Annotated in this window: 91 protein-coding genes, 2 pseudogenes and 1 riboswitch; of the genes and pseudogenes, 64 read left to right on the top strand and 29 right to left on the bottom strand. The window is 35.5% G+C overall.

Annotated features, from left to right (window positions below; translation table 11 throughout):
- Nucleotides 1-151: 151 nt before the first annotated feature.
- The 5 genes from FFX44_RS07395 to FFX44_RS07375 are packed head-to-tail and all read right to left on the bottom strand — an operon-like array spanning nucleotide 152 to nucleotide 3,193.
- The gene (locus FFX44_RS07395) at nucleotides 152-493 is read right to left on the bottom strand and encodes a DUF202 domain-containing protein (protein WP_289979380.1); all 342 of its coding nucleotides are present in this window, start codon (nucleotides 491-493) and stop codon (nucleotides 152-154) included.
- 31 nt (nucleotides 494-524) lie between these two features.
- On the bottom strand, nucleotides 525-1,370 hold the full coding sequence (locus tag FFX44_RS07390) for a PTS system mannose/fructose/sorbose family transporter subunit IID (RefSeq protein ID WP_289979379.1): 846 nt from the start codon (nucleotides 1,368-1,370) through the stop codon (nucleotides 525-527).
- A 2-nt stretch (nucleotides 1,371-1,372) separates the two neighbouring features.
- Nucleotides 1,373-2,224, bottom strand: a complete 852-nt coding sequence (locus tag FFX44_RS07385; protein ID WP_289979377.1) for a PTS sugar transporter subunit IIC — start codon at nucleotides 2,222-2,224, stop codon at nucleotides 1,373-1,375.
- 25 nt (nucleotides 2,225-2,249) lie between these two features.
- Nucleotides 2,250-2,744, bottom strand: coding sequence for a PTS sugar transporter subunit IIB (locus FFX44_RS07380; RefSeq protein ID WP_289979375.1), 495 nt, complete (start codon nucleotides 2,742-2,744; stop codon nucleotides 2,250-2,252).
- Nucleotides 2,745-2,758: 14 nt separating this feature from the next.
- On the bottom strand, nucleotides 2,759-3,193 hold the full coding sequence (locus tag FFX44_RS07375; protein WP_289979374.1) for a PTS fructose transporter subunit IIA: 435 nt from the start codon (nucleotides 3,191-3,193) through the stop codon (nucleotides 2,759-2,761).
- A gap of 275 nt (nucleotides 3,194-3,468) precedes the next feature.
- On the opposite strand from FFX44_RS07375, the gene FFX44_RS07370 reads away from it, so the two are divergent.
- The 13 genes from FFX44_RS07370 (at nucleotide 3,469) to FFX44_RS07310 (ending at nucleotide 19,120) form a co-directional block, all read left to right on the top strand.
- Nucleotides 3,469-6,015: a PRD domain-containing protein gene (locus FFX44_RS07370; RefSeq protein WP_289979372.1), complete on the top strand. Its 2,547-nt coding sequence runs from the start codon at nucleotides 3,469-3,471 to the stop codon at nucleotides 6,013-6,015.
- Between the two features lie 271 nt (nucleotides 6,016-6,286).
- Nucleotides 6,287-7,531, top strand: coding sequence for an aconitase X catalytic domain-containing protein (locus FFX44_RS07365; protein WP_289979370.1), 1,245 nt, complete (start codon nucleotides 6,287-6,289; stop codon nucleotides 7,529-7,531).
- Nucleotides 7,506-7,931 (top strand): DUF126 domain-containing protein, encoded by a 426-nt coding sequence (locus tag FFX44_RS07360; RefSeq protein WP_289979369.1) that lies wholly within the window; start codon nucleotides 7,506-7,508, stop codon nucleotides 7,929-7,931. The genes FFX44_RS07365 and FFX44_RS07360 overlap by 26 nt, the downstream gene beginning before the upstream one ends.
- Before the next feature lie 3 nt (nucleotides 7,932-7,934).
- Nucleotides 7,935-8,960: an NAD(P)-dependent oxidoreductase gene (locus FFX44_RS07355; protein ID WP_289979367.1), complete on the top strand. Its 1,026-nt coding sequence runs from the start codon at nucleotides 7,935-7,937 to the stop codon at nucleotides 8,958-8,960.
- Nucleotides 8,929-9,945, top strand: coding sequence for an ABC transporter substrate-binding protein (locus FFX44_RS07350; protein ID WP_289979365.1), 1,017 nt, complete (start codon nucleotides 8,929-8,931; stop codon nucleotides 9,943-9,945). Before FFX44_RS07355 ends, FFX44_RS07350 begins: the two co-directional genes overlap by 32 nt.
- Nucleotides 9,946-9,974: 29 nt before the next feature.
- Nucleotides 9,975-10,808 carry an ABC transporter permease gene (locus FFX44_RS07345; protein ID WP_289979364.1) on the top strand — a complete coding sequence of 278 codons (834 nt, stop codon included), beginning with the start codon at nucleotides 9,975-9,977 and terminating at the stop codon, nucleotides 10,806-10,808.
- Between the two features lie 11 nt (nucleotides 10,809-10,819).
- Nucleotides 10,820-11,593, top strand: a complete 774-nt coding sequence (locus FFX44_RS07340) for an ABC transporter ATP-binding protein (protein ID WP_289979363.1) — start codon at nucleotides 10,820-10,822, stop codon at nucleotides 11,591-11,593.
- A gap of 38 nt (nucleotides 11,594-11,631) precedes the next feature.
- Entirely contained in the window at nucleotides 11,632-12,912 is a 1,281-nt protein-coding gene (locus tag FFX44_RS07335; protein WP_289979362.1) for a Zn-dependent hydrolase, read from the top strand.
- On the top strand, nucleotides 12,912-14,246 hold the full coding sequence (locus FFX44_RS07330; RefSeq protein ID WP_289979361.1) for an amidohydrolase: 1,335 nt from the start codon (nucleotides 12,912-12,914) through the stop codon (nucleotides 14,244-14,246). Before FFX44_RS07335 ends, FFX44_RS07330 begins: the two co-directional genes overlap by 1 nt.
- A gap of 75 nt (nucleotides 14,247-14,321) precedes the next feature.
- Nucleotides 14,322-16,352 (top strand): urocanate hydratase, encoded by a 2,031-nt coding sequence (locus tag FFX44_RS07325; protein ID WP_289979389.1) that lies wholly within the window; start codon nucleotides 14,322-14,324, stop codon nucleotides 16,350-16,352.
- Between the two features lie 6 nt (nucleotides 16,353-16,358).
- Entirely contained in the window at nucleotides 16,359-17,627 is a 1,269-nt protein-coding gene (gene hutI / locus FFX44_RS07320; RefSeq protein WP_289979359.1) for an imidazolonepropionase, read from the top strand.
- 37 nt (nucleotides 17,628-17,664) lie between these two features.
- A complete protein-coding gene (locus tag FFX44_RS07315; protein WP_289979358.1) occupies nucleotides 17,665-18,249 on the top strand; it encodes a HutD family protein in 585 nt (194 codons plus the stop codon).
- A complete protein-coding gene (locus FFX44_RS07310) occupies nucleotides 18,242-19,120 on the top strand; it encodes a MurR/RpiR family transcriptional regulator (protein ID WP_289979356.1) in 879 nt (292 codons plus the stop codon). The genes FFX44_RS07315 and FFX44_RS07310 overlap by 8 nt, the downstream gene beginning before the upstream one ends.
- A gap of 57 nt (nucleotides 19,121-19,177) precedes the next feature.
- On the opposite strand, the gene FFX44_RS07305 is transcribed toward FFX44_RS07310, so the two are convergent.
- Nucleotides 19,178-20,044 carry an alpha/beta hydrolase gene (locus FFX44_RS07305; protein ID WP_289979353.1) on the bottom strand — a complete coding sequence of 289 codons (867 nt, stop codon included), beginning with the start codon at nucleotides 20,042-20,044 and terminating at the stop codon, nucleotides 19,178-19,180.
- Between the two features lie 119 nt (nucleotides 20,045-20,163).
- Nucleotides 20,164-21,051 carry a LysR family transcriptional regulator gene (locus FFX44_RS07300; RefSeq protein WP_289979351.1) on the bottom strand — a complete coding sequence of 296 codons (888 nt, stop codon included), beginning with the start codon at nucleotides 21,049-21,051 and terminating at the stop codon, nucleotides 20,164-20,166.
- 110 nt (nucleotides 21,052-21,161) lie between these two features.
- Between FFX44_RS07300 and FFX44_RS07295 the strand changes: the two genes are divergently transcribed.
- Nucleotides 21,162-22,190 carry a putative sulfate exporter family transporter gene (locus FFX44_RS07295; RefSeq protein WP_289979349.1) on the top strand — a complete coding sequence of 343 codons (1,029 nt, stop codon included), beginning with the start codon at nucleotides 21,162-21,164 and terminating at the stop codon, nucleotides 22,188-22,190.
- 244 nt (nucleotides 22,191-22,434) lie between these two features.
- Here FFX44_RS07295 and FFX44_RS07290 read toward each other — a convergent pair whose 3' ends face one another.
- Genes FFX44_RS07290 through FFX44_RS07280 form a run of 3 tightly spaced genes read right to left on the bottom strand, consistent with a single transcriptional unit; the run spans nucleotide 22,435 to nucleotide 25,076 of the window.
- Nucleotides 22,435-23,109, bottom strand: coding sequence for an energy-coupling factor transporter transmembrane component T (locus FFX44_RS07290; RefSeq protein WP_289979346.1), 675 nt, complete (start codon nucleotides 23,107-23,109; stop codon nucleotides 22,435-22,437).
- Complete coding sequence (locus FFX44_RS07285; RefSeq protein WP_289979344.1) at nucleotides 23,110-24,519, bottom strand: ABC transporter ATP-binding protein; 1,410 nt, start codon at nucleotides 24,517-24,519, stop codon at nucleotides 23,110-23,112.
- Nucleotides 24,516-25,076: an ECF transporter S component gene (locus FFX44_RS07280; RefSeq protein WP_289979343.1), complete on the bottom strand. Its 561-nt coding sequence runs from the start codon at nucleotides 25,074-25,076 to the stop codon at nucleotides 24,516-24,518. The genes FFX44_RS07285 and FFX44_RS07280 overlap by 4 nt, the downstream gene beginning before the upstream one ends.
- Before the next feature lie 138 nt (nucleotides 25,077-25,214).
- Nucleotides 25,215-25,304: riboswitch (TPP riboswitch) on the bottom strand.
- A 264-nt stretch (nucleotides 25,305-25,568) separates the two neighbouring features.
- Between FFX44_RS07280 and FFX44_RS07275 the strand changes: the two genes are divergently transcribed.
- The 5 genes from FFX44_RS07275 (at nucleotide 25,569) to FFX44_RS07255 (ending at nucleotide 29,697) form a co-directional block, all read left to right on the top strand.
- On the top strand, nucleotides 25,569-25,817 hold the full coding sequence (locus FFX44_RS07275; protein WP_289979340.1) for a hypothetical protein: 249 nt from the start codon (nucleotides 25,569-25,571) through the stop codon (nucleotides 25,815-25,817).
- A 35-nt stretch (nucleotides 25,818-25,852) separates the two neighbouring features.
- Nucleotides 25,853-27,223: a potassium transporter TrkG gene (locus FFX44_RS07270; RefSeq protein ID WP_289979388.1), complete on the top strand. Its 1,371-nt coding sequence runs from the start codon at nucleotides 25,853-25,855 to the stop codon at nucleotides 27,221-27,223.
- 102 nt (nucleotides 27,224-27,325) lie between these two features.
- Nucleotides 27,326-28,498: a cyclopropane-fatty-acyl-phospholipid synthase family protein gene (locus tag FFX44_RS07265; protein ID WP_289979338.1), complete on the top strand. Its 1,173-nt coding sequence runs from the start codon at nucleotides 27,326-27,328 to the stop codon at nucleotides 28,496-28,498.
- Nucleotides 28,499-28,633: 135 nt separating this feature from the next.
- A complete protein-coding gene (locus FFX44_RS07260; protein ID WP_289979336.1) occupies nucleotides 28,634-28,801 on the top strand; it encodes a hypothetical protein in 168 nt (55 codons plus the stop codon).
- Nucleotides 28,802-28,899: 98 nt separating this feature from the next.
- Nucleotides 28,900-29,697, top strand: a complete 798-nt coding sequence (locus FFX44_RS07255; protein WP_289979334.1) for a hypothetical protein — start codon at nucleotides 28,900-28,902, stop codon at nucleotides 29,695-29,697.
- Nucleotides 29,698-29,903: 206 nt separating this feature from the next.
- On the opposite strand, the gene FFX44_RS07250 is transcribed toward FFX44_RS07255, so the two are convergent.
- Nucleotides 29,904-30,266 carry a helix-turn-helix domain-containing protein gene (locus FFX44_RS07250; RefSeq protein ID WP_289979332.1) on the bottom strand — a complete coding sequence of 121 codons (363 nt, stop codon included), beginning with the start codon at nucleotides 30,264-30,266 and terminating at the stop codon, nucleotides 29,904-29,906.
- A gap of 190 nt (nucleotides 30,267-30,456) precedes the next feature.
- On the opposite strand from FFX44_RS07250, the gene FFX44_RS07245 reads away from it, so the two are divergent.
- The 3 genes and pseudogenes from FFX44_RS07245 to FFX44_RS07235 form a co-directional block, all read left to right on the top strand.
- The gene (locus FFX44_RS07245; RefSeq protein ID WP_289979387.1) at nucleotides 30,457-31,347 is read left to right on the top strand and encodes a zinc-binding alcohol dehydrogenase family protein; all 891 of its coding nucleotides are present in this window, start codon (nucleotides 30,457-30,459) and stop codon (nucleotides 31,345-31,347) included.
- 150 nt (nucleotides 31,348-31,497) lie between these two features.
- Nucleotides 31,498-32,649 (top strand): RNA-guided endonuclease TnpB family protein, encoded by a 1,152-nt coding sequence (locus FFX44_RS07240; protein WP_289979330.1) that lies wholly within the window; start codon nucleotides 31,498-31,500, stop codon nucleotides 32,647-32,649.
- 99 nt (nucleotides 32,650-32,748) lie between these two features.
- Nucleotides 32,749-32,880, top strand: a pseudogene (locus tag FFX44_RS07235) (zinc-binding alcohol dehydrogenase family protein); the annotation flags it as partial.
- Between the two features lie 327 nt (nucleotides 32,881-33,207).
- Here FFX44_RS07235 and FFX44_RS07230 read toward each other — a convergent pair.
- Both FFX44_RS07230 and FFX44_RS07225 read right to left on the bottom strand, forming a co-directional pair.
- On the bottom strand, nucleotides 33,208-33,936 hold the full coding sequence (locus tag FFX44_RS07230; RefSeq protein ID WP_289979327.1) for a hypothetical protein: 729 nt from the start codon (nucleotides 33,934-33,936) through the stop codon (nucleotides 33,208-33,210).
- Nucleotides 33,937-34,015: 79 nt separating this feature from the next.
- Nucleotides 34,016-34,174 carry a hypothetical protein gene (locus FFX44_RS07225; protein ID WP_289979325.1) on the bottom strand — a complete coding sequence of 53 codons (159 nt, stop codon included), beginning with the start codon at nucleotides 34,172-34,174 and terminating at the stop codon, nucleotides 34,016-34,018.
- 308 nt (nucleotides 34,175-34,482) lie between these two features.
- Here FFX44_RS07225 and FFX44_RS07220 point away from each other — a divergent pair, with 308 nt between their 5' ends.
- Nucleotides 34,483-34,761, top strand: a complete 279-nt coding sequence (locus FFX44_RS07220) for a type II toxin-antitoxin system RelB/DinJ family antitoxin (protein ID WP_289979322.1) — start codon at nucleotides 34,483-34,485, stop codon at nucleotides 34,759-34,761.
- Nucleotides 34,751-35,053 (top strand): type II toxin-antitoxin system YafQ family toxin, encoded by a 303-nt coding sequence (locus FFX44_RS07215; protein WP_289979320.1) that lies wholly within the window; start codon nucleotides 34,751-34,753, stop codon nucleotides 35,051-35,053. The genes FFX44_RS07220 and FFX44_RS07215 overlap by 11 nt, the downstream gene beginning before the upstream one ends.
- Nucleotides 35,054-35,079: 26 nt before the next feature.
- Here FFX44_RS07215 and FFX44_RS07210 read toward each other — a convergent pair whose 3' ends face one another.
- The 6 genes from FFX44_RS07210 to FFX44_RS07185 all read right to left on the bottom strand — a co-directional run bounded on the left by FFX44_RS07210 (nucleotide 35,080) and on the right by FFX44_RS07185 (nucleotide 39,492).
- The gene (locus FFX44_RS07210) at nucleotides 35,080-35,229 is read right to left on the bottom strand and encodes a hypothetical protein (RefSeq protein WP_289979319.1); all 150 of its coding nucleotides are present in this window, start codon (nucleotides 35,227-35,229) and stop codon (nucleotides 35,080-35,082) included.
- 151 nt (nucleotides 35,230-35,380) lie between these two features.
- Nucleotides 35,381-36,142, bottom strand: a complete 762-nt coding sequence (locus FFX44_RS07205; RefSeq protein WP_289979318.1) for an SDR family oxidoreductase — start codon at nucleotides 36,140-36,142, stop codon at nucleotides 35,381-35,383.
- A 139-nt stretch (nucleotides 36,143-36,281) separates the two neighbouring features.
- Entirely contained in the window at nucleotides 36,282-36,881 is a 600-nt protein-coding gene (locus tag FFX44_RS07200) for an SAP domain-containing protein (protein ID WP_289979314.1), read from the bottom strand.
- 53 nt (nucleotides 36,882-36,934) lie between these two features.
- Nucleotides 36,935-37,885, bottom strand: a complete 951-nt coding sequence (locus tag FFX44_RS07195; RefSeq protein ID WP_289979312.1) for a zinc-binding dehydrogenase — start codon at nucleotides 37,883-37,885, stop codon at nucleotides 36,935-36,937.
- Between the two features lie 285 nt (nucleotides 37,886-38,170).
- On the bottom strand, nucleotides 38,171-38,740 hold the full coding sequence (locus FFX44_RS07190) for a cadmium resistance transporter (protein ID WP_289979310.1): 570 nt from the start codon (nucleotides 38,738-38,740) through the stop codon (nucleotides 38,171-38,173).
- 203 nt (nucleotides 38,741-38,943) lie between these two features.
- Complete coding sequence (locus tag FFX44_RS07185; RefSeq protein ID WP_289979306.1) at nucleotides 38,944-39,492, bottom strand: GNAT family protein; 549 nt, start codon at nucleotides 39,490-39,492, stop codon at nucleotides 38,944-38,946.
- Nucleotides 39,493-39,628: 136 nt separating this feature from the next.
- Between FFX44_RS07185 and FFX44_RS07180 the strand changes: the two genes are divergently transcribed.
- Together FFX44_RS07180 and FFX44_RS07175 are read left to right on the top strand one after the other, a co-directional pair.
- Nucleotides 39,629-39,751 (top strand): hypothetical protein, encoded by a 123-nt coding sequence (locus FFX44_RS07180; protein WP_289979303.1) that lies wholly within the window; start codon nucleotides 39,629-39,631, stop codon nucleotides 39,749-39,751.
- A gap of 134 nt (nucleotides 39,752-39,885) precedes the next feature.
- A complete protein-coding gene (locus FFX44_RS07175; protein ID WP_289979302.1) occupies nucleotides 39,886-40,968 on the top strand; it encodes an Ldh family oxidoreductase in 1,083 nt (360 codons plus the stop codon).
- Between the two features lie 243 nt (nucleotides 40,969-41,211).
- On the opposite strand, the gene FFX44_RS07170 is transcribed toward FFX44_RS07175, so the two are convergent.
- Both FFX44_RS07170 and FFX44_RS07165 read right to left on the bottom strand, forming a co-directional pair.
- A complete protein-coding gene (locus FFX44_RS07170) occupies nucleotides 41,212-42,225 on the bottom strand; it encodes a lipoate--protein ligase (RefSeq protein WP_289979300.1) in 1,014 nt (337 codons plus the stop codon).
- Entirely contained in the window at nucleotides 42,222-42,659 is a 438-nt protein-coding gene (locus FFX44_RS07165; protein ID WP_289979299.1) for an OsmC family protein, read from the bottom strand. The genes FFX44_RS07170 and FFX44_RS07165 overlap by 4 nt, the downstream gene beginning before the upstream one ends.
- A gap of 341 nt (nucleotides 42,660-43,000) precedes the next feature.
- On the opposite strand from FFX44_RS07165, the gene FFX44_RS07160 reads away from it, so the two are divergent.
- The 3 genes from FFX44_RS07160 to FFX44_RS07150 are packed head-to-tail and all read left to right on the top strand — an operon-like array spanning nucleotide 43,001 to nucleotide 48,088.
- Nucleotides 43,001-44,677, top strand: coding sequence for a hypothetical protein (locus FFX44_RS07160; protein ID WP_289979298.1), 1,677 nt, complete (start codon nucleotides 43,001-43,003; stop codon nucleotides 44,675-44,677).
- Entirely contained in the window at nucleotides 44,641-46,380 is a 1,740-nt protein-coding gene (locus tag FFX44_RS07155) for a 6-pyruvoyl-tetrahydropterin synthase-related protein (RefSeq protein WP_289979295.1), read from the top strand. The genes FFX44_RS07160 and FFX44_RS07155 overlap by 37 nt, the downstream gene beginning before the upstream one ends.
- Complete coding sequence (locus FFX44_RS07150; RefSeq protein ID WP_289979293.1) at nucleotides 46,373-48,088, top strand: hypothetical protein; 1,716 nt, start codon at nucleotides 46,373-46,375, stop codon at nucleotides 48,086-48,088. Before FFX44_RS07155 ends, FFX44_RS07150 begins: the two co-directional genes overlap by 8 nt.
- Nucleotides 48,089-48,230: 142 nt before the next feature.
- On the opposite strand, the gene FFX44_RS07145 is transcribed toward FFX44_RS07150, so the two are convergent.
- Entirely contained in the window at nucleotides 48,231-48,836 is a 606-nt protein-coding gene (locus FFX44_RS07145; RefSeq protein ID WP_056991454.1) for a DedA family protein, read from the bottom strand.
- Nucleotides 48,837-48,978: 142 nt separating this feature from the next.
- On the opposite strand from FFX44_RS07145, the gene FFX44_RS07140 reads away from it, so the two are divergent.
- Nucleotides 48,979-49,812 carry a hypothetical protein gene (locus FFX44_RS07140; protein WP_289979284.1) on the top strand — a complete coding sequence of 278 codons (834 nt, stop codon included), beginning with the start codon at nucleotides 48,979-48,981 and terminating at the stop codon, nucleotides 49,810-49,812.
- A 248-nt stretch (nucleotides 49,813-50,060) separates the two neighbouring features.
- Here the strand turns inward: FFX44_RS07140 and FFX44_RS07135 are convergent, their stop codons facing one another.
- Nucleotides 50,061-50,666, bottom strand: a complete 606-nt coding sequence (locus FFX44_RS07135) for a histidine phosphatase family protein (protein WP_289979281.1) — start codon at nucleotides 50,664-50,666, stop codon at nucleotides 50,061-50,063.
- Between the two features lie 28 nt (nucleotides 50,667-50,694).
- Nucleotides 50,695-51,420 (bottom strand): GntR family transcriptional regulator, encoded by a 726-nt coding sequence (locus tag FFX44_RS07130; RefSeq protein ID WP_289979279.1) that lies wholly within the window; start codon nucleotides 51,418-51,420, stop codon nucleotides 50,695-50,697.
- Between the two features lie 549 nt (nucleotides 51,421-51,969).
- Here FFX44_RS07130 and galE point away from each other — a divergent pair.
- Nucleotides 51,970-52,965, top strand: coding sequence for a UDP-glucose 4-epimerase GalE (gene galE, locus FFX44_RS07125; protein WP_289979276.1), 996 nt, complete (start codon nucleotides 51,970-51,972; stop codon nucleotides 52,963-52,965).
- A gap of 156 nt (nucleotides 52,966-53,121) precedes the next feature.
- Here galE and FFX44_RS07120 read toward each other — a convergent pair whose 3' ends face one another.
- On the bottom strand, nucleotides 53,122-53,424 hold the full coding sequence (locus tag FFX44_RS07120) for a hypothetical protein (RefSeq protein WP_289979272.1): 303 nt from the start codon (nucleotides 53,422-53,424) through the stop codon (nucleotides 53,122-53,124).
- A gap of 271 nt (nucleotides 53,425-53,695) precedes the next feature.
- Here FFX44_RS07120 and FFX44_RS07115 point away from each other — a divergent pair, with 271 nt between their 5' ends.
- From FFX44_RS07115 to FFX44_RS07060, 12 genes are all read left to right on the top strand, one after another.
- Nucleotides 53,696-55,618, top strand: a complete 1,923-nt coding sequence (locus tag FFX44_RS07115; RefSeq protein ID WP_289979269.1) for a fructose-1,6-bisphosphatase — start codon at nucleotides 53,696-53,698, stop codon at nucleotides 55,616-55,618.
- A gap of 231 nt (nucleotides 55,619-55,849) precedes the next feature.
- Nucleotides 55,850-56,908 (top strand): AI-2E family transporter, encoded by a 1,059-nt coding sequence (locus FFX44_RS07110; protein WP_289979267.1) that lies wholly within the window; start codon nucleotides 55,850-55,852, stop codon nucleotides 56,906-56,908.
- A 7-nt stretch (nucleotides 56,909-56,915) separates the two neighbouring features.
- Nucleotides 56,916-58,097, top strand: a complete 1,182-nt coding sequence (locus tag FFX44_RS07105) for a MalY/PatB family protein (RefSeq protein WP_289979265.1) — start codon at nucleotides 56,916-56,918, stop codon at nucleotides 58,095-58,097.
- Between the two features lie 107 nt (nucleotides 58,098-58,204).
- Nucleotides 58,205-58,891, top strand: a complete 687-nt coding sequence (locus FFX44_RS07100) for a 2,3-diphosphoglycerate-dependent phosphoglycerate mutase (protein ID WP_289979262.1) — start codon at nucleotides 58,205-58,207, stop codon at nucleotides 58,889-58,891.
- Nucleotides 58,892-59,487: 596 nt separating this feature from the next.
- Nucleotides 59,488-60,126 (top strand): NAD(P)H-binding protein, encoded by a 639-nt coding sequence (locus FFX44_RS07095; protein ID WP_289979261.1) that lies wholly within the window; start codon nucleotides 59,488-59,490, stop codon nucleotides 60,124-60,126.
- Nucleotides 60,127-60,217: 91 nt separating this feature from the next.
- Nucleotides 60,218-61,072, top strand: coding sequence for an aldo/keto reductase (locus tag FFX44_RS07090; RefSeq protein WP_289979259.1), 855 nt, complete (start codon nucleotides 60,218-60,220; stop codon nucleotides 61,070-61,072).
- Nucleotides 61,073-61,115: 43 nt separating this feature from the next.
- Entirely contained in the window at nucleotides 61,116-61,532 is a 417-nt protein-coding gene (locus FFX44_RS07085; RefSeq protein ID WP_289979258.1) for a cupin domain-containing protein, read from the top strand.
- Nucleotides 61,533-61,850, top strand: a complete 318-nt coding sequence (locus FFX44_RS07080; protein WP_289979257.1) for a carboxymuconolactone decarboxylase family protein — start codon at nucleotides 61,533-61,535, stop codon at nucleotides 61,848-61,850.
- A gap of 31 nt (nucleotides 61,851-61,881) precedes the next feature.
- Entirely contained in the window at nucleotides 61,882-62,619 is a 738-nt protein-coding gene (locus FFX44_RS07075) for an SDR family oxidoreductase (RefSeq protein WP_289979255.1), read from the top strand.
- A gap of 107 nt (nucleotides 62,620-62,726) precedes the next feature.
- Nucleotides 62,727-63,176, top strand: coding sequence for an NAD(P)H-dependent oxidoreductase (locus FFX44_RS07070; RefSeq protein WP_289979254.1), 450 nt, complete (start codon nucleotides 62,727-62,729; stop codon nucleotides 63,174-63,176).
- Between the two features lie 36 nt (nucleotides 63,177-63,212).
- Nucleotides 63,213-63,650, top strand: coding sequence for a MerR family transcriptional regulator (locus FFX44_RS07065; protein WP_289979251.1), 438 nt, complete (start codon nucleotides 63,213-63,215; stop codon nucleotides 63,648-63,650).
- A 420-nt stretch (nucleotides 63,651-64,070) separates the two neighbouring features.
- The gene (locus tag FFX44_RS07060; RefSeq protein WP_289979249.1) at nucleotides 64,071-65,294 is read left to right on the top strand and encodes an MFS transporter; all 1,224 of its coding nucleotides are present in this window, start codon (nucleotides 64,071-64,073) and stop codon (nucleotides 65,292-65,294) included.
- A 230-nt stretch (nucleotides 65,295-65,524) separates the two neighbouring features.
- On the opposite strand, the gene FFX44_RS07055 is transcribed toward FFX44_RS07060, so the two are convergent.
- Together FFX44_RS07055 and FFX44_RS07050 are read right to left on the bottom strand one after the other, a co-directional pair.
- On the bottom strand, nucleotides 65,525-66,859 hold the full coding sequence (locus tag FFX44_RS07055; protein ID WP_289979246.1) for an MFS transporter: 1,335 nt from the start codon (nucleotides 66,857-66,859) through the stop codon (nucleotides 65,525-65,527).
- A 276-nt stretch (nucleotides 66,860-67,135) separates the two neighbouring features.
- The gene (locus tag FFX44_RS07050) at nucleotides 67,136-68,548 is read right to left on the bottom strand and encodes an NAD-dependent succinate-semialdehyde dehydrogenase (protein ID WP_289979245.1); all 1,413 of its coding nucleotides are present in this window, start codon (nucleotides 68,546-68,548) and stop codon (nucleotides 67,136-67,138) included.
- Nucleotides 68,549-68,831: 283 nt separating this feature from the next.
- Here FFX44_RS07050 and FFX44_RS07045 point away from each other — a divergent pair, with 283 nt between their 5' ends.
- From FFX44_RS07045 to FFX44_RS07025, 5 genes are all read left to right on the top strand, one after another.
- Nucleotides 68,832-68,963 (top strand): SDR family NAD(P)-dependent oxidoreductase, encoded by a 132-nt coding sequence (locus FFX44_RS07045; protein WP_289979244.1) that lies wholly within the window; start codon nucleotides 68,832-68,834, stop codon nucleotides 68,961-68,963.
- A complete protein-coding gene (locus FFX44_RS07040; RefSeq protein WP_289979243.1) occupies nucleotides 68,963-69,583 on the top strand; it encodes an SDR family oxidoreductase in 621 nt (206 codons plus the stop codon). Before FFX44_RS07045 ends, FFX44_RS07040 begins: the two co-directional genes overlap by 1 nt.
- A gap of 209 nt (nucleotides 69,584-69,792) precedes the next feature.
- Nucleotides 69,793-70,776 carry an aldo/keto reductase gene (locus FFX44_RS07035; protein ID WP_289979242.1) on the top strand — a complete coding sequence of 328 codons (984 nt, stop codon included), beginning with the start codon at nucleotides 69,793-69,795 and terminating at the stop codon, nucleotides 70,774-70,776.
- 40 nt (nucleotides 70,777-70,816) lie between these two features.
- Nucleotides 70,817-71,998 carry a cyclopropane-fatty-acyl-phospholipid synthase family protein gene (locus FFX44_RS07030; RefSeq protein ID WP_289979241.1) on the top strand — a complete coding sequence of 394 codons (1,182 nt, stop codon included), beginning with the start codon at nucleotides 70,817-70,819 and terminating at the stop codon, nucleotides 71,996-71,998.
- Nucleotides 71,999-72,051: 53 nt separating this feature from the next.
- Complete coding sequence (locus FFX44_RS07025; protein ID WP_289979239.1) at nucleotides 72,052-72,810, top strand: flavodoxin; 759 nt, start codon at nucleotides 72,052-72,054, stop codon at nucleotides 72,808-72,810.
- Nucleotides 72,811-73,269: 459 nt separating this feature from the next.
- Here the strand turns inward: FFX44_RS07025 and FFX44_RS07020 are convergent, their stop codons facing one another.
- Nucleotides 73,270-74,154, bottom strand: a complete 885-nt coding sequence (locus tag FFX44_RS07020) for a LysR family transcriptional regulator (protein WP_289979238.1) — start codon at nucleotides 74,152-74,154, stop codon at nucleotides 73,270-73,272.
- A 175-nt stretch (nucleotides 74,155-74,329) separates the two neighbouring features.
- On the opposite strand from FFX44_RS07020, the gene FFX44_RS07015 reads away from it, so the two are divergent.
- The 6 genes and pseudogenes from FFX44_RS07015 to FFX44_RS06990 form a co-directional block, all read left to right on the top strand.
- On the top strand, nucleotides 74,330-75,370 hold the full coding sequence (locus tag FFX44_RS07015; protein ID WP_289979237.1) for a zinc-binding dehydrogenase: 1,041 nt from the start codon (nucleotides 74,330-74,332) through the stop codon (nucleotides 75,368-75,370).
- A gap of 162 nt (nucleotides 75,371-75,532) precedes the next feature.
- Nucleotides 75,533-75,976 carry an alcohol dehydrogenase catalytic domain-containing protein gene (locus FFX44_RS07010; protein ID WP_289979386.1) on the top strand — a complete coding sequence of 148 codons (444 nt, stop codon included), beginning with the start codon at nucleotides 75,533-75,535 and terminating at the stop codon, nucleotides 75,974-75,976.
- Between the two features lie 330 nt (nucleotides 75,977-76,306).
- Nucleotides 76,307-76,459 (top strand): hypothetical protein, encoded by a 153-nt coding sequence (locus FFX44_RS07005; RefSeq protein WP_289979236.1) that lies wholly within the window; start codon nucleotides 76,307-76,309, stop codon nucleotides 76,457-76,459.
- Nucleotides 76,460-76,526: 67 nt separating this feature from the next.
- The gene (locus FFX44_RS07000) at nucleotides 76,527-77,402 is read left to right on the top strand and encodes an alpha/beta hydrolase (RefSeq protein WP_289979234.1); all 876 of its coding nucleotides are present in this window, start codon (nucleotides 76,527-76,529) and stop codon (nucleotides 77,400-77,402) included.
- A gap of 157 nt (nucleotides 77,403-77,559) precedes the next feature.
- Entirely contained in the window at nucleotides 77,560-77,730 is a 171-nt protein-coding gene (locus tag FFX44_RS06995) for a hypothetical protein (protein ID WP_289979233.1), read from the top strand.
- 47 nt (nucleotides 77,731-77,777) lie between these two features.
- A pseudogene (locus FFX44_RS06990) lies at nucleotides 77,778-77,978 on the top strand (2,3-bisphosphoglycerate-dependent phosphoglycerate mutase); the annotation flags it as partial.
- Between the two features lie 276 nt (nucleotides 77,979-78,254).
- Here the strand turns inward: FFX44_RS06990 and FFX44_RS06985 are convergent.
- On the bottom strand, nucleotides 78,255-78,485 hold the full coding sequence (locus FFX44_RS06985; protein WP_289979232.1) for a helix-turn-helix transcriptional regulator: 231 nt from the start codon (nucleotides 78,483-78,485) through the stop codon (nucleotides 78,255-78,257).
- 1,714 nt (nucleotides 78,486-80,199) lie between these two features.
- On the opposite strand from FFX44_RS06985, the gene FFX44_RS06980 reads away from it, so the two are divergent.
- The 10 genes from FFX44_RS06980 to FFX44_RS06935 all read left to right on the top strand — a co-directional run bounded on the left by FFX44_RS06980 (nucleotide 80,200) and on the right by FFX44_RS06935 (nucleotide 95,731).
- On the top strand, nucleotides 80,200-81,582 hold the full coding sequence (locus FFX44_RS06980; protein WP_289979230.1) for a glycoside hydrolase family 1 protein: 1,383 nt from the start codon (nucleotides 80,200-80,202) through the stop codon (nucleotides 81,580-81,582).
- Nucleotides 81,582-83,015, top strand: coding sequence for a PTS transporter subunit EIIC (locus FFX44_RS06975; protein WP_289979229.1), 1,434 nt, complete (start codon nucleotides 81,582-81,584; stop codon nucleotides 83,013-83,015). The genes FFX44_RS06980 and FFX44_RS06975 overlap by 1 nt, the downstream gene beginning before the upstream one ends.
- Before the next feature lie 34 nt (nucleotides 83,016-83,049).
- Nucleotides 83,050-83,370 carry a PTS sugar transporter subunit IIB gene (locus FFX44_RS06970; protein WP_289979228.1) on the top strand — a complete coding sequence of 107 codons (321 nt, stop codon included), beginning with the start codon at nucleotides 83,050-83,052 and terminating at the stop codon, nucleotides 83,368-83,370.
- Between the two features lie 5 nt (nucleotides 83,371-83,375).
- Nucleotides 83,376-83,699 carry a PTS lactose/cellobiose transporter subunit IIA gene (locus FFX44_RS06965; protein WP_289979227.1) on the top strand — a complete coding sequence of 108 codons (324 nt, stop codon included), beginning with the start codon at nucleotides 83,376-83,378 and terminating at the stop codon, nucleotides 83,697-83,699.
- A 90-nt stretch (nucleotides 83,700-83,789) separates the two neighbouring features.
- Nucleotides 83,790-85,220, top strand: a complete 1,431-nt coding sequence (locus tag FFX44_RS06960) for a 6-phospho-beta-glucosidase (RefSeq protein WP_289979225.1) — start codon at nucleotides 83,790-83,792, stop codon at nucleotides 85,218-85,220.
- 119 nt (nucleotides 85,221-85,339) lie between these two features.
- Nucleotides 85,340-86,065 (top strand): GntR family transcriptional regulator, encoded by a 726-nt coding sequence (locus FFX44_RS06955; protein ID WP_289979223.1) that lies wholly within the window; start codon nucleotides 85,340-85,342, stop codon nucleotides 86,063-86,065.
- A gap of 434 nt (nucleotides 86,066-86,499) precedes the next feature.
- A complete protein-coding gene (locus tag FFX44_RS06950) occupies nucleotides 86,500-87,555 on the top strand; it encodes a glycoside hydrolase domain-containing protein (protein WP_289979222.1) in 1,056 nt (351 codons plus the stop codon).
- Between the two features lie 1,101 nt (nucleotides 87,556-88,656).
- The gene (gene asnB, locus FFX44_RS06945; protein WP_289979220.1) at nucleotides 88,657-90,495 is read left to right on the top strand and encodes an asparagine synthase (glutamine-hydrolyzing); all 1,839 of its coding nucleotides are present in this window, start codon (nucleotides 88,657-88,659) and stop codon (nucleotides 90,493-90,495) included.
- 755 nt (nucleotides 90,496-91,250) lie between these two features.
- Nucleotides 91,251-94,421 (top strand): bacterial Ig-like domain-containing protein, encoded by a 3,171-nt coding sequence (locus tag FFX44_RS06940; RefSeq protein ID WP_289979218.1) that lies wholly within the window; start codon nucleotides 91,251-91,253, stop codon nucleotides 94,419-94,421.
- A gap of 869 nt (nucleotides 94,422-95,290) precedes the next feature.
- A complete protein-coding gene (locus tag FFX44_RS06935; RefSeq protein WP_289979217.1) occupies nucleotides 95,291-95,731 on the top strand; it encodes a hypothetical protein in 441 nt (146 codons plus the stop codon).
- Nucleotides 95,732-96,021: the final 290 nt, after the last annotated feature.

Below are 96,021 nucleotides of genomic sequence, written 5' to 3'. Positions count from 1 at the left end.
TTGTTTTTGAAGGTGCTGGCTGCAACCAGTGCTTTTTTTATTTTCAATTATACCAAAAGAGCTACACTAGAAAAATTATTATTTTTTCTAATGTGGCTCTTTTACTTAGGACTTATGGCACAGCCCCATCTCCTCTATTTATTAAAAAATATTATGAATGGCTAACCTTTTTTCTACGTGAACTCACAGTGTCCTTGTGTGTTTTATAGAAATATTCAAGTTTTTGATCAAAATCATGGATAAGTGCACGAATATTTTGTTGCCCTCTCCAACCTGCATATCCAAATATCATCATGCCCAGAGCACCTACTGCAAACAAGGAGATTCCCAAAATGTTAAGCCAAAAATTTTGGTGGTGGAAAAAGTAAATTAAGACGATTCCAAGACCACTGATAGTAGTCCAAAGCTGAAACCAGTAACCTAAATTTTTAAGCATATGCTTCTGATATGCAACCTCTTCCTCATATCCTTTTTTCATTTCTTGAATTGTCATTTCTACTTTCCTCCTTGTCATTGCGTGTGTTTTAGTAGGAAAGGCCAGGATTGAAGAAGCCAACCAAAACACCAATAAGTGAAATTACTACAAGAATCAACATTGTCCAAATAGCTGAGACATGTCTCTTAGTCATTAACCACCAGCAGAATAAAGTTACAACGACGGTCAATAATCCAGGATAGATACTGTTCAATTTATCTTGAAGATTTAAAAAGACTTTGCCATTTGCTCCATATAATTTAAGTGAAGTTTCAACATTTACCCAAGAAGCCAGAACACCACCAACAACCATACTTCCAACAATTCCGATTGCGCGGCGGATAGCAGCTCCTTGCTTACCAACTAAGAAACTAACGGCTTGATCCCCAAAACGATAACCACGGAAATATAAGAAGCGTTGTCCGAAGTAAGCAATCAGTACCCATGAAACAATGTAGAAAATTGCTCCAAGTGGGGAACCGCCTGTTGACATCCCTAGTGAGATTCCCAGAAGAATAGGGACAAGTGTTCCATCAATTAATGAATCACCAATTCCGGCAATCGGTCCCATAAGGCCAGCACGCATATCATTAATTGTTTCGCCATCAATTTCTTTTCCATTTGCACGTGCTTGTTCCATACTAGCAGTGATACCGACGATCACTGTTCCTAACATGGGGTTGGTATTAAAAAATGCTGTATATGCTTGAATCGCTTTAACTTGATCTTCATGTTTCGGATACAATTTTTTAAGAATTGGCAGCATTGATGCCATGTAACCAAAAGTCTGCATATGTTCTTGTGAAAAACAAGTTAATGCTCCCCAAAACCAGCGATGAAAAGATTTTGTCAGTGTTTTGTGATCAAGCTTTTTTAAGTTATTAGTATTTTCCATAATCAAATATCCTCCTCGTCGTCATCATTCGGCCCTTCAGGCACAGCTTTATTATGGTCGCCACCACCCTTTGACATTTCAACTTCATACATAATAACTGCAAACAATAGTGAAACAACTGTGACTGAGACCAAGTTGAGTCCCAATGAAGCTGCCAATGTGAAACCTACAAGGAAGGGAATAAAGTCGGCTGTCCGACCTATAATCTGACGAAGTAAGATAGCAATCCCAACACATGGTAACATTCCACCGACTGTGAACAGAGTCTTCATAGCTACGCCATCCATAGGCAGAGCATTTCGTAAGGCTGTTACAGCAGTAGCACCATAATAAGTAAGCAGCATTGTTGGCAAGAATGAGAACAGGGCGTGAGAAATCCAAGGCCAGCCGAAGTTAACAGCAGTTAGTTTATTGAGCTTTCCGTTATGAACATCTTTCCATCCAAATGATTGCCAAACCAAGTTCATAGTAGCAACAGAATAATAAAGTACGGTCCCAACAGTTCCAACTAATGTCCCAACTGACTTAGCAAGGTTAGCTGCACTTCCGCCAAGCGGATTTAATCCTTGTGAAGCAATAGCAACCATTGCTAAGGGAATCCCAATATAAGAAATTGCACGTACATCAGCAGAAACAGTTCCACCAGGTGTAACAAGTGCGATATAAACCAATTGCATAGCAACACCACAAGCAATTCCTAGCTGAAGATCTCCTAGAATAAGGCCACAGATCAGACCACCGACTAATGGACGACCAATTGTATAATTACCGACTGCCTGACCAGCCATACATGAGTTAGAGCATAAGCATGCAAACAGTCCTAAAAGTCCCGCTTGAATCCAACTAATTGTCATTTTTAAATCCTCCTCTTTTTAAAATCTAGTAACCAAATTTCGATTTGAACTTATCCCAATTTCCCAAACGTTGATCGGGCAATAGTGCGAAGTCTACTTTGTATCCTTTTTTTTCAATTGCTTCAAAGGCATCCCCTTCTTCTTGGGTAAATGACTGATTATCTCCAAGTTTTATTGCATTTTCGCGATCGTTACCCGGACCGACAATCACTGTTTTTATATCACTTGGTTTAAAATCCAAGTCAACTAAGATTTTTTTCATATCTAATGGGCTTTTAGTAATCAAGAAATATTTAGTTGCAGAGCTTGCAACCTTATCTTTTACCTGATTAAAATGTTCAAGCGTCCAAACAAATGTTTTTTTGTCGGAAGCCGCTTTGTATGCTCCTGCTAAAATTGGATTGTTAGCAGCTTTATCATTCACAGCAATAATACCATCACATGGATATTCCTTACCCCAGCGAACAGTGATTAGTCCGTGAATCATACGATCATCGATTCTTACAAATGAAATTGACATTGTTATAACCCCCTCTAAATATCGTCGTCAGAAGTTTCTGGTGCTGTAGCTATATCTAAAAACTTAATTGCACCTGTGGCTTCTGACATTATTTTTGCCTTTAATTCAGCATCTTCCATAGCATCCTTAGACATTAGTGCAGTCAGTGCCATGGAAAAATTCATACCACCGATTATAAAACTATCTTGTAACTTGCCGTGTTTATTCAAGGTGTTGCAGACCGTTGTAAGTGGACTGCCACCAATGATATCGGCCAAAATAACAAACTGAGCATCAGTTGGAAGTGTGCTAAGAATTGTTTCAAAGCGATTTTCTAACGTCGTACCAGCTTCATCAGGTTTTAACCCTATGGCAATCACTGAATTAATAGTGTCTCCTGCAAACATACTTAAAGTCTGTCTCAATCCACTTGAGAAGTCACCATGACTAACCAGTAATAAATATTTCATCTAATCTCTTCCCCTCTGTAAAAATAAAGTAAATGAAATTTTACAGAAAAACGATGATAATTGACAAAGACGTGTGAAAAATTTGACACACGAGCAATCTTAATCATCGTGAAGGAAGCACCCCCTTTCATTTGAAAATTTGTAAAACATTTCTTAGATTTGTCTAGACTTAAATCAAGGCAACGCTTACACTTATTATATTAAGCATATCTTATTAAAAAGTCACTTGAATGTTGTGCTTAATTATGATCACTAGTGCTTAAGGGGGGATTTTTTTGAATGCTATAGAAAAACTTTATGCAGCGATTGCGCAACAATTTCCTGATGAGCGGATTACAACTAATCAGGCTGCTGATATCGTTGGTTTGACGCGAGGTGTGACAAGCAGTTATTTATCTAAGTTAGAAAAACAAGGTAAATTGAAAAAAACCGGAAGCCGACCTGTATATTGGCAAGTCAAGCATGAAAAATCGGCTTTTGATGAGTTAATCGGTTTTCGTGGTAGTTTGAGAGATGATATCAATCATGCTGTAGAAGCAATTGTTTATCCAGATCATGGTTTACCAATTTTTATTCTAGGAGCCCATGGAACTGGTAAACTAACGCTTGCTCGTGCCATTTATCAGGAAGCAATTCACCGTGGGATTTTTACCAAAAAAGCAATTTTTGAGACAATTGATTGTGGCAAGTATAAAAATAAATTCAGTGTATTGCAAAGAGAAGTCCAATCAGCTGCAGGTGACAATCTAGGCAACACTCATTCAAGGGCTGATGGTGCGCAAAAAGAGGGTTTCTTATACATCAAAAATTTGCAGGTGCTGCATTCGGAAAAACAGCACGATCTTTTTATGTTTGCTAATCAGCAGGAGGAAACAAATATTCGCTTTATTTTTTCGGCAACTGCAGAATTAACTGACACTAATTATGTTGATTTCAACTGTGCATTAGTGCAAATCAAATTGAGTTCGCTTAATAAGCGTCCACTTGATGAAAGAATTACATTTGTTGGTTTATTTTTGCAAAGACAAGCTAACAAAATAGGTAAAAATATCTTAATTTCACCACATTCACTAATTAAGTTAGCCAAGTTTACTAATATTGTTAGCATTAGTGAACTTAATAATCGAATACAGTTATTGTGTGCTGAAGCATATGCAAAAACTCCGGATGTTAATCAATTAATAATTAATAAGGCTGACAAAAATTCAATTTGTATAATACCCAACCAGCAATTATTGGAAACAAGAATTACTTCGTTAGTCACGAGTGCACTGCAACTTGGTCCAACAGCTAATAACTTGCTTGAAGGGCTGTCGGAGTCGCTACTTGGCGGAGAGACTATTATTGAGCAGAACTTCTTAGTGCTTAAAGCGCTTAATCAAGTAGACACCACGGTTAGTGAATCACTCTTGACAACACTCGCACAAACAATTCGACAAGTTGCACAGGAAGCTATTACACATCGCTATGGAATTGTTTTTCAAAATGATGATAACTTTTGGCGCTACATGGCACTTGCATTTGTATTTGCCAATCTATGCAGCGAGAATCTGCCTGCTGCCGAATCTACTCATAAGATTCAGGCTGAAGTTAAGAATCGCTATCCAAGGAGTCATTATCTGTTCAAGCAGCTGCTTACAGAGATAGCTCCCCAAAATATTCAGAGTGCATACTACTATATTCCATTTTTTGTGTTGATGGCACAATGTTCGGAGAAACTTGAATCAGTTCACTACAATGCAATTTTACTTACGCATGGAGAACATACAGCATCAAGTATTCAACAAGTTGTCAATACACTTTGCGGTAATTATTTTTTTGAGGCCTTTGATATGCCTATTGATGTCTCCATCAATAGAATAAATGCGTATGTACGAGATTACTTAGTTGATCAAGGTTCTTCTCCAAAGGGTAATATTATTTTGTTTGATATGGGTTCATTAAGAGAAATGTTCAGAGAAATTAAAAAGGTATCTGATCAGGAACTTTTAGTTGTTAATAACGTTACAACTGCGATGGCTCTTGATATTGGGCTGCGGATTCAACGTAATGAGATTTTTCAATCGATTGCAGAGGCTAGTCAAAATTATAGCTCAAGCACTGATGCACAGTATTATGAGGGATTATCAAATCGAAAGAATATTATTGTTTCCTGCATGTCAGGTGTGGGTCTCTCGGAAGAATTAAAAAAGTTGATTGAAGAGACACTTTCTCCATCATTGGAAGTAATTGCTCTTGATTACAAGCATCTCCATGCATTGCTAAAAAATAATGATCGCCAGTTTTTCTCGAATACACAGCTGATCTTAACTACGACAGATGTTAGTGGTGACATGGGAATTGATATTATTAATATTTATAATATTTTTGATAAAACAGTTTCGTCAAAACTAGAAACAATTCTTCTACAAACGGGAGAAAATCAGCAATCAAGTAATTTACTGATTGAGCGATTATTACGCTTTTTATCGATTGAAGGAATCCGTGGGCGGTTGCAAATCCTGAATCCAGACGTTGTTATTCAAGAAAGTCAGGATATCGTGGCACACTATGAGAATTTCTATAATGTAAAATTTGAACCAAGACTGAAATTAAATCTATATATGCATTTATCGCTCATGATTGAACGAATGCTGGTAAGTACAACAGCTTCAGAGAATTCATTCCAAGAAGCAGCTTTAACTCCTAGAAAAAAAGATTTCATTTCTCTTTCTAGTGGAATTTTCCAACCTGTGGAGCAAAAGTTCAATATTAAGGTTCAAGATTACGAGATCGAGTTGCTTTATCAACTCCTCAAAGATTTTATTTTTACCGATAAGTAGAGTAGAGGTTTGGTTAATATTCAAATGAAAAACAAGGCTCAGGAGAAGGAGCCCTGTTTTTTTGACTTATTTTTTGTTAGTTATTAAAAATAAATTAAAATTAGATTGGATTTTGAAAAACAATGTATAACATACAAAAAGTTTGTTATTCAAATTTTTAAAATTTTTCTTTGACATAGCTTGGTTGATGTATTAATCTTCAGCTAAGTTAATGATTCCATTCATTTAACTGAATAATTAATAAAATCATTTATAAAAAGAGGGATAGACAATGGTCAAACTTTCATTAACAGAACAACAGATGTTAAATGGAGACTTTGGTAAAGGGACGCAAACTGCTATGAAAATACAGGTTGCAATTGCAGAAGCATTTGATGCACCATATATGGTTCCAATATCGAGAGCACATGTTGCTTTGAGCAATCAAGAAGCTGATTTATGGTTTGTGGAGAAATTAGTGAGTCAAGGTGCAAAATGTAGAATTAGACCAACAGTTAATCCAAGTTTTAATTGGGATCAGATGGGTCAAATAACTAATTTGAGCAGTGAGGATTTAAATATAGTCAAAAGAACAGATGATGCTTACAAAAAAATTGGTGCTTTAATGACTTATGATTGTACGCCATATTTACAATTAAATGTTCCTAAAGTAGATGATATTATTTCATATTCTGAGTCTTCAGCGACACCCTTTGTAAATTCTGTCTATGGTGCAAAAACAAACAGGGAATCTGCTCAAAGTGCTCTATGTGCAGCTGTAACAGGGGTAGTACCATATTATGGCTACTTAATGAAAGAAAACAGGAAAGGAGAAATTCTAGTTAATGTTCTTGCCAAGATGGATTCTGATTTTGATTTTCAATTATTAGGATATGTGTTGCCGTTAAAGATAGGATTTAAGATACCAGTGTTTAATTTTGTAAATAAAAAGGAGAAAAATAATTTTTCAAATGCATCATTAATGAATTTAGGCGCACAGATGAATACCTCTGGTAATGTTGCAATATATCATATTTTAGGGTATACACCAGAAGCTAATACATTGGAAGATGCTTTCCAAAGTAATTCAATTCCCGAAGAAATTGATATTACTCAGGAAGATTTAGATTCAGTGAGAGATAAGATTTCGGCTCCAATAGGCAAAATAGATTTTGCATTATTTGGATGCCCACATCTTACATTCGAACAAATTCAAAAAGTAACTAAAATAATTGAAGGCAAAAAGTTAGCAGTTCCATTATTCATCATGTCATCAGATCCAACTATGAGGTTATGTGAACAGATGGGAATATTAAAGATTATTGAAGACGCAGGAGGAAACATTATTTCTAATACATGTATGGATCAACCATGTTGGAAATTTTTATACGGTAAAAAAGGTGTTACTGATTCACCAAAATGCGCATATTACACTAAGCGTAGAAGTATGGAATTTGTTATTACAGATTTAGAGAATGCCACATATTCGGCTTTGGAAGGAGAGGTTACAAGTGACAGAAAAAAGCAATTTGTTTAAGTGTCATAAAATTTCTGAAGGTAAAACGAGTGGAGAGGTTCTTTTTTCAAAAGATGGAATATGCTTTTATTTAATTGATCCTGAAAGTGGTGTTGTAATTGAAAGAAATCATAGCCTTTTCGGGAAGAGTATTGCAAACAAAATATTAGTTTTTCCTAATGGGACAGGTAGTTCTGTAGTTCAGGCAGATGGCATGTATCAGTTGAAAATGCACAATATGGGTCCCAAAGCAATGATTGTTGAAAATGCAGATACTACACTTGTTGCTAGTTCAATAATCATGGAAATTCCACTGGTTGATAAAGTAGATTCTGGATTTAATGAAACTGTGAAAAATAAAGATATTTTAGAAGTCAATGCAACTGATGGTGAAATAAAACTTGTTCAGAAAGGAGAATAATAAATGCTAAATAAAAATCCTCTCTTCTGGATAATTGATGAAGAATGGTCTGATTACGATATAGAAACGGAAATAATAAAAAAGTATTATCCAGAGGCAAGTATTAAGTTCTCAACATATGATTATGAAAAAGATTTAAGAAAATGGGGAGATAAGGTAGATGTTGTGCTTGCTCAAGTGTATGCGGCTATTCCGGGAAATGTAATCAGAAGGTTGAAGAGTTGCAAAGGAATTGCATTGTTCGGAGGTGGTTATGATCGAGTTGACATTGAAACAGCTGCAGAAATGGGGATACCAGTAACTAATGTTAAAAATTATTGCAAAGAAGATATCGCTGAATATGTAATAGATGCGATGTTACATTCAAACAAAGCACTTGATTCTTTTGAGGATGTGATTGAAGCTGACTTATGGGGACTTAAAGCCATTAATAAGTTGCAAAATAGATTAAATGAGCAGAAACTTTTTGTGATAGGTTTTGGCAGAATTGGACAATTTGTCGCAAAAGCAGCACAAAATTTAGGGATGAAAGTATATGCTTATGATCCTAGATATAAAAATGGTGAAAACGAGAACAATGTTAAAATAGTAGAACTCGAAGAAGGACTAGCAATTGCTGATTTTGTAACAATTCATTGTAATTTAAGTGAGAAAACGAAACATATGTTAGGCAAGAAAGAATTTCTGAAAATGAAACCCACAGGAGTATTAATAAACACTGCTAGAGGAGCAATTTTAAAAGAAGATGAGTTACTAGAAGCTGTTGAAGAAAAAAAAATTGGTGGAGCTATTTTAGATGTCATAGAACGCGAGCCACCTGAGAAAGAATATTATGAAAAATTCTTGAACAGCAATGTGATAGTTACACCGCATATTTCGTATCTATCAATACAATCAATTAATGAATTAAAGAATAGGTCTACCAAAAATGGAATATCTTTACTGGAAGGAAAGTTAACTGATGATGTTGTCAACATAAATGATAAGGGGAGTTTATATGATAAATATGAAAATTATGCTAAAAAATAAGAGAAATCTGGGGAAAATAGTACTTGCAATGTTGTTAGCTCTGTTAATTGTCAGTACCAAAGTTTCTGCCAGTAGCAATAATACCGTGAAAATCGCACATTCTTCATGGATAGGATTTTATCCTTTAGATTTGGCAGAAGAAAAAGGTTTTTTTAAAGATTATGGAGTTAAAGTTCAAATTAAGGATATTGAAAGTAAGTCAGACAGTAAGAGTGCGTTAGCTGCCGGAAAGATTCAGGGAATAGCAACATCTTTAGATACAAATGTTTTGAGTGCTGCAAGTGGCTTAAAAATTCAGAATATTTTAGCTTTAGATACATCGACAGGTGCTGATGGATTAGTTGGGAATAAGAGTATAAAAAGTTTTAAAGACTTGAAAGGAAAGACAGTTGCATTAGATACGACTGGTGGAGCAAGTTATTTTTGGTTTAATTACATGCTACAAAAAAATAATATGAAATTGTCAGATATAAAAGTTGATTCTATGGACTCAGGAGCTGCGGGTAGTGCTTTTGTAGCTGGTAAGGTAGATGCTGCAATGACATGGCAGCCATGGTTAAGCAAGGCAAAGGCAACAAAAAATGGACATGTTGTAATGTCTAGTAAAAGCTCACCAGGAATAATTGTCGACACATTAGGATTAAGCACGAGTTTTATAAAAAAACATCCTAACCAAGTTAAAGGTATTATAAAAGGTTGGTACAAAGCATTAGCGTATATGAAGTCAAATCCTAAAGATGCTTACAAGATTATGAGTAAAAAAGCAGGAATTACTGCTTCTAAATTGAAGTCTGAAATGACAACACAAATAAAACTATATGATAATAAGGAAAATAAAAAGTACTTTGGGACAAAGAAAAACAAGGGGAATATTTACAAAATATCTAAAGTTGCTTCAGATCTCTGGTATACATCCAAAATTTCTAATAAAAAGGCTAATGTTAATAAAGTTACTAATCCTAAATTTGTAAATGAAATAAAATAGTTCCTCCAAAATAGAAAGTGGTGAATTGCTTGAAACAGTTAAGTTTAGAAAAAGATAAACCAAAAAAAAAGAAAAAAACGTTGCTTGTAAATATAATGGCACCGCAAAGAAAGATACCAAAAAAGGTTTCCATTTTTTTAGGAATATTTTCATTTGTTATTATTTTAGGTCTGTGGAGTTTCATCACATATGGGAAGATAGTGGGATCTATGTTTGTCCCGACTCCGGGGGAGACGTTCAAGGCAATGCACACAATGTTTGCAAATGGTTTTTGGAGTGATATTGGGATAACAGTTTATCGTGTTATGTCAGGATTTATTATTGCACTCATAGTAGCAATACCATTAGGAATTTTGGTGGGGGCATATAGCCCCTTTGCTGCTTTACTAGAGCCTGTTTTCTCATTTGTAAGATATATGCCAGCTTCCGCTTTTATACCACTGTTCATATTTTGGATAGGAATTGGGGAATCAGAAAAAATAGCTGTCATCATTTTAGGAAGCTTACCACAACTTGTATTAATGATTGCAAATAATATCAGAGATGTAGAAACTTCTTTAATCGAAGTTTCCTATACATTGGGAACTAACACTTTTGATGTTTTATGGAAGATTATTTTACCCAAGAGTCTACCAAACATAATGGATACTATTAGAATCGTATTGGGATGGGCATGGACATACGTAATTGTAGCCGAAATAGTTGGTGCTTCTTCAGGAATTGGTTTTAGCATTCTACAAGCACAGAGAACGTTCCAAATAGATAGTATTTTTGTCGGAATTTTAACCTTAGGAATTATTGGCCTAATAGTTGATACAGGGCTAACAATTATTAATAAAAAGGTATTTTCGTGGAATTTTTAGGAGGAACTTTAATGGTAGAAAGTATTGTAGTTAAAAATGTTTCGAAAGTTTTCGAAACAAAATCAGGAGATGTTCAAGCACTAAAAAATATTAATTTAGGAATACAAGATAAGGAGTTTGTTTCAATCCTCGGAACCTCTGGATGTGGAAAGTCAACATTACTAAGAATAATTGGGGGATTGGAAACGGCTTCTGAAGGAGAAGTAATATGCCATGACGCAATTGTTGATGGCCCAAGAGTAGACAGAGGTATGGTTTTTCAACAATACAGTCTTTTTCCTTGGATGAGTGTGCAGAAAAATATTGAATTTGGGTTAAAACAAAAGAAGGTTGAGAAGAGTAAACGTGAAAAGATAGCAAAAGAATATATTAAATTAGTTGGGTTAAAGGGGTTTGAAGACTTATTCCCTAAGAATCTTTCTGGGGGAATGAAGCAGCGTGTTGCATTAGCTAGAGGTCTTGCTAATGATCCAGAGGTTCTTTTATTAGATGAGCCTTTTGGTGCACTTGATATGCAAACCAGAGAAGTTATGCAGGAATTATTACTGGGAATATGGCAGGAATCACCGAAAACAATTTTGATGGTAACACATGATGTTGAAGAAGCAATCTTACTTTCGAACAGAGTAATTATTATGAGCTCACACCCAGGAGAGATTAAAGAAATACTAGATATTGATTTGGGAAATAAAAGAACATTTGAAACTAGATTGACTGAAAAATTTCTTGAATATAAAAGAATTGCCAGCGAAGTAATCCGTGTTGAAACATCTAAAATTTTGTAGTTTTTATTGAAAATGTTATTGTTAGAAAGGTTGGTAATTTGAATAATATTAAAGAGGTCAAACTAAAAATAAACAAAGAAAGAATTCAACAAAACATTCTTGAATTAGGTGAAATAGGCTTGAGTGATGAAGGTGGTGTCAATCGTTCTCTCGCAAGTCAGGCCGATATTGATTCCCGTGAATGGATTAAGGAATATTGGCAAAAAAATATTGTCAAGAAGATTACAACGGATGTAGGCGCAAACTTATGGGGTGATTACCCTTATAGTAATGAAAAAGAGCTGGCTCCTATAATTGTCGGATCGCACAATGATAGTGTTCCCGAAGGTGGAAAATATGATGGGGCGCTTGGTGTCCTTCTAGCAACAGAAGTAACGCAAACTCTGGCCGAGAACAAGATAAATTTAAGACATCCACTCAAAGTTATTTCACTAACAGGCGAAGAACCAAATCCGTATCAGATTTCCACGCTTGGAAGCAAGATAATATCAGGAGTAGTTGGTCAGGATTATCTTAAAAGATTCAATCATATTGAAACACACGAAGCTCTTTCAGAAGCAATTGACAGATTAGGTGGAGATTTTAAGCATATTGATGAAAATACACTCGCGCCTAATAGTTTTGCAGCTTTTTTAGAATGTCATATTGAGCAAGGTAGAAGATTATTCGAGAGAAATGAGCCTGTTGCTGTGGTTTCAAAGATTACAGGTATCTACCGTGAATTAATTGAATTAAAAGGAGAAGCCAACCATGCTGGGACGACCGACCTTAAACATCGCAAAGATGCATTACTTGCAATGAGCTGGATTAATCTAGAATTGAGAAAGTTTCTAAGTGAATTTGAACCGTGTGATCCTGTCGTTGGAACTATTGGATTTGCAGAAGTCAAACCAAATGCGGCTAATATAATTCCTGGTGAAGTAAGATTCAATATAGATGTTCGTTCGGGTAATTGGGAAAAGGTTCAGCAAACTATTAAGTTCTTGGATCAGTGTTTTATGAAGCTGGAAGAAAAAGGCTTAAAGCTAAATAGAGAGAAGATTCTTAATCAAAAGCCAGCTGATTTGAATGATAAAATAATCGATGCTTTATCCGAAACAGTTGAGCAGAATTTTGGATATCAACCGCAGAAAATGACGAGTATGGCGGGACATGATGCAGCTAATCTGGCTAAAATCGGACGTTCAGGCATGCTCTTCGTAAAAAGTATTGATGGAAAAAGTCATTGTAAGGAAGAATATTCAAGGATTGAAGATATTGAGACAGCAGGGAATGTCTTACTCAATGCAATTCTTAAGTTAGATGAGGAGCTGGACTAATGAATAAAATACTACTTCCTAAGTATATATATTTTAAAGATAATTTTAAAGTGGATTACGGAATTGCCATTGAGGGCAATCGGATTGTCAAAGTTGCTCCTGCTAATGAAGTGATTTCAGAGTTTCCAGATTTTATCCAAAAAGAATATCATGACACGGTTTTTGTACCAGGAACAGTGAATACACATAATCATTCTTTTCAAAGCTTATTGCGAGGAATCGCAATTGATCAATCCTTTTTAAAATGGCGTGATAACTCGTTATATAAGTACTCACCAGAAATGAGACTAGAAGATATTTATAACGGTGCATTATTTGCTTATGCTGAAATGATGAAGTGTGGTGTCACCTCAGTCTGTGATTTCTTTTATTTACATAATTATGGAACTGAGTCGGACGAAGCGGTTATTCAGGCGGCTAAAGACATTGGTATTCGGCTAGTTTTAGCACGTACCATGTACGATTGGGATGGAGCACCTGCGGGTTATCTTGAAACTATCGATGAGGCCGTTAATAATACAAGGCAATTGGCACTGAAATACGAAAATGATTCAATGGTTACTGTTATTCCTGCCCCACACAGCCTTCATGGTGCGAGTCCTAAGATGATTCAAGCAGGTCATAAGCTTGCACTTGAAATGGGAACTAAATTCCATATGCATGTTGCTGAAGAAACCTTTGAAGTTGACGCAATGCTTAAAGAACACAATAAAAGAACTGTTGAGTACTTGGATGAGTTAGGAGTTGTGGATTCTAGCCTAGTAATTACTCATGGAGTATGGCTTGAGGAAAATGAAGTAAAGTTATTGGGAGATAATCACGCAGCACTCAATTACTGTCCATCCAGTAACATGTTCTTAGCTGATGGAATAACTAATATCCCTAGGATGGTTAATAATAATATCAATATTTCATTAGGGAGTGATGGAGCATGTGGCAATAACCGGATTAGTGTTTTTGAAGAAATGCGAATGACAGCTTTGCTGCAAAAGGCGGTTACAAGAGATGCGCTTTGTGTTAAATGTAAGCAAGCATTTGATATGGGAACAAAAAACGGTGGTAAGCAACTTGATCTGAATGTGGGGGAAATAAAGGCAGGCCAACTTGCTGACTTTGTAGGAATTGACTTGAATAACTTCTCAATGAATCCATTGAGCACCAACTTAGAACAGATGTTGCCAAATATTGTCTATTCACTGCAACCTGATGCAATCTCGACTGTAATTATTGACGGAGAAGCGACTGTTGAAGACGGAGAATTGGTTAAAGTATCTGAAGCTGCAGTCTTGAGTAAGGTCAATGATACTATGAAATATTTTGAAACGATAAATTAATATGAAAGGCGGCAGACTAAAATGTCAGATCTCAAAGAGCAGGATAAGAAAATGATAGATACATTAGGTAAAATAATGGAAGCTGGGGGACCAACACTGATTGAATTGACATTAATTGAAAATGATCAACTTCCAGAATATCCAGAATTTGTTGAAGGAATCAGAAGAGCACCTTCACGTGGGTTTAGACTAACTGAGGCACAGACCAAAATAGCCTTGAGGAATGCTTTAAGATATATTCCAGTCAAGTTTCATGAAAAATTAATTCCAGAGTTTTTGAACGAATTATATACAAAAGGCCGAATTTATGGTTATAGATTTAGACCAGCAGGCCGGATTTATGGGCATTCAATTAACGATTACAAGGGTAACTGTGTTGAAGGTAAGGCTTTTCAAGTCATGATTGAGAATAATCTTGACTTTGAGGTCGGGCTTTATCCGTATGAACTTGTTACTTATGGTGAAACTGGTAGTGTGTGTCAGAATTGGATGCAATATCGACTTATCAAGAAATATCTAGAAAGATTAACGAGTAAGCAAACTTTGGTGATTGAGTCAGGACATCCAGTCGGGTTATTTCCATCAGATGAATCTGCACCCAGAGTTATTATCACTAATGCTTTAATGATAGGGGAATTCGATAATCAAAATGATTGGGAAATTGCTGAAGAAATGGGTGTTGCGAACTACGGGCAAATGACTGCCGGTGGATGGATGTATATTGGTCCGCAAGGTATTGTCCATGGTACATATAATACACTATTGAATGCGGGACGCCAAAAGTTAGGGATTCCATTAGACGAAGATTTAGCGGGAAAATTATTTATTAGTTCAGGTCTAGGAGGTATGAGCGGAGCACAACCCAAGGCTGCAAAAATAGCTGGGGCGGTCTCAATTATTGCAGAGGTTGATCCTTCGAGAATTAAAACAAGACATGACCAGGGATGGGTTGATCTTTCCCTTTCGGATTTGCATGAAGTGTTTGCGAGAGCCAAAAAAGCACAAGTAGAGAGCAAAGCTTTATCAATTGCCTATGAAGGAAATGTAGTAGATCTTCTAGATTATGCTGTTACAAATGATATTAAGGTTGACTTGTTATCAGATCAGACATCGTGCCATGCAGTTTATGAGGGAGGGTACTGCCCACAAGGGATTACCTTTGATGAAAGGACCAAGCTGCTTGGAGAAAATCGCACTAAGTTCAATCAATTAGTTGATGAAACATTGAAGAAACACTTTGAATTAATCAAAAAATTGGATAAAAAGGGAACCTATTTCTTTGATTATGGCAATTCTTTCTTGAAAGCTGTTTATGATGCAGGAGTGAAAGAAGTTTCAAAGAATGGTGTTGATGACAAGGATGGGTTTATCTTTCCATCCTATGTTGAGGATATCATGGGACCTAATTTATTTGACTATGGATATGGTCCTTTCAGATGGGTATGTCTATCGGGTAAGAAGGAGGATTTGCAAAAAACCGATGAAGCTGCAATGGAATCGATTGATAAAAATCGACGTTATCAAGATATGGATAACTACAATTGGATTAGAGATGCAGAAAAAAATGAGCTTGTTGTCGGAACACAAGCGCGAATTTTGTATCAAGATGCGCTTGGCAGAATTCAAATCGCTCTCAAATTCAATGAACTTGTTCGTGAAGGTAAGGTAGGAACTGTGATGATAGGACGTGATCATCACGATGTTAGTGGGACAGATTCTCCATTTAGAGAAACTTCAAATATTCATGATGGCAGTAACGTTATGGCGGATATGGCAGTTCAATGTTTTGCTGGAAACGCGGCCCGTGGGATGAGTCTGGTTGCTTTACACAATGGTGGTGGTGTTGGTGTAGGACGTGCCATTAATGGTGGATTTGGACTTGTTTTAGATGGGAGCACTCGTGTTGATGAGATTATTAAGAAAGCAATTTTGTGGGATGTGATGGGTGGCGTTGCTAGAAGAAATTGGGCAAGAAATGAGCATGCAATGACAACGACAGCGGAATTTAATCAGAAATATCAGGATGCGGCACATATAACAGAACCATATTTAGTTGCTGACCAATTAATTAATTCGGCTGTTAATCAAAGTTTTCCAAAGGAGTAATACACAATGACGAACTTATTAATTGTACACATTAATCAAATTGCCACACCAACGGGGGAAAGCCAGCGACATGGAGCACAAATGAATGAAATAAGTCTTGTTCAGGATGGAGCTATTTATGTAGTTGATGATTTAATCGTGAATGTTGGAAAAACTGCAGAAGTGTTGGCTGATCTTAGAAAGAAAAATATTACAGATTTTGACGAAGTAATTGATGCAACCGGGCAAGCAGTTGTTCCTGGATTTGTTGATTCACATACCCACTTTTTATTTGCGGGATACCGCGTTGAAGAATTCTACGAGAGAGTGTCCGGTTCTTCATACATGGAGATTATGGAAAATGGTGGTGGAATTCAAGCAACTGTCGAGGCAACCAGAGAAGCCGGGTTCGAAGAGTTAAAAAAACTAGGTTGGCGAAGATTAAATGAAATGATTATACAAGGTGTGACAACTGTTGAAGGTAAGAGCGGTTATGGGTTAGATAAGGAGACTGAAATCAGACAGCTTCGTGTCTTGCAAGAACTAGCAGTCTCACAGCCAGTGGACCTCGCAATCACTTATCTTGGAGCACACGCAGTGCCACTCGAATTCAAGAATGATAGTGAAGGTTATTTAAACTATATGATTGATGAAATTTTACCGCAGATTAAAGCAGAGAAACTGGCTGAATTTGTTGATGTCTTCTGTGATGAAGGGGTATTCGACTATCAACAATCACAAAAATTGTTGGAAGCAGCCAAAGCACTCGGTTTTAAAGTCAAAATGCATGCAGATGAGATTGCTAATTTAAATGGAGCAGAGTTGGCCGCAAGTATTGAGGCAACCTCGGCTGATCATTTGATTAAGATCTCTTCAGAGGAGATCAAGAAGTTAAGTGAGAAACAAAAAACAGTGGCTACGTTACTCCCATGTACTGCATTTTGTCTTCAGGAAAATTTTGCACCTGCTCGAGAGTTAATAGACAAAAATTGTGCAGTTGCGCTAGCTTCGGATTATAATCCAGGGAGTTCGTTTACTTGTTCAATTCCATTGATTATTGCGTTAGCAAGCTTCAAGATGAAGATGACAATGGGTGAAGTGCTCACAGCGCTTACTCTTAATGGAGCTGCTGCACTAGACATTGCAGATAAAAAAGGAAGTATTGAAGTTGGTAAAGTTGCAGATTTAGTATTCTTGAAATATCCAGATTATCGCTATCTTATGTACAATACAGGTAGTAATGTTGTAAATAGGGTAATCAAGAGCGGCAAGGTGGTTTTTGAAAATTTAGGATAGCGACAAGAATTTACTTATAAATTTTTGTGGAGGAAATATGGCTAAAATATGTTTAAAAAGAGCTAGCGAGTTTAAGACAACAAGGTGGTCTGGTGGGCAAACAACTGAATTATATATATATCCAGCGGGAAGCTTATATGAAAATAGAGATTTTGGTTTTAGATTATCTTTTGCCACAGTTGAGGTTGATAAAAGTAAGTTCACGTCATTATCAGGTTATAAGCGCATAATAATGCCGCTGACAAATCCAATTGAGTTGGTAAATAATAGTAAAACTACACGATTAATTCCTGGACAATCGTTTAATTTTGCGGGGTCTGATTTGATAGAGTCAAGGGGTGTTTCAAAAGATGTAAATCTGATGCACACTAGTGATTTTGCAGGACAGATTAGTACAATAGATGATAATTCGGATAATAAACTCAACTCATCTTGGGAGCATCTTTGTTTGTATAATCTTGGAGGGAAAAGGATAGTAACTATTAAAGATCAAAAGTTAAATGTTGGCTTAGGAGATTGTGTTATTATTAACAATATTAATAGGGAAAATTTAGAAATTAAAATTGAGATTTCTGGAAATAAGAAAAAGCTGATTCTATTCGAAGTGAAAAAAGGTGATTAATCTGTCTGATATAAGAATAAAAGAAATAAAAAATAAAGAAGAACTACTGGAAAGACTCATGGTTGTCGGTAAAACCTCGGCAGTTAATAAAAAAATAGCAATGTATGTTGAAAAAAACTATAATGCGATTGTTTTCATGACAGCAGATAAGATCAGTCAAGAAATTGGAGTCAGCCAAGGTAGTATTTCGCGGTTTTGTGTGAAGATGCAATATCGTGGATATAATGACTTCCTAAGATATTTACAGAAGATTATCAGCTCTGAGATGACTACGAGTAAGCGCTTTTCGATGTTAGACAAAGAAGATGACAACGATAAGAATTTGAATATATTGAATCAAGAAGTTAATAATTTACAAGAACTACAAGAATTGGCTCAAACTCCAGAGTATGCCAAAGCCGTGAATTTAATTGCAAAAAGTAAAAAAGTGTTTCTGATTTCCAACAGGATGTCAGCAACAATTCTTCCTTATATGAACTATATATTGAGTAGATTACGTCCTGATGTTTTTGAATTGAGGTATGGTTCACCTGAATGGGAAAATATTGATTTAACCTCACCAGAAGAGGTTGTGGTCTTCACAACAGTTTTCCCCAGGTATTCGCGAACATTGCTAGAAAAAAATAAAAGGCTAAAAAATAAAGGCTTCAAGATTGTCGCGTTGACTGACAGCAGGTTGTCGCCCATTGTACCATATGCTGCTGTATCACTAATAACACCAATTACAGTTTCATCGGTGTTTGATGTTTATAGTACTCCATTATTGTTAATTAATTTATTAATGAGGGATGTGTCAAAAAAGATTCCTAATATTGATAAAAGACTAGATGAGATAGAGAGAAGCAATAAAGCGAATAATTCCTTTTTTTAATGTTGCAGGGATAGAAAGTTCAGCAGATGAAGCATTAATTGACAAAAGTTAGTTTATTTATGATGACCTATCATTATCTCTTCCCCAGACAAATTTAATTATTCTTTGGCTTACTTCGGGATTTTGCCGGAGCATATGATGACGAGCATCCCAGCCTCTAAATTCAACCTGATGATAGCTCTTTGCGCGGTTACCAATCAAATATTTAAGCGAGCGAGCAGAGGTAGTGCTGACGCGACCATCTGACTCGGACCCATTGTCCAAGTTGCCATAGATATTAAGTACATGTACTTGGTCAATGGGATAGTTTTCCTTACGATTCAGTAAAAAATGATAGAAGTTACTCATTTTTCGTGGGCGGCTATCAGCATTTAAGCTGTTGTTTGGAAACCGGAAGCCATCAATGTTTGAGCCATCAAATGGTCCTGCAATATCAACTTGATGAATTAGTCGTGCAGTCTTTTTTTCGTGCCCAAGTAAATAATACATTAAATCGAGATTTCCTAATGAATGAGCAACAACATTATATTTTGTAAAATGGTGCTGTGAGTGTAGTTGATTCAAAACTTTACCAAACCAAAAGCCATAACGGTGATAGTTACGGTTATGATTAGCAATAAAATTAACCTCTATCAATGGATTATAACTTTTATTTGTCCAGCGATAACCATGTAAGATGCGAATTGCACCATTGCGTCGTACATTCGCTCGAATGACAGTATTTGTTACCCCATTTTCAATTGCCGAGTTTACCATGTATCGTTCAGCACGATAACTGCTGCCGTATCCGTGAATGAAGAAAGTAGGCATATCAGTTTTCTTGAAGCCTGCTTTTTTGATAGTGTCACTATGGGCAAGTTCCCAACTTGAAGTACACCCCAATAATATTATTAAGATGGTAAATAATAATTTGTGTCTTAGCATAATTTCCCCTAACTTACGTAACAAATTGAATCCCTTTGAGTCAGAATATCATATTGATGGGGAAAATGATGATAGAAGTATACATAATATAATCTGATTTTTAGAATGTTTATAAATACTTAATTATTTAACGCTTCGAGTGCTTGGAACCACTGTTGATAATCAGGAGCAAAAAAACTTTCTTTAGAGTAAACAAAATAAAGCTCATGTTCAACGATTCCTCGTTGCAGGGGTAATTGTTTAAGGGTTCCCTTGGTCAAGTCATTTTCTACTAAAATCTTATATAAGAAACTAATTCCTAGTCCATCTTTGACAAGTAACCGCAATAAAGTTGGTTCGGAAATCGTTAGCAGTTGTGAAAAATCGCTCAGGCTAATGTTTTCTTTTTGTGCAAGAAAAGTTAAAATCTCTCGTGACCCGGAGCCATCTTCTCTTATGATTAAAGGATATGATAGTAAGTCATTCCAAGTTACGCTCTCCTTTTGGGCTAGTGGATGTGTGCAACTTACAATGGGTATGAAAGGTTCTTTTCTGATGATATGATATGAAAAGTCGTGTTTATCGAAATTGCCTTCGACAATGCCAAAATCGATTGTACCGTTATCGATCTGCGCTAAAATACTCGCAGTGTTTCCAGCAATACATTTTAGCGCAGTGAAATTTGCTTTATTCAACATAATTGAAATCAATTTTTTGCCAATCACTTCACCCAGAGAACGTGTAATGCCAAAAGAAATTTCACGCTTTTGATTATCATTTTGCAGATTATTCAGTACTTTAACAGCTTGTGCCTGAGTCCGAGTTAAAAAAGCTGCAAGCTGTCTACCAGCAAGTGTTAGGGTCAGCTTGGGGCGCTTATAAACAACCAATTTCAAAGCAAGACTTGCTTCAAGTCTTTGAATTTGTTGTGTCACAGCGGGTTGAGAGATAAAGAGTTGCTGTGCAGTTTTTGTGTACGAGAGAGTCTGGCTAAGAACTAAAAATGTTTGGTATTCTTGAGAAATCATTAGAGCCTCCTATATAACGTATGGTTATACTAATATAATAAATCATAATTTTATTTTATGGGTAATAATTAGTATGATTAGTTTGTAAATTGTTGAAAGAGGGATTGGAAATGATAGGAACGATAAAAAGTTATTCGTTTTGGCTTGCTGTTATGATGACATTACTTTGTGCGATAATTGGGACATTTTTGGCACAATTACCATATTTATCACTTTTTGGAGCATTAATCATTGCGTTGATTCTGGGAATGATCTTCCAGTCTTCAAAGAAATTGGTAAGTCGAGCAAGTCGTGGAATAGCATTTATTTCAAATAAGTTTTTGCGTTTAGGAATTATTTTACTTGGGTTTAAGTTAAATTTGATTCAGTTGGCACAGGCAGGCATTAAAACAATCGTACTAGCAATTGTTATTGTCACAGGAACAATTTTTTTAACATATCTTATTGAAAGAAAATTTGGAGTAGAGCCTGAACTGGCAATCTTAGCAGCAAGTGGGACAGGAATCTGCGGGGCAGCTGCTGTAATGGGAATCTCCCCACAGATTAAGGTAGCTCCAGAGAAATTAGAGCGGCAACATGAAAATGAAGTTCTGGCAGTTGCAATTGTTGCAATTATGGGAACAGTTTTCACATTTATTGATTTAGGACTGAAGCCATTACTCGACTTGACACCTACACAATTCGGTGTTTTTGTGGGTGGCTCATTACATGAAATTGCTCATGCGGTGGCTGCAGGGAGTGCTGCTGGGCCGGTAGGTTTAGATAATGCAATAATTACCAAGCTCTCACGGGTATTGATGCTGGCTCCCGCAGCCTTATTGATTGGCTTCTGGTATCAGAAAAAGAGTAAACAAGATGGGACTAATGAGACCGCGACTGCAAAGTTACCAATTCCTTGGTTCATGGCAGGATTCATTCTTGCCAGTGTTATAGGAACTTTTGCACCACTTGGCACTAATATGTTGAATATTTTGGTTAAGGCTGCATATATCTTCTTAGGAATGGCAATGTCTGCACTAGGAATGAGTGTTAATTTTAGAGTAATATTAAAGAGAGGGCTCCCTGCATTTGCGGCGGTGTTTATATCTTCAATTATATTAGGAATATTTGTTCTGGTAGTTAGTAAAATTTGGTTTTAATTATTAATTGAGAGACATGGGTATATGGAATCAAAAAAGGGGAGCTGGGTCAAAAGTAAAATTTTGATTCAGTTCCTCTATTTATTCCGTATAAATATGGTTCATAAGTCAAAACTCAAAACTCTCCGTCTAACTTTGGATTACTCATAGCAAAGTACTCACGATGTTCGTAATTTCGAGTTAGTACTCAAATTTTCCCGACTTATGGCACAGCATTTCCTTTATTTTGTTTCTAAAAATACTTTTACCAAGGACGTACGAGAAATGAAAAAATAAAATAAAGCAGAATTAACAGTGCAGCTAATCCCCATTGCCATTTAGGCAAATTATCCTTATACGTAAGTGTCCGCTGGGCTCCCTCAGTGAATCCTTGAGAGGTCATGGCCTCGGCTAAATCTTGCGACCAATTTAAGGCCACGATAATAATACGAAGATAAAGATTTGGGTTCCAAAAGTGATAGGTGGTTCCGCGCATCATTGCCGAATAACGAATCGTCTTGTACTGACTCTTGATTCTACCTAAAAGATTGAAGGACGCCAATAGTCCGTAAACAAAAGTCGAGGATAAATTCAGATGAAGCGCTAAACTCAACAGAATATCCTTGATGGGGACGGTTAATGTGACAATCGCTCCTAAGTAGAGATAAGCATATACACGAGAGGCATAAATCCATGCAATATGCCAGACATCTCCCGTTCCAAAGGCAATAAACGACCACCAGCTACCCAAAGCTAGTGGAAAAGCATAGAGACTAGTTAGAATTAATAATTTGCTAGATGTCTTGCAGTAGGAGAGATACAGGCAAGTAATAATAATAACACCAATGTTCGTGAAAACACTGTGGGCAAAGGTAATTTGAAGCCCAATTCCAAGCATAATAATCACTAAGACTGCAGGATTAATTCTTTTGCGGTTCAATTAGGGTTCCCCCAATCGTGTAATCGTCTGTGCGCGCATTAAGAATTCATAATCAATGTGTTCAATGACACCTCTGCGTTGATGTGAAATTATTAGTGTTGAACTGTCTAAGTCTTTAGTAGTTTGTTTGATCAATGTGAGCAAGATTGCAAGAGAGCTGATGTCTAACCCCGCAAAAGGCTCATCAAAAAGCATTACAGGTTGAGACATTATTAATATAATAAGAGCTTGTAATTTTTTTTGCTGTCCACCAGAGAGTTGATAGTTAACATGTTCTAATACGTGAGTGAGATTAAGTTTGTTAACTGCATCTTGAACCCGCTTGGCCGTCCAATATTCTGAATGAAGCGAGTTTGATTGTGAGAGTTCTAGTTCTTCGTTAACCCGAAGCTTGATGAATTGGTCACTACTGTTTTGGAAAATATTAGCAACGATTTTAGCCCAATTATTCAGTCTGATTTTTTCAGAAGGTTTACCATTATAAAAGATGTTTCCGCTATACTTTTTTTGATGAGCTAATGCAGCAAAGAGAGTTGATTTGCCAATCCCATTATCACCTGATAAAAGTCCAACATACCCTTTAGGAATACTGAGTGAATTTGGTGACAGCAATAAGCGTTCTCCGATGTGGAAACTTAGATTATGCCACGAAAATGCAGCATTATCAGGTAGGTTCTTCTTTACAATTTTCGTTTGATTCGGTAGTTTTGAAAGCTTGGACAAGGGCAGTTCAAGCAAGTTCTTTGAAGATAATTTGATTTCATATAAATGATTGACGAGTCCAGCGTAATTGGAAATATCATGGTCAGAAATGAAAATAGTCTTATGTTGTGCAATCTGCATTTGTTTTAATTCAGCTAAGATTACAAGTCGTGAAGCAGAGTCAATGTTAGCAAAAGGTTCATCCAAAAAAATAATGGGACTATCAAGAGCGAGAATGGTCGCTAAAGCCACACGCTGCTGTTCACCGCCAGAAAGCGTCTGTAATACTCGATCCTTAAACTGCCATAGATTCAAATTATTAAGAACTGTGGTTGCTTTTTTTGTGATTAAATGAGCTGGATATTGAATATTTTCTAAAGCAAATACTAGTTGTTCAAAGACAGTTTTCATTGCGAACTGTCTACTGGGATTTTGAAAGAGCATCGCAACATGCCGGGCACGCTCAAAGGGGACAATATCTGTAATTTCTTGCCCATTAAGTAAAATGCGGCCACTCTTTTTAGTACCATTGTATTGTGGATAGAGGCCAGACATTAACTTGAAAATAGTGGATTTTCCACTCCCAGAAGGTCCGATTAATAAATTAAAAGAATTTATTGGCAATGTAAAATCAAGGTTGTCAAATATCGGTTCTGAATCCTTTGAATAAGTGAAAGTTAGATCTTCTACTTTTAAGGAAATACTCATTTAATTAATCCAGATTTATCCACTAATTTTTTAATCCAGTATACCAGTATACCAGAGAAGAACCCAATCGAAATAAAACGAATTATAAAGAGGCTGAGCAGCAGTCCGACATGATATGCACTGTATCCGCTTTGAAACCAGTCCCAGATAAAGGTAATGATAGTTGAACCAATCGTAGACAATAATAAACCTAGTTTACCCCAATTTTTGTAACCTGTAGCTGCAAAACCAAGTTCATTGCCGATTCCTTGAACGAAACCGGAGATCAGTGTGGAAGCACCCCAACTTGAAAATAATAGCATCTCAACAGCTGCCGCTAATAACTCTCCTACAACTGACGCCCCAACTTTTTTTAATAATACTCCAGCCAAAGGACCAGCCATAATCCAGACCCCAAGTGTTAAGTCGTTTGCGTAGGGTTTGAGTGGAGTCGCAGCTATTGCATAGTAGGCAAAGCTCCAAACTTGATAGATAATACCGAAAAAAATAGCAATGATCGCCAAGAAAATTACATCTTTGACAGACCAGCCCTTTTTTGTGTGATCAACTGTTTGCATAATAAATCGCTCCCTTTATAATTTGGAGACAACAAAAAGAAATGACTTATGGAACACATTTACCCGAAATCTATAAAGAGGCCAGATCAAAATTTACTTTTTGACCTAGCCCCAGTTTGTTTGCTTTGATTAATATAGCATTAACCGACACAAAGCTCCCTCCGCTGGTATTGTCCAGATCAGGTCAATGGGTAGTTCTCAGCCAATTAGGCACCCCAGTTTGTTAATCTCTTGAAAACAATTTCAGTCTAACAAAGATTTTGCAAAATGTAAAGTTGTAAATTCTGTGTACAAATTACCATAGAATTTAAGGTTGAAACTGGGCAATATTCATAATTCTTGGTTGATGTTTGGAGATTCGTACAACATATCACACTCTGATATTAGTCTGAACTATAAATTAGCGGTATAATTAATATTGTTGGTTACCAGCAAAGGATTGAGAGTGGCTAACTTTTTTATAAACGGACTTGATCTCGAGGAGGAATAATGATGAGTAATGAAAAAAGAAGCGAGCAAAATAAACAGATAATCGAGGTTAACGAACTGGGCGAACCTTTCGGTAAGAGCACGCATGTTTCATTTATTTTTAACAGACAGCATTTTAAAGGGATTGTTGAGAAACAGTTGAAGAATTCTGCAATAATTGACTTTGATGATGAGTATAGCGGTTCAGAAACGGCTCTGGATTTAAAACAAAAAGTGGTTGTTAGTTATTCAAAGATGAAACTGCTAAAATAATTTTGTAAAGGAAAGATAAGGAAATGTTTGGTATTATGACTCTTTGGACCAAGATAAGGGAAAAGTTTACCCCAATTCAATTACTGGTTTCAGTGTATTTTGGGCTGATTATAATAACCTTTTTTCTGCTATGTCTTCCGTTTTTTAAGTATTCAGGAGTAAAAGTGTCACTCCTGGATACCTTTTTTATGGCTGTCTCGACTATTAGTGTGACAGGGCTTAGTACCGTCCCCCTCCATGAAGTCTATAACGACTATGGTATATTTCTGTTAGAGTTGTTATTTCAGATAGGCGGCTTCGGGATAACAATGATAGCGACTGTTGGTATGGTTATAACTGGGCAAAGGATTTCATTGCACCAGCGGCAACTAATCCAAGTTGACATGAATCAGCCACGATTGAGCGGAACGGTTCGTTTAGTGTATTCTGTGTTTGGGTTGATGATGGCTTTGCAGTTTGTGGCAGGAGTCATATTCTCGGTATATTTATACTTGACTGATAGTCTGTATGATTTAAAAAGTGCCCTTTTTGAGGGCTTCTACATTGCCATTTCAGCTGTTACGAATGCTGGCTTTGATATCACGGGGAAATCGTTAATACCATTTCGACATGATTATATTTTCTTATTATTGGTAATTTTACTGATTCTAATTGGGGGAATTGGATTCCCAGTTCTAACAGAATTTCGTGAGTGGCTTTTTTTGAAGATTAGGACACATGGTAGGGGAAAGTATCGTTTTTCATTATTTTCCAAACTTGCTTTTTTCTTCGCAGTTATCTTTTTCGTGGTAGGTGCGGTATTAATTTTCCTGTCCGAGGTAAGCCATAGCTTTGTTAATATGCCATGGAGTGAAAAGATTATCACGTCATTATTTTATAGTGCAACAACGCGAAATGCAGGATTACAATTAGATGCACTAACTGGATTTCGGACAACAACTTTGCTATTATTTTCGATATTGATGTTTATTGGAGCTAGTCCAAGTTCAGTTGGCGGCGGTGTTCGAACAACAACAATTGGAATTTTAATGTTGTATATGGTGTCTTTTATTCGCGGGCGAAGATATGTCAATATCTTTGGAAGAAGAATTGGGCAAGATGATATTCAAAAAGCTGTGGTGGTTGTTAATTTGTCGTTAATATTATGTACTGCTGCAACTTTAATTTTGTCTTTTACTGAGAAAGCAACTTTTATTTCCTTGATCTTTGAAGTCGCTTCGGCTTTTGGAACCACCGGATTGTCATTAGGGATAACTAGTTCACTTAGTTTGGTAGGTAAATGTGTGATAATCATTTTAATGTTTGTTGGTCGTGTGGGAATGTTATATATGCTGATGTTATTTGTTTCCAAGAAGGAACAAGATTTTAATTATAAATACCCGACTGAAAAGGTTATCATTGGATAAAAAGTATTTTTTAAATGTATTGCTTAGAATTAAAGTAAAATTAGTGTTAAAATTATATTGTTTAGTGACAAAAAGTTAGTGGAAGGTAGATGACGATTCACCGTGATTGATAAGATCTTTTATAAAAAAATGTTAAGTAAATCTTTTAGTATTCCAGTACGTGTTAACTATTGGGATGGGGAAAGCGAAGTTTATGGTGAAGGAACTCCAGAAGTTACCATTACCTTTAAGGAATCCGTTCCAGTTAAGGAAATAATGCGCAATGCGTCGATTGCCTTAGGGGAAGCCTATATGGACGGAAGGATTCAGATTGATGGTTCTATCCAAAAATTAGTTAAGGCAGCTTATGATTCAGCTGAGAGCTTTTTTTATAATAGTAAGCTAAAGAAGTTTTTACCAAAGCAGTCCCATTCGGAGAAAATCAGCAAGTATGATGTTCAGAGTCATTATGATTTGGGAAATGATTTCTATAGACTGTGGCTTGATCCAACAATGACATATTCTTGTGCATATTTTGAACATAAAGATGATAACTTGGAACAGGCTCAGATGAATAAGGTACGTCATATTATTAAAAAACTAGACCCACAACAAGGGAAAACATTGTTGGATATTGGCTGTGGCTGGGGAACTTTAATGCTGACCGCTGCAAAGGAATTTGGTTTAAAAGTTGCAGGGATAACATTAAGTGAAGAACAATACAAATTTGTTAAACAAAGAATTGCCGATGAAGGTCTTGAAGACAAGGCTGAAGTATACCTTGAAGACTATCGTGAACTAAAACACGAGCCGTTTGATTACATTACTAGTGTTGGGATGTTTGAACATGTTGGTGAAGAAAATCTGGGAACTTATTTCAAAACAATTGCCAAGTATTTGAGCAATGATGGGGTTGCATTGATTCATGGAATAACTCGACAACAAGGTGGAGCATATAATGGTTGGATTAACCAGTATATTTTCCCAGGTGGATATGTTCCTGGCTTGAATGAAAATTTGAAGCACATTATTGATGCAGGGATGCAAGTCTTTGATGTAGAGACATTAAGGCGCCATTATCAACATACGCTTGAGATTTGGGATGAGAACTTCAAGAATCACTTAGATGAAATCTCAGAGAAGATGGACGAGAAATTTACTCGAATGTGGGATTTATATCTGCAAGCTTGTGCCGCCTCGTTTGAATCAGGTAATATTGATTGTATTCAATATCTGATTTCTAAGGGACCAAGTGGAAAGAACTTACCACGAACACGTGATTATATTTATGAATAGGTAAACAATCTAAGATTAGTTCTGGTATTAATTGGTGAAAATCAGTTAATATCAGAACTTTTTTTAATTTGTGTATTTGTAAAATAATTCACAAAGATGTAAAATGTGGTTATCAAAGGAAAGGAAACGCTTAACATGAACAAATGCAAAGTCATTATTTGGGGTCTTGGTAATGTTGGTCGTTCTGCAGTTCGGATGATAGCTGAACGTAGTCAGAAAATTGAGCTAGTCGCTGCTGTTGATGTTGATGTTAATAAGATTGGTAAAAAGACGCGGGCGAATTTTTTGGATTTGATTCAGTAGGAGTTAAAGTCACAAATGATATTGATACTGCGTTAAAACAAGATGCAGATATTGTTTTAGATTTTTGCCCTACTGAAATGGATAAACAGGGTACTTTTATGCCATCCGCTAAGCGAATAATTAAATCGCTTGATGCTGGTAAGAATGTACTTACCACAATTCCGGTATATCACATTAAGGATAGCCAGCCAGCCGTGTATAAATTACTCAATGACCATGCCAGTGAGCACAATGTTGCTTTTGTTCCCTTTGGACTTCTTCCTGGAGATTATGCATCCTATATTCCTTTAGTCATAGCAGGAACGATGGGGCGTGTTGATAAAATAACTGTTCAATCCGGTGAAGACGATTGGCATAATACATCGGGGTGGGTAGAGGTATTCTCTTATGGTGGAGATCCAAATAGTTACCCAATACTTGATTCTGATAAAGATATACTTGCCAAGTTTATTTATGCATATTACTCCTCTGGTGTTTATGAGATGGCTGATCGAATTGGCTTATCTTATAATGAATTTCGTACTAAACATGAAATTTTTACTGCACCTAAAAATTTAGAAACGATTAAAGGGCCTGTTGGAAAAGGGATGATTTACGGTCATAGATTTACTATGGCTCTTTATAATGATGGTAATGAGGTGGCAGCTTTGCGCTATGTCCACAAGGTAGATCACAAAGAGACACCTGAGTTGCCGATAGAAAATGCAATTCATATTGAAGGACTACCTGGAGACGTTGATGCAACCATCAATGGTTTGATACCAGAATTTGAAGGGTATGTTACTTCAGCAGCACCAGTCGTTAACTTGATTAGAAGTGTCATGTTGGCAAAAAAGACGGGTTTTGTAGAAACTGCTGATTTGCCAGTTGTGATTCCCATTAAACTTGATAAATAGAAATATTTAATTTTGAGATAAGTTATTGCTTGGAAATCTATATTGTAAACATTGGTCATAAGTTCTACAGATAAGGCTGTATACAAGCGTAATAAAGATACTGTAAGAAAAGGGGATGTAGTCTCTTCTTATGGTATTTTTTGCTGAAATAGCTAAACTAGTAATTAGAATTTATGAGTTTAGTGTCAAAAAAGTTTAAAGTTGGATTAGTCATTAGCTGACACATCATCTTTTGCGATTATTCTTTGATTATATAAGTTACCCCATTCTTCCATTGATTTGATTACAGGAATTAATGTTTTTCCAAAAGCAGTTAATTTGTAATCTGTTTTTGGTGGCATAACAGGATAAATCGTTTTTTCAATTACTCCATCACTTTCTAATTCTCGTAGCTGAAGAGCTAGCATTCTCCGAGAGCAATCCTGCATAGTACGTTGTAGTTCACCAAAGTGACAGACATTATTTTTGATAAAGTGATATAAAATCACTGCCTTCCATTTACCGGATATTATTTGTAAAGTGCTCTCTACTGGGCAACCTGGCTGGCAATTGTAAAGATGACGTTTCATAATTAACGCTCCTTTGACTATGATTAAAGTTAGCAGTAAAACATATATTCTTTTATACTCATAATAAAGCATTTAAATAGCATTCACTAGTGAATAATTTGTTACTAGTTACTTAAATTTCAATATTGCAAGATATTATCAGTTAATTACTATAAGATATGAAAGAAGGTAATTAACTATGAAGCAGATGATGAAAGCAATCGGATTTAAAAAGTATTTACCAATCACTGCAGAGGAGAGCTTAATTGAATTTGAAGTAGCTAAACCAATTGCAAAGGGTCATGATCTGTTAGTCAAAGTTGAGGCTGTCTCGGTTAACCCAGTAGATGTTGGTGTTAGAAAGGCAAGTCATCGTATTTTAAAAGAGCCAAAAATAATTGGTTGGGATGCTGTTGGAGTCGTGGAATCTGTGGGGGAAAATGTTACATTATTTAGAAAGGGAGAGCATGTTTTTTATGCAGGTGCTTTTAAACGTTCTGGAAGTAACAGTGAATATCAAATCGTTGATGAAAAAATTGTCGGACATGCACCAAAAAAATTGACAATAGGACAAGCAGCAGCGATGCCATTGACTTCGTTGACTGCTTGGGAAGCGTTATTTGAACAACTTGAGATTGATCCGAATGATAAGAAAAATAATGAAAAGCAAACAATTTTGATTATCAATGGTGCTGGAGGTGTTGGTTCGATTGCAACTCAATTGGCTAATTGGGCAGGACTAAATGTAATTGCAACAGCATCCAGACTGGAAACTATTGAGTGGGTCAGAAAGTTTGGAGCAGATGAAGTTGTGAATCATCGACAAGATTTGGTACAAGAAGTTAGAAAATTAGGTTATAGGTACGTTGACTACATCCTGGAATTGAATGATTTAGATGGTCATTGGGATGAGATGGTAGAAATCATTAAACCAAGTGGTAAAATAGCATCTATTACTGAAAATAAGCATCCAGTTGATTTGCGTAAATTAACAAAGAAAAGAGCAAAGTTTGCGTGGGAGTGGATGTACACAAAATCTTTTTATCAGACACCAGATATGATTACGCAGCATGAGATCTTAGATAAGATTTCATCTTTATAGGGTCGGTAACTAAGAAAACTGATGCTTTTAAGCGTAAAATGAATTAGTGCCTTGACCGCCCAGAATTGTATTCTGTTAATTGGTTCTCAATATGCTGAAACGGAGTACCTGTTCTGGAGAAAAACTTGACATCAAAGGAGGTGAAACTGAATGTATCAAGGACTTAAACTACGGATATATCCTAATTTAGAACAACAAAAACAAATAGTTGAGAACTTTGGAGCGGCTAGATTTGTTTGGAATCAGATGTTGGAGATGCAAAGCAAGCGTTATAAAAATAATAAAGATTCTAAGTTCTTAAATGGTTTTGCAATGAACTTCTTAGTAAAACAATTAAAAACGGAATATTCATGGTTAAAACAAGCTGAGAGCACCTCACTACAAGACACTTGTGAAACTCTAGCTGTAGCTTTCCAAAGATTTTTTAAGAAACTTGGGGGATATCCTAAATTTAAGTCTCGAAAATTTCCAAAGCAAAGATTTAAGTCTAAATGTATAAATAATAATGTTAGATTGATTGACAATCATTATTTGAAGCTGCCTAAATTAGGTATTATGAAGTACAGAGGGAAGTTCACTAATGACAAAATCAAGTCAATTACTATCCAGTTAAGTCCAACAGGCAAGTTCTACTGTGTTTTACTAATTGAGTGTGAAAACCAAACACAATTTGGTAAGACAAGTCAAGCTGTCGGTTTGGATATGGGGATAGCCGATTTAATAAGCACATCAGATGCTGTTAAATATCCGACAATTAGGTTTGATCAGATTCTCGCTAAGAAGAAACACTACTGGGAAAAACGACTAGCTAGACGTAGAGAACAAGCTAAGAAAGAAATAGCTTGGGATAAACACAACAAAGTCGTTGAATCTAGAGAGCTAGCTGGCTTTAAGAACTATACCAAGGCTAAGCAGATGGTCGCTAAATATAATGAAAAGATAGCTAACCAGAGGAAAGATTATCTTCATAAGATTACAACTGGGCTAGTTAGAAAATATGACAAAATAGTGATTGAAGATTTGAAAACTAATAATATGATTAAAAATCACAAATTAGCCAGCGCAATCGCTAATCAATCTTGGAGAATGCTTAGACTAATGTTGGAATATAAGTGCAAATGGTATGGTAAAGCCCTTAGTGTGGTTAATCCATACAAGACTAGTCAACTCTGCTTTAATTGTGGGTATGATGCTGGTAAACACGAACTAGATATTCGTGTTTGGACTTGTCCTCAATGCCATACACAGCTAGATAGAGATGTAAATGCAAGCAAAAATATATTAAAACTTGGTTTGGGCTAAACCTTAGTAAATAGAGTAAACCGCTGTCGAATACTGAAATGTATGAGATAAGTTATGCTTGTTCCTAGAAACTCGGTATTTTAGTGCCGACGTAAGTCACTAGACCAAGAAATTATAAAAACTACTTTGAACAAAACACTCTCGCCAATTAATGTTGCAAATCTAAAGAGAGCTCACAAATTGGTTGAGTCTAATCATATGATTGGCAAAGTTGTTGTCAGTAATGAATAATTTTTCTAAGCAGTTTCACTTGCAGTCCTTCAAAAATATGAGAAAAATTTTATACAGCTTTCAAAGAAGACCATGGTAAAGCGTCATCGTTAAGTCAAAAAAATAAATGTGTGAAAGAAATAGCTTCAACCCTTTTTTATGGAGAAGGTGAACCGTACTGAAATAATTGGAATAAATTTTAATGTTTCTATGAGGGGATGGGTCAAAAGTTAAATTTTGATTCAGTTCCTCTATTTATTCCGTATAAACATGTTCCATAAGTAAAAATTCTCTGTCTAACTTCGAATTACTCATAGCAAAGTACAAGAACGGTTCTAAGATTACACATCAACAATGTTGTAGTGAGATACGACCAACCAGTAAACAAATAGAACTGACTAAAAAGTTTACTAGACCACCAATCAACAAAATTTGAAAACTTGGAATACCACCTAATGCATTGATAATTAACAATCCAACAGGATATGTACCTATAGACAATGCATTATACAAAGTAAACACCTTTCCTTGATCTGCCGCTGAAACCTTATCCATCAAAACGGCATACATAGTTGCATTAACAAATGGCACAACAAATCCCGATAATAAAAGACCGATTATCCCAATATATAAATTTACTGATGCAACGATAATAATACTAACAGCCGCACCAATGTATCCGAAAGTTAAATTGCCGTAATTATTTTTAAAACCACCTTTCCAAGAAAAAGTAATTCCGCCAATTAAGGTACCAACAAATAATAATGCACTTAAAAATCCATATAATGTATTACTGGTCAACGAAAAATCAAGATTCATTGCCAATTTAGATATATCTTTAATCCAATATTTTGAAGTCATTGGTAGTAAAAGGGTCACAATAAAAGGTGCAAATAGATTTCCAGAAGTATCTAGAATTGCAAGTATTTTTAAATAATTATCCGATTTTAAGATCTTAACTCCAGCAGTCAAATCTTGTATAACGGATTCACCTTTATGAGTATCTGTCGGAATAGCAAAGAAAAATAATGGAATTGAAATAATCACGTATGAAATTGCATCAAGAAAGACTACCAATGGCTGAGATGCATTCTAAAATTAATATTGTAATAAACTCTTTTTCACTCTTCATCTATAAAATACTCCCATCAACAATTTAATTTAGAAAGGCAATATTTTTCAATTTTATCACTACCTGCTCCAAAGCATCAGTATAAAATTGAATATCATCAGTTAACTTACTTGTAACTGTTTGTTTATTTGCCGTACTTTTTGAGTTACGTAACTGTTCAATTTCACTTTCAAGATATGACACCCTTTTGATTTTCGTGAAGAAGAACCCCTTAACTTTGGAAGAGGTGTTTTGCAATGGTTAAAGAGAGTTGATATTATGATTATTCTTTGAAATATAGACCGACAACAGATAAAGAGACACAATTCTTTTCGAGCACTATTATAAGATAGAGACTTGCTAAAGTGGCAAGGGTTCTTCTTGAGTGACCAGACAGTTGCTATGTAATAATCTCTTTCTTAGCTAATCTGGAAATTGGATAGTTGAAATAATTATAAAAAGGCAATATAATAAGTGTAATACAATGGTAAACACAAAAGGGGGGAGATTAAATGAGCAATACCGTGATTAAAAACAAGACGATTTCAACTCGCGTGACATCCGATATTAGTGAACGAGCTAAAGCTAACCTAGCGAAACAAGGGTTAACTGTTTCTGAGTATATTCGTTTATCTTTGGTTAAGGCGGCCAACAATGAAGTTCGTTTAGTTAGCTTTTTAGATTCTCCAGAAGCCTTAGCAGCTAAAAAAGAAGCAGAAACGGGTCAGGTAAAAAAGATTGGCTCCTTGACGGACTTTGATGATTGGATCGATAAGTTAGATGCAAATTAAGCAGACCAAGTCTTTCGAACGAGAATTAAAAAAATTAGCGAAAAAGCACTTTCCGATAACTATCTTGAAGCCTTGTTTAAAAGCAATTGCTGAACAAGACGTACTTGTTTTGAGACGGATTAAAGATCATGCATTGAAAGGGCAGTGGCGTGGCTATCGTGAATTTCATCCTGCCAGATATGGAAACTATGGTAAAAATTATGATAACTGGATTGTCGTTTATCATCTAGACCATAACGAATTGGTTTTGTTATTGGTTGCAACCGGGTCGCATGAGATCTTGAATCAATAGATAAATTTGAGGGCCCTATTATTTAACTAATTTTGAATTTGCTTGATATTATAGTACTCTATCCAAGAGTTTATTACTGCGCTCAGTTCTTTTCTCACAACTGTCGCTTTAACTTGAATACTGGTATGGTACTCTGCAACTGCTTTAATTTTTACTTTCAGTGACACTTTTGTCATAAATAAATACCCTCAAAGTTATGTTCCAACTTTAGGGGTACACGTCAAGATGAAGCTATTTTCTTAAGACATTACAACGTCGGTAAGATTTGAGCACTAACACGAAATTATGAACACAGCACATACTTTGCTATGAGTAATTTAGACTATGTTACTTTTGAACAGGTTGTCCACTGTAGATTTCAAAACCTGCAGAAACAGGGATGTTTTCACCAGTAATTGGGTTGGATTCATCAGAGGCTAAGAAGTACATGACACGTGCAATATCATCAGGTTCTGCTAATTTTCCCAGTGGGCTGGCCTTTTTGAAGGTATCAATCACTGATTGAGGATTAGCCTTAAACATGGGAGTCATCGTTGGACCTGGATTAATATTGTTGACTCTAATACCGTATTTGCCATAGTCAAGAGCCATTGCACGTACAAGATTGACTAAAGCACCCTTAGCAGCATTGTAAGCAGCCATATTATAATCACCGGTCAATCCAGATATAGAAGCTGTATTGACAATTGTTCCTGCTTTTTGTTTTATCATGTCAGGTACAAATGCTTTTGTCATCAAGTAAACCGATTTTACGTCAATTGCCATGATTCTATCCCAAGCATCTTCAGCAACCTCATGCAAGGCACCTTTGGTAAAAATACCTGCATTATTGATAACACTATCAACTTGACCGAATAGTTGGCTGGTTTTGATCTTTAAGTCAGCTACAGAAGCAGCATTTGAGACATCAGTTTTTTGAAAAGCAACTTGTTTTGTTGAGTATTTTGAGGATAATTCTGTATATACTTTTTCACCAAGTTCTTTATTAAAATCTGCTATCATGACATTCCAACCCTTTGACAGGAAAAGCTTGGATGCACTGAGACCCATTCCTGATACTCCACCTGTAATTACAACTGTTTTAGTCATCTATAATTCCTCCAATAGTTTGTAAAATAATTAACAAGTACATTCTACAGCAAACTAGATTTTAAAAACAGTTAAATAAAAAAATTAAGCTGATTTGAAGCTAGTCTCTGTCCAGTAATATTTTAAAATTTCTAACGGATTATGGATCTTGTGTTTGTTGAGAGTACCGATGAAGCAAATCATGAGAATATTTCTTTGGTTTGTTTGTAGCTTTTACAATATTCCAAAGTCTGGCAGCTGTTTTCATACGAGAATTGAAGTTTTTACTAGCAGGATCTCTATTGAAGTCCTTGACAAAATTATTCCATTGATAAGTTTGTTCCTCAGGATTATCGCTAATTTGTGTAGTATTTTCAAATTCAGTGATGAAATCTCGAATGGTATAGTCTGTCTGTTTTTGTGTTTCAACACGCCGTTTAATAATCGCCATTTCTTTTTTAAAGCTGAATTTTTTAACGTGATAATAATTAGCAAAGAAGAGACGGGCTTCGCTATTAAACTTGAAACCATCACCGATTAATCGTGTGTCGAATGTGATTTTTGTTTCTGCTGAAATTTTATTGTTATTTGTACGAAATGGGTTTATATCTGACGGGTTTGTCCCGTTTAAAAAAAGTATTAAATACTGATTTAGTTCAGCTTTTGTACCATATGTGGGGAGACCACGTTCGCGGCACAATTGTATTAATTCAGTTTTGTAAAAGTAACATTCTATTAAGTCGTCTTTCGTCAGTTGCATCTAATTCACTCCGTTATCATATTAATATTAGAATTTGCTCAAAAAGGTTATTTTCATGGTCTTAACAAGATTTTTCCAGCGCTTTTTCCAGATTCTAAATATTCATATGCTTTTTGGCCTTCAGACAGCGGAAAGATTGTAGGCTCACTGACCCGGATCTTCCCTTTTTGAAAATAACTAAATAGCCTCTGACTACGTTTTTTTCGTTCGTCTGCACTGTTTAGATAATCCCATAAGTCTCCTGTTAGAATGCTTTTTGATTGTACTAATAATTTTAGTGGGTCAATTTTAGGTGGATTTCCACCAGCCATGCCATAAAAAACAACTTTCCCCTTGTTAGTCGCAAGAGATAGACTCTGTTCAAGTGTTTTTCCTACACCGTCATAAATAGTATCAAATTTTCCTTGCAAGCTTTGACTCCACGGAGTAGTTCGCAGAAAGACTTTTACAGCTCCTTGATTAAGAGCTAAGTTCTGTTTTGCAGATGTTGAAGTAGAGCCATACACATTCATCCCATCACTGGTCAATATTTGAGACAATATTTGGCCAACACCACCACTGATACCGTGAATAAATACGTTGCCACCGGGCATGTTTTTCCCAAGATCATGAGCTAAGAAATCTGCTGTTAATCCTTGCAGTCCAACAGAAGCAACTACTTTGGAATCCAGATTTTCTGGCACTCTAATTGCATTTTCAGATGGGACACTGACATATTCTGCATTGGCGAATGGTACGTCTACAAAGAAAACTTTATCTTTCAATTTTACCTCGTTGACATGATTGCCAATTGCAACAACTTCTCCTAGTGCTTCATAACCGTTGATGTAAGGCTGATGTTTTTCAATATGGTAAGTTCCGCGTCGGCGGTATATATCGGCAAAGTTTAATCCAATAAATTGGGTTTTAACTAATATTTGATTTGCATTTATTTGAGGAGAATTAATATCTCCGTATTTTAAGACAGAATTATCTCCAAAATCATTGAAATATAAAGCTTTCATATTATCACCTCGGGCTTGAAAATATATCCAGTCTCAGGATAACATAAAATCCAATTTTATCGTTGTTTTAATATTAATTCCATTTTCTTATGTTCAATGAACTGAGTAGAAGGGAGTGTGCCATAAGTCGGGAAAATTTGAGTACTAATTCGAAATTACGAAAATCGTGAGTACTTTGCTATGAGTAATTCGAAGTTAGACGGAGAGTTTTGACTTATGAAACACGTTTATACGGAATAAACAGAGAAACTGAATCAAAATTTAACTTTTGACCCAGCCCCTTATTTAAAATAAGCTAATAATATGTTGAATTAATCCTGTATCAAGCATAACAAAGAGCCCAATTAGAGTATAAATTAGTCGCGTTAATGGTGCTCCCCAACGAGTAAAAATATTTTTGATAATAGGAAGCTGACCAAAAAAATAAGCTAGAGTTAGAGTAATGGCAGTCAAGATAATAAAATAAATCATTGTCACTAGGATGCCAGTAAAAGTCATTGTTGCCAAAACTGGAACATAGACAGCTATGTTATCAGCACCGCAGCTGACTAAGTATATCAATAAGACTGCGGTAATTCCCTTTCGGCTACTTACTTGTGTTCCATCAGCATCGTCTTCACCTTTAATTCCCATATAAATCGGAATTAATCCGAGGAAGCCAATGCTCCAAGCAGGGATAAAACTTTGAATTAACTGGCCAGCAAATGCGCTAACACAGAAAATTAAGAGCATTCCTAATTCATAACCAAATAAGTTATCCTTAAAATTATATTTTTGAAGTAGAAATAATAAAATAATAAAAAAGTCTAAGTTAACGCCAATGAAAAGCATTGTGACGAGTGGCAAATTCTGCATAATATTTAATCCTTCCATAATTAGATTAATGAGCATGTATTAATATATACATATGTTATCATTATCATATGAAAGAATCAATGTATTTATGTATAGAAGAGATGCTAGCTTGTTAAAGTATTCCTTGAATTGGTGAGCTAACAGCAATGTTCGAGAAAAAGTCGGGTCAGATATCTTGTTTTAAAGAACTGAAATAGTAAGAACTAGTGTTTCTTCCATTCTTCTTTAAGTAATGACCAGACATTCTCATCATGAAAACCGTTGGCTAGCAGCTCATTTGCGCGAAGTGAGCCATCAAAATGGAAACCAGCTTTTTTTGCAACTTGATTACTGCGTACGTTTTCTACTGCTGCATGAATTTCGATTTTATGAATATCATAGTCTGCAAACCCAAGCGTACATATTCCAGCAACGGCTCGATGGATAATCCCGTTACCTACATGTTTGGTTCCTAACCAATAACCTATATCTGCACATTGATTTGTTGTGTTAAATTTATTGAAGCTGATCATTCCTGCAGGTGTACCTTTGTACAGAATAACCGTATTCAATGAGTGTTCACTACCAAAGTTCTTTAAGACACTTGTGAGGAACTTTTCTTCATCTACGACACTTTTCATTATGGGAACCCAAGGCAGCCAAACCTGTAATTCTTTTCGACTTTCTTCAATAATTTGAAAAAGAGGTTCAGCGTCGATTTTGGGTCTGGGCAGTGCTAGACTAACTTCAGAATCAATTTTGTATGCAAACATATACTTCACTCCTTAAAAAATATTAATTTTAGTGTACGCTATCCAGTACCAGAATTTCAATTAATTTTTTACGATTGACAACTATTAGAATTTGGTTTTTAATGACCATAAATAACTGTTGAGAAGAGATTCAGTCTTGTTATTTTTTAAGAGAGCACTGGCAGCTGAAAAGGTGCAGATAGCGACTGATGAAAATGAGCTCAAATTACTGTTGAATGGTGCAAGCTGTTCGATCGGCGGAATCCGTTATCATTTTTGACAATTTATGTCGTTGAGGTTTATCAATTGATAAACGAAGAGCAAGTGGTACCACGGTCAACCCGTCTTGCACTATGAAAATAGTGTTGAACGGGCTTTTTTGGTTGTTTAAAAATAAAGAAAGAAGTGTTTTTTATGCGAATTACTGCTGCAGCTGAAACTGAATTTTTAGAAAAAGTTTTTCAAAAAGCTGGGTTTTCTGCTACTGATGGTACTTTATTAGCGGATACCTTGGTGGATGCGGATTTAAGAGGAATATCTTCTCATGGGATTCAACGACTTGATTGGTACATTCGAATGGTTCAAGATGGGACTATCAAACCGCAAAATCAAGTCAAAACTCTAAAGGAAACGGACACTAGCCTATTGCTTGATGCCAATGGGAATATGGGGCAGATTGCATCTGCTTTGGCAATTAACAGCTTAATTAAAAAGGCCCAAACCACTAATATTGCCATGGCTGTTATTCGCAATTCAAATCATTTTGGAACTGCGGGGTACTATTCTCGTCTAGCCGCTAAAGAAGGTTTGATTGGGATTTCAACCACTAATACACGGCCACTTGTTGTACCGACCAATGCAATTGAAGCTTTCTTGGGTTCAAATGCTTTTGCTTTTACCTTTCCAGCTGACCCGCATCCCTTTGTTTTTGATGGAGCTACGTCAAGTGTCTCCAGCGGTAAAATTATGGTTTTGGCTAAAAATCAAAAACCAATTTTGGGTGAATGGGCTGTTGATGGTGAGCGAAATATCATTCACGATTCGAAAAAAGCTGCTGAAATTTTATCCGAAGTTGCTTTTACGGAGCATCAATCTGGCGGTGGAGTGTTAACTCTTGGTGGCAATCGAGAAGAAAATTCAAACTACAAGGGTTTTGGTAACTCGCTAGTTGTTGAATTGTTAACGGGTATCTTAGCTCAAGGTTCAATTTCGGCTGACACCAATACCGGTAAGCACGATTTCAGTCAATTCTTTATGGTTATCAATCCGGCCTTTTTTGGTGATTTAGCAACTTTGAAAGCTAACGCTGAGAAGATGTTTGAACGTATCCGGAACTTAGATCATATCCCAGGGACACACATTATGATTCCTGGCGACCGTGAATATCGTAATTACGATCATAATTCAAAACATGGCGTTGTTATTGATCCGAAAACTACCCAGGAAATTACGGCAATTGCTGAAAAATTTGCGATTGAATTGCCACAAGCACTTTAAAAGTAATATACAAAAGAGCCACAATTACACTGAATCTACAAAAAGTTCAAGACTGAGTCAGATCAAAAACTACATTTTGATCGGGCTTTTTTCTTGAACTCAGATAAACGTGTTTCATAATTTAAAATTCTCCGTCTAACTTCGAATTACTTATAGTAAAAATAGTGACTTCCAAAATCCAACTTTTTTGGAAGTCACTATTTTTATCAATTTATGGTACACGCCCTCTGCTTTTTTGTGCAGTTATTCTTGCCGTACCAGCAAATCAATAATTGACTGGTGCTCAATCTTACCAAAATAGGGCTGTAACTCCACATTAGTCAACGCTTGCGTGATTGCTTGACGTTCATAACGGACGCCAATTAATTTTGCGGCAAACTGTTTAACATCAGCCTGACCTAAAAAGTCGCCATAGACTTGCAGATAACTGATACAGCCATGTTCAATCTGCAAGCGAAAGTCAATCGTTCCTTGAGTAAAATGCTGGCGCTGCTGAATTGCAGCCAGTGGGGAACTTCCATAGACCCAATTCCAATTGCTGAAAAATTTTTGATTAATGGCATTAACAGCCTGCTTGGCAGTATCATCTAAAAGATATTCGTTAGCTTGCTTCAAATCGTCTACTTGTAAGATTTTTTGTGCCAGCGCATCACGAAATTCTTCAATTGTTAGCTGCTGATATTCTGGAGTGAAAAACGGTTTGAGGTTGGTAACCCGGCTATGAACCGACTTAATTCCCTTAGCTACAATCTTATCTTGCGGTACATTCAATGCTTTTTCAATGACACTTAAATCAACATCATACATCAATGTTCCATGAGAAAACATCCGTCCGTGCTGCAGCCGCATAGCATTACCTGAAAACTTTTTACCATAAATCTGCAAGTCATTCCTACCAACTAGTTTTGCCCCAGTTGCTCCCATTTCATGTAAAGCGGTGATTACCGGCGCAGTAAACTTTGAAAAGTCGCCATTGGAATGACCATCATCCTTAGTAATAAAACTAAAACTAACATTTCCTAGGTCATCAAAGACTGCACCACCGCCAGAAGTGCGCCTAGTAACAATTATCTGTTGCTGGCGGACGTATTCCAAATTCACTTCTTCGTAAACATTTTGATTGCGGCCAAGGATAATACAGGGAGAGTTAATGTAAAAATACAGAATTGGTTCCTGCAAATCAGAGTGTTCCAGTAAATATGTTTCCAAAGCTAAATTATAGCGAATATCTCGCTGATCAGTTACCAAGTACTTCATTTGAATTCCCCCTCAAAGCCAAATTCATCAACTAATTCAACGCTGACATTTGAATTGCTAACTAGTAATTTAGCAACTGGACAGCGTTGTTCGCAAATTGCTAAAATTTCTTGTGCTTCTTGTCGGTTCACTTGGGGCAGTCTAACTTGCGCACGCAGCCAAAATTGAAATCCTTGATAGTCGCGGCCCATGTCGACTGCTACCCGAACAACAGCTTGATGCGACAGATTCCGTCGCTTTTCCTCTGCTTCAAGCGTGGCATTCAGACATGTTGCTAGTGCTGCTCCAAGCAATTGCTCGGGGTTAGTCCCAGGGACAGCTTTCAAGGGGCTGCTCGTTAATTGATTAAATTCACCGCCGGTTAGTGAACGGACATGGCCAGCAATCCCAGCTTTATTTTCAATTTCGGTATGATAGAGTGATTTTTTTTCCATAAAAGCTTCACCTCGATATAATGATTTCGGTTACATTCGACATTATTATATCAAATTTATTTATATTCAGCTTAATTTTTTCACTGCAGATGTGAAATAGTGCAGCCAATTCCTTTTTGTTGCTGAGTCTACTAGACAAAAAGAGTAGTTACTGACAAACAGTAATAAAAATGACAGGTTCTTAAAGAATATTTATTCAAATAATGGTTAAAAGTTCATAAAACGTTCATAAAATCAATGATATATTGGCTTATCTTTATAATCGAATAGCATTTTTGTTAATGGCATAATACATCCCTGTATTACTGGAAAATACAAAAAAAGTGAAAAGGATACGGTTCATGATTATCTATAAGCACATTAGGAAATGGCAAAGAGTATATGTTATACTTCTTTTTTTTATTTTAGCAATCATCACAACAGTTCCTGCCTTTTTAGGCGCTTATTTTAAAGTTACTTATGATGGCGGAGTTCATTTAACGAGGTGGGAGGCAGTTTATCAGGCACTAAAGCATGGAAAATTACCAGTATTGGTTAATTTTATTGGATTCCAAGGAATCTCAAATGCATATACAGGTCTTTATCCTTGGGTTACAAGTCTGCTCTTTATTTTACCGCGCTTTATTTTTACCGCTAACCCGATTGCAGCATTGTTTTGCGGTTTTGTATTATTGAATTTTTTGACACAAATTGCAGCCTATTTTATGATGCGTGAATTTACAGCTAGTAAACTGACTAATTTAGTGGGTGTGTGTTTCTACCAGTTCAGTGCATATCACATGGGGATAATGTTTGCCCGCAATGCAATGGGGGAAGCGATAGCGTACGCAATCTTACCGGTGGTGCTGACTGGTTGTCTCAGAATCTGGAGACGTGAAAGATGGGGCGGGCTTGTTCTTGGAGCGGGAATGGGGGCGTTGATAAATACCCATATTTTGTCAGTGTTAATCGTTTGTACGCTGCTAACAATCGCAGAAGTTGTACGAGTTTTCACAAGGAAAATTAACTTAGGTGAACTGCACCTTTTCTGTATGGCTGTTGGAATTGCTGTGTTGACCAGTCTATATACAATCGTCAATATTTTGACACTGTATATGAATAATAGGAATATAAATACTCCAGGTCATGGCTTATCTCCTGTAGGTGGTTGGCAAGTACTGCAAGCCTTGTTTGCTAATAGTATTGAAGATACGCCAATCATTTTTAATATTGGCTTAGTTGAAACGGGAATGCTGATATTTTTAGGAATAATGATGTTAGTCAAACACAGTGGCAACTGGTGTTTTTGGACAATGATTGCCTTAGGAATATTTTTCTGTACATTAAGCTGGCTGCCACTCCAAAAAAGTATTTTTGTTAATTCTTTTTTTGGCAATATTCAGTTTTTAGGGAGAATGCTTGCTTTTGTATCGCTCTTTCTTGCTGTAAGTGTAACTGTGTTCTTTGAAGAAAACAAAGTTTTAGATAACAATAAAATCGTTTTATCTGTCTTGTTAATCCCACTAGTATTAATGAGTATCTCTGCGGTATACAGCTATCATATAACGAAGAATGATGACCCAACTCGCTACTATATCAGCACATCGAAAGAGTACAAGAAATTGGTGAACAAGCAGGCAACTGGTGGTGATTATATTATTAATTATTCACAAGTTAAAGGCAAAGTCAGTACGGTAGCAAATCTAAAAAAGATAGAGAAATATAATAGCCTGAGCTTTGATTTTAATAATACAAGTCAAAACAAGAAGGAACGTAATTTCTTATTAGTTATATATAAGGGCTTGAGTTATCATATCAGTGTAAATCATAAAAAAGTAAACGCAAGTGCTCCAATTTTTAGAACAATCTTAAAGCCAGGAATAAACCATATTAAGATTAGTATGGCTGCAGGAATAAGGGAGTATTTGACATTCAGCATAATGTTATTAAGCAATATCATTGTTTTTTATATTTTATTGTTTAGAGGAAAGGGTATTAGAATATGCGGCAAAAAAGAATTTTTCAAAAAGCAGCACTAGTTGTATTATTTGCAGCGTTATCTCTTGTATATGTTGCGCTAGCATGGCATACCAAGACTATCTTAGTCGGGGATGATCGAATATTCCACATGGAGAGATTGGAAGAAGCATATAAGAACATAAGCAACGGTCATTTTATTTCGATGATTTCAACGTATAGTTTTGGAAAAGTTGGGCAAGCAATTAACACTTACTATCCTTGGGGAAATCTATTATTTTATGTGCCAATTAGAGTTTTTTTGAAGAATCCGATTACGGCCTATTACATCTATCTGGTATTAGAGCAGTTTTTAGGTTTAGTTTTAGCATATGTGTTTGCACATCGGTTGATGAAAAGAAAAGATGCAGCCATTGTTTTTTCAATTCTGCTTCGTTTTTCAGTATATATCATGTTTAATGACTTTGGCAGAGCTGATATTGGTGAGGCCTGGGCGTTTGTCTTTGTACCGTTAGCATTTCTAGGGTTATACCAACTTTTAAAAGGGAATTACTACTATGGATCAATCTATCTTGTACTAGGGCTAAGTGCTGAAATGTATTGTCATATTTTGACTACCATATTTACAATCGGATTGTTATTAGTAGTGTATTTATTAACATTCAAGTATCAGACGGAAAAGAAAAACGTTTTGATAACGAGCCTGATTAGTGCAGCCTTATTCGTGTTATCAACGGCCGCCGTGACTATCCCTATTATTCGTCAGTTAAGTGTCCACACGGTCGTACCAACAGCATCGTTTTTCACTGAAAAAGAAATTAGTTTTAATAGTTTGGTTTCTCTATCATTCGGCAATACCTTAGGACAAGGATTACCAAATGTTGGACTGGCAATCCTTGTAATTGCCTTGGTAGGTTTTATTGGTTTAAAGAACAGTAATTTATGGGAGACATACTCGTATATTTTAGGTGTATTGCTGTTGGTATGCAGTACCCTATTGTTTCCATGGTATATATTTAAAAATACACCGGTTGCACATATTCAGTTCATGTGGCGCTTATTACCGTTTGCAACCTTCTTTCTTGCCTTGTATGGAGCTTCCAAGATATGCAGTCTATATTCTTGGCGATTCAATGGTTTCAAATTAGTTATTTTAAATATTTCTCTTGTGGTTCTAGCATTAGGATCAATTGAGGGCTTTATAACTACACAATCCAAAAACAATGCGATTGCAACCACGACAACCAACTTCATGATGCCTTACGCATACCGATTAAACGCAAAAGGGTATTTAAATTCATTGTCACTAAATCAAGCAGCAGCGGAATCAGCCCGATATGAGGATTATGTCCCATACGCAGCCAACACAGTTAGAGAAAAGGTTTTTAATCATCAGGTTATTGTAAATGAACATAAGTATTATTTAAGTGCTAGTTCAATCGCCTCGGGGTATCAGCAAGTAACATATAGTATTGATAATTTGGAGAATAAGAGCTCTAGGATCGTCCTCCCTTTTTTTATCTACAACTCGAAAGACTATGTGGCTTATGTCAATGGTAAGGAAACACCACTTCATGCAAGTAAACATTCTTTGGCACTTGTTTATGTAAAGAATAAGCGCAGCGCGACGATAACAGTCAAATATCAGACGCCAGTGTTATATTTTGTTGCCAGATTGATATCTGGAACAATCATCTTGCTGCTGGTGTTTGGGGTGATCTATCTAAAACTGAAAAGGATGAAGAAGAGTGGTCAAAATGAATAAAGCTTCAAATACACAAAAACAATTATGCGTAATCTTAATTTGTCTAGTAGCAAGTGTAGTGGTTATGGTACCTTATTTCTGTGCCAATTCTCTCCATGCAGGAGTGGACATGTCGTTTCACCTTAACCGAATATATGATTTGGCACAGAATATTAAACATGGCAAGCTTTTCTCATACATCGAGACTTACGCAATGAATCAGGTAGGAACACCGATTAATATGGTATATGGTGTTTTGCCTGTTTATCCATTGGCGTTAGCCTTGTTAGTGATTAGTGACCCCATTTTGGCAATCTATGTTGGATGGTGTTCAATAGTATTTATATCAATGCTTATTTCGTATTTCTGTGGCCTAAAATATTGGTATGGCAATAAAAAGAAAGCCCTAATTTTTTCTTTTGTCTATGTTTTATCAGCATATAATTTTAGTTGGATGTTTCTAACCTTTGATGTTGGTCAAACTGCGGGATATGTCTTCTTACCGTTAATTGGATACGGAACGTACAGTATCTTTTTTAGGAAAAAGGCAGAATGGCTCTTGCTAGCATTTGGTATGACGGGTGTTATTTATTCACATATATTGAGTTTCTTGATGTACTTAGTTGTAGTAATGTTAATTATTGCAATTGCATTATTTACAGCCAGCAATTTCTGGCGAAAGTTGAAATATATTGTTTATGCAGGGATTGCGACACTGCTAATGACTTCATTTTACTGGGGTACATTGTTTACAATATATACAAGTAATCACCTGTTCATCACCAAGTCCGGTACGCTTTCAACAGCGGGTACAGGTTTAGGAGACGCCATAATAAATGCGTTAAATAATGATGAATCAGTGGGAGCTTTGCTGGTAATAACGACGATTATGGGGTTATTCTTATGGAAAAAGCAGAGTGTTACTAATAGAATTATTGGCATGATTGGTGTCATTTTTTTTATTGCAACGACAAGTGTTTTTGAATCAATTTGGAATTTCGTCAATAAGACACCGATTGTTGTTCTTCAATGGACTGGCAGAATTTTGTGTATCTCGAATTTCTTTCTAGCAATATTTGCTGTTGAGACACTTTGGATTCTTATCTCAAAGACAAAATATGTTCAGCGCTGGACGATGGTTGTCTTTGCGCTAGTTGTAATCTCATTATTAAGCACCTCGTATAGTTTCTTAAACACACGTACAACTCAGACTGTAATTGACTATAAACCTAGCAGTGAAAAAGCATTGCCCTTTTCAAATTATCAAATAACTTCAAAACGGGGTTTTAATTATATGGTGAAAGGCTTTAATGAAGGGGTAGGTTCCATTGATTATTGGCCATATACAAGCATGAAAAAGTACATGGTTGAGATTCAAGAACACGTGGCTTTGATAGGTGGGCAAAAGCAAAAGATTACATCACATAGTATTTCAAATGGAATTATTTATAAAATATATACCTCTAAAAATAATGTGTCCGCAGATTTGCCTTTTTTGAATTATAATTCATATCTAGTTACTATTAACGGGAAAAAGGCCGCTTATACCAAAACAAAGCGTAACACAATTGGTGTGGTGTTAAGGAAGGGCAACAATAAGATTAGCATAGTATACAAAACTTCAGTTATTATTAAAATAGCCGAATTTGTTTCATGGATTACCGTGGTAATATTAGTTCTTCCTAAAATTATCAAAGGCCTAAAAAATTATAAAAAAATAGACAAATAAAAGAAAGGAGAGTGTGCCATAAGTCGGGGAATTGTGAAACACGTTTATACGGAATAAATAAAGCAACTGAATCAAAAGTTAAATTTAGATTCAGCTGCTTTATTTTGGTGTTTTTGGACAAATGTATTTCTGAAACTTTATGTTACACTTTTTTCTTATAGATAAAGTAGCCTAAAATAAATAGTGCAGCTAACACTACTAGTGAAATCTTGCCATAAGATTCAATTATGTTAATTACGTGTGGCCATGCATGACCAGCCATCCGCCCAACAAAGATCAACACAGTATTCCAAACGAGTGTGCCAAGGGTTGAAAAAACAACGAAACGTCCAAGAGGATAGTCAGACATTCCAGCTGGAATTGAGATTAGACTGCGAATAACTGGAACGAACCTTCCAAAGAAGACTGCAGAATTGCCATGGCGTTTAAAAAAAGCTGCGGCACGTTCTAAATCTGCAGGCTTGAAATGCAGTATTTTACCAATGCGTCCTGCTAGAATTCGTTCTAAGCGTTCGACGGAAATAATCTTGCCAAAAAAATATAAAATTAAGGCACCAATTAGAGCACCAATTGTCGCTGCAATGATGCTGCCAACAATATTTAATTTACTAGAAAGGGTCATGAAACCAGTAAATCCTAGAATTACCTCTGAGGGAATCGGGGGAAAGATATTTTCAAGTGCAAGCAGCAAGGCAATCCCAAAATAACCATAATCGTTAATAATCTCTGTTAATAAGGATGAATTCATAGACACTCCTATTTTTCTTCTAATTCTACATAAATAATATTAAAAGGTCAAAGCAGATGAAGTAACAAAGAGAATAGTCACATAATAACCAAGAAAAAATGTTATAATTGCAGTTAACGAATTGAAAGCGAGGAATTGGTCGATGGGCAAGAAAGCTTGGCTTATAATCACTTTGGTTATTGCAGTGATTTTTATAGGCTATGGTTACACAAAACATGTTGAGACCACACAATATTACAATAATGCTATGAATGCAGGCGAACAAACTATCAGTGATGCTAGCTACCATCGAGCTGAGAATCAATTTCGTAATGCATTGAAGAAGAAACCAAATGATAGCTCTGCAAGTGCACATTTGGAACAATTAGAAGAATATCAAAAAGGTCTAGCTGCAATTAAAAAGCAAGAATATAGTAAAGCAATTATTAATTTTAAAAAAGTAACTAAAATAGATAATGGCTCACAAACATTATTGCTTAGGGCAGTTTCTAAAGAAATTGAACTCAAAGAAGTTGTACATGAACTTAAGATTTTCAATAAAACATACAAACGTGCAAAAGTGTTGGCAACTAATTATGAATATACAGCTTCAAATACAAAATTAGCTGTGATTTTGGGTTATGGGAATATTACACAGTCCTACTATCAAGATATTAGGAAAAAAGCGCGTAGCCTTGAACACAATAATAACCAAGTTCTTGCTCGTCTAGGGTACAATGTTTCAAGTGCAGATGAGTCAAGTGAAGAGAAAGCAGCAACAGATATCTTACCAACTATTTCTTCTTCAACAAGAGGTCATTCATCTTCTGCAAGCTCAAGAAAGATTACCAGTGCACAAATCAAGCAGGCACGAAAAGAAATTGCCAGTCAAGGAATTGATATTAAAGCATTCAGTGATGCAGATGTCAAAGAAGTGATTGAACATGCATACGAGCAGAATATGTCAGTCAGCGAGGTTGCACGCGAGTTTAAATAAGTGTCTAGAGAATGAGCAGCCAATGGGTGCCATAAGTCGGTAAAATTTGACTTGTGAAACACGTTTATTCGTAATAAATAAGGGGGTCTGGGCTAAAAGTTAGCTTTTGGCCCAGACCCCTGTGTGCTGCGGGCTGTTACTGACAGAGAAACTGGATTGTAAATCTGATTTTTGGGAATAAGTAGAGAGGTTGGTCAAAAGTTAGCTTTTGTCTCGCCCATCTTTTCGATTTCAATAATTGAACTAGCTTATTCAGTTAAGTCGCGATTGAAGTATACGAGGGTACGCGTTGAAGTGGTCAACTCAATCTTTGTTAAACCAGCATTGTGCGGTTCGTTCAATGAACTTAGGTTATTAATTTCCAAAATAGCATTCAGCAGTAATTTAATTGTGAATCCATGGCTTGCGACCAAGATCTCCTGTGTTGGATAATTTAGTGCAAGTTCATTAAGAAAATCGTCTAATTTTGCGGTGACTGATGCGAAATCATCACCATGAGAAACTTTTTCAGAATCTGGCAGCAGGTTCTTTTTTTCATCGAAAAATTCAGCAAAAAGGCGATGAATATCTACAACTTTTTGACCATCCCAATCACCATAATCGAATTCTTTTAGACGCTCATCAAAAATAGTTGTAGCTTCTGGCGCGATGATTGCGGCGGTTTGGGCCGCACGCAACAAAGGGCTTGCAAAAACTAGGTCAAAATGCAGCGATTTCTTTTCAAAAGCGTCATGGACATTTTTTGCCTGAATTTGTCCTTTTTCAGATAAGGGAGTATTAATCAAGCTTCCTTGAAGGATGCCTGCAGCGTTTGCTTTGCTTTGACCGTGACGCACGATATAAAGAGTTGTCATTATGTACCTCCAGAGAGAATTAAGATTTTTAATTTACAGAAACAAAAGAATTGAACTTCAAGTATTTATAGTGGAAGCGCATATGTGAGAATTCAAAAGGCGTCCCATCATCAAGAAAGAATATTCCTTCCATAATGCCAGTGGGCTCAGTAGGTAATAACCCTAGTAATTCTTGATCGTTTTTAGTCGATGGTTCGGCAAAAACAGAAAGGAACGATTTAGTAACTGACTGATGATGGTTTTTTTGTAGGTAATTAAAGATTGAACTTTCAATCGTCGATTTGGTTAATTCAGGGACTATTCTAATTGGAATATAGCCCGTTTCAATCATAAAAGGCTGGTCTTCGAACAAGCGCAGACGAACGATTTTGTATACAAAATCATCATGTGATAAGAATAAATCACGACGCAGTTCATGATTAGGCTTGATGACTTCAAAGGAAAGAACCTTGATTTTTGGCCGCTGCCCGTTCATCTTAAAGTTATCAGTGACACCTAAGTTGGAGCCTTCTTCATAATTAAAGACAGATTCATTTTTTAGATACAATGGATTGATAAAGGTCCCCGCGCCACGTTTGCGGAAGATAATGCCATCATTGGCCATGCGATTAAGTGCACGTTTGATGGAACTGCGGCTCACATTATACTGCTCACTGAGAGAGCGTTCATCTGGCAGGCGCAAATCGGGGAAATTACCTGCAAATATTTTCTTTTTTAAATCAGTAATTAATTGCTTATATACTAGTTCTGACATAGGATTGCCCCTTCTTAAGTTCTAAATAATAGTTAAGCACAAGTTAATAAAAACAACAAGTCTAGAAGAAAGGGAGTGCGCTATAAGTCGGGAAAATTTGAGTACCAATTAGAAATTCCGAACATAGTTAAGAACTTTGCTATGAGTAATTCGAAGTTAGACGGAGAATTTTGACTTATGAAACACGTTTACCCGGAATAAATAGAGAGATGGGACCAGATTTAGCTTTTGACTCAGCCTTCGATAAAAGATTACATTTTGGTATTAATTAACAAATTGGGAGATAATACTGGTAAAATGATTGAGAGAGACAGATAGTCTTCCAAATACAAATGAAACAAAAGAGAGTGTGACACAAGTTTAATCAGAGTGTGACATAAGTCGGGAAACTTTGAGCACTAACAAAAATTAAGAACATAGCATGTTTTTTGCTATGAATAATTTGAAGTTAGGCGGAGAATTTTGACGTGTGGAACACGTTTAATCGTAATAAATAGAGGAGCAGGTCAGAATTTATTTGACCCAGCTACTCCTCAAGGAGGAACAAACATGGCAATTTTAGTTTTAGGCGGTGCTGGGTACATAGGATCGCATACAGTAGATCGCTTGGTTGAACAAGGGACAGAGACTGTTGTTGTAGATAGTCTTGTCACAGGACATCGGGCAGCTGTTAACGACAAGGCAAAATTTTACCAAGGAGATATTGCAGATCGTGACTTTATGCGCAAGGTTTTCAAGGAAAATCCAGCGATTGATGCAGTCATTCATTTTGCAGCTTTCTCGGTAGTTCCGGAGTCTATGAAGAATCCACTTAAATATTTTGATAACAATACCTCGGGAATGATAAAATTATTAGAAGTTATGGTCGAAGCAGATGTGAAGAAAATTGTCTTTTCTTCAACTGCTGCAACATATGGAACACCAGAGAGAACGCCGATTAAGGAAACTGATCTGCAAAAGCCAATCAATCCTTATGGAGAAAGTAAATTGGCAATGGAAAAAATTATGCATTGGACAGATCTTGCTAATGGCATAAAATTTGTTGCGCTTCGTTACTTCAACGTTGCTGGTGCGAAGCCGGATGGTAGTATTGGAGAAGATCACAATCCAGAAACCCATTTGTTGCCCATTGTGTTGCAAGTGGCGGCAGGAACACGTGAAAAATTACAAATTTTTGGAGATGATTACAATACTCCAGATGGTACTAATGTACGTGATTATGTACATCCGTTTGATTTAGCAGATGCTCATATTTTAGCGGTTGAATACCTGACAAAGGGTAATGATAGTACAGCCTTCAATCTAGGATCTTCAACAGGGTTTTCTAACATGGAAATTTTGAAGGCAGCACGCGATGTTACTAAAAAGGAAATTCCAACAGAAATCGCAGCAAGACGCGGCGGTGATCCTGATACGCTGATTGCAGCATCAGATAAGGCACGAAAAGTCTTGGGCTGGAAACCACAATTTGATGATATCCACAAAATTATTGAGACTGCATGGAAGTGGCATCTGACACATCCAAATGGTTATAATGATAAGTAGAAAGATACCAAAAAGGTAGCGCTACTCAGATTCTATATGTGCTGACTCCAAAAATTAGGGTAAAACCTAATCTAGGGTGTCACTACAATAGCTGAATAGCGCTACTTTTTTTGTTTGGGTTAAAACCAATCATTTATATGAAATTAATATCAGAAACTAAAGAGCTTCAACTAGGTCAGCAGCATCATCAGATGATAATGGAAGATAATCTAAACCGATAACCTTTTCATCTAGAATCAACTTGAAGTTCCCATCCAATTCGGTAATTAGTGAATGCAGATTGTTAAGCTGTTCTGATTCAAAGCGATTAAATGAAAAGTTGCGCTTGTTTTTCATGGTATTTTCAAGCTTTTTGCAGAAAACAACATCCAAGAAATATCCATTCTCTTGATTAGATAAGCGCCATTCAGTATCCTTTTCAACACGTGCTTCCGTTTTCTCTATTGCTGTATTATTCATAATGAATCCTCCTTGTAGATTCCATTCAACCTAAAAACGATAACTATAAGATAGCACTAAAAAAATATTTTTACAACAAAAAAACTCAAATAATTACAAATTGGTATTGTTAATTAAATATGAACACTTGTAAGCATAATCAAGGGTTTTCAAGCGAGTTTGAGTGTTTGCTGAAAATTGGTATTTGTTATAATATGGGGGTGTGTTTCAGATAATCCGTTTCAAATGGCTATGCTTGCGAAAGAAATGGATTTACAGGAGGGATTTTGATATGTCATATGTTGAGAAATTGGTCCATGAGAAATTTCCGACTAAACAGGCAATAATAACAGAAATAACAAATTTAGAAGCAATTTTGAATCTGCCAAAAGCCACAGAACATTATGTCAGCGACTTACATGGTGAATTCAATGCATTTGACCATACTCTGAGAAACGGGTCGGGCAATGTTAAACAAAAGATTGTGGAGAACTTTGCGGGTAGACTGACACCCAAGAACATCCAGGACTTCGCTACCCTAATCTATTATCCTGAAGATGAACTAATATTTCAAAAAAGTGAATTACCAGATCAAGAAGCATTGGAGCAATGGTACCTTAATACAATCTCAAATTTGATTGAACTGCTGAAGGTAACCGCAACAAAATATACAAGATCAAAAGTCAGAAAGGCATTAAATCCTGATTTTGCGTATATTACAGAAGAACTACTCTACAATGACCAGCAAGAACACGACAAGAAGAATTATTATAATAAGATTTTGCGTAATTTGGTAGAGTTGAAACAATCGGATTATTTTATTACTGCAACTTGCTATACAATTCAAAGACTGGTAGTGGATCATTTGCATGTAATCGGAGATATCTATGACCGAGGACCTGCACCTGATAAAATAATGGAGACCCTCATGAAGTATCACTCTGTTGATATTCAGTGGGGAAATCATGATGTTTTATGGCTTGGAGCTGTAGCGGGTTCGGCACTATGTATGATGAATCTTTTACGAATCTGTGCAAGGTATAATAATCTTGCAATTATTGAGGAAGCATATGGGATCAATTTACGGCATTTATCAATGTTTGCTGAAAAAAATTATGGAGACAATGTTGCATTTAGGCCCAAGACACTTGAAAATGAAGATTTTATAATGCCAGATGAGAAGCTTCAAATTACGCAGATTCATCAAGCTGTCGCAGTAATCCAATTCAAGTTGGAGGGACAATTAAAAAAGCGCAGACCTGAATTTAAGCTTGATGATTTGGTTTTACTGAATCAAATTGATTGGGATAAAAATGAAATAATGATCGATGGCGTTAGTTACAAATTAGAGAACACATGTTTTGAAACCGTTAAGCATGATGCGTCGTTCGAATTGACACAAGACGAAACAGAAGTTGTTCAGTCACTGCTTAATTCATTCATGAATGCAGCAAAATTGAGAAAGCATTTAGATTTTCTGGTCAATAAAGGGAGTATGTATAAGATCTATAATGGCAACTTGTTGTTTCACGGATGTATTCCGGTTGTAGAAGATGGGACATTTCAGGCATTTGAGTACGAGGGTAAGCATTATGCAGGACAGCAGCTACTAGATTTTTGTGAACAAAAATTAAGAAAAGCTTATCACAAACCACATAAAGGCGAGAGCATTGAAGCTGATATGATCTGGTATTTGTGGCAAGGCACACTATCACCGCTTTTTGGGAAACACTGCATGACTACATTTGCACGTTATTTTATATCTGAAGATGAGCCTAAAGTTGAACATAAGAACGCTTATTTTGAATTGCGCAAGGAAGAATGGTTCTGTGAACAATTGCTTGGAGAGTTTGGACTTAACCAAGAAAGTGGACATGTGATTAATGGACATACACCAGTAAAAAAAGAGCAGGAACCAATTTTAGCGAACAAGAAAATGATTGTAATCGATGGCGGATATTCGAAGGCCTATCAACCTATTACGGGAATCGGAGGGTATACGCTGCTATATAATTCTTATGGTTTACAACTAGTGACGCATCACCCATTTACATCCAAAAATGATGCTGTGAAGAATGGACGTGACATTATATCAACTAGAAAGATTGTGAATCAAGAACTTGAAAGACAAACGGTGGCTGATACGGATATTGGAAGAGAAATCAAAAAAAGTCTAGGCATGTTACGTGAAATATTGAGTAAATATGATAATTGAATTATAGATTTTTGAATGAATTTAGAAGTACATCCTAGATTGTTTCTCCATGAACAAGTGTAGAGATAGCGCAGTTTTTGTGTGGTTTATCAAATGAATTTGAGCATCAAATATAGAAAAAAAGAACATATTTGTCTGTAACAGTAAAAAACCAAACAAAAAGGGTGTTGTCATTGCTTCTTTTTAGGTACAATGAAACCAAGGAAGACTAACAAGTTTAGGAGTGGTTTTTTGGGAATATGGGAGAAGTTTGTTGCTAATGTACAATTACGGCGAACAATTGTGTTGCTGTTTACAATTTTTGTTTTGTATGAAATGCGTGAATTATTAAGTTTGATACTGTTAACATTTATTTTTACTTTTCTGGTAATCAGCTTAACTAATTTCATCAGAAAGCATCTGAAAATACCTGCGACATTAATTGTTTCGATCGTGTATCTATTAATAATCGGGTCCTTATACCTCGGAGTAACAATCTATTTGCCTAAGCTTTTCTATCAGACAGAGTCAATGGTCAAGTATGTAATGAATTTTTATCAAAAGCCATCTTTTGATGGAAACGAAATCTTACGCTATATTAATAGCTATATAAGTACGTCAACTATTGTTTCACAGATGAAGAATGGTGTGGCACTTCTTTTCAAGTATGTGACAAGTATTGGATCAATGGGTGTGACTTTCTTATTGTCACTATTTCTAAGCTTCTTTTTCACGATTGAAAAAAAGAGAATGTTTAGTTTTTCGCGAAGCTTTTTGAAAGGACCCTATGATTGGTTTTTTCAAGATATCTATTTTTTTGCTGAGAAATTCGTCAATACTTTTGGAATTGTGATTGAAACACAGTTTATCATTGCGATTGTGAATACAACGCTGACGACAATTTGTCTTGCAATAATGCAGATGCCACAGCTATTTAGTTTGTCCTTATTAATCTTTTTGATGAGCCTGATTCCCGTGGCGGGGGTTATCATTTCAGCAATCCCAATGTGTATTATTGGTTATTCAGTTGGGGGACTTAACTATGTCTTCTATATTGCTATCATGTTATTGGTAGTGCATTCACTAGAATCCTATGTGCTTAATCCCAAGTTGATGTCAAATAAGACAGAACTTCCTATTTTTTATACCTTTGTAGTGTTATTTGTTGCAGAGAAGTTTTTCGGAATGTGGGGCTTAATCGTTGGAATCCCAATTTTTACCTTCTTGTTGGATATTTTAGGAGTAAAACCTATTAAGAGAAAAAAGGCCTCACTAGGGAAAATCAAAGATAAATTGAGTCATAAGGAGTAAATAGATAATGAAAGTTGCAGATTTTGTAGAAAAATATGCGGTTGAACGCAAACATACTGATTCGGTCAAATGGGACGGGATGAAGGCTGGCTTTGGGTCAAATGATCTTCTTCCAATGTGGGTCGCTGATACTGAATTCAAGGCCCCAGAAGCAGTGATGTATGCTTTGAAAAAAAGAATTGAACATGGTGCTTATGGATATTCGCTCACACCCGACAGTTATTACGAAGCCTATTTTAAGTGGCAGCAAGAACGATATGGAACAGAATTACATAAGGAATGGATTCGTTTCGGAGCAGGGGTTGTTCAGTCAATCAGTGCATTAGTCAATGTCTTAACGTTACAAGATGATGCAATAATGGTACTGCAGCCGGTGTATCATCCCTTTATGCATGTGATTGAAGATAATGAGCGCAAGTTGATTGTCTCAAATCTAAAAGATAACAATGGTCACTATGAGATGGACTTTGAAGACATCCGTAATAAGATTCAAACTGAACATGTTAAGCTATTGATTAATTGTTCACCGCACAATCCTGTTGGAAGAGTGTGGACAGCGGCTGAACTTGAAAAACTGTTTGAGATTTGCCGCGAGGAGAAAGTGTTGGTAATCTCTGATGAAATTCATCATGATTTGATTGTGGGGGACAATAAGTTTGTTTCAGCTATCGCGATTAAAGACGGATTTTACCGTGATAATATCGTAATGCTTGATGCTGCATCTAAAACCTTTAACTTGGCTGCGCTTCAGAATAGTCATGTGGTAATCGCAAATCCGCAAATTCGTGAACGTTATGATGAGTATGTTAAGAAACTGTGTCTGCCAAGCGGTAATTTAATCGGTAAGGTAGCTGCTGAAGCTGCTTACCGAGACGGCGCAGACTGGTTAGACGGGATGCTTGGATTAATTAAATATAATTTTAATTATCTCAAGAGCCAGTTCGCTGAGAATGTACCTGAAGTTAAGGTTACCGAACTTGAAGGAACCTACTTGGCGTGGGTCGATATGCGCAAAATGGTATCCGCTGATAAGTTGCATCATTTAATACAACATGAAGCAAGGCTTGCAGTTGATTATGGTGAGATTTTTGGAACAGCAGGTGAAGGTTTCATCAGACTAAATCTTGCAACAACGCCTGAGAATGTTGAAAAAGCTGTGAATGCCATAGTGAAAGCTTTGAAAAACTAAGAATTTTTTTCACAATTTGTAACTTGTTTGGACTATGAATTTTCAAGTTTTCAGTGTAAAATGTGAATTGTAAACAAATCATATAATGAAAGAGGTTTTTGCTAGTTATGACAAAATTAGTTTTTATCCGTCACGGACAAAGTGAATGGAACTTGAAGAACCTTTTCACCGGTTGGGTTGATGTTAACTTAAGTGAACAAGGTGAAAAAGAAGCTAAGGAAGCTGGACGTAAGTTAAAAGAAGCAGGAATCGAATTTGATCAAGCTTATACATCTGTATTGACTCGTGCTATCAAAACATTGCATTTTGCTTTGGAGGAATCAGGACAATTATGGATTCCAGAAACAAAAACATGGCGCTTAAATGAACGTCATTATGGTGCATTACAAGGCCAAAATAAGGCAGAAGCTGCTGAAAAATTTGGTGAAGATCAAGTGCATATCTGGCGTCGTTCTTACGATGTCCTTCCTCCACTCTTGAGTGCTGATGATGAAGGTTCTGCAGCACAAGATCGTCGTTATGCAGATCTTGATCCACGTGCTATCCCTGGTGGTGAAAACTTAAAGGTTACTTTGGAACGTGTCATCCCATTCTGGGAAGACGAAATTGCTCCTAAGTTACTTGAAGGCAAGAATGTCATCATCGCAGCACATGGTAACTCATTACGTGCCCTTACAAAATACATTGAAGACATCTCAGATGCAGACATCATGGGTGTTGAAATGGCAACAGGTCAACCAGTTGTTTATGACTTGGATGAAAAGTTGAACATTGTAAGTAAAGAAAAACTTTAATAACAATCGATAATAAACATTAAAAGCCATGGCCCCTTTGAGGGAAGCCATGGCTTTTTGAGTACTGATTTTTATTGGGAAGATTCAGTGAATGTTATTACTTTTTGTTATGTTAGATTACTTTAAGTTGGCAATAACTGACAAGGAACGAAATATTAGGTGGCATATTTTGGACGAATGATTCGAAGATTTGAAGTTGTAGAGAATGAATTAAAAAGTATACCCTGATGGCCCAATCGACCCAGAACTAGGATAAAAAAGAATGATGATGAGCTTAGTAATATTCTTTTTTAATATCTTAAGTCTTTCTAAGATTAATAAAGGAATTATCAATTAATTTGGTGGAAACTATTTGGTGAAACTTTGCGTGTATACGTAGTTTTCAACAAAACTGTTTAGTAGAAACATGTTTTTCATATGTTCTAATTTTTGTGATATTTGAAATTGTTAATTATAAAAATTATAAATTTTTACTATACGAAATGAATATTATGATCATAAAGCTTGACTTGGAGTCCAGTCTAAGGAATAGACTGAAGTTGGATATGAGGAAGTAGTAGTTATATCTTAATTATTAATTTCAAGGAGGAGTAGTTGTGAAAATTTTAATTCTAGGTGCTGCAGGACAGATTGGACAAATGGTAACTGACAATTTAATAAGTCAAACAGATTATGATTTGGTGCTTTTCGGTCGGAATGTTTCAAATAGATTAGCTAATAAAGCGGATGAACGTATGACATTTGTAGATGGAAACTTTGAAGAATTTGATAAAATCAAGGGTGCTCTTGCAGGAGTAGATGCAGTTTATTTAAGCTATGTAGCAGGAGATGACTTAATCCGTAAACTTGTTAAGTTGCTTGAGGAAAATGGGAAGCCTCGATTCATTGCTGCGAATATTCCAGATATTTACCAGGAAGTTACAGGTCCATTTCAAAAATGGTATCGAAAAAATACCGGTGAAACATGGAAACTTCCTATGCACAAAGCGGCTGAAATTATTGAAGAGAGTGACTTAGATTATATTATTTTACGAATCACGTGGTTATACAATCAGGATGGAAACAAAAATGTTCACATTACAACTAAGGGTGAACCATTCGTTGAAGCCCAAGTAACACGCCAAGCAGTAGCGCAAGTAGTTGTTGATCTATTAACCGGTAAACGTGATTATCATCACGAAAGTTTAGGCTTGGGTGAGCCACATACTGATTTTAAGAAACCAAGTTTTTATTAAAAAGTTACAGGAAGAATAATTTTTCATTTGACTTAGAGTTGACTTCAAGGTGTTCAATTAACTTGTACAAAAAAAGAAGGAGTTGTTAATTATGGAATTTAAGAAACTTAATGATGGCAACAAAATGCCAATGCTAGGATTCGGGGTTTTCCAAATTGCGGACTTAGAAGCAGCAGAACAAGCAGTTGTTGATGCTATTGATGTTGGGTATCGTTTGATTGATACAGCCGCTTCATATGGTAATGAAGAAGCAGTCGGAAAAGGTATCAAGCGCAGTGGAATCAAACGTGAGGACCTATTCGTTACAACAAAATTATGGGTTTCAGATACAGGGTATGAAGCAACAAAGAAAGCTTTTGAAACTTCATTGCGTAAACTTCAATTGGATTATCTTGATTTGTATTTAATTCATCAACCATTCGGTGATGTTTATGGATCTTGGCGCGCAATGGAAGATCTGCAAAAAGAAGGCAAAGTTAAGTCAATTGGTGTTTCAAATTTCCAACCAGATAGAATTATGGACTTGTCCTTATATAATGATGTTAAACCAGCGGTTAACCAAATTGAAACAAATCCTTGGATGCAACAAAAAGAGGCTGTTTCTTTTCTTCACGAAAATAGCATTCAACCTGAAGCATGGGCACCATTCGCTGAAGGAAAACATGGCATCTTTAATAATGAAACTTTAACTGCAATAGGTCAAAAATATAATAAATCAGTTGGTCAGGTTATTTTACGCTGGTTGACTCAACGTGGCATAGTTGCACTTGCTAAGTCTGTTCATAAAAACAGAATGGCAGAAAATTTTGCCAGCCTTGATTTCAAGTTAACAGATGATGAAATGAAAAAAATTGCAGCACTTGATAAAAATGAGAGTCAATTCTTTGATCATCGTGATCCTGCTGCCGTTAAGAGAATTCATGGTTTGGTTAGACATGTAGATTAAGTTTAGGTGTCTTTTGTGTTAACTGTACTGAAAGGAGAAATAGATGGCACAGAATAGTGACTTGAAAAAGGGTGTCATTTTTCCATTAGGTGATAAGAATGATGCCTATCAAAAATTTTTTGTCGGGCAAAGTTATTTAAAGAGCCTCGTCAATGATCCCCAAGTGAATGTTTCAGTTGGTGTTGTGACTTTCGAGCCCGGTTGCCGTAATAATTGGCATATACATCATGCTGGTTTCCAAATTTTACTGGTTACTGGTGGAGAAGGTTGGTACCAAGAAATTGGGCAAAGGCCACGTTTGTTAAAAAAGGGTGATATTGTTGTGACTCATGACGGCGTTAAACATTGGCATGGGGCCACCAAAGACAGCTGGTTCGCTCATATAGCAGTCACTGCTGGTAAACCTGAATGGCTAGAACCTGTTTCAGATGCAGATTATGCAAATTTGGAGGAAAGATAAATGGTAGAAAAGCAAACAGCTGGACATGATCGCCTTGGAGATTTTGCACCTAAATTTGCCGAATTAAATGATGATGTTTTATTTGGAGAAGTTTGGTCGAGAGAAAAACTTCTTTCTGCGCGTGATCGAAGTTTAATAATAGTTGCGAGTTTAATGTCGCAAGGCCTTTTTCCTCAACTAAAAAATCACATGCTTCTCGCTAAGAAAAACGGTGTAACGAAAAAAGAAATAGTTGAAATTATTACTCAACTGGCTTTCTATGCAGGTTGGCCTAAGGCATGGACTGCTTTTAGTCTAGCGAAAGAAATTTGGAATTAATATTTTAATATTTTGGAAAGAAGGTTCTTTTATGTCAAAAGTTATTGTGATTACAGGCGCTTCTTCTGGAATCGGCGAAGCAACGGCTAAGTTGTTAGCTTCAAAGGGAAATAAAGTAGTCCTTGGAGCACGTCGGGAAGAACGCTTGCAAAAAATTGTTAAGGATATTGAACAATCGGGGGGACAAGCAACTTACTTGACAACTGATGTCAGTGAACTTGACCAGGTTAAAGCTTTAGCCCAAAAAGCTATCGACACGTATGGTCGGTTGGATGTTTGGATGAATAATGCGGGATTAATGCCACATTCTGAATTTATTAAAGGGCGGGTTGAAGATTGGAATCGGATGATTGATATCAACTTACGCGGCGTCCTCTACGGAATAAATGCGGCTCTTCCACAGATGCGCAAACAACAATCAGGACAGTTTATCAATATAGCTTCCGTTGCAGCACATGCAGTTCATTCTGGTGGTGGTGTGTATAGTGCAACTAAAGCTGGTGTTTGGATGATCAGTGAAGCCTTACGTCAAGAAGAAGTTGCTGCAAAAAGCCATGTTCGAGTGACTGTTGTTTCACCAGGTGCTGTATCGACTGAATTAGTTGATCATGTAACTGACCCAGATACTAAAAAGACAATGGAAAATTTTTATGCCAGTGTATCGATGCCTTCAGAACGTGTAGCGCAAGCAATTTCATTAGCTGTTGATTTACCAGAAGACTCTGATATAAATGAAATTGTTATGAGACCATCAAACCAGCAAGGTTAGTGTGTAAGAATAAAATTTATTTTTTTATTTTGCATTTTCTTAAATGGCTAAACTCTAGCATTGAGTTTAGCTTTTTTAATAATATTAATTGACAGTGGAGGTAGATTTTGAAAATAAATGTATTTTTGAACTCAAGTCAAAACACTAATGGTGAAACTACTAAACTGGCCCAAAAATTCTTTGATGGCGAACCATATCAGACCTATAATTTAATTGATTATCATATTGACCAATTAGGTCAGGCGACTAATCAAGACCAATTTACTGAATTAGCTTTACAATTAAAAAAAGCCGATATAATTGCAATTGGAACGCCTATTTATTGGAATGATATGACAGGTTCATTAAAGACTTGGCTCGATAGACATCGCTTAGTAAGCGATGTCTATCGAGATAAAAAGACAGTTATTTTAGCGCAAGGAAGTAATCCCGATAATTCAGAAGTATTTAGATCAATCAATCATGTTTTTGAAACTTTTACTAATAGATTTTCAATGCGCTACTGTGGTATTGTTACTCCTACAAAAGTAGCAAACAAAAATATAACTACCATATAATATATGGTTTAGGTAATTATAAAAGGAATGATAATAATGAATATTAAAAAAGCTAGTGAATTAACTGGAGTAAGTTCAGATACTATCAGATACTACGAAAAAATTGGATTGATACCACATATCGATAGAACTTCTTCGGGAATAAGGGATATTGGTACACGTATTATCGGTAGAATTAATTTTATTAAACAAATGCGTTCAGCAGGTATGTCTATTGAAAATCTTTCTAAATATATGAATTTAGTTGATTCGGCTGAAGGAAGCATTGCAGAACAAAAACAATTGTTGAAAGAGCAGTTAGAAGTAATGGAAGAACGAAAAGATGACCTACAAGCTGCCATTGATCATTTACATTGGAAATTAGAACATTACGAAGATCACATGGCTAAGGCTGAAGCAGAATTGCGCAAACTTGAAAGAGAGCATAAAGATCTACCAGACAAGTTTGTTCGAAATAAAAGAAATACGAATTAAATTATATTTGTAATTCAAATTTCAAGAGTATACAGCATCGGCTATTCCTATGTCACAGATTTCTAAAATTATTTGGACAATAAAATAATCTGCGCTATACAAAGTCGGAAAATTTTGAGTATCAACTAGAAATTACGAACATAGTGGGAACTTTGCTATGAGTAATTCGAAGTTAGATGGAGAATTTGGACTTATGAAGCACGTTTATTCGTAACAATATAGAGGAACTAGATCAAAATTTAACTTTTGACCCAACTCTATTGTTAGGAACTTCTGAGATGTTTCTTAATATTTGAGGGAGGCACCTATCCTAGTGTATTTTTGATAAAGTCCTTCTTTTTGTCTATTCAAAAATAATTAAAGCGTTTATATAGTTTATCAGAATAAAAATATTATAACTATAGAAAGAAGATCTTGTTTTTGAAGAAAAAGTTTTATCGTGAGCCTTTATGGACAAAAAACTTTGTTCTACTTTTAGTTACTGCTATTTTTATGTATATTACAACATTTATGTTTATACCGACTCTCCCTCTGTTCGCTCGCAATCTTGGTGCTACTGATCCTTCAGTCGGTGGAATTATTATTTTAGTATATACCATAAGTTGTCTGGCTTCGCGTGCAATATGGGGGGATACAGCTGACCACTGGGAACGTAAACCTGTTTATCTCGTGGGCGTTATTATAATGGCAACAGCGGCTCCTTTCTTTGGACTGGTTTCATCTTTAGGGGGGATTTTAATAATTCGAGCGTTGCAGGGGATAGGTTTCAGTGCATCTTCTACTTCTGGGAGTGCCATAGCTGCAGACTTAGTACCTGCTTCGCGGCTAACCGAGGGTATAGGTTACTATACTTTGGCTAATACTATTGGTATGGCACTTGGACCCGGCCTGGGGCTGAATATGTTTCAGCGTGGTTCTTGGTGGCTATTTGGAGCAGGTACATTAATAGGAATCATTAGCTTAGTAACAGGTTTATCCTTAAATTATGAAAAAAAACAACCTTCGGTAAAAAAAAGTTTCTCTGTTTCTCAGACTATCCCACATGCTAAAGTGGATTCAAAATTAGATATGTTATTTGAAAAAAGTGTTATGCCTACTTGTTTAGTGATTCTATTCACAATTATGCCTTATGGGGCTATTATGGCATATATCGCCAGTTACGGTATCAATCAAGGAATTAAAAATATTGGTCTATACTTTTCAATGTATGCTTTATCTTTGTTTGTAGTACGGTTGGGAGTTGGACGGTTATCAGATCGTTATGGGGTAACTGCTATAATTATTCCTGGTATTGTGCTGATGTTCTGTGGTTTAATTGTTTTGGGCTGGGCATCTAATTTAACTATTTTCTTGATATCAGCGATTTTATTTGGACTTGGTTTTGGTGTAGTTTTTCCTCTATTACAAGCAACAGGTTATGTATTTTGTTCACCTGATCGGCGTGGAGTGGCAAGTGCAACTCTTTTTGCAACAGCGGATTTGGCTTATGGGTTAGGAGCTCTGATACTAGGGATTGGAATCAAATTTCTAGGGTATGCACCTGCTTTTGGTGGCCTGGCAATTTTTACAGTTGTTGCATTGATTCTTTATATATCTGTCCTTTATCCTAGATTAAAGAAAAGACGCAATATAAGTAAACAATAAATAGGTTTTCAAGAATGAATTTATTAAAAATACAGTAACAAAGTGAATTTATTTGAGAAGAATTTGAAGTATCAAGTGACTTATAGATATTGATATCTGAATTTATCGAAGACATTTACAGAGTAAACAAAGGAACTACGTCAAAAGTTAACTTCCGACGTAGCTCCTTAATTATATCTTTATACAATTTTGGATATGCTTCTTTAATTGCATGAGTTAAGCAATTAAAATTATCTACGCATTCTATTTGAATGAATCAGAAAAAAGCTTGATATGAGGGCTATTATCACAAAAATAGTTGCTGTAATCATAGATACTTGATACCGCATAACTTGATTGTTGATATTCCCAGCAACCAGAGCTACAAATGCTAAGCCAACAGCTCCACCAATTTGATGAACTGCATTAACCAGCCCCGATGCTGCTCCAGACTCTTCTCCACGGGTTCTAATAACACCAGACACTGTTAGAGGACTTATAGACATACTTTGACCTGCACCAATTAGCAGCATTGGAGCACCAATCCCCCACCAATAACCGAAACTATTTTGGAAGAAGCAAACAATAATCATTCCAATTAGTGTTAGTAGCATTCCGATATGTAGAATGCGTGCATTTCCAATTTTCTGTGTCATTTCAGGTAATCGAAGTGCCACAATATACATAACCATTGTCATAGGGAAAAAACCAAAGCCTACCCAAATAGGAGCAAAATGCAAATCACCTTGCATTAATTGGGGAGTGTAAAACCAAAAGCTCATCATTGCTGCCATATAAAAAAATCTAGCTATAAAAGCACCCGTACGTTCAAAGTCTTTAAATAAAGAAAGGGGCATAATTGGTTTTTTTAACTTTGATTCTAAAATAACAAATACAATAAGTAAGATGGCACCTATTATCAGAAATATTATTTGATTGTTGTCTGCAGTCATTGCATATAACAAACTCGCAACAGCTAAAATTGATAAAACACTTCCCCAGTAATCAATACTGATTGCTTGTTTACTTATTTTTGAAGTAACATGGTTAAAGACAATAACAAGTAGCACAGCAGCTAAAGGAAAATTAATTAAAAATCCGATTCTCCAAGTCCATAAACTTGCGAAAAGCCCTCCCAAGACCAAGCCAACACTAGAACCTATTCCAGCAGTTGCTCCATATAAAGCAATTGCTTTTGTACGCTCTATTCCATCAAATGTGTCCAACAATAGTGCCAATGATGTAGGAGCGATAATTGAAGCACCTACTCCTTGAAATGCACGTGCCAAAATTAGTAATGTTCCTGTATTAGCAATACCTACCAACAAAGAGGTAATTCCGAAGATAATTATGCCCACAGAAAAGACTATTTTTTTAGGGAAAATGTCACTTAATCTACCAGATAACAGGAGTAATCCACCAAATGTTAGTGAATAACTATTACTGACCCATGAAAGAGTCTTCGTTGATAATGATAATTCGTGTTGGATATCTACAATTCCAGTGAAAATAACCGAATTACTCAAGATTATTAAAAAATAACTGATCAAGACCGTTGTTAATATTATTTGCTTATTTTTCTTCATTAACTATTCTCCAAACATACATTTAGTGTTTTTTAGGCAATTTACTAGTAAGTAACTATAATTACCCTAACAAGGGCCTATGACAAAACAGTTACTTGTCACAGGCCTTTTGATTTTTACTTGATATTTTTAACCTTATTAATGATTTTCAAAAATTAAAGAGCTTAATCAACTATATCCTTGCCTATAGTTGTTGTAGTTGATTGCTGAATTCTTATGCTAATGTTTTCTACACCTTAATACTTTTTTATCTATGCAAGGTAATTAACTTTATTCTTAGAGAATTGCTAGTCCACCAGCTACGTTATTAAAATCAGGTTTTTGCGCAGTTACGACTAGTTTTTCATTGACAAATGCCATTAATCCCAATGAACTCAATTCTCTTCCATAACCTGAACCTTTTACCCCACCAAATGGCAACTCAGGTAATGAACTCAAGAAGGTGTTGACAAAGACCATTCCCGTTTCAATTTGTTGTGCGATCTTTTTTCCATGTTGTGGATCTTTTGAAAAGACAATACCACCTAAACCAAGCTTTGAGTCATTAGCCAATTCAATTGCTTCCTCATCACTATGCACTTTAAATACCTGAGCAACCGGTCCAAACATTTCTTCATAAAATAACGGGTTGTCTTTCTTAACATCAACTAAGATCGTTGGTTCAAAAAATTGACCAGAAAGATCAATTTTTTGATTACCATAGTAGACTTTTGCGCCTGCAGCAATGGCACGATTAACTTGATCCTGTAATTTTTCTTTAGCTCTTTGCGAATTCATGGGAGCTAGTGTTGTGTTTGAATTCATCGGATCTCCAGGTTTCAAATTTGCAAATTTTTCTTTTAATTGCTTGAGAAATTCATCGTACAAATTGTCAGCAACAATAAATCGTTTAGAAGAAGTACATACTTGTCCTGCATTATACAAACGAACTCTCCAGGCGAGATCTACAGCTTGTTTTACATCAGCATCACTTAAAACGATGAAAGCGTCACTTCCACCAAGTTCCATTGAGCTTTTCTTCAAGTTTTCACCAGCTACTTTGGCTACAGACTGACCACCTCTCTTTGAACCAGTCAGCGCGACACCCTGAACTCTTGGATCTGCAATAACTTTGCTTACTTGATCGTAGTTCAAAAATAGATTTACCATACTTCCCTTTGACGCTCCAGCCTCAATAACAATTTTTTCGAAAGCCGCTGCAGATCCTGGGGTGTTAGAAGCGTGCTTCAAAATCATTGGGTTCCCTACTATATAATTAGGAGCAAACACACGCATGATTTGATAGTAAGGAAAGTTCCATGGTTCGACTGCAAGAATTGTTCCTATTGCTTGTTTCTCAATTTCAGCAGCACCAGTTGCCCTAGTCGTAATTGGTGTAGGTGACAGAAATTCTTCACCATGTTCTGCAAAATAGTCAGCAATCAGCGCACATAATTCAACCTCGCCTTCTGATTCTCTAAGAAGTTTCCCCATATCCACAGTTGCGATTTTAGCCAATTTTTGCTTGTTAGCTCTGAGCAAGTCAGCGATTTTATGAAGAGTAGTGGCTCTATCTGATATTTTTTCTTTGCGCCACTTCTTATACAAGTTGTGTGTTGTACTTAATGTTTGTTCGATTTGTTTCTTAGTTGCAAAATCGTAAGTCTTAACGATTTCATTTGTGTATGGATTTACTGTTTTATAAGCCATTAAAATTCCTCCTAAATTTATTTAAATAACTAGACTTGTCTGTAATTGGATTAACCAACGTCTAAACTATATTCCTTGAAGTACACTTCAAGTCAAATATAATCTCTTTTTATTTTAAAAACTAAACACTTGACTTAGAGTTCACTCCAAATGATATTCTAATACTATCTCTTATTCTTGTGGAAAAATAAGGAAAATAGTTCCTTTTAAAAATTAAAAAGTATATTTATTGTTGAATTAAGTGCTTAAAAACTATGTCAGCTAAGGAAAGGTGTTTAAAAAAATGGCAAAAAAATTAGCTAATAAAATTGTGGCTGTTACAGGGGGAGGTTCTGGAATAGGACGTGCAATTGCAGAACGATTTGCTCAAGAAGGGGCTTCTGTTATTATACTTGGTCGTCGTGAAAAAAATTAATGGAGGTTGCCGATACAAATAAAAATATATCATATTATGTAGCAGATCTTAGCAACAGTGAGGCAATAAAAAATGTTATACAAAAAATCAGTGTAAAATTCAATTCAAGAATAGACATATTAGTTAATAGTGCAGGATGGTGTCCTGTTAAATCAATTTCAGAAATGACAATTAAAGATTATGATATGGCTTTTGATATCGATGTGAGAGGACTAGTCGATATAACAATTCATTCGTTACCATTGTTGAAAAAGGCTAAGGGCGTCATCATTAATTTATCTAGTGCAGGGCTTCACAGAAAAGGTCCTAATTTATCAATGTATTTAGGAGCGAAAGCTGCTATTGAAGCATTCACTAAGGTCTGGGCATTAGAGCTTGCTTCTAGTGAAATGAGAGTTAATGCGATTACACCAGGTGCAATAAAAACTCCTATTTGGACGAAAGCTGGGCTCTCAGATGAAGAAGCAAGAAATCATGAACAGGCAACGGCTAGTAGTATTCCTGTAAAGCGTATGGGAAATGCTAATGAAGTTGCAAATGTTGCTCTTTTTCTTGCTTCTGAAGAGGCTAGTTATGTCACTGGTGCGATTTACAGTGTTGATGGGGGCATGAGTATTTAATATTTAATCACTTCGTAAAAAATATTTATCTTTTAATCAAGGTTCGGATCCTTCTGATGCTATACGTCCGATTACTCATGTTGTAGAACATCTTTCTAATACATTTCAAATGAACTTTATTGGTGAAGCAACCATTGGTGAACAAGTTGCAAATTTGCACGACAAATTATTTCAGAATAGTCAATAGTTAGTGAAGGGAGATTTAGGTTATGCAAAAACGTATTTTAGGAAAAGAAGGTTTAGAAGTTGACGCACTTGGACTAGGCTGCATGGGCATGAGTTTCGGTTATGGTGATGCAAGAAGTACTAAAGAAATGATATATTTGCTCCAACAAGCGGTTGAACTCAAGGAAACTTTTTTTGATACAGCTGAAGTGTATGGTCCCTTTATAAATGAGGAATTGTTGGGAAAGGCACTAAAACCTTATAAGGACAAGGTCACGATAGCAACTAAATGTGGTATTAGAATAGAAAATGGGAAACAAGTCGTAGATGCTAATTTAATGGGTATTCGTAAATCATTAGAAGGATCTTTAAAACGTCTCAAAAGAGAGACGATTGACCTTTATTTTCTTCATCGGGTAGATCCTAAGGTCCCAATTGAGGAAGTTGCCCAACTTATGGGACAGTTAAAAAAAGAAGGAAAAATTAAACACTGGGGCCTCTCTGAAGCTGGAGTAGAAACAATAAAGAAAGCACATAATGTTGAACCACTAACTGCAGTGGAGAGCGAGTATTCGTTGTGGACTAGAGAACCCGAAGATGAACTGCTTCCCTTGCTAGAAAAACTAGGTATCGGTTTTATTCCTTTCAGTCCACTTGGCAAAGGATATCTAACTGGGAAAATTAATGCTGAAACTATTTTTTCAAAAAATGATTTACGTACTAAATTACCTCGCTTTACTGAAAAAGCAATTAAAAAAAATAAAGCTTTGGTGGACTTAATCAAAATTTTTGCAAAAGAAAAGAATGCTACACCGGCTCAAATTGCTTTGGCATGGATTTTAGCGCAAAAGACGTGGATAGTTCCAATTCCAGGGACTACTAAATTAAGTCGTTTAAAAGAAAATCTACAGGCTGTGAACATTAAATTCGATCAAGCGGAATTAATTCAACTTAATGAGCTATCACGAGAAATTAAAATAGTTGGAAATCGATATACAGCAGAACTACAAAAAAGAGCTGGAAAATAGAAAAAATAAATCATTCAATTATGAGACAGAAGGGAAAACAATGTTAGAAAAAAATATCTATCGAAAGTTACTAAGCCATGCGTTTGATATACCAGTGTCAGTTACTTATTGGGATAACAAAGTTGAAGTGTATGGTGTTGGAGAACCTGTTATTAAAGTTCGTCTTAAGAGAAAACTTCCATTACAGGAGTTAACAGATCAGCCAACATTGGTACTTGGAGAAGCTTATATGGATGGAGATATTCAAATTGAAGGAAGCATTCAGAAACTGATTGCCTCTGCCTATCGTCAATCTGAAAGTTTCTTAACAAAGAACTCGTTTTTAAAATATTTACCCAAAATGTCACACTCAGAGCGAGCTAGTCAACGCGATATCAAAAGTCATTACGATATCGGTAACGATTTTTATCGTCTGTGGCTTGATGAGACTATGACTTATTCTTGTGCATATTACAAAAGTGATGATGATAGTTTGAAAGAGGCACAATTGAACAAAGATCGGTATATTTTACAGAAATTGGCAACTAACCCTGGGAAAAAGCTTTTAGATATTGGAAGTGGTTGGGGAACATTATTATTTATGGCTGCCGAAGAATTTGATTTGCATGCAACTGGAATTACACTAAGCCAAGAACAGTATGACTATACAAAACAACAAATTGAAAGTCGTCATTTACAAAATAAAGTGACAGTTCTACTGGAAGATTATCGTGAATTAAAAGGTAACTTTGATTATATAACTTCTGTTGGAATGTTTGAACATGTGGGAAAAGAAAATCTCGGTCTGTATTTTAAAAAGGTACAGGAACTTTTGGCTCCTGAAGGACGAGCATTAATTCACGGAATTACAGGACAACATATGGGTGCTGGTGTAGATCCATTTATTAGTAAATATATATTTCCAGGTGGTTACATTCCAAATATAGCAGAAAATCTAAAACATATTATGGATGCTAATTTACAATTTACTGATATTGAACCACTAAGATTCCATTATCAAAGAACTCTCGAAACGTGGTATCAAAATTATGTCAGGGTTGAGCAGCAAGTAATTGAAAAATATGGAGAAAGATTTGATCGAATGTGGTCTTTATATTTACAAGCTTGTGCAGCTTCATTCGAAGTTGGCAATATCGATGTTGTTCAATACTTATTGGTAAAGACAACAGATAAATCCATATTACCAAGAACGAGAGGTTATATGTATCAAACGAACAAATAGTGAATTTATATTGTACCTCAACCATCTGTTTCTGAAAGTGAGGTTATTAAAAGATGAGGAAAAGAAAGATAGTTATGTTAATAATAGTTATTTTCCTTATTTTAGGAATTGGGGGAACAATGATATTGCGTCACACAACTAACACAGCAGTTGATAAGCAAATTGCCGGAAGAATTAGTGGACAACCAATTTCCGCTCCACAATTGGGAAAAACAGATAGTTTATGGAGAAATGGCGCTGGAACAAAGTCTGACGGTAAGGATACTAATAGCAAAAATAAACCAACAAGAAAGATTACCAAAAATGCTCGCAGTATAATTATTTATTTCTCACGTTCAGGCAGCACTGAGTTGCTTGCTAGCAAAATTGCTGAAAGAACCCATGCTGACATTTTAGAAATTGTTGTAAAAGATTCATATGCTGCAAATTACCAGAGAACACTTTCAAGAGCCAATTCTGAACGTGAAAATCAAGATTACCCCAAACTTGATATGAAAGTACCAAGTCTAAACCAATATAAAACGATCTACCTAGGCTACCCCATCTGGGCTATGACCTTGGCCCATCCAATGATATCTTTTTTAAATAGTTATGGTAAGACATTTTCAAATAAAAGGATTGCTCCGTTCATGACACAAGGTGGTTATGGGCAAGGTAATAGTGTTCAGCGTATTCAGAAAATTCTCCGTAATCAAGGATCAAGAAATAACACATTTACGCGATCATTGATTGTAGATGGGAATAAAGTTGATCAGGCTGATAAGCGTGTAACTCGCTGGACGGAACAAATTACCGATAATAACAACAATTGAATCATCTGAGTGTGCAATTTTCTATCAGACCACTTGGTTGACCTATTAGAGTCATTCGATATTGTTCCTACAATTAATCAAATTGAACTTCATTCATTTTATCAGCGCAACTTCTTACGCGAACTGATGACTAAGTATCGTATTGTGACGATGGTATGGACATCATTTGCGGAAGGATAGAAGAATCTGTTCACTAATCCCTATCCTCATTGGTCAGCAATATGAAAAACACCCACACAAGTCACACTGCGGTGATTATGCCAAAATGATATTATTGCAATTCCTAAGTCAGCAGCTCACTTAAACCGTATACAGCAAAACTTTACTGTGGGTCACTTTAATTTGTCTCCAAATGATGTAGAAAAGATAGTTACCTTTGATATGGGCAATCCCTTGATTCTAAATGTTGAGTCTTGTGATGAAACATATCGATTACATCATATTAACTTTGAGCAATAATTACTGATTATCATTTGACAATAATTTTTTAAGTGTTTCTAAGAAAGCATTAGCAGCTGCGGACAGTGGATTTAGCTTTGACCAAATCAAACTTGCGTGCGCTTCAAGGCATGGTGTTAAGGGTAAAAATATTAAATCAGTATTGGCAGTATTTATAATACCTGATAAACAAATAACGGTTCCTACACCAATTGAGGCCATAACTGATGCATTATAAAGCAAATTGTAAGTGGAGACAGGAGCAAGTGTTATATTGCTACTCCCCAACCAATCTGCCAAAATATTTTGAGTTCCTTGTTGTTGAGGCATAATCAAGTTCTGATTACGCAAATCTTCAGCAGTTATTGTTGACTTTTGAGCTAATGGGGAATCCTTTTTAATGAGTACACCCCAAGTAGTGATTCCAGGTAGATTAAGAAAATGATAATTGGTTTTATCAGTCGGGTTCATGACGACACCAAAATCAAAAATTCCATTTTTTAGTCGGTGATGAACATCATCGGCATCAGTGCTATAAATATTCGCGGTTACTTTTGGTTCAATAGTTGTCAAAATTTTAATTGTCTCTGCGATTGTCGTTATCATAGGTGCTTCGGCGCTGCCAATCATAATACTTCCACTAATCTCTGCGGTTTGTTGAATGTTGATTATCGTCTTGTCAGCAAGTGCAATGATTTGGCGTGCTTGATTTGCAAAATAGTTTCCAGCCGGTGTTAGTTCAATTGAACGACTACCACGTTCAAGCAATGTTACGCCTAATTCTGCTTCAAGATCCTTAATTTGACGAGAGATTGTAGTTTGCGAAATATGTAGTTTGTTTGCAGCCTTAGAAATATTTCGTTCATTAACGACTGTTATAAAGTAACGAAGGACACGAAGTTCCATGTAAACTATTTTCTATAGCATTCATTATAAGCATTAGACAGAAATGCTTATAATGAACTATTCTTAGCTTAAGAGTAAATAAACTGGTTGAATTTAAAAACCAGTAATAAACAATAGAATTCATGATGATACATTGTTGTTGAAATTAATAAAGATTCAAGGAGGAATATATATAATGAAAGATACAATTTTTTTGAAGCCCGGCCAAGTAGTTATTGAAGACGTTGATATGCCTAAAATTCAAGCATTAGATGATGTTATCATACGTGTTGTTCGTGCCTGCGTTTGTGGTTCTGATTTATGGGGATATCGCGGTCAAGATCAAATGGCTCCCCATTCTCAAAATACAGGACATGAGGCGATTGGCGTTGTCGAGCAAGTTGGTGAGGCTATTACTACACTGATACCGGGTGACTTCGTAATTGCACCATTTACCCATGGCTGTGGTCACTGTGCTGCCTGTCGAGCTGGATTTGAAGGTGGTTGCTTAAACCATGAAGATAACTTTAGTGCTGGCTCTCAAGCCCAGTATATGCGTTATCAACACGGTGAATGGTCACTAATCAAAATTCCTGGAAAACCAGAAAACTATAGTGAAGAAATGTTAAAGTCTTTGCTTACGTTAGCTGATGTTATGGCAACTGGTTATCATGCTGCCAGAGTTGCGAATGTTAAACCTGGTGATACAGTTGTGGTTGTTGGTGATGGTGCAGTTGGCCTATGCGGAATTATATCTGCAAAAATGCGCGGTGCTAAGCGAATTATTGCAATGAGTCGACATGAAGATCGACAAAAACTAGCTACCGATTTCGGTGCCACAGACATTGTTGCTGAACGTGGTAATGCCGGTGTAGAAAAAGTTATGGCATTAACCAATGGTGAAGGTGCTGATGCGGTTCTTGAATGTGTTGGCACAGAGCAATCGGTGGATACTGCGATTAAATCAGGAAGACCAGGTGCTACAATTGGTCGCGTAGGGGTACCACACAACCCAGAAATGGATCTGACACCCGTATTCTTCCGTAATACAATAATTGCTGGTGGACCAGCATCAGTCACGACTTACGATAAAAAGATATTATTAGAGGCTGTGCTTAAGGGAGAAATTCATCCAGGTAAAGTCTTTACCAAGACCTTTAAACTTGATGATATCAATGCTGCATATCAAGCAATGGATAAGCGAGAAGCTATTAAGTCTTATGTAGTTGTTGATTAAGTTAATTTAGAAAAGCTATATAGAAACGGGGGACTTGAGCAAATGGAAAAGGTAAAAGCTTTAGAAGCAACGGGATCAGATTTTAGTACATTTCGCCACACTGTTATTCAAAGGCGACGATTGCGTCCAGATGATGTTGAGATTGACATCAAGTAATGTGGTATCTGTCATTCAGATATCTCGCAAGTGGAAATGATTAATCAAACTCGTCAACCACTAGTTCCTGGACATGAAATTACGGGAATTGTTAGGTCAGTAGGGAAATCCGTAACAAAATTTAAAGTGGGTGATCGGGTTGGAGTTGGATGCTTTGTTGATTCCTGTGGTGAATGTCAATATTGTAGATCTGGTCAGGAACAATTTTGCGAAAGGGGAGTTGTCTCAGTCTTTGTTGGTAAGGATTATGATGGCAGTCAGCGACAAGGGGGCTATTCTCAATCAATTGTTGTTAAAGACCGGTTTGTTTTAAGTATTCCAGATAATCTAGATTTAGCAGAAGCCAGTCCTTTATTGTGTGCAGGAATCACAACCTATAATCCGCTCAAACGTTATGGTATTGGTCATGGCTCCAAGGCTGCCATAATTGGTCTGGGCGGTCTGACATGACATATTGCAGTTCAATTTGCATCTAAACTCGGTGCTGATGTAACCGTACTGGGGCACTCAGAAAGTAAGCAACACGAAGCAGAACAATTTGGAGCAGCCAGTTATGAAATTTTACGAGCAACCGAAAATTTTGATTGATTAAGTAATCAATTTGATTTCATCTTAAACACTACTGCAGTGAAACTAAATATTGACAATTACCTCAATCTTTTAACGGTTAACGGTATATTTTGCTATGTTGGTTTATCCACAGACAAACAAGAATTTCACATTATAGGTATGTTTCTTAAACAAGAAACCATTACTGTATCTAAAGTTGGAGGCATTGTTATGACACAAGAAATGTTGGACTTTGCAGCTGCTAATAATGTTAAACCCAAGATTGAAATGGTTGGAATTGACGACGTACCTAATGCTTATAAACGAATACTAAATAGTGATGTTCATTATCGTTTTGTCATTGACATGGCAACACTTAAGTAAACCAAAGTAGCATTTGATATGAGATGATTGGCTATTAAATTACCATTTGGGGAGATGAGTTTAAGAAATGGCCCTTTTAAAAAGACATCATATATCTTGGGCTTTCATTGGAATAGTTACAATTCTTCTTTTGTTGATTGGTCTTTCAATCAAATTTTTTGCTTGGGGACGACCGACTAATCAAATCAGCGACCGTTCTGAAAGTATTCCAACTCTTTATATGCATGGATATGGTGCGGGTGCTCGTTCAAGCAATGGCATGATAGCTTATGCTTCAAACCATCAAGGAGCCAAGAAGGTATTAACAGCTAGGATAGATTCTTCTGGGCACGTGACCTTAAGTGGCGACTGGCCTAAGGGAACACGACACCCTTTAATACAGGTCCTTCAAATGGACAATACCTATTATAACTATCATGTGACCAGTAAATGGTTTTATAATTTGATTATTTTACTTCAGCGTCGCTATCATATTCGTCGCTATAATACCGTATCGCATTCGATGGGAAATATAACAACTATGTTTTACCAAGTCAAATATGGACATAACATCAAGCTTCCTAAGTTAAATAAACAAGTCAATCTTGCAGGTCATTTTGATGGCATTATTGGTATTGATGATAAAGTCAACCGTAACTATTTTCTTCAAGATGGTAAGCCACGATATATAAACAGCTACTATAAGTATCTTCTTCATCACAGGAACGGTTATCCCAGTGGAGTCAAAATTCTTAATATTTTCGGTAATTTAGAAAATGGATCAAATTCTGATGGCGATGTGACAAATATTTCAGCTCGGTCGCTCAAATACCTTTTGCGTGATAAATATATGAGCTATCAAGAGATTGAGATTAAAGGAAAAGGCGGTCAGCATAGTCAGTTACATGAGAATTCACAAGTAGATCGTTATATTGGCCATTTTCTGTGGGGGAGTAACCAGTGATTTATTTTTACACAATTAAGCAGATTAAAAAAACATCTAGGTGAGGAATACTAATGTTTTTACTTAAAGATTAAGTTACATTGGTTACTGATATAGGATTAGCAACCGCAAATTTTTACTGAATGAAACGAAATAGTAGGTGGCATATTTTGGACGAATGGTAGAATCGTTAGATGCTTGGAACCACGTTAGTAACAGAAATTCTTGGTGTGTCGTAGGTATCCAAAATGTCAATTGGATTCATGGTAAGACCGTTCATTTAGCTGAATCTCGTCAGGATTATCTTGCAGAAATTGATAATTACTTATCTAAAAAGAGCAATGAATAGCTAGGTATGAATTTAAAAGAGCAATAAACCCATGAAATTTACAGAAATGGGAAGACGAAATTGCTCCTAAGTTACTTGAAGGCAAGAACGTCATCATCGCAGCACATGGTAACTCATTACGTGCCCTTACAAAATACATTGAAGACATCTCAGATGCAGACATCATGGATGTTGAAATGGCAACAGGTCAACCAGTTGTTTATGACTTGGATGAAAAGTTGAACATTGTAAGTAAAGAAAAGCTTTAATAACAATCGATAATAAATTAAAAGCCATGGCTTCCCTCAAAGGGCCATGGCTTTTTGCTTACTGATTTTTATTGGGAAGATTCAGTGAATATTGTTACTTTTTGTTACGCTAGATTGCTTTAAGTTGGCAATAACTGACAAAAAACGAAATATACCCTGATAACCCGAACAGCCCAAAGAAATTTTACATAACAGTAATAAAAGAGAGAGAAAATGACGTATTTAATCTTATTTATTTAATTAAGTTACGGTCTATATTCTTTATTCTAACCTTTCTCAGGGCTTTGTCAGGCCAAAATAATTTTTGAGTAACCAATCTGATTTGTAGAATAGTTCATCAACCCTAGTATCAAATATCTTAGTTAATTTGAAAGCGAGTTCTAAGGAAGGTGAATATTTTTGCTTTTCAATAGCATTAATCGTCTGTCTAGAAACATTACAGGCCTCTGCTAACTTTTGTCGAGACCATCTTCTTAGTACTCGTTGCTCGTATATATTGTTCTTCAAAATTATAAATACTTCCTTTTATTGATGAAATAGCTAATCATATAAAGGATTAGACTTAACCCAATATAAAAGATTGGATCCCATCTAGAATAATTAGACAACTCAGAATCAAAGAGATTACCTAAAGCAGAAAATGTAATTGATTTAGTTCTAATTAAAAACTCCAATTCTTCAACCTTTTTCTGGCTGATTGTTTTTTTACCTACAAAGAAGGAAAGTATTCCTATTACTAAAATTCCTACTATTGCAAATAATGTTTAATTTTTAATATTTTAATCTGTTCGGATATTAGCTAACTGTCTCCGAAATCTTATTTAGCAAAGATTCTAAGCTTTCATGAAATATCACAAGTCATCAAGAAACGTTCCATAATATTTATTCTAACGTTAATTTTACTAGTTGCAGCAGTTGTTCACACTGCAAGGCTTATCGTAATTGGAAAGCAGATACTATCTTGAAAAACATAATTTTAGAAAACCGTTTAAAGGTTGTGCGAGCAGAAAAAAACCTATTCTTTGAAGAGGGCACAGTAACAATAAGTCAGGTTTGGAGGTGCCTCGAAAAAAAGTTGGGGAAACAAAGACTGTTAATGATCATAGAACAATTCCTTTGCCACCAGAGTATTAGGAAGAATAAAAGTTTTTTTGGAAGTAGTAAAGTTACTGGTTCGATGGGCTCAAATAAAGATAGACTTATTTTTCAAATGTATTCTAGCCCTCCCACAATTAATCCAGCTTTCAAAATTCTTCAGAACAAACTAGATATTCAAGTCATGAAGTAGCAACTACCTGTTACTTGGGTCTTGTTCCAGATGCGGCATTTAATTGAATAAAAAGTTGGCTTTATTATCCGAGTATGAGCATTTGCCCAATATAATGGATGAGTTATATGATATAGAGGTCGCAAAATTTAATATATTGCTTTTTATCTATGGGTCGAATTTATATGACATCATGAAATAATTGACGATTATTTCTGATATTAATTGATTTTCTTTTTTTATCAACTTGATAGTTTGATAACAGTATTGTTTTGATTGAAGTTTTTCTGTTAAGCCAATGTAAAAGGTGCCACAGTTTAAAATACGGATCAGTTTACCTTCTTCAACAGAATCACATACTAGGTTAATTTGCATTGGATATACTTTTTGAAATCAAAACTATATATTTTATCTGTTGAAAATAATTTCATTATGTATTGGTTCTAGCATACGATTAATAGTCCTTATTATGAATTATTTTCCTAGAATTCAAAGTATTGGTAAAAAATAAAAAATCCTCTTTGTTGATGGTAGATATTGACATGTTTAACCGTAACGTTATCCGTATGATAAACATTTGCTAATGTCTTTAAAGCCCAATATTTGTTCATTTTTTGATATATATTTTTTTGCTTGCTTGACGTTAAGGTAATATTCTCTGTTGTAGCGCCTAGTGTACATAATTTGTAGAACTTAAAGATATATAGAATCTGGAAGTATAGATAGTTATTTAATATAGACAGCAAATAGTAGAAAGTATAAGAAACAGAAGGTAATATAAAGAATTAATTTTTGACAAAAAAATAGCAAAGATTCTTTTTTAGAATTAGTCCTCTTTTCAAAAGACTATACTTTTAAAAAGATAAATATTGACATTTAAAAAAAGGAGAGATATAATTCATTTATTCCTAGGAATTGGAAGCGGTTAATCAAAGCATAAGGGGATGAATAAGGTTGCCTAAAAAGCGAAAAATGCCAACAAATTTTTTCTGGGGGAATTCGATTTCTAGCATGCAAACTGAAGGGGCCTGGAATATAGATGGTAAGGGCAAATCTGTTTATGATATTCGGGAAGCGACTGATAGTACGAGCGATTGGAAAGTTGCAATTGATGAATATCATCGGTACAAAGAGGATTTAGATTTAATGAAAGAGATGCATTTTAATATGTATCGAATTCAGGTATCTTGGTCAAGATGTAATCCAACAGGTGATGGTGCATTCAATGATGCGGGTTTTGCATTTTACGATAAGTTAGTTGATGGAATGCTAGAAAGAGGAATTACACCGATGATTTGTTTGTATCACTTTGATATGCCATTAGCTTTAGCGAGAAAAGAGAATGGATTCATATCGAGGAAGGTTATGGCTGCTTTTGTAAGATTTGCAGAAAAAGTAATAGAACATTTTGCGGATAGAGTCAAGTATTGGATAACTTTTAATGAGCATAATTTATACTTTCAAAAAGAAGTTTTTCGTATTTCTGGATATTTGAAAGGTAAGAAAACAGTTTCAGAAATGTATAAAATTTTTCATCACACAATATTAGCGCATGCGAGGATTGATGAATATATTCATAAAAATTATCCGAATTTGTTATTGGGTGGAATGTTAGCGTATACAGAAACTTATCCAGCGACATCTAAACCGAGTGATGTTTTTGCAGCAAGAAAAATTCAAGAGTTTTCGAACAATAATTTATACGATGCCTTTGCGGAAGGACATTATTCTAATGAAGTCTTGCATTTTATCGAACAAAATGAAATTGATAGTGATTTTCAAACAGAAGATAAGGAAATTATTTCAAAGATGCATGCAGATTTTTTAGCTTTTAGCTATTATCGAACAGATGTGATTAATGCTGATAAGATTCCGCAGGATGCAGTACCTAACGAATTTTTGAGCTATGGTGGAGAAGCGAATCGATTCTTAGTGACAAACGATTGGGATTGGGCTATTGACCCACTAGGATTTAGAAATACGATTACAAAAATTTATAATCGCTACCATCTTCCTGTTTTTCCAATCGAAAATGGAATCGGATTACGAGAACATTGGGATGGGAAAAATATGATAGAAGATAATCAGCGAATCAAATATCATCAAGATCATATTAGTGCTATGAAAGATGCAATGTTTATTGATGGAGCTGAGGTTATGGGTTATCTGGGTTGGGGATTAATTGATATTCCAAGTTCACATGGGGATATCGAAAAGAGATATGGTGTAGTTTATGTAGATAGGTCAAATCATGATTTGAAAGAATTAAGACGTGTGCCTAAAAAATCATTTTATTGGTTTAAATCAATTCTTGAAAAAAATGGAGATGAATTATAATGGCAGAAAATAAATTTGGAAATTTTATAAATAAAAAGATGTTACCACCAATAATGAAATTCGTTAATACAAAACCGATTACAGCTTTAAAAGATGGTATGGTGTATGCTTTACCATTTATCATTATTGGGTCAATTTTTCTGATCTTATCTAATGTTCCAATTACTTCAGTGTCAGATGCTTTAAAAGCATCTGGCTGGTCAGCCTTCTTTACACAGGCATATACGACATCTTTTGGATTTATTTCAATTTGGGCAGCAGTCGGTATTGCATATGTTTATGTTAGAAATGAGGGATATGAAGCTCTTCCAGCGGGATTAACATCATTATCATCGTTTCTTTTATTGCAATTTTTACAGGTTAATAATCCTCTTACAAGTGCAATGGGCAAATCTGGTGCAGGGATTACAGATGCAGCTGGAAAGGTTATTTATACGGGATCTCAATTAAGTTCTCATATTGATAAGTTACCACATGCTATTCAAACATATTTAACATCACCAGTTACAGGTGTAATTAATACAACTTGGCTTGGTGGTCAAGGAATGATTGCCGCAATAATTATTGGTATTTTGGTGGGATGGTCATACTCTGCAATGATGCGTGCAGGTTGGAAAATTACTCTACCAGAACAGGTTCCAGCAAATGTTGCTAACCAGTTTACAGCAATGATTCCAGCAGGTATCATCCTCATTACCTCAATGCTTCTATATGCGTTCTTTAAGGGTGTAATGAACACAGATATTTTGCAGTTGATTTACAAAATGTTACAAGCGCCACTTCAAGGCTTGTCAGATTCACTTGGCGGAGCATTAATAATTGCTTTCTTAGTACCCTTCTTCTGGTTCTTTGGTGTTCATGGAGGATTAATTATGGGTGCAATTACAAGTGGTCTATTAATCCCTAATACATTTGATAATGCAAATCTATATCAGCATAATGAACTTTCATTAGCAAATGGGGCGCATATTGTTACAAATGAATTTTATAATAACTTTATTAATTTAACTGGTTCGGGCATCACAATTGGTCTGGTAGTGTTCACTCTATATGCTGCTAAATCGGTTCAATTAAAATCAATTGGTAAAATTGAGTTTATACCAGCGCTATTCAATATAAATGAGCCGTTTTTATTTGGATTACCACTTGTCATGAATCCTTTCTTAGCAATTCCATTCTTTTTGACACCTGTAATTGTTGCTTTAACAACATATCTGGTAATATATTTTGGAATTGTTCCTCCACTGAATGGGGTTGCAGCTCCTTGGACAACGCCACCAATTATTTCAGGTTTCTTAATAGGTGGGTGGAAAATGGCAGTTTGGCAAGCAGTCGTGCTTGTAATGTCTACTGGTATTTACTTCCCATTTGCAAAGAAATATGATAACTATTTGTTAGCACAAGAACAGGAAAAAGCGGCTAAAGGTGAATAAAAATTAATTTTAATTAAAAGGATGGGTGATTAGAATGGCAGAAAAAATAATTATGCTTGCGTGTTCAGCAGGAATGTCTACATCATTACTAGTATCAAAAATGCAAAATGCAGCAAAAAAGAACGGTAAAAACTATGAAATATTTGCAAAATCAACAGCAGATATTGATCAAACATTCAAGGTGAACAAACCTGATGTTCTTTTATTGGGACCACAAGTAGCCTATATGAAAGATATTGTTCAAAAGAAAGCTGATGAAGCCAAAGTTCCAATGGATGTTATCAAAATGGCTGACTATGGAATGATGAATGGGGCAAATGTTTTGAAATTTGCTGAAGAATTGATGACGAGGTAGATTAAATGAACTCAGATAATATGGAAGTAATCATGGGATTAATTATGGAAGGAGGCAATGCTAAAGGGTTTGCGGTACAAGCCATTAGAGCTGCAAAGGAATATGATTTTGCAATGGCTAAAGATTTTCTAGCTAAGTCGAATGAATCTTTAAGCAAAGCACATAATGTGCAAACAGATATGTTAACTAAAGAAGCACAAGGGCAACATACTGAAGTTAATTTGTATATGGTTCATGCACAGGATCATTTGATGACCGCAATTACCTTTAAGGATTTAGCGCAAGAAATAGTTGAACTTTATGAAAAATTAGATAACCAAAACAGATAGTTTCAAAAAAGGGATGAAGACTCAGTTTGAAATGTGATATTCATTCCTTTTTGATATCAGAATAATTTAAGAGATGAGGAGAAATTTAAGATGAGTATACTAAAAGATGGTTTTTTATGGGGCGGAGCAGTTGCTGCACATCAATTTGAGGGTGGTTGGCAAGAAGGAGGCAAGGGGATTTCTGTAGCTGATGTTATGACTGCGGGATCTGCAACGGAAAATCGAACAATTACGGAGGGGGTAATTAAAGGTAAAAATTATCCTAATCATGATGCAATCGATTTTTATCATAACTATAAGGAAGATATTGGACTGTTTGCTAAAATGGGATTTAAATGTTTTAGAACATCCATTGCATGGACACGAATTTTTCCACAAGGAGATGAAAAAGAACCTAATGAGGAGGGATTAAAGTTTTATGATAACCTTTTTGATGAATGTCTAAAATATAATATTCAACCCATTGTAACATTATCTCACTTTGAATTACCCTATTACTTAATAGAAACATATGGTGGTTGGCGTAATCGTAAGCTTATTGATTTTTTTGTAAGGTTTGCCGACGTTTGTTTTGAACGTTACCAAGGTAAAGTTAAGTATTGGATGACGTTTAACGAAATTAATAATCAAACTGGCTATAATAATGAATTTTGCTTATTTACTAATTCTGGAATTAAAGTTAAATTTGGAGAAGATTCTGAACGAGAAATGTATCAAGCCGCTCATTATGAATTAGTAGCTAGCGCAATAGCAGTTGAACATGCACATAAAATCAATAAAGAGTTGCAAGTTGGATGTATGATTGCGATGGTACCGCTATATCCACTTGATTCTAAACCAGCTAATATTATGATGGCAGAAAAGGCAATGCAAAAAAGATATTGGTTTGCCGATGTTCATGTTCATGGAAAATATCCAACATTTATGAAATCTTTTTTAACAAAAAAAGGATTCATTCAAGATATTACACATGAGGACTTAGTTAATTTAAAAAAAGGAACAGTGGACTATTTAGGATTTAGTTATTATATGTCCAAGACAGTAAAAGCAAGTAAAGATAATCCTGAATATAACTACGATGATATTTCAAATGATATTCAAAATCCTTTTTTGAAAGCATCTGAATGGGGTTGGTCAGTTGATCCTGAAGGATTACGCTATGGAATGAATTGGTTTAATGATCGGTTCCATTTACCACAATTCATTGTGGAGAATGGTTTTGGTTCAAGAGATGTGCTTGAGAATGGGAAAATACATGATGATTATCGTATTGATTACTTGAAGCAACATATTATTGAAATGAAGAAAGCAGTAGATGAAGATGGCATTGATTTAATAGGATACACACCATGGGCAGCAATTGATGTTGTGTCAGCTGGGACTGGACAAATGGAAAAACGTTATGGATTTATATACGTTGACAAAGATGATCAGGGTGTGGGAAGCTTGAGTAGACTACCAAAGGATTCTTTTTATTGGTATCAAAAAGTTATTAGAAGTAACGGACAAAAATTGGACTAAATAATTGTGTTTTGCAATTTATTTGTGAGTAACATGGTATTATCATAATGAAGCTGAAATGGTTGGTGATTTTTATCAAACACAGGTTTAAAATTGAGTAGACAGGAATGATCTTTATTATGGCAACAAAAGCAAAATATCTATTGATTGAGGAAGAAATCAGAAAAAGGATTTTAAATGGAATTTACCCTGCACGTGAATTAATGCCAGATCAAAATACGCTTGCTCAGGAGTTCAATGTTAGTAGAATGACGATTAAGCAAGCCTTAGATAGGCTTGCAAGTTTAGGGCTAATTTATAAGCAATCAGGATTGGGGACACTTGTTTTAGGTAATATCCCAATAAAGGCTGCGGAAGATTCACCTGCTAACGCATTTGATGGTCTAACAGAACAACAAGGTGCAGAAAAAATTCAGAGTAAGATTATTGTTTTTGATGTGAAATTTCCCTCTGAAGATATCCAAAAAAAATTAGATATTCAAAAAGACTGCCCTGTTTACGAAATTGTGCGGTTACGCATACTAGAGGGAGACCCATTAATATTGGAGCATACCTATATGCCAGTGGAGTTGGTTCCCGGATTAAATGAGAAAATTTTGGAATCTTCTGTATATGAATATCTTCATCAAAATTTAAAACTAAAATTTGGTGGAGCATACCGTAAGATTAGAGCTGGAGTTCCTGATAAGTTTGATAAAAAATATTTAAATGCTCGCGATACAGATCCAATGCTAGAACTTGAAGAGATTATCTGGTTGAATAATGGTAAAAATATAGAATATTCTGCAAGTCGTAATCGTTATGATAAGAGAAGTTATACAGTTATTGATGTGAACGATTTTTAAGAAGATGAGGTGGATCAAAAAGCTGAATTTTACGCTAGGCCCTATATAAATATGGTTCATAAAAAAATTCTGGCTATTTGTCAAGCATCTTAAAGTAAGAGGTAAGATCATCAATAACGGAGGCATCAAATTTCGAGTGTAAAATTCTGCTGATGCATAAATAATTTTATGCGGAACCTAGAAGTTATACTGCTTCGGGTTCTTTTTTTACTTGATTTTATGTGCATTTGATTAAATTTGATGTGGAAAATTAAGTGATAATAGTTTCTGAGAACAAAGGCAATCATTTGAGTCTTGCAATGGGGCTTGTATGTAAATAGTAAAGCATATACAGGTGCGTTTGATGGTGTCTATGATTTGCAGCAGTCAAGGAATTTGAGGAAACAAGGGCATTAGATTCTACAGATGGAACCAGTACAGGCGTAGATATCTTTATGAGTTTATTGACTTCAGCGGGTAATTCAGATCGTTCAGCAATCGCTTGTGATACCTCATATCAATTAAATGCAACAAGAGTGGCTACTTTAAAAAATGCGGGTTACAGCATTGTTGGTCGTTATTTAACAGGAACTGTAGGTTCAGGTACTAGTGAACGAGCAAAAAATCTAACGACAGATGAAATTACCGCTATTACTACTGGAGGATTAAAGATTTTTCCAATCTATCAAGATGGGTCTTCAGATAAAGAAGCATACTTTACGGCAGCCCAAGGTAAAACTGACGGGACAAAAGCAGTATATGCCGCACAAGATTTAGGATTTAAAGAAGGAGTAGTTATCTATTTTGCAGTTGATGCGGATATCCAGGCTGGAGATATAGCAGGATCAGCAAAGATTAATACAATTATTGACGCTTTAAGTCAGCAGAAAGATTTTTTATATTTAAGTGGTTTAAAGATTGAGAAGACAAGTAAAGAATACAAAATTCCGGGTTTTGCTGTTGACTTTTACGTACAGGTTAAATTTGAAGCATCAGTTTCAGAGCCAGGTGATAATGTTGGTGTAGTTTATAACGTGTCAAATGGTAAGTTTGAGTCAGACTTTACGGATACCATAGCCGGAGTTGTGGCATTAAGTGATGAGATAAATAAAGGGGATATCAATTCAACATTGACAAAATTGTCCTCTTTAATCAACAACGGTCAGATTTGGGTAGAGCCGGTTACCAAGGGCAGCGATGCAGGAATAGCTTTGCATATTAAATCAACTTTTGATCATACACTCGACAGTGGGGAAACAATTGAACTAGAGTATGAAATAATTATTGATGAGATATTCCATAAGATTGAAGTTGTGCCGACAGGTGTTCCAAGTTCTACAGTAAATGATTATAATAATCAGCTTACAGGTGAAGTTGAACAATTCGCCAAGTTTGCGTTAATTTCAGTTATTGTAGTAGGAGGAATATATATCACGATAGCAACTGCGGGAACGACGGCTGAAGAAGTTAGTGCATCAATTGTAGCACTGGTTAAAGTAATAATGGCCTAAAGGTAACCTAGGACCACGTTAGACAAATTAGGGTAATATTTAGAAATTCAAAGGCATATAAAGTAGCAAACACTTTTTTTTGAATTAGAGGAGAAATCGAATAATCAAATTTCTGAATTAACAAAGAAATGTCGTTGTTTATTTGATAACCACTGTCTACAAAATTTCTTTCCAAACTAAAAAATTCCTTGTGCTTTATTAAATAAAAAATGTATATAGTCAAACAAAGGATACAACTAAGGAAGAAAATAAGTAACACATTCATTAATAGGCCGTGAACAGGAAACAATAAAAGCAACATGATTGCTGGAATCATGTTTACAATAATTATTGGTAATAATAGTTTCGCTGGATTGTACAATTTTCTTGCTAATTTATGTAATTTTAACGAAATTGATGATGATTCCTTTGTAGCAAAGGAATCATCATTTTCTTTATATATATTTAATAAATGGTTAAAAATAGCTATTTGTTTTTTTAAGGCCTTTTGTGTATTAATTAGTCGAAACAAAAATATTAAAAAAATGATAGTACAAATAATTGCACTGGCTAATAGCAATAGATCTAATTGATTGATATTCAATAAAAACACTCCCCTATTTCATTTATACTCAGTATACCAAATAAAATAGGTCTACAAAATCAACACTTCTTCTGTTAAGTATTATTATTCAATTTAAGCAGATTTTCAGCTTTAATAGCGGTAATCAAAAATGAGAAAAATTAAAAAAAGAAACCAATAATGATAATGCGAGATTCATAAAAATTGAAGAAAGCAAGACAGAAAATGTAATTTTTTTAATTAGTGGTAAAATTTTTTGGTCGTATTGGATAGTCAGATTAACAATATTGGAGTTTTTTAGAAGCACTGGATTTTTATTTTTTATCTGTGAATGTAAATTAATACTTTTTCTTTCGTCGTTTGTAAAATTAAGTTAGAAATAAAAAAGCAGGTGATGTAATTAAGGTAAGAAACAGTAAATATTTTCAAAAACTAATAAAGTAATAAGGTTTTGTTCAGAAACTAAATTAAATGGAATTTGAAAAAAAAAAAGTTATAATTTACTAGGTTGGGGAAATGATCAAAAAAAGGGGTGTACTATGTGTGGCTTTGTAGGGCTTTTGACAAAGAGTATGGGGAAAAACGAGATAAAGTATAAACAGATTAACGACATGAATAACATGATTATTCATAGAGGACCAGACGATGAAGGATATTTTCAAGACAAAAATATCACCATGGGTTTTAGGCGTTTAAGCATAGTGGATATAAAAAATGGACATCAGCCAATGGCATATGATAACGAAAGATTTTGGTTGACTTTCAATGGAGAAATATATAATTACATTGAGCTGCGCAGGCAACTAGAGCAGGAAGGTTATGCTTTTAAAACTGACACAGACTCAGAAGTTGTTTTAGCCATGTATTCTAAATATTCTGAAAAATGTGTTTCTTTTTTTCGAGGTATGTTTGCTTTTGTTATTTGGGATAGTGTTGCAAAAAAGTTATTTGCAGCACGTGATCATTTTGGAATCAAGCCTTTTTATTATTCAATTAGTGAGGGGAATTTTTATTATGCTTCTGAAAATAAGGCAATTTATAAAATATTACAGAAAAAATCTTTAAATGAAAATGCATTACAGGATTATATGACATATCAGTATGTTCCTGAGAATGAAACGATGTATGAAAATGTAGAATCATTGCAACCAGGTTATTCACTTAGTATTGAACCAGGAGGAGAACCCAAAGTTGAACGGTATTTCTATGCAGAATTTGAACCAATTAAGTTATCTGAAAGAGAGTATGAAAAACAGATACGGGATTGTTTAGTTGATTCAGTCGAAAAACATATGCGTGCAGACGTTCCTGTAGGGTCTTTTTTATCGGGTGGAATTGACTCTGCAATTATTGTTTCCTTAGCAAAGCAATTCAATTCTCAGCTAGAAACATTTTCTGTTGGTTTTGAGCAAGAAGGTTATAGTGAATTAGATGTTGCAAAAAAGACAGCCGCACAATTGGGTGTAAAAAATACAAGCTACATTATCAATCCAGAGGAATTTATGCAAGAATTTCCACATTTTGTATGGAGTATGGATGATCCTTTAGCAGATCCGGCAGCTATTCCACAATATTTTGTTGCGCGTGAAGCAAGAAAGAAGGTAAAAGTTGCTCTAACAGGTGAGGGGGCTGATGAATTTTTTGGCGGATACAGAATGTATCATGAACCACTTTCATTAAAATTTTTTGAACATACCAAAAGAATTAATAAGATGTTGAATCAAATAGCGCATCTACTTCCTGAAGGAGTAAGGGGGCGTAACTTTATTTTACGAGGAACGACACCGTTAGAGGAACGTTATGCCGGAAATGCATTCATTTTTAATGAAAAACAGAAAAATAAATTTTTTAAAAATTATAATTGTAATCATACATTTCAACTTTTTACTAAGTCGTTGTATCAAGATGCATCCAAAAATGATGCGGTTAGCAAAATGCAGTTTATTGATGTTCATACGTGGCTTAGTGGTGATTTATTGCATAATGCAGATAGAACAACAATGGCACATAGTTTAGAGTTGCGGACACCATTTGTTGATAAAGATGTTTTTGAAGTTGCTAGACATATTCCATCAGAGTATAAAATTTCTCATGGAACAACTAAATATATTTTGAGAAAGGCAGTTAAAGGATTAGTACCTAGCCATGTGTTGGAGCGAAGAAAATTAGGTTTTCCAGTTCCCATTAGAGTTTGGTTGCGTGCTGAAATGTATGAGTGGGCACGGGATATTATTAAAAAATCACAGACAGATAAATATTTTGATAAAAATTATTTTTTGAATTTATTGGAGGAACATCGTAGGAAAAGAAAAGATAATTCAAGAAAAATTTGGACTATTCTTACTTTTATGGTGTGGTATCAAGTATATGGTGAGTAAAGAAATATTTGTGATTCAAGTGAACTGCAGTTTGTAGACATCTAAATTTTTGAATGAGAGCTCTACCTTATGTGATAACTTTTTATGATATGCATTGTAATTAATAACATAGAATGAATTATAAATTTCAAAAATAGTAAAAGTCATGGATTCCTGTAAAGGACCCATGACTTTTTTACGCAGTATAAGTTGAAAAAACATCTAAAGACTTCTAGTTGATTCAGAGTGAGGTAGGTCTAGGATACTTTTTGAATTTAAGATAGTATCAATTTTACAAACCAAATTTTAGTCGGACTTTACAGATACGATAGCAAGATAAGTAAAGAGGACATCAATTCATCATTAACGGAACTGTCCTCTTTAACCAATAACGATCAAATTTGGTTAGGACCGATTATCAAAGTTAGTGATGCGAGTGTGTATATGCATATTGAATCAATATTTGGTCACATCCATTTGATAGTGGTGAAACAATTGAACTAGAGTATGAAATAACAACTGCTAAGCTTTGAATTCAGTGCATAACTTGTTTAAGGAATTCAAGACAAAGAATGCAATGTGCAATGTACCGATAAGACGGGTAGCGATGAATAAAATAGTAAAATGAATTGATTTTCATCATAAGTAGGTCATTAAGCACAAGAGAGCTTTTTTAAGCACAAAAAAGGTCTACTTTGCTTATAGAAAGCGTTTACACAAAAATGTAATAATGATATAGTAAAAAAGTTATTAAGAAGGGGGACTAATGATTTCTAATGAATAGAAAGTTGAATGAAAAAGAGCATTATAAGATGTATAAGCAGGGTAAAAACTGGGTCTTCTCCATCGCTTTTATTAGTGGGGGACTACTTCTCTCTAATTATCGGGTCAGTGTCGTTAAAGGCGATACGGTGTCAACTGCCTTAAGTGAAAGCAGTCAGACGAGTTCTGATGATGCCAGCAATGCAATATCAACAAGTAGTAGTGCAGCAACAACAAGTGATACCAGCAATGCAATATCAACAAGTAGTAGTGCAGCAACAACAAGTGATACCAGCAATGCAACATCAGCAAGTAGTAGTGCAGCAACAACAAGTGATACCAGCAATGCAACATCAACAAGTAGTAGTACAACAACGAGTGATACCAGCAATGCAACGACAACAAATAGCGTTGCTGCAACAACAAGTAGCACTTCAGGAACTGATAGTATTGCAACAAATGAACAGTATGATGAGGAATACAGAAATCAATTTCATTATTCACCATTTGAGAATTGGATGAATGATCCAAATGGGTTATTTTACGATAGTACCACGGGTTTGTACAACCTTTATTATCAATATAATCCTGATGGCAACGAGTGGGGGAATATGTCTTGGGGTCATGCAGTAAGTAAAGACATGATTAACTGGACTCAAGAAGATGTTGCAATTCCAGTTTTAACCAATCAGTCGTGGGAAGATTTTACTTATACCAATACCACGGGAGATTTGGCTCAATATGGCGAAGTCCGTTATGTTGGTACGCCAACAACTAATTGGGGAGATTCCAACGGAGAAAAAGATATTTTCAGTGGAAGTATTATTGTTGATACTAACAATGTAAGCGGTTTAGGAAAGGGAGTGATATTAGCTTTCTATACTGCAGATTACCAAATCGCTACACGAAAAAATGATGGTCAAGATGGCGGCTGGGGAACTTGGATTGGTTTAACAGAAATTCAAGAACAGCATCTTGCATATAGCTTAGATGGTGGTAAAACATTTATTCAGTATTCTCCAGATGGAAATTCAGCTAATCCTCAAGCGATAATCCCAATTACGGCATCTAAAGGTGGAGATTCGGCCAATTTTAGAGATCCGAATGTTGTATATGATGCTCAAAATAAACAATACTTAATGACGGTAGTTTCGGGTCAGGAAGCTTTGATATATAGGTCGACGAACTTACTTGATTGGGAATATGTATCTACCATTCAGCGGCAAAATGATGTTGACGATGGAGTTTGGGAATGCCCAGCATTAATCCCAATGACGGTTTCTGGAACAAATGAAGTTAAGTGGATTTTCAGTGTTAGTGTGCAGAAGGGAGCTCATGCAACTGGCTCAGGAATGCAGTATTATGTTGGAACTGTTGATGCCAATGGTAATTGGATCCCAGAAAGTTCAACTACTATGGCAAATCCAATGACATTTGATTCTGGAGAGGATTTTTATGCAGGAATAACCTTCGCAAACATGAGTAATAACCGTACCGTTATGCTTGGCTGGGAATCGAATTGGACATACACAGGAGAATCTCAGACGACACCTTGGTATGGGAATATGACACTTCCAAGAGAATTAACTTTGGTAAAGGACGCAAACGCGACGGATGGATATTTACTGAAAAATAATGTTATATCTGAAATAGAAAATAATGAGAATGCTAATGTTATTAGTAATAGTGATGCTTCATCTACTCTTAACAGTGAAGAAAAAAAGCTGACTAATGGAGGAACGACTTATAAAATCAGTGCCACATTTTCTTGGGACACTGAAAATCCACCTAAAACAGTAGGCTTTAAATTGAGAATATCTGATGATGGAAAATATTATATGACAGTTGGTTATGATTTAACAACTCATCTTTTCTTTGTGCAACGGTTAAACACTGGTGAATCAAATATGGGATCTCCAAGAGATAACATGAATGCTTACGTTGACACAAGCAATGGTACCATCACGTTAACAGTTTATGTTGATGAAACAAGTATTGAGGCATTCGCAAATGATGGAGAAAAATCAATTACTCAGAACTTCTTTATGCGTCCAGAAAATATTGGTAATCAAAATACAACTGGCATAGCACTATTTTCAGAGGGTGGAAGTGCCAATGTCGAGAACCTGTCTTTAAATCCCATCGAAAGTATTTGGAATAATAGTGCAAAGGTCAATGTTAAGTATGTTGATGTTGATGGAAATAACTTGTTGGATTCAAAACAATACACTGGAAAAATAGGTGATAACTATGATATTACTGCTTCTGCAATAGATGGCTATTATTTAGCAAAAACTGAAACAGAAAATAAAAACGATAGTAGTGTATATACTGCACAAGATCAAAGCATTGTTTATGTATATGCAAAAATTCAAACTGCATTAAACGTAAAAGACAGCACGATACCAGCGGGACCAAAGACAAGTTGGAGTGCCGCAGATAACTTTGTCAGTGCAACAGATGCTGAAGGTAACCAGGTAGCGCTAAAAAATGTAACAGTTAGTGGTAATGTTGATACAACAAAGGCTGGCAGTTACAAGATAACATATAGTTACACAGATAGTCAGGGTAATACAGTGACTAAAGATGCAATCATTACAGTTGTGGCAAGTCAGTCAAGCATTAAAGCTAAAGACAGCACAATAACAGCGGGATCAAAGACAAGTTGGAGTGCGGCAGATAACTTTGTCAGTGCGACAGATGCTGAGGGTAACCAAGTAGCGCTAAAAAATGTAACAGTTAGTGGTAGTGTCGATACGACAAAAGCTGGCAGTTACAAGGTAACATACAGTTATACAGATAGTCAGGGTAATACAATCTCACAAACGATAAGTGTAACTGTAATTGCAGAAAATTCCCAAAAACCTACTGGCAATTCAGGATCTGGTACTAATGAAAACAGCGAAGTTAATGATAATAATGTAAAAAATAATTCAAATGAATTTGATAATTTGAGCTTTACTGATAAAATGCATGGAAGTACAAAAGTAGTTAATAATAAGATTAAGACAACTCAAAATTCTAGAACAAAGAAAATAAATCTAGGCGTTGCAAATAATAAATCTCGAAATGAATTACCACAGACAGGAGAAAAAAATGAAAGTATAATAACGATTTGGGGTGTACTGCTAGCGCTTTTAGGCAGCATTGGCGCAATGGTTGGTATAAAAAAGAGTAGAAACTAATTTTAAAAATTGATTTAATTTAGTTTTTGTTTACAAAAATAATAGAGATTAAAAATATCTTTGGAAAGTTTGAAATGCAGCAAAAATTAAATAAAGTATAATTTGATTCTATGTAACGATCTATTCCTTGTATTTTGCTGGGATCAGGTCGTTTTTAATATAGTATTTGAAACCAAGTTTTGTATGCAAACTCAACTCAGTCTAAGGAAATAATAGGGGAATTCAGGTCACAAATAGTAAATTAAAAATAAAAAGGGACTGGGTCAAAAGTTATATTTTGATTCAGTTCCTCTATTTATTCCGTATAAACATGTTTCATAAGTCAAAATTCTCCGTCTAATTTCGAATTACTCATAGCAAAGTACTCGCTATGTTCTTAATTTCGAGTTAGTACTCAAATTTTCCCGACTTATGGCACACTCCCTTTCAAAAATATTATCCTAATAAAAGTATAATAAAAATGCATAGTAATTATAACAAAAAAACAGATCGTACTTAGTGTCAGAATTGACTGGAAATCAAAAGAAAATCATTTTGTACAGATGATTAAGCAAATTATTGAAGTTCTTAAAATTGAAGGTCTCTACATTTTTGAATGTTTGCGTAAGTATTGATCTGCAGTATTTCTACAATTAATTTTCTGTGATATCTCATATCAATGGATGAAATTACTACCGGAAGATTAAAAATTTGTCACAACTTGAAGAAAATACAAATGAAGTCTATACTTATTCGAATATTGAAAGAGAACTGGTAATTCAGCTTTAATTAAATCTTTAAAAATAAAGGTGTATGCTGCCATATCTAGTAGCATTGAAATCAAAGTTTTAATATACACTACATTATGCATAAATTTATGAGGTGAGGATATGAATAAATTAGATATAGCCATATTTGCTGGTTATATTGTACTGTATGCGGGATTAATGATATGGTTAGTAACAGGATGTAGGATTAAACTTCTTAGAAGAAAAAATAAAATAACTTTATTATCTTTTAAAAGTTGGATTTTAGAGAATAACAAGAACAAAAAAAGAATTTTGAAGATTTTTCTGCTAGTTATTATTTTTATTGCCTGTTTTCTTACTATTAAAAAAAGTATAGCTTTTCTCTTTTTGATACTAGAGGCAGTGATAGGAACATCCTTAATAGAAGAGAAGATTGAATATGAGATAGAAAAATCTAGTGATGAAAACTATACAAAGAAAATAGTAAATCTACGTCATATATGGCGTGTTGGAATGCTGATAATATCGTTAGGCTGTATAATCCTTATGATTGAGAGGATAGTACAGGTATTAGCTAACTGATATTTTTGTTCAATACAAAAGGTTTGAGTATAATTTATCGTACAAATTTTGAGGATAGCAATATAATGCTTCTTGAATGAGCGTTCAGATATGGTAACAGGCAGCCAGTTGTTTATGATTTGAATGACAGGTTAAATGTTGTACGTAAAGAAAAACTTTAATAATAAATAATAAAAGCCATGAAGTCCATTAAAGATATCATGGCTTTTGTTTACTGTTTTTTATTGGTAAGTTTTATTGAATATCGTTACTTTTATTATGTTAGATTGCTTTGAATTATCAATAACTGA

The sequence above is a fragment of the Lactobacillus sp. UCMA15818 genome (assembly GCF_030400225.1).
In the GTDB taxonomy this organism is placed as follows: Bacteria; Bacillota; Bacilli; order Lactobacillales; family Lactobacillaceae; genus Liquorilactobacillus.
This window is presented reverse-complemented; position numbering and strand designations above follow the sequence as displayed.

Bases quoted from the DNA above. Each gene is read 5' to 3' on its own strand.
- FFX44_RS07395 (WP_289979380.1), bottom strand. From the start codon at position 493: ATGACAATTCAAGAAATGAAAAAAGGATATGAGGAAGAGGTTGCATAT.
- FFX44_RS07390 (WP_289979379.1), bottom strand. From the start codon at position 1,370: ATGGAAAATACTAATAACTTAAAAAAGCTTGATCACAAAACACTGACA.
- FFX44_RS07385 (WP_289979377.1), bottom strand. From the start codon at position 2,224: ATGACAATTAGTTGGATTCAAGCGGGACTTTTAGGACTGTTTGCATGC.
- FFX44_RS07380 (WP_289979375.1), bottom strand. From the start codon at position 2,744: ATGTCAATTTCATTTGTAAGAATCGATGATCGTATGATTCACGGACTA.
- FFX44_RS07375 (WP_289979374.1), bottom strand. From the start codon at position 3,193: ATGAAATATTTATTACTGGTTAGTCATGGTGACTTCTCAAGTGGATTG.
- FFX44_RS07365 (WP_289979370.1), top strand. From the start codon at position 6,287: ATGGTCAAACTTTCATTAACAGAACAACAGATGTTAAATGGAGACTTT.
- FFX44_RS07355 (WP_289979367.1), top strand. From the start codon at position 7,935: ATGCTAAATAAAAATCCTCTCTTCTGGATAATTGATGAAGAATGGTCT.
- FFX44_RS07350 (WP_289979365.1), top strand. From the start codon at position 8,929: ATGATAAATATGAAAATTATGCTAAAAAATAAGAGAAATCTGGGGAAA.
- FFX44_RS07340 (WP_289979363.1), top strand. From the start codon at position 10,820: ATGGTAGAAAGTATTGTAGTTAAAAATGTTTCGAAAGTTTTCGAAACA.
- FFX44_RS07330 (WP_289979361.1), top strand. From the start codon at position 12,912: ATGAATAAAATACTACTTCCTAAGTATATATATTTTAAAGATAATTTT.
- FFX44_RS07325 (WP_289979389.1), top strand. From the start codon at position 14,322: ATGGAAGCTGGGGGACCAACACTGATTGAATTGACATTAATTGAAAAT.
- hutI (WP_289979359.1), top strand. From the start codon at position 16,359: ATGACGAACTTATTAATTGTACACATTAATCAAATTGCCACACCAACG.
- FFX44_RS07315 (WP_289979358.1), top strand. From the start codon at position 17,665: ATGGCTAAAATATGTTTAAAAAGAGCTAGCGAGTTTAAGACAACAAGG.
- FFX44_RS07305 (WP_289979353.1), bottom strand. From the start codon at position 20,044: ATGCTAAGACACAAATTATTATTTACCATCTTAATAATATTATTGGGG.
- FFX44_RS07300 (WP_289979351.1), bottom strand. From the start codon at position 21,051: ATGATTTCTCAAGAATACCAAACATTTTTAGTTCTTAGCCAGACTCTC.
- FFX44_RS07295 (WP_289979349.1), top strand. From the start codon at position 21,162: ATGATAGGAACGATAAAAAGTTATTCGTTTTGGCTTGCTGTTATGATG.
- FFX44_RS07285 (WP_289979344.1), bottom strand. From the start codon at position 24,519: ATGAGTATTTCCTTAAAAGTAGAAGATCTAACTTTCACTTATTCAAAG.
- FFX44_RS07280 (WP_289979343.1), bottom strand. From the start codon at position 25,076: ATGCAAACAGTTGATCACACAAAAAAGGGCTGGTCTGTCAAAGATGTA.
- FFX44_RS07275 (WP_289979340.1), top strand. From the start codon at position 25,569: ATGAGTAATGAAAAAAGAAGCGAGCAAAATAAACAGATAATCGAGGTT.
- FFX44_RS07270 (WP_289979388.1), top strand. From the start codon at position 25,853: ATGACTCTTTGGACCAAGATAAGGGAAAAGTTTACCCCAATTCAATTA.
- FFX44_RS07260 (WP_289979336.1), top strand. From the start codon at position 28,634: ATGAACAAATGCAAAGTCATTATTTGGGGTCTTGGTAATGTTGGTCGT.
- FFX44_RS07255 (WP_289979334.1), top strand. From the start codon at position 28,900: ATGCCATCCGCTAAGCGAATAATTAAATCGCTTGATGCTGGTAAGAAT.
- FFX44_RS07250 (WP_289979332.1), bottom strand. From the start codon at position 30,266: ATGAAACGTCATCTTTACAATTGCCAGCCAGGTTGCCCAGTAGAGAGC.
- FFX44_RS07245 (WP_289979387.1), top strand. From the start codon at position 30,457: ATGAAAGCAATCGGATTTAAAAAGTATTTACCAATCACTGCAGAGGAG.
- FFX44_RS07240 (WP_289979330.1), top strand. From the start codon at position 31,498: ATGTATCAAGGACTTAAACTACGGATATATCCTAATTTAGAACAACAA.
- FFX44_RS07220 (WP_289979322.1), top strand. From the start codon at position 34,483: ATGAGCAATACCGTGATTAAAAACAAGACGATTTCAACTCGCGTGACA.
- FFX44_RS07215 (WP_289979320.1), top strand. From the start codon at position 34,751: ATGCAAATTAAGCAGACCAAGTCTTTCGAACGAGAATTAAAAAAATTA.
- FFX44_RS07210 (WP_289979319.1), bottom strand. From the start codon at position 35,229: ATGACAAAAGTGTCACTGAAAGTAAAAATTAAAGCAGTTGCAGAGTAC.
- FFX44_RS07205 (WP_289979318.1), bottom strand. From the start codon at position 36,142: ATGACTAAAACAGTTGTAATTACAGGTGGAGTATCAGGAATGGGTCTC.
- FFX44_RS07200 (WP_289979314.1), bottom strand. From the start codon at position 36,881: ATGCAACTGACGAAAGACGACTTAATAGAATGTTACTTTTACAAAACT.
- FFX44_RS07195 (WP_289979312.1), bottom strand. From the start codon at position 37,885: ATGAAAGCTTTATATTTCAATGATTTTGGAGATAATTCTGTCTTAAAA.
- FFX44_RS07190 (WP_289979310.1), bottom strand. From the start codon at position 38,740: ATGCAGAATTTGCCACTCGTCACAATGCTTTTCATTGGCGTTAACTTA.
- FFX44_RS07185 (WP_289979306.1), bottom strand. From the start codon at position 39,492: ATGTTTGCATACAAAATTGATTCTGAAGTTAGTCTAGCACTGCCCAGA.
- FFX44_RS07175 (WP_289979302.1), top strand. From the start codon at position 39,886: ATGCGAATTACTGCTGCAGCTGAAACTGAATTTTTAGAAAAAGTTTTT.
- FFX44_RS07170 (WP_289979300.1), bottom strand. From the start codon at position 42,225: ATGAAGTACTTGGTAACTGATCAGCGAGATATTCGCTATAATTTAGCT.
- FFX44_RS07165 (WP_289979299.1), bottom strand. From the start codon at position 42,659: ATGGAAAAAAAATCACTCTATCATACCGAAATTGAAAATAAAGCTGGG.
- FFX44_RS07160 (WP_289979298.1), top strand. From the start codon at position 43,001: ATGATTATCTATAAGCACATTAGGAAATGGCAAAGAGTATATGTTATA.
- FFX44_RS07155 (WP_289979295.1), top strand. From the start codon at position 44,641: ATGCGGCAAAAAAGAATTTTTCAAAAAGCAGCACTAGTTGTATTATTT.
- FFX44_RS07150 (WP_289979293.1), top strand. From the start codon at position 46,373: ATGAATAAAGCTTCAAATACACAAAAACAATTATGCGTAATCTTAATT.
- FFX44_RS07145 (WP_056991454.1), bottom strand. From the start codon at position 48,836: ATGAATTCATCCTTATTAACAGAGATTATTAACGATTATGGTTATTTT.
- FFX44_RS07140 (WP_289979284.1), top strand. From the start codon at position 48,979: ATGGGCAAGAAAGCTTGGCTTATAATCACTTTGGTTATTGCAGTGATT.
- FFX44_RS07135 (WP_289979281.1), bottom strand. From the start codon at position 50,666: ATGACAACTCTTTATATCGTGCGTCACGGTCAAAGCAAAGCAAACGCT.
- FFX44_RS07130 (WP_289979279.1), bottom strand. From the start codon at position 51,420: ATGTCAGAACTAGTATATAAGCAATTAATTACTGATTTAAAAAAGAAA.
- galE (WP_289979276.1), top strand. From the start codon at position 51,970: ATGGCAATTTTAGTTTTAGGCGGTGCTGGGTACATAGGATCGCATACA.
- FFX44_RS07120 (WP_289979272.1), bottom strand. From the start codon at position 53,424: ATGAATAATACAGCAATAGAGAAAACGGAAGCACGTGTTGAAAAGGAT.
- FFX44_RS07115 (WP_289979269.1), top strand. From the start codon at position 53,696: ATGTCATATGTTGAGAAATTGGTCCATGAGAAATTTCCGACTAAACAG.
- FFX44_RS07105 (WP_289979265.1), top strand. From the start codon at position 56,916: ATGAAAGTTGCAGATTTTGTAGAAAAATATGCGGTTGAACGCAAACAT.
- FFX44_RS07100 (WP_289979262.1), top strand. From the start codon at position 58,205: ATGACAAAATTAGTTTTTATCCGTCACGGACAAAGTGAATGGAACTTG.
- FFX44_RS07090 (WP_289979259.1), top strand. From the start codon at position 60,218: ATGGAATTTAAGAAACTTAATGATGGCAACAAAATGCCAATGCTAGGA.
- FFX44_RS07085 (WP_289979258.1), top strand. From the start codon at position 61,116: ATGGCACAGAATAGTGACTTGAAAAAGGGTGTCATTTTTCCATTAGGT.
- FFX44_RS07080 (WP_289979257.1), top strand. From the start codon at position 61,533: ATGGTAGAAAAGCAAACAGCTGGACATGATCGCCTTGGAGATTTTGCA.
- FFX44_RS07075 (WP_289979255.1), top strand. From the start codon at position 61,882: ATGTCAAAAGTTATTGTGATTACAGGCGCTTCTTCTGGAATCGGCGAA.
- FFX44_RS07065 (WP_289979251.1), top strand. From the start codon at position 63,213: ATGAATATTAAAAAAGCTAGTGAATTAACTGGAGTAAGTTCAGATACT.
- FFX44_RS07055 (WP_289979246.1), bottom strand. From the start codon at position 66,859: ATGAAGAAAAATAAGCAAATAATATTAACAACGGTCTTGATCAGTTAT.
- FFX44_RS07050 (WP_289979245.1), bottom strand. From the start codon at position 68,548: ATGGCTTATAAAACAGTAAATCCATACACAAATGAAATCGTTAAGACT.
- FFX44_RS07045 (WP_289979244.1), top strand. From the start codon at position 68,832: ATGGCAAAAAAATTAGCTAATAAAATTGTGGCTGTTACAGGGGGAGGT.
- FFX44_RS07040 (WP_289979243.1), top strand. From the start codon at position 68,963: ATGGAGGTTGCCGATACAAATAAAAATATATCATATTATGTAGCAGAT.
- FFX44_RS07035 (WP_289979242.1), top strand. From the start codon at position 69,793: ATGCAAAAACGTATTTTAGGAAAAGAAGGTTTAGAAGTTGACGCACTT.
- FFX44_RS07030 (WP_289979241.1), top strand. From the start codon at position 70,817: ATGTTAGAAAAAAATATCTATCGAAAGTTACTAAGCCATGCGTTTGAT.
- FFX44_RS07025 (WP_289979239.1), top strand. From the start codon at position 72,052: ATGAGGAAAAGAAAGATAGTTATGTTAATAATAGTTATTTTCCTTATT.
- FFX44_RS07020 (WP_289979238.1), bottom strand. From the start codon at position 74,154: ATGGAACTTCGTGTCCTTCGTTACTTTATAACAGTCGTTAATGAACGA.
- FFX44_RS07015 (WP_289979237.1), top strand. From the start codon at position 74,330: ATGAAAGATACAATTTTTTTGAAGCCCGGCCAAGTAGTTATTGAAGAC.
- FFX44_RS07005 (WP_289979236.1), top strand. From the start codon at position 76,307: ATGACACAAGAAATGTTGGACTTTGCAGCTGCTAATAATGTTAAACCC.
- FFX44_RS07000 (WP_289979234.1), top strand. From the start codon at position 76,527: ATGGCCCTTTTAAAAAGACATCATATATCTTGGGCTTTCATTGGAATA.
- FFX44_RS06995 (WP_289979233.1), top strand. From the start codon at position 77,560: ATGGTAGAATCGTTAGATGCTTGGAACCACGTTAGTAACAGAAATTCT.
- FFX44_RS06975 (WP_289979229.1), top strand. From the start codon at position 81,582: ATGGCAGAAAATAAATTTGGAAATTTTATAAATAAAAAGATGTTACCA.
- FFX44_RS06970 (WP_289979228.1), top strand. From the start codon at position 83,050: ATGGCAGAAAAAATAATTATGCTTGCGTGTTCAGCAGGAATGTCTACA.
- FFX44_RS06965 (WP_289979227.1), top strand. From the start codon at position 83,376: ATGAACTCAGATAATATGGAAGTAATCATGGGATTAATTATGGAAGGA.
- FFX44_RS06960 (WP_289979225.1), top strand. From the start codon at position 83,790: ATGAGTATACTAAAAGATGGTTTTTTATGGGGCGGAGCAGTTGCTGCA.
- FFX44_RS06955 (WP_289979223.1), top strand. From the start codon at position 85,340: ATGGCAACAAAAGCAAAATATCTATTGATTGAGGAAGAAATCAGAAAA.
- FFX44_RS06950 (WP_289979222.1), top strand. From the start codon at position 86,500: ATGAGTTTATTGACTTCAGCGGGTAATTCAGATCGTTCAGCAATCGCT.
- asnB (WP_289979220.1), top strand. From the start codon at position 88,657: ATGTGTGGCTTTGTAGGGCTTTTGACAAAGAGTATGGGGAAAAACGAG.
- FFX44_RS06940 (WP_289979218.1), top strand. From the start codon at position 91,251: ATGAATAGAAAGTTGAATGAAAAAGAGCATTATAAGATGTATAAGCAG.
- FFX44_RS06935 (WP_289979217.1), top strand. From the start codon at position 95,291: ATGAATAAATTAGATATAGCCATATTTGCTGGTTATATTGTACTGTAT.